General features: G+C 60.5%; 111 protein-coding genes (2 of these 111 cut by a window edge). 52 read left to right on the top strand and 59 right to left on the bottom strand.

Annotation, left to right across the window (positions count from 1 at the left end):
- Together ACP7BX_RS02200 and ACP7BX_RS02195 are read right to left on the bottom strand one after the other, a co-directional pair.
- Positions 1–1,028, bottom strand: partial view of an aldehyde dehydrogenase family protein gene (locus ACP7BX_RS02200; RefSeq protein ID WP_426129565.1) — the 5' portion only. 415 nt of this gene lie to the left of the window's left edge; 1,028 of the gene's 1,443 nt are visible here — the first part of the coding sequence; its start codon is at positions 1,026–1,028; its stop codon lies beyond the left edge, outside the window.
- Positions 1,025–2,650, bottom strand: a complete 1,626-nt coding sequence (locus ACP7BX_RS02195; protein ID WP_426129563.1) for a 5-guanidino-2-oxopentanoate decarboxylase — start codon at positions 2,648–2,650, stop codon at positions 1,025–1,027. The genes ACP7BX_RS02200 and ACP7BX_RS02195 overlap by 4 nt, the downstream gene beginning before the upstream one ends.
- A 111-nt stretch (positions 2,651–2,761) precedes the next feature.
- Between ACP7BX_RS02195 and ACP7BX_RS02190 the strand changes: the two genes are divergently transcribed.
- Complete coding sequence (locus tag ACP7BX_RS02190) at positions 2,762–3,634, top strand: LysR substrate-binding domain-containing protein (protein ID WP_426129561.1); 873 nt, start codon at positions 2,762–2,764, stop codon at positions 3,632–3,634.
- A 60-nt stretch (positions 3,635–3,694) separates the two neighbouring features.
- Here ACP7BX_RS02190 and ACP7BX_RS02185 read toward each other — a convergent pair whose 3' ends face one another.
- Both ACP7BX_RS02185 and ACP7BX_RS02180 read right to left on the bottom strand, forming a co-directional pair.
- A complete protein-coding gene (locus ACP7BX_RS02185; RefSeq protein WP_314525876.1) occupies positions 3,695–4,309 on the bottom strand; it encodes an NAD(P)-dependent oxidoreductase in 615 nt (204 codons plus the stop codon).
- 33 nt (positions 4,310–4,342) lie between these two features.
- A complete protein-coding gene (locus ACP7BX_RS02180) occupies positions 4,343–5,209 on the bottom strand; it encodes an MBL fold metallo-hydrolase (RefSeq protein ID WP_426129559.1) in 867 nt (288 codons plus the stop codon).
- A 104-nt stretch (positions 5,210–5,313) separates the two neighbouring features.
- Between ACP7BX_RS02180 and ACP7BX_RS02175 the strand changes: the two genes are divergently transcribed.
- Together ACP7BX_RS02175 and ACP7BX_RS02170 are read left to right on the top strand one after the other, a co-directional pair.
- Positions 5,314–6,219, top strand: coding sequence for a LysR family transcriptional regulator (locus ACP7BX_RS02175; protein WP_177110849.1), 906 nt, complete (start codon positions 5,314–5,316; stop codon positions 6,217–6,219).
- A 98-nt stretch (positions 6,220–6,317) separates the two neighbouring features.
- On the top strand, positions 6,318–6,494 hold the full coding sequence (locus ACP7BX_RS02170) for a hypothetical protein (RefSeq protein ID WP_016975214.1): 177 nt from the start codon (positions 6,318–6,320) through the stop codon (positions 6,492–6,494).
- Here the strand turns inward: ACP7BX_RS02170 and ACP7BX_RS02165 are convergent.
- Positions 6,487–7,365, bottom strand: a complete 879-nt coding sequence (locus ACP7BX_RS02165) for a helix-turn-helix domain-containing protein (protein WP_426129556.1) — start codon at positions 7,363–7,365, stop codon at positions 6,487–6,489. The two genes, ACP7BX_RS02170 and ACP7BX_RS02165, sit on opposite strands and share 8 nt — an antisense overlap.
- A 180-nt stretch (positions 7,366–7,545) precedes the next feature.
- Between ACP7BX_RS02165 and pobA the strand changes: the two genes are divergently transcribed.
- Entirely contained in the window at positions 7,546–8,739 is a 1,194-nt protein-coding gene (pobA, locus tag ACP7BX_RS02160) for a 4-hydroxybenzoate 3-monooxygenase (RefSeq protein WP_426129554.1), read from the top strand.
- A 66-nt stretch (positions 8,740–8,805) separates the two neighbouring features.
- Positions 8,806–10,089, top strand: a complete 1,284-nt coding sequence (locus tag ACP7BX_RS02155; protein ID WP_426129870.1) for an MDR family MFS transporter — start codon at positions 8,806–8,808, stop codon at positions 10,087–10,089.
- A 2-nt stretch (positions 10,090–10,091) separates the two neighbouring features.
- Here the strand turns inward: ACP7BX_RS02155 and ACP7BX_RS02150 are convergent, their stop codons facing one another.
- The 3 genes from ACP7BX_RS02150 to ACP7BX_RS02140 are packed head-to-tail and all read right to left on the bottom strand — an operon-like array spanning position 10,092 to position 12,113.
- Positions 10,092–10,931 carry a cache domain-containing protein gene (locus tag ACP7BX_RS02150; RefSeq protein ID WP_033902614.1) on the bottom strand — a complete coding sequence of 280 codons (840 nt, stop codon included), beginning with the start codon at positions 10,929–10,931 and terminating at the stop codon, positions 10,092–10,094.
- 54 nt (positions 10,932–10,985) lie between these two features.
- Entirely contained in the window at positions 10,986–11,456 is a 471-nt protein-coding gene (gene cynS, locus ACP7BX_RS02145) for a cyanase (protein WP_426129552.1), read from the bottom strand.
- A 27-nt stretch (positions 11,457–11,483) separates the two neighbouring features.
- Positions 11,484–12,113, bottom strand: coding sequence for a carbonic anhydrase (locus ACP7BX_RS02140; protein WP_426129550.1), 630 nt, complete (start codon positions 12,111–12,113; stop codon positions 11,484–11,486).
- A 111-nt stretch (positions 12,114–12,224) separates the two neighbouring features.
- Between ACP7BX_RS02140 and cynR the strand changes: the two genes are divergently transcribed.
- A complete protein-coding gene (gene cynR, locus ACP7BX_RS02135; protein WP_426129548.1) occupies positions 12,225–13,091 on the top strand; it encodes a transcriptional regulator CynR in 867 nt (288 codons plus the stop codon).
- On the opposite strand, the gene ACP7BX_RS02130 is transcribed toward cynR, so the two are convergent.
- Complete coding sequence (locus ACP7BX_RS02130; protein ID WP_177110845.1) at positions 13,066–13,839, bottom strand: transporter substrate-binding domain-containing protein; 774 nt, start codon at positions 13,837–13,839, stop codon at positions 13,066–13,068. The genes cynR and ACP7BX_RS02130 overlap by 26 nt on opposite strands.
- Before the next feature lie 344 nt (positions 13,840–14,183).
- On the opposite strand from ACP7BX_RS02130, the gene ACP7BX_RS02125 reads away from it, so the two are divergent.
- From ACP7BX_RS02125 to ACP7BX_RS02105, 5 genes are all read left to right on the top strand, one after another.
- Positions 14,184–15,554: a glutamine synthetase family protein gene (locus ACP7BX_RS02125; RefSeq protein WP_426129546.1), complete on the top strand. Its 1,371-nt coding sequence runs from the start codon at positions 14,184–14,186 to the stop codon at positions 15,552–15,554.
- Positions 15,555–15,654: 100 nt separating this feature from the next.
- Positions 15,655–16,254 (top strand): class I SAM-dependent methyltransferase, encoded by a 600-nt coding sequence (locus ACP7BX_RS02120; protein ID WP_269133178.1) that lies wholly within the window; start codon positions 15,655–15,657, stop codon positions 16,252–16,254.
- Positions 16,255–16,376: 122 nt separating this feature from the next.
- Positions 16,377–17,510: a ribonuclease D gene (gene rnd, locus ACP7BX_RS02115; protein WP_426129544.1), complete on the top strand. Its 1,134-nt coding sequence runs from the start codon at positions 16,377–16,379 to the stop codon at positions 17,508–17,510.
- Positions 17,507–17,800, top strand: coding sequence for a YcgL domain-containing protein (locus ACP7BX_RS02110; protein ID WP_426129542.1), 294 nt, complete (start codon positions 17,507–17,509; stop codon positions 17,798–17,800). The genes rnd and ACP7BX_RS02110 overlap by 4 nt, the downstream gene beginning before the upstream one ends.
- A gap of 106 nt (positions 17,801–17,906) precedes the next feature.
- Positions 17,907–18,839 carry a D-2-hydroxyacid dehydrogenase gene (locus ACP7BX_RS02105; RefSeq protein WP_426129540.1) on the top strand — a complete coding sequence of 311 codons (933 nt, stop codon included), beginning with the start codon at positions 17,907–17,909 and terminating at the stop codon, positions 18,837–18,839.
- A 35-nt stretch (positions 18,840–18,874) separates the two neighbouring features.
- Here ACP7BX_RS02105 and ACP7BX_RS02100 read toward each other — a convergent pair whose 3' ends face one another.
- Positions 18,875–19,459: a nitroreductase family protein gene (locus ACP7BX_RS02100; protein WP_426129538.1), complete on the bottom strand. Its 585-nt coding sequence runs from the start codon at positions 19,457–19,459 to the stop codon at positions 18,875–18,877.
- A 154-nt stretch (positions 19,460–19,613) separates the two neighbouring features.
- On the opposite strand from ACP7BX_RS02100, the gene ACP7BX_RS02095 reads away from it, so the two are divergent.
- Positions 19,614–20,063 carry a YcgN family cysteine cluster protein gene (locus ACP7BX_RS02095; protein ID WP_003172524.1) on the top strand — a complete coding sequence of 150 codons (450 nt, stop codon included), beginning with the start codon at positions 19,614–19,616 and terminating at the stop codon, positions 20,061–20,063.
- A gap of 12 nt (positions 20,064–20,075) precedes the next feature.
- Positions 20,076–21,296 carry a hypothetical protein gene (locus ACP7BX_RS02090; RefSeq protein ID WP_426129536.1) on the top strand — a complete coding sequence of 407 codons (1,221 nt, stop codon included), beginning with the start codon at positions 20,076–20,078 and terminating at the stop codon, positions 21,294–21,296.
- Here ACP7BX_RS02090 and ACP7BX_RS02085 read toward each other — a convergent pair.
- From ACP7BX_RS02085 to ACP7BX_RS02075, 3 genes are all read right to left on the bottom strand, one after another.
- The gene (locus ACP7BX_RS02085) at positions 21,293–21,643 is read right to left on the bottom strand and encodes a YgaP family membrane protein (RefSeq protein ID WP_426129534.1); all 351 of its coding nucleotides are present in this window, start codon (positions 21,641–21,643) and stop codon (positions 21,293–21,295) included. The genes ACP7BX_RS02090 and ACP7BX_RS02085 overlap by 4 nt on opposite strands.
- Before the next feature lie 68 nt (positions 21,644–21,711).
- The gene (locus ACP7BX_RS02080) at positions 21,712–22,179 is read right to left on the bottom strand and encodes an RNA methyltransferase (protein ID WP_003189607.1); all 468 of its coding nucleotides are present in this window, start codon (positions 22,177–22,179) and stop codon (positions 21,712–21,714) included.
- Between the two features lie 181 nt (positions 22,180–22,360).
- A complete protein-coding gene (locus ACP7BX_RS02075; RefSeq protein ID WP_003210675.1) occupies positions 22,361–22,735 on the bottom strand; it encodes a YajD family HNH nuclease in 375 nt (124 codons plus the stop codon).
- 97 nt (positions 22,736–22,832) lie between these two features.
- On the opposite strand from ACP7BX_RS02075, the gene ACP7BX_RS02070 reads away from it, so the two are divergent.
- Positions 22,833–23,753 carry a ParB/Srx family N-terminal domain-containing protein gene (locus ACP7BX_RS02070; protein WP_314525924.1) on the top strand — a complete coding sequence of 307 codons (921 nt, stop codon included), beginning with the start codon at positions 22,833–22,835 and terminating at the stop codon, positions 23,751–23,753.
- 4 nt (positions 23,754–23,757) lie between these two features.
- Here ACP7BX_RS02070 and ACP7BX_RS02065 read toward each other — a convergent pair whose 3' ends face one another.
- On the bottom strand, positions 23,758–24,438 hold the full coding sequence (locus ACP7BX_RS02065; RefSeq protein ID WP_038846233.1) for a spermidine synthase: 681 nt from the start codon (positions 24,436–24,438) through the stop codon (positions 23,758–23,760).
- Positions 24,439–24,516: 78 nt separating this feature from the next.
- Between ACP7BX_RS02065 and ACP7BX_RS02060 the strand changes: the two genes are divergently transcribed.
- The gene (locus ACP7BX_RS02060) at positions 24,517–24,795 is read left to right on the top strand and encodes a hypothetical protein (protein ID WP_038846232.1); all 279 of its coding nucleotides are present in this window, start codon (positions 24,517–24,519) and stop codon (positions 24,793–24,795) included.
- Here the strand turns inward: ACP7BX_RS02060 and ACP7BX_RS02055 are convergent.
- Together ACP7BX_RS02055 and ACP7BX_RS02050 are read right to left on the bottom strand one after the other, a co-directional pair.
- Entirely contained in the window at positions 24,792–25,265 is a 474-nt protein-coding gene (locus ACP7BX_RS02055; RefSeq protein ID WP_016975234.1) for a cyclic nucleotide-binding domain-containing protein, read from the bottom strand. The two genes, ACP7BX_RS02060 and ACP7BX_RS02055, sit on opposite strands and share 4 nt — an antisense overlap.
- A 68-nt stretch (positions 25,266–25,333) precedes the next feature.
- On the bottom strand, positions 25,334–27,376 hold the full coding sequence (locus ACP7BX_RS02050; RefSeq protein ID WP_426129530.1) for a S9 family peptidase: 2,043 nt from the start codon (positions 27,374–27,376) through the stop codon (positions 25,334–25,336).
- A gap of 1,149 nt (positions 27,377–28,525) precedes the next feature.
- Here ACP7BX_RS02050 and ltrA point away from each other — a divergent pair.
- The 4 genes from ltrA (at position 28,526) to ACP7BX_RS02030 (ending at position 32,151) form a co-directional block, all read left to right on the top strand.
- Entirely contained in the window at positions 28,526–30,232 is a 1,707-nt protein-coding gene (gene ltrA / locus ACP7BX_RS02045) for a group II intron reverse transcriptase/maturase (protein ID WP_426129528.1), read from the top strand.
- Positions 30,233–30,319: 87 nt separating this feature from the next.
- Positions 30,320–30,790, top strand: coding sequence for an MFS transporter (locus ACP7BX_RS02040; protein ID WP_426129526.1), 471 nt, complete (start codon positions 30,320–30,322; stop codon positions 30,788–30,790).
- A 30-nt stretch (positions 30,791–30,820) separates the two neighbouring features.
- Positions 30,821–31,597 carry a class II glutamine amidotransferase gene (locus tag ACP7BX_RS02035; protein ID WP_061435721.1) on the top strand — a complete coding sequence of 259 codons (777 nt, stop codon included), beginning with the start codon at positions 30,821–30,823 and terminating at the stop codon, positions 31,595–31,597.
- Positions 31,598–31,608: 11 nt separating this feature from the next.
- Entirely contained in the window at positions 31,609–32,151 is a 543-nt protein-coding gene (locus ACP7BX_RS02030; RefSeq protein WP_016975238.1) for a DUF2937 family protein, read from the top strand.
- Positions 32,152–32,154: 3 nt separating this feature from the next.
- Here ACP7BX_RS02030 and ACP7BX_RS02025 read toward each other — a convergent pair whose 3' ends face one another.
- The gene (locus ACP7BX_RS02025; RefSeq protein ID WP_038846225.1) at positions 32,155–33,072 is read right to left on the bottom strand and encodes a LysR family transcriptional regulator; all 918 of its coding nucleotides are present in this window, start codon (positions 33,070–33,072) and stop codon (positions 32,155–32,157) included.
- A gap of 175 nt (positions 33,073–33,247) precedes the next feature.
- On the opposite strand from ACP7BX_RS02025, the gene ACP7BX_RS02020 reads away from it, so the two are divergent.
- Genes ACP7BX_RS02020 through ACP7BX_RS02010 form a run of 3 tightly spaced genes read left to right on the top strand, consistent with a single transcriptional unit; the run spans position 33,248 to position 35,597 of the window.
- Positions 33,248–33,988 carry a 5-oxoprolinase subunit PxpA gene (locus tag ACP7BX_RS02020; RefSeq protein WP_033902596.1) on the top strand — a complete coding sequence of 247 codons (741 nt, stop codon included), beginning with the start codon at positions 33,248–33,250 and terminating at the stop codon, positions 33,986–33,988.
- Positions 33,985–34,689, top strand: coding sequence for a 5-oxoprolinase subunit PxpB (gene pxpB / locus ACP7BX_RS02015; protein ID WP_426129522.1), 705 nt, complete (start codon positions 33,985–33,987; stop codon positions 34,687–34,689). The genes ACP7BX_RS02020 and pxpB overlap by 4 nt, the downstream gene beginning before the upstream one ends.
- Complete coding sequence (locus ACP7BX_RS02010; protein WP_426129520.1) at positions 34,686–35,597, top strand: biotin-dependent carboxyltransferase family protein; 912 nt, start codon at positions 34,686–34,688, stop codon at positions 35,595–35,597. Before pxpB ends, ACP7BX_RS02010 begins: the two co-directional genes overlap by 4 nt.
- A gap of 106 nt (positions 35,598–35,703) precedes the next feature.
- Here ACP7BX_RS02010 and ACP7BX_RS02005 read toward each other — a convergent pair whose 3' ends face one another.
- From ACP7BX_RS02005 to ACP7BX_RS01995, 3 genes are all read right to left on the bottom strand, one after another.
- A complete protein-coding gene (locus tag ACP7BX_RS02005; RefSeq protein WP_314525952.1) occupies positions 35,704–36,882 on the bottom strand; it encodes a VWA domain-containing protein in 1,179 nt (392 codons plus the stop codon).
- Positions 36,882–37,727, bottom strand: a complete 846-nt coding sequence (locus ACP7BX_RS02000) for an AAA family ATPase (RefSeq protein WP_003210690.1) — start codon at positions 37,725–37,727, stop codon at positions 36,882–36,884. Before ACP7BX_RS02000 ends, ACP7BX_RS02005 begins: the two co-directional genes overlap by 1 nt.
- Positions 37,728–37,826: 99 nt before the next feature.
- Positions 37,827–38,903 (bottom strand): DUF748 domain-containing protein, encoded by a 1,077-nt coding sequence (locus ACP7BX_RS01995; RefSeq protein ID WP_426129517.1) that lies wholly within the window; start codon positions 38,901–38,903, stop codon positions 37,827–37,829.
- 126 nt (positions 38,904–39,029) lie between these two features.
- Here ACP7BX_RS01995 and cysK point away from each other — a divergent pair, with 126 nt between their 5' ends.
- Positions 39,030–40,004 carry a cysteine synthase A gene (gene cysK, locus ACP7BX_RS01990; RefSeq protein WP_426129515.1) on the top strand — a complete coding sequence of 325 codons (975 nt, stop codon included), beginning with the start codon at positions 39,030–39,032 and terminating at the stop codon, positions 40,002–40,004.
- A gap of 311 nt (positions 40,005–40,315) precedes the next feature.
- Entirely contained in the window at positions 40,316–41,251 is a 936-nt protein-coding gene (locus ACP7BX_RS01985; protein ID WP_314525984.1) for an aspartyl/asparaginyl beta-hydroxylase domain-containing protein, read from the top strand.
- 125 nt (positions 41,252–41,376) lie between these two features.
- Here the strand turns inward: ACP7BX_RS01985 and acnA are convergent, their stop codons facing one another.
- On the bottom strand, positions 41,377–44,118 hold the full coding sequence (acnA, locus tag ACP7BX_RS01980; RefSeq protein WP_426131409.1) for an aconitate hydratase AcnA: 2,742 nt from the start codon (positions 44,116–44,118) through the stop codon (positions 41,377–41,379).
- Positions 44,119–44,314: 196 nt separating this feature from the next.
- On the opposite strand from acnA, the gene rlmM reads away from it, so the two are divergent.
- Together rlmM and tusA are read left to right on the top strand one after the other, a co-directional pair.
- Positions 44,315–45,391, top strand: a complete 1,077-nt coding sequence (gene rlmM / locus ACP7BX_RS01975; protein WP_016975248.1) for a 23S rRNA (cytidine(2498)-2'-O)-methyltransferase RlmM — start codon at positions 44,315–44,317, stop codon at positions 45,389–45,391.
- A gap of 27 nt (positions 45,392–45,418) precedes the next feature.
- Positions 45,419–45,670: a sulfurtransferase TusA gene (tusA, locus tag ACP7BX_RS01970; RefSeq protein ID WP_038846538.1), complete on the top strand. Its 252-nt coding sequence runs from the start codon at positions 45,419–45,421 to the stop codon at positions 45,668–45,670.
- Here the strand turns inward: tusA and ACP7BX_RS01965 are convergent.
- On the bottom strand, positions 45,667–47,061 hold the full coding sequence (locus tag ACP7BX_RS01965; RefSeq protein ID WP_426131406.1) for an MATE family efflux transporter: 1,395 nt from the start codon (positions 47,059–47,061) through the stop codon (positions 45,667–45,669). The genes tusA and ACP7BX_RS01965 overlap by 4 nt on opposite strands.
- Positions 47,062–47,201: 140 nt before the next feature.
- On the opposite strand from ACP7BX_RS01965, the gene pdxB reads away from it, so the two are divergent.
- Positions 47,202–48,344, top strand: a complete 1,143-nt coding sequence (gene pdxB / locus ACP7BX_RS01960) for a 4-phosphoerythronate dehydrogenase PdxB (protein ID WP_426131404.1) — start codon at positions 47,202–47,204, stop codon at positions 48,342–48,344.
- A gap of 53 nt (positions 48,345–48,397) precedes the next feature.
- On the opposite strand, the gene ACP7BX_RS01955 is transcribed toward pdxB, so the two are convergent.
- Positions 48,398–48,571 (bottom strand): PA1571 family protein, encoded by a 174-nt coding sequence (locus ACP7BX_RS01955; protein ID WP_016975252.1) that lies wholly within the window; start codon positions 48,569–48,571, stop codon positions 48,398–48,400.
- Positions 48,572–48,818: 247 nt separating this feature from the next.
- Here ACP7BX_RS01955 and ACP7BX_RS01950 point away from each other — a divergent pair, with 247 nt between their 5' ends.
- A complete protein-coding gene (locus ACP7BX_RS01950; protein WP_426131402.1) occupies positions 48,819–50,603 on the top strand; it encodes an ABC transporter transmembrane domain-containing protein in 1,785 nt (594 codons plus the stop codon).
- Between the two features lie 84 nt (positions 50,604–50,687).
- Here ACP7BX_RS01950 and ACP7BX_RS01945 read toward each other — a convergent pair whose 3' ends face one another.
- Positions 50,688–52,616, bottom strand: a complete 1,929-nt coding sequence (locus tag ACP7BX_RS01945; RefSeq protein WP_426131400.1) for a transglycosylase SLT domain-containing protein — start codon at positions 52,614–52,616, stop codon at positions 50,688–50,690.
- A gap of 213 nt (positions 52,617–52,829) precedes the next feature.
- On the opposite strand from ACP7BX_RS01945, the gene ACP7BX_RS01940 reads away from it, so the two are divergent.
- Entirely contained in the window at positions 52,830–54,749 is a 1,920-nt protein-coding gene (locus ACP7BX_RS01940) for an ATP-binding cassette domain-containing protein (protein WP_033902583.1), read from the top strand.
- A gap of 64 nt (positions 54,750–54,813) precedes the next feature.
- Here ACP7BX_RS01940 and ACP7BX_RS01935 read toward each other — a convergent pair whose 3' ends face one another.
- The gene (locus tag ACP7BX_RS01935) at positions 54,814–55,257 is read right to left on the bottom strand and encodes a universal stress protein (RefSeq protein ID WP_033902582.1); all 444 of its coding nucleotides are present in this window, start codon (positions 55,255–55,257) and stop codon (positions 54,814–54,816) included.
- Positions 55,258–55,362: 105 nt separating this feature from the next.
- On the opposite strand from ACP7BX_RS01935, the gene ACP7BX_RS01930 reads away from it, so the two are divergent.
- From ACP7BX_RS01930 to ACP7BX_RS01900, 7 genes are all read left to right on the top strand, one after another.
- Positions 55,363–55,800, top strand: a complete 438-nt coding sequence (locus ACP7BX_RS01930) for a hypothetical protein (protein WP_028619415.1) — start codon at positions 55,363–55,365, stop codon at positions 55,798–55,800.
- A gap of 482 nt (positions 55,801–56,282) precedes the next feature.
- Positions 56,283–58,430, top strand: coding sequence for a fatty acid oxidation complex subunit alpha FadB (gene fadB, locus ACP7BX_RS01925; RefSeq protein ID WP_028619416.1), 2,148 nt, complete (start codon positions 56,283–56,285; stop codon positions 58,428–58,430).
- A gap of 29 nt (positions 58,431–58,459) precedes the next feature.
- Complete coding sequence (fadA, locus tag ACP7BX_RS01920) at positions 58,460–59,635, top strand: acetyl-CoA C-acyltransferase FadA (RefSeq protein WP_016975260.1); 1,176 nt, start codon at positions 58,460–58,462, stop codon at positions 59,633–59,635.
- A gap of 97 nt (positions 59,636–59,732) precedes the next feature.
- The gene (locus ACP7BX_RS01915) at positions 59,733–59,969 is read left to right on the top strand and encodes a DUF1653 domain-containing protein (protein WP_028619417.1); all 237 of its coding nucleotides are present in this window, start codon (positions 59,733–59,735) and stop codon (positions 59,967–59,969) included.
- A 114-nt stretch (positions 59,970–60,083) separates the two neighbouring features.
- A complete protein-coding gene (gene topA / locus ACP7BX_RS01910; protein WP_269133196.1) occupies positions 60,084–62,705 on the top strand; it encodes a type I DNA topoisomerase in 2,622 nt (873 codons plus the stop codon).
- 126 nt (positions 62,706–62,831) lie between these two features.
- Entirely contained in the window at positions 62,832–63,353 is a 522-nt protein-coding gene (locus ACP7BX_RS01905) for a DUF6586 family protein (protein ID WP_426131397.1), read from the top strand.
- 110 nt (positions 63,354–63,463) lie between these two features.
- Positions 63,464–63,697, top strand: coding sequence for a hypothetical protein (locus ACP7BX_RS01900; protein ID WP_016975264.1), 234 nt, complete (start codon positions 63,464–63,466; stop codon positions 63,695–63,697).
- A 155-nt stretch (positions 63,698–63,852) separates the two neighbouring features.
- Here the strand turns inward: ACP7BX_RS01900 and sulA are convergent, their stop codons facing one another.
- Together sulA and lexA are read right to left on the bottom strand one after the other, a co-directional pair.
- On the bottom strand, positions 63,853–64,326 hold the full coding sequence (sulA, locus tag ACP7BX_RS01895) for an SOS-induced cell division inhibitor SulA (protein WP_028619419.1): 474 nt from the start codon (positions 64,324–64,326) through the stop codon (positions 63,853–63,855).
- A 10-nt stretch (positions 64,327–64,336) separates the two neighbouring features.
- Positions 64,337–64,945, bottom strand: a complete 609-nt coding sequence (gene lexA, locus ACP7BX_RS01890; RefSeq protein ID WP_003172575.1) for a transcriptional repressor LexA — start codon at positions 64,943–64,945, stop codon at positions 64,337–64,339.
- Positions 64,946–65,208: 263 nt separating this feature from the next.
- Here lexA and ACP7BX_RS01885 point away from each other — a divergent pair, with 263 nt between their 5' ends.
- Complete coding sequence (locus tag ACP7BX_RS01885) at positions 65,209–65,916, top strand: TetR/AcrR family transcriptional regulator (RefSeq protein ID WP_033902576.1); 708 nt, start codon at positions 65,209–65,211, stop codon at positions 65,914–65,916.
- Between the two features lie 136 nt (positions 65,917–66,052).
- Positions 66,053–67,060, top strand: coding sequence for a beta-N-acetylhexosaminidase (gene nagZ, locus ACP7BX_RS01880; RefSeq protein WP_426131395.1), 1,008 nt, complete (start codon positions 66,053–66,055; stop codon positions 67,058–67,060).
- Here nagZ and ACP7BX_RS01875 read toward each other — a convergent pair.
- The 3 genes from ACP7BX_RS01875 to mfd are packed head-to-tail and all read right to left on the bottom strand — an operon-like array spanning position 67,057 to position 73,784.
- Positions 67,057–69,747 carry an SNF2-related protein gene (locus tag ACP7BX_RS01875; RefSeq protein WP_426131393.1) on the bottom strand — a complete coding sequence of 897 codons (2,691 nt, stop codon included), beginning with the start codon at positions 69,745–69,747 and terminating at the stop codon, positions 67,057–67,059. The genes nagZ and ACP7BX_RS01875 overlap by 4 nt on opposite strands.
- A gap of 9 nt (positions 69,748–69,756) precedes the next feature.
- A complete protein-coding gene (locus tag ACP7BX_RS01870; protein WP_426131390.1) occupies positions 69,757–70,323 on the bottom strand; it encodes a CsiV family protein in 567 nt (188 codons plus the stop codon).
- Between the two features lie 11 nt (positions 70,324–70,334).
- The gene (gene mfd / locus ACP7BX_RS01865; protein ID WP_426131388.1) at positions 70,335–73,784 is read right to left on the bottom strand and encodes a transcription-repair coupling factor; all 3,450 of its coding nucleotides are present in this window, start codon (positions 73,782–73,784) and stop codon (positions 70,335–70,337) included.
- 340 nt (positions 73,785–74,124) lie between these two features.
- On the opposite strand from mfd, the gene ACP7BX_RS01860 reads away from it, so the two are divergent.
- Positions 74,125–75,588 (top strand): glyceraldehyde-3-phosphate dehydrogenase, encoded by a 1,464-nt coding sequence (locus ACP7BX_RS01860; RefSeq protein WP_033902571.1) that lies wholly within the window; start codon positions 74,125–74,127, stop codon positions 75,586–75,588.
- 160 nt (positions 75,589–75,748) lie between these two features.
- Here the strand turns inward: ACP7BX_RS01860 and ACP7BX_RS01855 are convergent, their stop codons facing one another.
- Positions 75,749–76,282: a chalcone isomerase family protein gene (locus tag ACP7BX_RS01855; protein WP_426131386.1), complete on the bottom strand. Its 534-nt coding sequence runs from the start codon at positions 76,280–76,282 to the stop codon at positions 75,749–75,751.
- 234 nt (positions 76,283–76,516) lie between these two features.
- Here ACP7BX_RS01855 and sthA point away from each other — a divergent pair, with 234 nt between their 5' ends.
- Entirely contained in the window at positions 76,517–77,911 is a 1,395-nt protein-coding gene (sthA, locus tag ACP7BX_RS01850; protein WP_016975273.1) for a Si-specific NAD(P)(+) transhydrogenase, read from the top strand.
- A 42-nt stretch (positions 77,912–77,953) separates the two neighbouring features.
- Here the strand turns inward: sthA and ACP7BX_RS01845 are convergent, their stop codons facing one another.
- Both ACP7BX_RS01845 and ACP7BX_RS01840 read right to left on the bottom strand, forming a co-directional pair.
- Positions 77,954–78,676: a glycerophosphodiester phosphodiesterase gene (locus tag ACP7BX_RS01845; RefSeq protein WP_016975274.1), complete on the bottom strand. Its 723-nt coding sequence runs from the start codon at positions 78,674–78,676 to the stop codon at positions 77,954–77,956.
- A gap of 46 nt (positions 78,677–78,722) precedes the next feature.
- Positions 78,723–79,307, bottom strand: coding sequence for a PilZ domain-containing protein (locus tag ACP7BX_RS01840; RefSeq protein WP_033902569.1), 585 nt, complete (start codon positions 79,305–79,307; stop codon positions 78,723–78,725).
- 94 nt (positions 79,308–79,401) lie between these two features.
- On the opposite strand from ACP7BX_RS01840, the gene ACP7BX_RS01835 reads away from it, so the two are divergent.
- The 3 genes from ACP7BX_RS01835 to ACP7BX_RS01825 all read left to right on the top strand — a co-directional run bounded on the left by ACP7BX_RS01835 (position 79,402) and on the right by ACP7BX_RS01825 (position 82,650).
- Positions 79,402–80,652, top strand: a complete 1,251-nt coding sequence (locus tag ACP7BX_RS01835) for a lipoprotein-releasing ABC transporter permease subunit (RefSeq protein WP_038850355.1) — start codon at positions 79,402–79,404, stop codon at positions 80,650–80,652.
- Positions 80,653–80,659: 7 nt separating this feature from the next.
- Positions 80,660–81,343 (top strand): lipoprotein-releasing ABC transporter ATP-binding protein LolD, encoded by a 684-nt coding sequence (lolD, locus tag ACP7BX_RS01830; protein WP_020372622.1) that lies wholly within the window; start codon positions 80,660–80,662, stop codon positions 81,341–81,343.
- 62 nt (positions 81,344–81,405) lie between these two features.
- Positions 81,406–82,650 carry a lipoprotein-releasing ABC transporter permease subunit gene (locus ACP7BX_RS01825; protein WP_177111542.1) on the top strand — a complete coding sequence of 415 codons (1,245 nt, stop codon included), beginning with the start codon at positions 81,406–81,408 and terminating at the stop codon, positions 82,648–82,650.
- 39 nt (positions 82,651–82,689) lie between these two features.
- On the opposite strand, the gene ACP7BX_RS01820 is transcribed toward ACP7BX_RS01825, so the two are convergent.
- Both ACP7BX_RS01820 and ACP7BX_RS01815 read right to left on the bottom strand, forming a co-directional pair.
- Positions 82,690–84,030, bottom strand: a complete 1,341-nt coding sequence (locus ACP7BX_RS01820; protein WP_426131383.1) for a heavy metal sensor histidine kinase — start codon at positions 84,028–84,030, stop codon at positions 82,690–82,692.
- A complete protein-coding gene (locus ACP7BX_RS01815; protein WP_314533070.1) occupies positions 84,027–84,707 on the bottom strand; it encodes a heavy metal response regulator transcription factor in 681 nt (226 codons plus the stop codon). The genes ACP7BX_RS01820 and ACP7BX_RS01815 overlap by 4 nt, the downstream gene beginning before the upstream one ends.
- A gap of 155 nt (positions 84,708–84,862) precedes the next feature.
- Between ACP7BX_RS01815 and ACP7BX_RS01810 the strand changes: the two genes are divergently transcribed.
- Positions 84,863–85,375 carry a cupredoxin family protein gene (locus tag ACP7BX_RS01810; RefSeq protein ID WP_314533066.1) on the top strand — a complete coding sequence of 171 codons (513 nt, stop codon included), beginning with the start codon at positions 84,863–84,865 and terminating at the stop codon, positions 85,373–85,375.
- A 69-nt stretch (positions 85,376–85,444) separates the two neighbouring features.
- Positions 85,445–86,275, top strand: a complete 831-nt coding sequence (gene queF / locus ACP7BX_RS01805) for an NADPH-dependent 7-cyano-7-deazaguanine reductase QueF (protein WP_426131380.1) — start codon at positions 85,445–85,447, stop codon at positions 86,273–86,275.
- Between the two features lie 36 nt (positions 86,276–86,311).
- On the opposite strand, the gene ACP7BX_RS01800 is transcribed toward queF, so the two are convergent.
- Positions 86,312–86,578 carry a DUF4404 family protein gene (locus ACP7BX_RS01800; RefSeq protein WP_005786202.1) on the bottom strand — a complete coding sequence of 89 codons (267 nt, stop codon included), beginning with the start codon at positions 86,576–86,578 and terminating at the stop codon, positions 86,312–86,314.
- Positions 86,579–86,688: 110 nt separating this feature from the next.
- On the bottom strand, positions 86,689–87,297 hold the full coding sequence (locus tag ACP7BX_RS01795; RefSeq protein ID WP_426131378.1) for an HAD family phosphatase: 609 nt from the start codon (positions 87,295–87,297) through the stop codon (positions 86,689–86,691).
- A 195-nt stretch (positions 87,298–87,492) separates the two neighbouring features.
- On the opposite strand from ACP7BX_RS01795, the gene ACP7BX_RS01790 reads away from it, so the two are divergent.
- Positions 87,493–88,182, top strand: a complete 690-nt coding sequence (locus ACP7BX_RS01790; RefSeq protein ID WP_010212030.1) for an MlaA family lipoprotein — start codon at positions 87,493–87,495, stop codon at positions 88,180–88,182.
- 60 nt (positions 88,183–88,242) lie between these two features.
- On the opposite strand, the gene ACP7BX_RS01785 is transcribed toward ACP7BX_RS01790, so the two are convergent.
- Positions 88,243–88,539 carry a PilZ domain-containing protein gene (locus ACP7BX_RS01785; protein WP_314533047.1) on the bottom strand — a complete coding sequence of 99 codons (297 nt, stop codon included), beginning with the start codon at positions 88,537–88,539 and terminating at the stop codon, positions 88,243–88,245.
- 276 nt (positions 88,540–88,815) lie between these two features.
- Here ACP7BX_RS01785 and rssB point away from each other — a divergent pair, with 276 nt between their 5' ends.
- Both rssB and rssC read left to right on the top strand, forming a co-directional pair.
- Positions 88,816–89,997, top strand: a complete 1,182-nt coding sequence (gene rssB / locus ACP7BX_RS01780; protein WP_016975286.1) for a two-component system response regulator RssB — start codon at positions 88,816–88,818, stop codon at positions 89,995–89,997.
- Positions 89,997–90,479, top strand: coding sequence for an anti-sigma factor antagonist RssC (gene rssC / locus ACP7BX_RS01775; protein ID WP_003172602.1), 483 nt, complete (start codon positions 89,997–89,999; stop codon positions 90,477–90,479). Before rssB ends, rssC begins: the two co-directional genes overlap by 1 nt.
- A 70-nt stretch (positions 90,480–90,549) precedes the next feature.
- Here the strand turns inward: rssC and tal are convergent, their stop codons facing one another.
- Both tal and dusA read right to left on the bottom strand, forming a co-directional pair.
- Positions 90,550–91,476: a transaldolase gene (gene tal / locus ACP7BX_RS01770; protein WP_426131375.1), complete on the bottom strand. Its 927-nt coding sequence runs from the start codon at positions 91,474–91,476 to the stop codon at positions 90,550–90,552.
- A 168-nt stretch (positions 91,477–91,644) separates the two neighbouring features.
- Positions 91,645–92,655 carry a tRNA dihydrouridine(20/20a) synthase DusA gene (gene dusA, locus ACP7BX_RS01765; RefSeq protein WP_426131373.1) on the bottom strand — a complete coding sequence of 337 codons (1,011 nt, stop codon included), beginning with the start codon at positions 92,653–92,655 and terminating at the stop codon, positions 91,645–91,647.
- Between the two features lie 103 nt (positions 92,656–92,758).
- On the opposite strand from dusA, the gene ACP7BX_RS01760 reads away from it, so the two are divergent.
- Positions 92,759–93,910 (top strand): tyrosine-type recombinase/integrase, encoded by a 1,152-nt coding sequence (locus ACP7BX_RS01760; RefSeq protein WP_426131371.1) that lies wholly within the window; start codon positions 92,759–92,761, stop codon positions 93,908–93,910.
- Here ACP7BX_RS01760 and ACP7BX_RS01755 read toward each other — a convergent pair.
- From ACP7BX_RS01755 to ACP7BX_RS01715, 9 genes are all read right to left on the bottom strand, one after another.
- Entirely contained in the window at positions 93,885–94,160 is a 276-nt protein-coding gene (locus tag ACP7BX_RS01755; RefSeq protein WP_122680173.1) for a pyocin activator PrtN family protein, read from the bottom strand. The two genes, ACP7BX_RS01760 and ACP7BX_RS01755, sit on opposite strands and share 26 nt — an antisense overlap.
- Positions 94,161–94,425: 265 nt before the next feature.
- Positions 94,426–94,686: a hypothetical protein gene (locus tag ACP7BX_RS01750; RefSeq protein ID WP_426131369.1), complete on the bottom strand. Its 261-nt coding sequence runs from the start codon at positions 94,684–94,686 to the stop codon at positions 94,426–94,428.
- A gap of 58 nt (positions 94,687–94,744) precedes the next feature.
- On the bottom strand, positions 94,745–95,056 hold the full coding sequence (locus ACP7BX_RS01745; RefSeq protein ID WP_426131367.1) for a hypothetical protein: 312 nt from the start codon (positions 95,054–95,056) through the stop codon (positions 94,745–94,747).
- A 60-nt stretch (positions 95,057–95,116) separates the two neighbouring features.
- The gene (locus ACP7BX_RS01740) at positions 95,117–97,915 is read right to left on the bottom strand and encodes a toprim domain-containing protein (protein WP_426131365.1); all 2,799 of its coding nucleotides are present in this window, start codon (positions 97,913–97,915) and stop codon (positions 95,117–95,119) included.
- Between the two features lie 11 nt (positions 97,916–97,926).
- Positions 97,927–98,172, bottom strand: a complete 246-nt coding sequence (locus ACP7BX_RS01735; RefSeq protein WP_426131363.1) for a hypothetical protein — start codon at positions 98,170–98,172, stop codon at positions 97,927–97,929.
- A 71-nt stretch (positions 98,173–98,243) separates the two neighbouring features.
- Complete coding sequence (locus ACP7BX_RS01730) at positions 98,244–98,618, bottom strand: hypothetical protein (protein WP_426131361.1); 375 nt, start codon at positions 98,616–98,618, stop codon at positions 98,244–98,246.
- Positions 98,615–98,908: an ogr/Delta-like zinc finger family protein gene (locus ACP7BX_RS01725; protein ID WP_426131359.1), complete on the bottom strand. Its 294-nt coding sequence runs from the start codon at positions 98,906–98,908 to the stop codon at positions 98,615–98,617. Before ACP7BX_RS01725 ends, ACP7BX_RS01730 begins: the two co-directional genes overlap by 4 nt.
- Positions 98,908–99,378, bottom strand: coding sequence for a YmfL family putative regulatory protein (locus ACP7BX_RS01720; protein ID WP_426131357.1), 471 nt, complete (start codon positions 99,376–99,378; stop codon positions 98,908–98,910). Before ACP7BX_RS01720 ends, ACP7BX_RS01725 begins: the two co-directional genes overlap by 1 nt.
- A 29-nt stretch (positions 99,379–99,407) precedes the next feature.
- A complete protein-coding gene (locus ACP7BX_RS01715; protein WP_426131413.1) occupies positions 99,408–99,608 on the bottom strand; it encodes a DNA-binding protein in 201 nt (66 codons plus the stop codon).
- An 84-nt stretch (positions 99,609–99,692) separates the two neighbouring features.
- Between ACP7BX_RS01715 and ACP7BX_RS01710 the strand changes: the two genes are divergently transcribed.
- Both ACP7BX_RS01710 and ACP7BX_RS01705 read left to right on the top strand, forming a co-directional pair.
- Positions 99,693–100,031, top strand: a complete 339-nt coding sequence (locus tag ACP7BX_RS01710; protein ID WP_426197803.1) for a helix-turn-helix domain-containing protein — start codon at positions 99,693–99,695, stop codon at positions 100,029–100,031.
- 215 nt (positions 100,032–100,246) lie between these two features.
- On the top strand, positions 100,247–100,408 hold the full coding sequence (locus ACP7BX_RS01705) for a hypothetical protein (RefSeq protein ID WP_426131355.1): 162 nt from the start codon (positions 100,247–100,249) through the stop codon (positions 100,406–100,408).
- A 55-nt stretch (positions 100,409–100,463) separates the two neighbouring features.
- Here ACP7BX_RS01705 and ACP7BX_RS01700 read toward each other — a convergent pair whose 3' ends face one another.
- The gene (locus ACP7BX_RS01700; RefSeq protein ID WP_426131353.1) at positions 100,464–101,831 is read right to left on the bottom strand and encodes a coiled-coil domain-containing protein; all 1,368 of its coding nucleotides are present in this window, start codon (positions 101,829–101,831) and stop codon (positions 100,464–100,466) included.
- Between the two features lie 171 nt (positions 101,832–102,002).
- Between ACP7BX_RS01700 and ACP7BX_RS01695 the strand changes: the two genes are divergently transcribed.
- Positions 102,003–102,461 carry a hypothetical protein gene (locus ACP7BX_RS01695; RefSeq protein ID WP_426131351.1) on the top strand — a complete coding sequence of 153 codons (459 nt, stop codon included), beginning with the start codon at positions 102,003–102,005 and terminating at the stop codon, positions 102,459–102,461.
- 5 nt (positions 102,462–102,466) lie between these two features.
- Here ACP7BX_RS01695 and ACP7BX_RS01690 read toward each other — a convergent pair whose 3' ends face one another.
- From ACP7BX_RS01690 to ACP7BX_RS01650, 9 genes are all read right to left on the bottom strand, one after another.
- Positions 102,467–103,771 (bottom strand): phage late control D family protein, encoded by a 1,305-nt coding sequence (locus ACP7BX_RS01690; RefSeq protein ID WP_426131349.1) that lies wholly within the window; start codon positions 103,769–103,771, stop codon positions 102,467–102,469.
- Entirely contained in the window at positions 103,768–104,208 is a 441-nt protein-coding gene (locus tag ACP7BX_RS01685; protein WP_426131346.1) for a phage tail protein, read from the bottom strand. Before ACP7BX_RS01685 ends, ACP7BX_RS01690 begins: the two co-directional genes overlap by 4 nt.
- Before the next feature lie 5 nt (positions 104,209–104,213).
- Positions 104,214–106,889, bottom strand: a complete 2,676-nt coding sequence (locus ACP7BX_RS01680; RefSeq protein ID WP_426131344.1) for a phage tail tape measure protein — start codon at positions 106,887–106,889, stop codon at positions 104,214–104,216.
- Entirely contained in the window at positions 106,879–106,998 is a 120-nt protein-coding gene (locus ACP7BX_RS01675; RefSeq protein ID WP_078049802.1) for a GpE family phage tail protein, read from the bottom strand. The genes ACP7BX_RS01680 and ACP7BX_RS01675 overlap by 11 nt, the downstream gene beginning before the upstream one ends.
- 8 nt (positions 106,999–107,006) lie before the next feature.
- A complete protein-coding gene (locus ACP7BX_RS01670) occupies positions 107,007–107,342 on the bottom strand; it encodes a phage tail assembly protein (RefSeq protein ID WP_426131342.1) in 336 nt (111 codons plus the stop codon).
- 37 nt (positions 107,343–107,379) lie between these two features.
- The gene (locus ACP7BX_RS01665) at positions 107,380–107,895 is read right to left on the bottom strand and encodes a phage major tail tube protein (protein ID WP_426131340.1); all 516 of its coding nucleotides are present in this window, start codon (positions 107,893–107,895) and stop codon (positions 107,380–107,382) included.
- A gap of 57 nt (positions 107,896–107,952) precedes the next feature.
- Positions 107,953–109,128, bottom strand: a complete 1,176-nt coding sequence (locus ACP7BX_RS01660; RefSeq protein ID WP_426131338.1) for a phage tail sheath protein — start codon at positions 109,126–109,128, stop codon at positions 107,953–107,955.
- A gap of 91 nt (positions 109,129–109,219) precedes the next feature.
- A complete protein-coding gene (locus ACP7BX_RS01655) occupies positions 109,220–109,615 on the bottom strand; it encodes a hypothetical protein (RefSeq protein ID WP_426131336.1) in 396 nt (131 codons plus the stop codon).
- Between the two features lies 1 nt (position 109,616).
- Positions 109,617–109,967, bottom strand: the end of a protein-coding gene (locus ACP7BX_RS01650; protein ID WP_256575326.1) for a phage tail protein. It continues 1,191 nt past the right edge of the window; 351 of the gene's 1,542 nt are visible here — the last part of the coding sequence; the start codon falls outside the window, past its right edge; it ends in the stop codon at positions 109,617–109,619.

Raw genomic sequence — 109,967 nt, 5'->3', positions numbered from 1 at the left:
CCGCGCTGGATGTGCCCCAACACGCGTTGATATTGCACGCGGTTGATCAACGCGCCCATTTCCACGTCATCGGCAAACGGGTCAGCCACGCGAATGCCTTCAGCCCGTGCCTGTATACGTTGCAGGAATTCATCCGCCAGGCTGTCGGCTACCAGCACGCGACTGGTGGCAGAACACATCTGCCCGGCGTTGAAAAACCCACCGCCACAGGCCAGTTCCACCGCCAGGTCCAGGTCGGCATCGGCCAACACCAGCAGGGAAGATTTGCCGCCCAGTTCCAGGCTCACACCCTTGATGGTTTCGGCGGCGCGCTGCATCACTTGCACGCCGACGGCGTTGCTGCCGGTGAAGGAAATCTTCGCCACGCGGCGATCCGTCGCCAGTGGCGCGCCCACTTCCAGGCCCGTGCCGCACACCAGGTTGAACACCCCGGCCGGCAAGCCCGCCTCGGCGATAATCCGCGCCAGTTGCAGTTCCGCCAACGGCGTGACTTCCGATGGCTTGAGCACCACGCAGCAACCGGCCGCCAGGGCGGGAGCGAGTTTCCAGGCGGTGGTCACCATCGGGAAATTCCACGGCACGATCAGCCCGACCACACCACACGGCTCACGACGCAGACGTGCACTGAAGTCGGTGCTGGGCAGTTCCACTGGGCTATCCTGGCTGGCGTCCATTGCCTCGGCCACGCTGGCGTAATAGTCGAAGGTGGCGATCACATCGTCCACATCAATCGCGGCTTCAAACAGCGGTTTGCCGTTGTTGCTCGATTGCAGGTGCATCAGCTGTTCGCGTTGCTCGCTGACGCCTTGGGCGATCTTGCGCAACAGCGCGGCGCGGTCGCGGCCGGTGCTTTTTGACCAGTCGATGAACGCGGCGCTGGCGGCGTCGACCGCCTGGGTGACCGTGCTCGCATCGCCGACGCTGACGTGGGCCAGCACGGCTTCCGTCGCAGGGTTGATCACCTCAAGCGAGGCCAGTCCGGCACGCCATGCGCCATTGATATACACACCGTTCAATACCGCGCTCATTCCGCCACCGCCTTCATCCACAGCCCCTGTTCGATTTCAATCAGCGTCGGCCCTTGGCGATCAGCCGCTGCGCGTAGTGCCACGCGCAGCGACTCAATCCCTTGGATGCTGTCGGCGGCGCAACCGAGTGCCTTGGCCACGCCGATAAAGTCCGGCGTGTAGATGTCCACGCCGACTGGCTCGATGGCGCGGTTGACCATGTATTTCTTGATCTCTTCATAGCCGTGGTTATTCCACAGCAACACGATCACCGGCGTGCGCGCTTCCACCGCGCTGGCCAGTTCCGGGAGGGTGAATTGCAGGCCGCCGTCGCCGATCAGGCACACCACCGGCTGCCCATCGCCACGTCCCAGCCAGGCGCCGATGGCGGCAGGCAAGGCATAGCCCAAGGTGCCGTAGCCGGTGGACGAGTTGAACCAGCGGCGCGGGTGGTCGAGATTCAGGGTCAGGTTGCCGCTGTACACCGGTTGGGTGGAGTCGCCCACCAGTACGGCGTTGGGCAATTCTTCGAGGACGGTCTTGAGGAACAGGGTTTGCGCGCGGGTGGCGGCGTCCCAGCTGGGGGTCAGTTCCGCCCACAGGCGCGCTACGCGTTCAGCGCCCCACGCGCTGTTGCGCGGTGGCAAGGGTTTGCTGCTCAGTTCGGCCAACAGCGCTTCGGCGGCGATTTGTGCATCAGCCACCAAGGCCACTTGAGGCGGGTAGTTGCGCACGGTCTGGTCGGGGTCGATATCGATGCGCAGCAGCGCGCCGGCAATCTCGAAACCGCCGGCGAAGGTCACGTCGTAGTCGGTTTCCGCCAGCTCGGTGCCGATGGCCAGCACCACGTCCGCTTCGGCCACCAGTGCGCGGGTGGCGACCAGGGTCTGGGTCGAGCCGATCAGCAGTGGGTGGCGGGCGGGCAGCATGCCTTTGGCGTTGATGGTCAGGGCTACCGGCGCGCCGAGGGCTTCGGCCAGTCGGGTCAGTTCCGGCGCTGCGTCGATGGCGCCGCCACCGGCCAGGATCAAGGGTTTCTTGGCCGCTGCGAGCAACTGGCTCATTTGCTTGACCGCCGACGGCGCCGCACCGGCACGGGCCACGCTGATCGGTTCACTGCCCAGCAGTGCGTCGGCATTTTCCACCAGCACATCCAGCGGGATTTCGATGTGCACCGGGCGCGGCCGCCCGGCCTGGAACAACGCAAACGCCCGCGCCAACACGCCGGGCAGCTCCGCCGCCGACATCAGGGTATGGGAGAACGCCGCCACGCCGGCCATCATCGCGCCCTGGTTCGGCAGCTCATGCAGCTTGCCGCGCCCGCCGCCCAATTGGCTGCGCGACTGCACGCTGGAAATCACCAGCATCGGGATCGAGTCGGCATAAGCCTGGCCCATGGCGGTGGTGATATTGGTCATGCCGGGGCCGGTGATGATGAAGCACACGCCGGGTTTGCCGCTGGTGCGCGCGTAACCGTCGGCCATAAAGCCGGCGCCCTGTTCGTGGCGCGGGGTGACGTGGCGGATGCTGGAACGGGCCAGGCCGCGATACAACTCCACGGTGTGCACGCCGGGGATGCCAAACACCTGGTCCACGCCGTAGCCTTCCAGGAGGTTGACCAATACTTCGCCGCAGGTCGCCATATAGGTTGCTCTTATTGTTGAGGTAAGGCGTTATTGGACCGGCTGGCCTGTAGCGGCAACAATCGATAAAAAGTCATACTAGCCATGTCCTCACGTCATGGCTGCGCCCCGATGAAACGCCTCCCGCCACTGCCCGCGCTGCACACCTTCTGGGTCACGGCCCAGTGCTGCAACTTCACCCGCGCTGCCGAGCAACTGCACATCACCCAGGGCGCGGTGAGTCGGCAGATTGCCGGGCTGGAAAGTCATTTGGGTTATGCGCTGTTCCAGCGCCAGGCGCGTGGCTTGAGCCTGACCGAAGAGGGCCGCGAATGGTCACTGCGCGCACAGCAGGTGTTTGGCCTGCTCGGCGAGGCGGTGGAGCAGATCGGCAGTCGCCGCCAGGTCCTGCAACTCAAGGCGTCCACCTGTGTGATGCGCTGGCTGTTGCCGCGCCTGATGCAGTGGCAAAAGGAACGCCCGGACGTGCCGGTGGAACTCACCACCACCGTGGCCTACACCGTGGACTTTCGCCGCGAGCAATTCGACGCGGCGGTGATCTATGCGCCCATCGCCGAGCAATCAGCCGAGGCGCGACATCTGTTCGATGAACAGCTCACACCGGTCTGCGCGCCGGCACTGCTCACGGGCTTGAACACTCCGGCAGATTTGCAGCAACAGGTCTTGCTGCACCCCACGCGGGATGAACGGGATTGGGCGTTGTGGCTCAAGGCGGCGAAGACGCGATTGGGCAATCTGGGCCAGGGGCATCATTTTGAAACGCTGGATCTGGCGATGACGGTGGCGTCCCAGGGTTCCGGTGTGGCGATTGGCGACAGTGCGTTGATTGGCGAGGATTTGAAGGCGGGGCGGTTGGTGATGCCGTTTGAGCTGCGGGTGCCGACGGGGATGGGGTATTACTTGGTGTATCCGCCGGGGACGGCGCCGTCGGCCGGGCTTGAAGCCCTGATGAACTGGTTAGTGAACCAGGCGCAACAGTCGTAACACCCGAGATCAACTGTGGGAGCAGGCAAGCCAGCTCCCACAGTTTTTAACCGCGTTGCCTCAGTAGCCTACGGTGAAGCGCTGGCGCGAGTGCTTCGGCGATTCAACTTCGTCGATCAACGCAATCGCATAGTCCGCAAAACTGATCCAACTGCGACCTTCACTGCTCACCAACAAGTCATCCTGGCCCACTCGGAATTGACCGGTGCGCTCGGTCTCGACGAACTCCGCCGACGGCGACAGGAACGTCCAGTCCAGTTCCTTCTCCTGGCGCAGTGCCTCAAGAAACGCCGCGCCTGCACTGGCTTCGGCTTTGTACTCAGCCGGGAAGCCTTCGCTGTCGATCACCCGCTCGCCATTCGGCAACAGCAGCGAACCGGCACCGCCCACCACCAGCAGGCGTTTTACCCCGGCCTTTTTCACCGGCTCGATCACGGCGCTGGCGGGCAGGGTGGCGAAGTGCGCCGCACTGATCACCACGTCGCTGCCACTCACCGCCTGTTGCAGGGCGTTGGCATCCAGGGCGTCGACTTGTTTGACGGTGACGCCAGGGCGCACGGCCAGCGTGTCGGTATTGCGTGCGATGGCGGTGACGGTGTGCCCGCGACGCAGCGCTTCTTCCAGCAATTGGCTACCGGCACGGCCGGTGGCCCCAATGATTGCAATCTTGCTCATGACGTTCTCCAGTACGTTAGGGTTTGAAACGGTTCACCACTTCATTTCGCCCTTGGCGACTTTGGCGCTCAGTTCCAGCGAGCTTTCGTCGGCGAGGGTGGGGTAACGCTTTTTCATGACCGCGATCAGGGCGGCGGAATCCTTGGCCTTGGCGGCCTCGATGTCGAAGGCCTTGATGTAGTCGGCAGTAAAGGCCACCGATTGCAGTGTCGGTGTGCCGAGGTAGTGGCCCGGGATCACGGTCTTTGGTTTCAGCTGTTGGATGCGTTGCAGTGTCGCCAGCCAGTCTTTATGGGACTGCGCGCTCTGGGTATCGGCCATCCACAAGTGGATGTTTTCGGAGACAACCACGCCACCGACCACGGCCTTGATCGACGGGATCCACACAAAACTGCGATCCGGCTGCGCGCCATCCAGGCCGATGACCTCCAGTGGCTGGCCTTCAAGGCTCAGGCTGTGACCTTCGAGAACCTGCGGCACGATGGTTTTAGACGGCTTGTCGGCGCCCATTTTCGGGCCCCAGAACTCCAGCTTGCCGGCCACGGTGGCCTTGATGTGGTCGACCACCGGTTGTGGCGCCAGCACCTTGGCATCGGGGAAGGCGGCGGTGAGGGTGTCGAGGCCGAAGTAGTAGTCCGGGTCGCCATGGCTGATGTAGATGGTGGTGAGGTGCTTGCCGCTGGCGCGGATCTTCTGCACCAATTGCTCGGCCTGGCCTTTGCCGAATTGGGCGTCCACCAGGATCGCGTCCTTGGCGCCGCTGACCAGCACCGAGCTGACCGGGAAGATCGCGGCTTCGCCTGGGTTGTACACGTCCAGCTTCAGCTCGGCGGCGGCCGCATGGGCGGCGAACGCCAGGGCGGCGGTGGCGAGGATCAGGCGCTTGAAGGTTGAGAACATCGGGCAGCTCCAGCATCGGTAAAGGATGCACAGAGCTTAGTTGCACAAAACCAGACTAAAAATGCGATGCTGGGACATAGTTTGTTTCTGAAAGCGGGCAGATCATGGATCGTCTTCAAGCAATGCGCGTGTTTGTCACGGTGGTGGACCTGGGCAGCCAGTCCGCCGCCGCCGATCATCTGGACCTGTCGCGGCCGGTGGTGTCGCGTTACTTGGCGGAGCTGGAAGACTGGGTCGGCGCCCGTTTGCTGCACCGCACTACGCGCAAGCTCAGTCTGACGGCAGCGGGCAGTGAAACCCTGCCGCGCTGTCGGCAATTGCTGGAATTGTGTTGCGACATGCAAGCCGCCGTCAGCGAGCCCGATGAAGCGCCCCGTGGTTTGCTGCGCCTGAGCGTCAGCACTTCGTTCGGCCAGGCGCAATTGGCCCAGGCCATCGCCGAATACGTCAAGCGCTACCCGCTGGTAACGGTCGACCTGCAGATGCTCGATCGTACGGTGAACCTGGTGGATGAGCGCATCGACCTGGCTATCCGCACCAGTAGCGACCTGGACCCCAACCTCATCGCCCGGCGCCTCACGGTGTGCCGCTCGGTGGTGTGTGCCTCGCCGGCCTACCTGCTGGAGCATCCGGCGCCGCAGAAGGTCGAAGACCTGGCCGGGCACAATTGCCTCACCCATTCCTATTTCGGCAAAAGCCTGTGGCATTTCGAAGAGCGGGGTGAGCCGGTCTCGGTGCCGATCAACGGCAACATCACCTCCAACGAGGCCAGTACGTTGTTACGCGTGACGTTGGCCGGTGCCGGAGTGTCGATGTTGCCCACTTACCAGGCCGGCGATTACATCCGGCGCGGCGAACTGGTGCGCCTGCTGCCTGACGCCGAGCCACGGCAGATGAACATCTATGCGGTGTACGCCTCGCGCAAACACATGCCGTCGGCGTTGCGCAGCCTGTTGGATTTCCTGGTGCTGCGGTTCCCGGAAGAGCCGGCGTGGGATGTCGGGCTCTAGACTGGCATCAACCGGTTGAATGTCGTCCGATAATGGCAACTTGGCCGGGTTGACCTATGCTTTAGACAGCACCCTGTAGATCCGCAGAGGTCTGTGCCATGAGCATTAAAACCAGAAAGTACCTGATGATTTTCAGCCTGTGCGCCATTGCCAGCGCACTTTACGGGACCGCCGCCTACCGCGTGGAGCAGACCCGTATGCAGCCGACCTTTGCGATCAGCTGCCATCAGGATCAATGCGTGCCCCGCACCGGCAGTTTCAGCGCGCTCAGGTAGCCGATGGTTCGGCTTTCAACTGCTCGCGAAACGCCTTGGGTGAGAACCCGACCCGTCGGCGGAACAGCCGAGAGAAGTTGGTCGGGTCGGAAAAACCCAACACCTCCGACATCTCATTGATGGTCATGCTGGTGTACGTCAGCAGGCGTTTGGCTTCAAGCAATTGGCGGTCATGCATGATCTGCAACGCAGGTTGCCCACCCAATTCCCGACACGTCCCGTTCAGGTGTGAGACCGAGATGCCCAGCTTGTGGGCAAGATCCTCAATCTTGGGGTGTTCGCGGTAATGCTGCTCGACCAACTGGGTGAAGCGCCGGAAGTATTCACGCCCCCGTGGCGCACGTGGGTGACGGCGCTGGATGGCCTGGCGGCTGATCCATACCAGCAACACGCTGACCAGCGCGTGCATCATCATGTCCCGTGCCGGTTGTTCGTCGGCGTATTCATCCTGCAAGCGGGCGAACTGGCTGTTCAGGTAATCACTGTCTTTGCCCGCCGGGTAACTGCCGAGTGTCTGCAAACCGTCCACGGTGGTGCCCAACTGTGTTTGCAGGTGGCTGACCAACGGCGCCGAAAGCGTCACTACGTAGCCTTCGACGTCCTCAGGAAAACGGAACCCGTGCACGCACAAGGGCGGCAGGACTTGCAGAGTTGCTTCGTTCAGGGTGGTGCGCAGGCCTTCGATTTCCAACTGTGCCTGGCCTTTGTGCACGTAGAGCAACTGGCACAGATCCGCGTGCCGGTGGGGTTGGATTTCCCACTGGTATTCCCGACTGCGCCGGGAAATGGTTTCGCAGTGCAACAAATCGGGGGTGGGCCATTGCTGGTGTTCCCCGTAAAGCTTGAAGACCGGAATTGCGGTTTTGGTCATGGTTTCAACCCGATACTCGGAAGAGTGGTGCGGTAATCGCCCCGATTGGCAAAAAGCGCAGGCTTTGGCGCAGTTTTCACCTTCTTATGCCGCTCACTCAAGTGAAAAATGTCAGCAACAAGACCAATGACAACTCTTTCACCCGATCCGTTCGAGTGGAACTTGCGGGCCATAAAAATAATGAAAACGCTGAAAACCCAAGTCGCCATTATCGGCGCCGGTCCTTCCGGACTGCTGCTTGGCCAACTGCTGCATCAGGCAGGGATCGAGACCCTTATCCTAGAGCGTCAGAGCGCCGATTACGTGCAAAGCCGCATCCGTGCTGGCGTGCTGGAACAAGGCATGGTCGACCTGCTGCGGCAGGCCGGCGTCAGCCAGCGCATGGACAACGAAGGCCTGGTGCATGACGGTTTCGAGTTGGCGCTGAACGGCCGGTTGACCCATATCGATCTCAAGGGCCTGACCGGCGGTCAATCGGTGATGATCTACGGCCAGACCGAAGTCACCCGCGACCTGATGGCCGCCCGTGCCGCCGCAGGAGCCACTACCCTGTATGAAGCGCGCAATGTGCAGCCTCACGCTCTCAAAAGTGATCGACCCTGGCTGACCTTCGAACATCAGGGCCAAGCGTTCCGCCTGGAGTGCGATTACATCGCCGGTTGCGACGGTTATCACGGCGTTGCGCGCCAATCGATCCCGGCTGAATCGCTCAAGGTCTTTGAACGTGTCTACCCGTTCGGCTGGCTGGGCATCCTCGCCGACACGCCGCCCGTTCACCCTGAGTTGGTCTACGCCAAACACCCGCGTGGTTTCGCCCTGTGCAGCATGCGTTCGCCGACGCGCAGCCGGTATTACCTGCAGGTGCCGGTGGAGGAACCGATTGACGAATGGTCCGACGCCCGCTTCTGGGATGAACTGAAAACCCGCCTGCCCAGCCACCTTGCAGAACACCTGGTCACCGGTCCATCGATCGAAAAAAGCATCGCACCGCTGCGCAGTTTTGTAGTGGAACCGATGCAGTACGGGCGCCTGTTCCTGCTCGGCGACGCGGCGCACATCGTGCCGCCGACCGGAGCCAAGGGCTTGAACCTGGCGGCCAGTGATGTGAGTACGCTGTACCGGATTCTGCTCAAGGTCTACGGCGAAGGGCGCGTGGATCTTCTGGAGCGTTACTCCGCCATCTGCCTGCGGCGGGTGTGGAAGGCCGAGCGGTTTTCCTGGTGGATGACCTCAATGTTGCACCAGTTTCCCGAGGCGGACGGTTTCAGCCAGCGCGTCGCCGAGAGTGAGCTTGACTACTTCATCCACTCCGAGGCGGGGCGCAAGACCATCGCAGAAAATTACGTCGGACTTCCTTACGAAGCTATCGAATAGCCTGCTATCGTATCGAGCATTCCCGTGGGCCGCCTTTTCCCACGGGCCTTGCTCGAAGGTCTTGCCGTGACGCACCTCAATCAGCCTGCTCCGCCACTGCCCGCTGTGCGCAGTATTCTCGCCTCACTGATGATGGCGATCTTCCTGGGGGCGTTGGATCAGACCATTGTCGCCGTGTCCATGCCCGCTATTTCCGCCCAGTTCCACGACGTCAACCTGCTGGCCTGGGTCATCTCCGGCTACATGGTGGCGATGACCGTGGCGGTGCCGATCTACGGCAAGCTCGGCGACCTGTACGGGCGGCGGCCGATGATGCTGATCGGCATGGGCCTGTTCACCCTGGCCTCGCTGTTCTGCGGCATGGCGCAAAGCATGGAGCAACTGGTGCTGGCGCGGATCCTCCAAGGCATCGGCGCCGGCGGCATGATCTCGGTGAGCCAGGCGATTATCGGCGACATCATCCCGCCCCGCGAACGCTGCCGCTACCAAGGCTATTTCAGCAGCATGTACGCGGTGGCCAGCGTGGCCGGGCCGGTGCTGGGCGGCTACATGACCGAATACCTGTCGTGGCGCTGGGTGTTCCTGATCAACCTGCCCTTGGGCGCTGGCGCCTGGTATGTCGCCCATCGCACGCTGGTGGGGCTGCCGGTGCCGCAGCGCAAACCGATCATCGATTACCTCGGCACTGTGCTGATGATCATCGGCTTGACCGCCTTGCTGCTGGGCATCACCGAAATCGGCCAGGGCCATCACTGGCGTGACAATCAGGTGCTGGGCTTGCTGGTGTGTGCGCTGGTGGCGTTGACGGTGTTTGTCTGGCACGAGCGCCGGGCGCGGGAGCCGATGATCCTCAGCGGCGCGTTGTTGAGCCCCTTCGCGATTCTCGGCATGGCCTTGAGCGCGCCCCAAGCGGTGGGGCTGACGGCCCTGTTCATGCTGCTGTGCGGGATCGCCGCCGGCATGCAATTCCCGACGTCCCTGGTGGGCACGCAAAATTCGGTGGAACAGCGCGACATCGGCGTCGCCACGAGCACCACCAACCTGTTCCGTTCCCTGGGCGGGGCGGTGGGCGTGGCGTGCATGTCGGCGCTGTTGTTGGCGCTGTTGCAGGATTCCAGCTTCGCCCACCTGGCCAGCGGCGCGTTGGTGGCCGAAGGCAGTTCCGGCAACGTGCTGCTCGACGGCCTCAACGCCGCCCCCGGCCCGGCGCAGGATGCCCTGCGCGGGGAGTTGGCGGTGACGTTCCGGCATTTGTTGATGGTCAGTGCGGCGGTGTCACTGCTGGGGCTGGCGGCGGCGATTGCGATGCCTAATCGGGTGCTGCGTGGCCGTGAAGACAAGGCCAAGTAGTCTCAAGGGCTGTAATAACCCACCGCCACCATGAAATGCCCGGCCTTGCGCACATACGCATGCTTGTTCTCGACCTTGTCGGTCACCGGGTTTTTCCAGCGGTATTTGTATTCGCCCTGATCCTGCTCGGCCATCAACTTGAGGATCGGCTCGCCCACGGGCTTGCCGTCCGGGTCCTTGATCTTGCTGAAGTCGGTGTTGACCAGTCGCAGGTTGGTGCCGTGGGCTACATAGCGCTGGGTATCGAGGTCCACCACGAACACATAAAGGTCGTCCTGCAGGAAACCGCCTTGCAATGAGTTGATGGCCTTGAGTGTGCCGGTTTCATCCTTGAGCAAGGCGGTTGCCGCTTTGTTGCGCAGGGCACGGGCCTGTTCCGGCGTGGCCCGTGGCAGGTAATAGCCCACCGCGAGAATGCGTTCGCCCACGCGCTGATAAAACACATGCTTGTGTTCGACCTTGCCATCGTTCCAGTTCTGCCAGCGATAGTCGGCCTGCTGGATGCCCTGGCCTTCCGGCACCTTGAGCGCATCCTTGAAGGACTGGCGCAAATCCGGCCCGAGCACTTCGGATACATCGCGGCCGATCAAGGCGGAGGAGGGGCCACCGCTGGCCAGTAGGACGCCTTGGGTGTCGACCACGAACACATAGCGGTCGTGGTCGACGAATTCGCCCTGTCGGCTGAAGGCGGCAAACGCCTTGTCGCCGTTGCTCTGGTAGTAGGCCAAGGCTTTTTCCAGCAACGCCTTGGCCGCCTGGGCGTCTTCATCCTGAGTCGTTGCGGCGTGCACCTGGCTGAAACACAACAGCAGCAGCCAGGTGAGTCGGAACACTGCCTTCATTATCCGTCCCTCGTTCTTGTTGGTGTGACAAGAGCGTAGACGGTCGCGGGCGACTCAGAAGGGTTTGGTCGGCAGGTACTTGCCATCCAGGGTGATCACTGCGCGGGAACCACCGTTCGGGTCCTCGACCTTCTTGATGTCCAGCTTGAAGTTGATCGCACTGATGATGCCGTCGCCGAATTGCTCATGGACCAGCGCCTTGAGGGTGGTGCCGTAGACCTGGAGCATTTCGTAGAAACGGTACATCGTCGGGTCCGTCGGCACGCCGCCGGGGAAGCTGCCGCGCAGGGGCACACTTTGCAGCAGGCGGCTGGCGTCCTGGTCCAGGCCGAGCTTGTCGCACACCGCATCCGCAGCGTCCTTGGGCAGCGGGTGCTGTCCGAGCAGGGCGGCAGTGACGAACGCCAGGCTGAGCCCGGTGCCGTCGGTGAGGTCCTGCCAGGACAGGTTCTTGCGGGCCTTGAGGTCGATGACAGTGTCGGCCAGGGCCAGGCGTGGGGTTTGGGAGAAGTTGGATTGCAACATGGTGTTGTCCTCTGGGTTGAAATGGGGTCAGGCAGCGTGGATCTGATTGAGCAGCGACACGAAGCGCCCGCTGCGGCTGTCCAGGGCGTCGATGGCGCCGGTTTCGATGTCGTACACCCAGCCGTGTAGCGTCAGCCGACCTTGTTCCAGGGCCAGGGCGACGGAGGGGTGGGTCCTGAGATTGGCCAACTGGGCGATCACGTTTTCGCGCACCAAGTCGCTCAAGCGGGCGGCATCGGATGCGTGCTGGCGTGCGGCGTTGATCACCTTGGCCGATTCGGCATGGCGCAGCCAATTGGCCACGGCAGGCAGGTGATCCAGGCATTTGCAGGTGGAGATGGCGGTCATCGCGCCGCAGTCGGAATGGCCGCAGATCACAATGTCACTGACCCCCAGCACCGCCACCGCGTATTCGACGGTGGCCGACACGCCACCCGGCTCCGGGCCGTAGGACGGCACGATGTTGCCGGCGTTGCGGATCACGAACAGATCGCCCGGTTCCTGCTGGGTCAGCAGCTCGGGAACCACACGGCTGTCGGAACAGGACACAAACAGCGTGCCCGGGGTTTGCGTGGTCGCCAGGTGTTTGAACAGGTCGCTGCGTTGGGCAAAGGCTTCGGCCTGGAATTTGCGGAAGCCGTCGATGAGATGTTGCATGGGAAGTTCTCCTTGCGTCGCTGATGGGGCAAGGATGGAAGTTTTCAGCTATAGCGTCCAAGACCGGCTTATTATGGTTCCTATTGGTCATGCCTATAGTTGGGGGCTTCGATGCTGCTGCGCCATATCCGTTACCTGCTGGCGGTGGCTGAACACCGCAATTTCACCCGTGCCGCCGAGGCGCTGCATGTGTCGCAGCCCACCTTGTCGCAGCAGATCAAGCAGTTGGAAGACACCTTGGGTGCGCCGCTGTTGGACCGCTCCGGGCGCAGCGTGAGCCTGACCGATGCCGGTGAAGCCTATGTGCGCTTTGCGCGGCTGGCCTTGCAGGACCTGCAGGCCGGCACCCGCGCCATGCATGACGTGCAGGACTTGAGCCGAGGCAACCTGCGCCTGGCCATGACGCCGACCTTTACCGCCTACCTGATCGGGCCGTTGCTGGCGCAGTTCAATCAGCGCTATCCGGGCATTACCGTGAGCATCGAGGAACTGACCCAGGACCGCATGGAAACCGCCTTGGCGGAAGACGCGCTGGATATCGGCATTGGTTTTACCGGCGAGCATCTGCCGGACATCGAGTGCGAAGGGCTGTTTGTTGAAACGCTGAGTGTGGTGGTCGGCGCCCACCATCCGGGCCTGGATGGCCGGCAGTGGCTGGCACAACCCTTGGTGTTGTTGAACCCAGGCTTTGCGACCCGGCGCTACATCGATGATTACTGCCGTGCCCAGGGCATACGCCCGTTGATTGCGATGGAGGCCAACTCCATCAGCGCAATCATCGAAATCGTGCGCAACACGGCGCTGGCGACCATCCTGCCCAGTGCAATCGCCGAGGCCCAGCCAGGGTTGAACGCGGTGGCGATCAGCCCGGCATTACCCCAACGCACCGTGGCCCTGCTGAGCCGCAAGGGCGCCTATCGCAGTGCCGCGTGTCGCGCCTTTGTGGCGTTGATCAAGGCGCGGCCAACCACTGGCTGACGACAGCGTCATAGGCCCCGGTGGCCTGGCTCAAGTGCAGCCATTGATCGACGTAGCTTTTCCAGGCCACATCATCACGGGGCAACAGGAAGGCTTTTTCGCTGTACTGCATCTGCCGCTCGGGGTTCACCGCACACAGCCCCGGCTTGAGCTTCTGCTGGTAACGCGCTTCGCTGGCGTCGGTGATCATCACATCGGCCTTGCCCGCCAGCAGTTCGTCGAAAATAGTCACGTTGTCATGCAGGCGAATTTGCGCCTGGCCCAAGTGGGCACGGGCGAATACTTCGTTGGTGCCGCCGGCGGGTTCGATCACGCGGACTTGGGGCTGGTTGATCTGTTCGACGCTCTGGTAGCGCTGCACATCGGCACAGCGCACTAACGGGATTTTGCCGTCGACACCCAGGGATTGACTGAAGAAGGCTTTTTTCTGGCGCTCCAGCGACACCGAAATGCCGCCGACGGCGATGTCGCAGCGTTGGGCCAGGAAGTCCGGCATCAGGGTTTTCCAGGTGGTGGGCACCCATTGGATTTTTGCGTTGAGGCTCTTGGCCAGGGACTCGGCCATGGCAATGTCGATACCTTCATAGCGGCCATCGGCGCGCAGCGAGGTGTAGGGCTTGTAGTCGCCGGTGGTGCAGACCGTCAGCGTGCCGCGTTGCAACACCTGGTCAAGGCGCGACGGCGCGGTGTCGGCCAGGGCGCTGGTGGCCAGACTTGCCAGTACACAGAGGGCGAAAGGAGCTTTCATGCGGTCGAGTCCTTGGGGCATGGGCGTGGGCGCTCATTATTTCCAGCACCGGGCACGGTAGCAAGGCGCAGCGAATGTTTAGCCAAGTCGCAACCAAACTCCGCCAACCCTGAATTTAATCACCTGTGCTGGCGTGTGACGCTGGCGGTTACCTCTAGCACTGTGACCCCCGCATGGACGGCTCTTCCGACACCCACCCCGCGACACTGCCGTCCGATCTCGCGTTCTGGGCCCTGTTCCACTGCCGACACGCACGCCCACCAGATACTGCATTCCTACGTTGATCCATCCCCTGGATGGCGCGCACCTGCGCGCCTGCCTGACCCACACGTATGAGAATGCCCATGAGTGCCTTTGCCTGCCTGCACGAAGCCAAGTCCTTCCTTGAACAGAACCCGGACATTGAGATGTTCGAGCTGTTTATCCTCGATAACAATGGCGTGCCACGCGGCAAGTTGCTGCACCGCGATGAGTTGCTGGCGGTGTATGAAAGTGGCCGGCCTTTGCCCAGTACCATTCTTGGCCTGACCATCAATGGCGACGACGTGGAAAACTCCGGGCTGGTGTGGGAAGTGGGTGATATCGATTGCCGCGCCTACCCGATCAGCGGCAGTTTGCAGCGCATGCCGTGGCGCCTGATTCCGACAGCGGCCGTGCAAGTCAGCATGCACCCCACCGAAGGCCTGCCCGCCACCGTCGCCGACCCCCGGCACTTGCTGGCCAAGGTGATTGATGGACTCAAGGCCGACGGTTACTACCCGGTGATGGCGGCGGAACTGGAGTTCTACCTGCTCGACCAGAAACCCGACAGCCAAGGCCGTCCGCAGCCGGCGCGGGATGTGGACGGCGGTCGCCCGCGTTCGACTCAGGTCTACGGCCTGCGCGAGCTGGAGCAGATCGAACCCTTCCTCGCTGATCTCTATAGCGCCTGCAAACTGCAAGGCATCCCGGCGCGCACGGCCATCTCCGAATACGCCCCTGGCCAGGTGGAAATCACCCTGGAACACCGCGCCGACGCCCTGCAAGCCATGGACGAAGCGGTGCGCTACAAGCGCCTGGTCAAAGGCGTGGCGCATAAACACGGGATGACCGCCTGCTTCATGGCCAAGCCATTCGACGACCTGGCTGGCACCGGCATGCACATGCACGTCAGCCTGGCAGACGCCAAGGGCAACAACCTGTTCGCCAGCGAAGCCACCGACGGTACGCCGCTGCTGCGCCACGCCGTGGGCGGCATGCTCAGCACCTTGCTTGATTCCTTGCTGATGTTCTGCCCGAATGCCAACTCCTACCGCCGCTTCCAGACCAACAGCTACGCCCCGCTGGCCGCCACCTGGGGCGTGGACAACCGCACCGTCAGCCTGCGGGTGCCGGGCGGTCCGGCGAATTCCCGGCATATCGAGCACCGCATCTGCGGCGCCGACGCCAACCCCTACCTGGCCGCTGCCGCGATCCTGGCCGGCATCCATCGCGGTATCCGCGAACAGCGCGACCCCGGCGCTCCGGTAGAAGGCAACGGCTACGCCCAGGCCAAGGAGTTGCTGCCCACCGACTGGCTGACCACCTTGCGCGCCCTGGAAGGGTCGAGCTGGGCGCGGGACGCGTTCGGCAGTGAATTCCTCGGCGTGTACCTGGCGGTCAAGCGCGCCGAATACCGCCAGTTCATGGGCGAGGTGGGCGAGCAGGATTGGCGCTGGTATCTGCATCAGGCGTGAACCGGATTCGGTGGTGAACGTTTCGACCTTTTTTTGACATTGCACTGGTTAAGCTGCGAATCAAGGTCGTTCACTGCCGTTCCACCCACATGAGCCCACGATGTCGCCACAACCACCCTCATCCATCGAGATCGAATACGCCGAGCGCTGTGACCGCGAGCACGCCAGGGTCTGCGGCGATACACGCCCGCCAGGGCTGCGGCAGCGCCTGGCGTCGTGGCGCGACGAGTGGATGGTGCGCCAGGCGCTGAAAGTCGCGGGCGAGCCTGGGTTGGTGTTGGACCTGGCCTGTGGCTCGGGGCGCTTTTGGCCCGTGCTGGCCGAACACGTCAACCGGGTGATCCTGGCGTCGGACAACTCCCAGGACATGCTCGACCATGCCCGTACCCATCACCCGGCGTCCTTGCTCAAGCGCGTCAAGACGTTCCAGGGCTCAGCGTTTTCCATCGGTTTGTCGGCGAATGCGGTGGACTGCATTTTCTGCCTGGAATTGTTTCGCCATGTGCCCAGCAGTGAAGGGCGCTCGGCCCTGCTGCGCGAGTTCCACCGGGTCAGCCGCGACACGGTGATTGTCTCGGTCCATTCCCGCACTGCCGTCGAAGAGGAGTTCCGCCAGGCGGGCTTCAAGGTCCTGCATCATCAGGAATTCATGCCGGGCTCAAGCCTGTGGCGGGTCTACGTGCTGCGTAAGAGAGGATAACTCCCGCCTGTCGGAGTATTCTTCAACTCCTGTCTGAGTTTTCATGGTTGCCTGTGCACTGCGGATGCTCGCTAGCCCCTTTCGCGATATATACTGCGCGCCATTCTTCAAGGGAGAGCCGTGTGGCCATCGATATTCACTGGATCTGCGACAACGATAGCCTCGGCCAGCATTGCGCCGAATGGCAGCAGTTGCCATTCGTCGCCCTCGACACCGAATTCATGCGGGTCGACACCTTTTATCCCATTGCCGGGCTGATCCAGATTGGTGATGGCGTACGCGCTTACCTGATCGATCCCCTGACTATCGACAACTGGCAACCCTTGGCCGCCTTGCTGGAGAACCCGGCAGTGATCAAGGTGGTGCATGCCTGCAGCGAAGACCTCGAAGTGTTGCTGCGCTTGACCGGCAGCCTGCCCGTGCCGTTGTTCGACACCCAATTGGCCGCCGCTTACCTGAATCTTGGTTTCTCCATGGGCTACTCGCGCCTGGTGCAAGCCGTGCTGGATATCGAGTTGCCCAAGGGCGAGACCCGTTCCGACTGGCTGCAGCGGCCCTTGTCCGAGACGCAGGTCAGCTACGCCGCCGAAGACGCGGTGCACCTGGCCGAGGTCTACACCCGCCTGCGTCCGCAACTGTCGGACGACAAGTACGCCTGGGTGCTGGAAGACGGCGCGGAGTTGGTCGCCAACCTGCGCCGCGAAGTCGACCCGTACGAGGTGTACCGCGACGCCAAGCTGGCCTGGAAACTGTCCCGCGCCCAACTCGCCGTGCTGCGTGAACTCTGCGCCTGGCGCGAGCAACAGGCCCGCGCCCGTGACCTGCCGCGTAACCGCATCATTCGCGAACACTCGTTGTGGCCCCTGGCCAAATCCCAGCCGGATAACCTCGCCGCCCTGGGCAAGATCGAAGACATGCACCCGCGCACCGTGCGTCAGGACGGCCAGTTCCTGCTGGACCTGATCAAACGTGCCGGCAGCGTGTCGATGGACCAATGGCCGCCTGCCGTTGCCGAACCGTTGCCGGTGGATGCCGCCGCACTGATCAAGCAATTGCGTGCCCTTGGCCAAGCTGAAGCCGAACGCCTGGAGATGGCGCCGGAACTGATGCTGCGCAAGAAAACCCTCGAAGCCCTGGTCAAAAGTGGCTACCCCGATGGGCCTTATAAATTGCCAGACTCGCTGCGTGGCTGGCGCCGCGAGTTGATGGGCCAAGCGCTGCTCGACAGCCTGGCCACCGCCGGAGAACAGCCTTGAAACGTATCTGCTCCATCTACCGCAGCCCTAAACGCGCCGGCATGTACCTTTACGTCCTGAAAAGCGATGCCCTTGAGCGCGTGCCTGAAGGCCTGCTCACCGTATTCGGCAAGCCGGTACACGCGTTCAACCTGGTGCTGACGCCTGAGCGCAAGCTGCAACAGGAAGACATCGTGCAGGTGTTGGAAAACCTCGACAAACAGGGTTACCACCTGCAAATGCCGCCGCGCGAGGACGAGTACATCGAACACTTGCCCGAAGAACTGCTGCGCCGCAACGACCCGATGTGATCGACCCGTGCTCCGTCCGGGGCACGTGCTTCAATGGAATCGTATAAGTGGGCGGTGGCCGTAAGGATGCGGGCAGCCGTCCGTACTGTTTTGAAAGGTTTTATGCATGCGTGTTCTGATTGCTGAACAGGATCACCCGCTCTACGCCCAATTGCTCGGCGAAGCGGCACCGGACCTTGAAGTGCTGACCAGCGGCGACTCGGCCGAACTGTCGCGCCTGGCCGCCGATTGCCCGGTGTGGCTGGGCCAGCCGGACCTGCTGGCGACGCTGCTGCGCCAAGGCCATCAGCCGCAATGGTTGCAATCGACCTGGGCCGGCATAACGCCGCTGCTGGCTGAAGGCCTGCCACGCGACTATCGCCTGACCCGTGCGGTCGGTATTTATGGCCAGGTCATGGCCGAATTCGTGCTCACCTATATGCTCGGCCATGAGCGCGAAGTGTTGGCGCGCCTGGTCAGCCAGGTCGAGCGCAAATGGGACAACCGCATGGGCCAGAGCCTGGCGGGGCGCAAGGTGCTGATCGTCGGCACCGGCGACATCGGCCAGAGCGTTGCCGAGTTCCTGGTGCCCTTCGGTGTGAAGCTGTACGGCATCGCCAGTTCCACTCGGGAACAGGCACCGTTTATCGAAGTGGCCGGGCTTGAAGCCCTGGGTCGCCTGGTGGGTGAGGTGGACTACGTAATCAACCTGCTGCCTAACACGCCAAGCACCCATGATCTGTACGACGCGGCGCTGTTCAAGCAATTCAAGCCGACCGGGTTGTTTATCAATGTCGGGCGCGGTGTGTCGGTAGTGGACGCGGACTTGGTCGAGGCCTTGAAAGAAGGGCATTTGGCCGGTGCGGTGATTGATGTGTGCCGCCAGGAACCGTTGCCGCAACGCCATCCGTTCTGGACGGCATGGGGCCTGTTGTTGACCGGCCACAGCTCGGCGCCGACCTCGCCGGCACTGATGGTGGAGTTGTTCGTGCAAAACCTGCGGGCGTATCAGGCCAAGCAAGACTTGCGCGGCAACGTGGATTTCGAGCGCGGTTACTGACAGCAGAGGAGCCGGCATGCCGGCTCCTCTTGGCATTACAGGCTGAAATCACCTTCCGAGACCAACTCGCTCAACGGACGACGTGGGCTCGGCGCTTCACGACCCTGCAGGTATTCCGGCAAGGTCGACTTGTCCCCCAGCTTGCCAACCGCAACAGCGGCATGCAGGGCATAACCTTCCGGGATTTTCAGTTCTTCGCGGGTCAGTTCCTGATCGAAACCGGCCATGCCGTGGGTGTGCCAACCGCTGAGGCTGGCTTGCAGCGCCAGGTGGCCCCAGGCCGAGCCGGTATCGAAGGTGTGCCACAGCGCCGGGGTTTCTTCGCTGGCGCCGGGGGCGGTGAAGTCGGTTTTCGAGGCGATGATCACCAGGGCCGACGCATGCTGCGCCCAGTTGCGGTTGAATTCATTCAGCAAGCCCAGGAAACGCTCCCAGTCCGGCGTGTCGCGGCGCGCGTAGAGAAAGCGCCATGGCTGGGAGTTGTAGGCGGACGGCGCCCAGCGCGCGGCTTCGAAGAAACTCAACAGGGTTTCTTGCGGGATGTTCTCGCCGGTGAAGGCGCGGGGCGACCAACGGTCGGTGAACTGGGTGTGGATCGGATAATCGGCAACACGTGTCATGGAGCAGTTCCTGATCGTCAATTCGGCGCTCAAAACTACTGCGCGGCCACTAGACTGACAAGTGTTGTTACACCGCCAGTCGTAAGCGCTTGGCCCCAGGGGCCTTGGGCACTAGACTGGCGGCCTTTTCACCTACCGATACTGATGTAGAGCCATGGCCGCCAAAGTCGAACCTTTCTGGATACGCAAAACCCTTGAACACCTCGACCAGGAGGAGTGGGAGTCGTTGTGCGACGGCTGTGGCCTGTGCTGCCTGCAAAAGCTTGAGGATGAAGACGACAATAGCGTCTATTACACGCGGATCGCCTGCAAACTGCTCGACCTGAAAACCTGCCAGTGCACCGACTACCCCAACCGTCGCGCCTCGGTGCCGGACTGCATCCAGCTCACGCCGGGCCAGGCCGACCAGTTCAAATGGTTGCCGCCCACCTGCGGCTATCGGCTGGTCAGCGAACGCAAGGACCTGCCGCTGTGGCACCACCTGGTTTGCGGCGACCGCGATGCCGTGCACCACGAACGCATTTCCCAGTCCGGACGCATGCTCAGCGAAGGCAGCGTGCCCGAAGATGACTGGGAGGATTACCTGATTTTCCGCGCGGGCTGACAAGGAGTGGGTATGAGGGGGGCAATCAAGCTGGCGGCATCTGTGGTGTTGCTTGCACTGAGTACATCCGCGTGGTGCGCGAAGAAAGTCGACCTGGACTATCACGTCAAACTGTTGCCCCAGACGGATCAGGCCGAGGTGCGCGTGAGCCTGTCCCAAGGCTCGGCGGTGCGCAGCCTGAACTTCGACCTTGGCGCCGACGGTGACTACAGCGACTTCAAGGCCGACGGACAGTGGCGCATCACTGAGCATCGTGGCCTGTGGCAACCCAGCGCCAACAAGGCCAGCCTGACTTACCGCGTACGCCTCACCCATGCACGCAAGGCCGGTCTCTATGAAGCGCGGATGACGCCGAGCTGGGCGCTGTTTCGCGGCGAAGACCTGGTGCCGACCGCGCGGCTCGACCAGCAGGACGGCGTCGAGTTGGTCTCACGCCTGGTGTTCGAACTGCCGGCCGGCTGGAAAAGCGTCGAAACCGCTTGGCCGCGCATCGGCAAGAACAAGTTCCGCATCGACAACGTCTCCCGCCTGTTCGACCGGCCCACCGGCTGGATGCTCGCCGGTAACCTCGGCAGCCGCCGCGTGCGCCTGGGCGAGACGGAAGTCACCGTGGCTTCGCCCAAAGGCCAGGCCATGCGCCGCATGGACGTGCTGACGTTGCTGACCTTCGTCTGGCCACAAGTGGAAGCGGCCTTCCCACGCCATCCGGCCAAGCTGCTGGTGGTGGGCGCCAGTGACCCGATGCGCCGTGGCGCGTTCTCGGCGCGGGATTCGGTCTACCTCAACAGCCGCACGCCGCTGGTCAGCGAAAACGGCAGCAGCCCGTTGATCCGCGAAGTGGTGCAGGCGATTGGGCGCTTCAATGACCACGACACCAGTGACTGGATCAGCGAGGGCCTGGCCGAGTACTACGCCATCGAGCTGGTGCGTCGGGCCGGTGGCATCACCGACGAGCGGTATCAGGCGATACAGGCGCGACTGAACAAGGAAGGCAAGGACGTGGCCAGCCTGCGCGGCGAACACGCCAGCGGTGCGACGGTGTCACGGGCGGTGGTGGTGTTGCAGGAGCTGGACCGCGAGATCCGCGTAAAGACGCATAACAAGCGCTCGCTGGATGACCTCGCGCAGGCGGTGATGCGGGCCAACAGCATCACCACCGCGGAGTTCGTGCAACTGGCTGAAAGTATCATCGGCGAGTCGTCGGTGGTGCTGGACAACAAGCTGCTGCGTTAGACGGTGGTTTTGGTGGCCTTCTCGGCCGCTACTTCAGCCTTGGTCTTCAGATTCTTCAGCTCGGCCCCGGCGCGTTCGATCTTCGTGCGCACGGTATTCATTTCCTGGCGGCCCTGTTCCAGCTTGTCCTTGAGCGAGCTGTGCCCGGTAAAACCACGGGCCAGCGCCACGCCGCCGATCGCCACCTGGATCAAGCCGAAAATCCCGCCACGGCGCAGGCCTTTGCCGACCATCATCACGCCACCGGCCACCGAGCCGATGCGCTCCCAGCCGTGCACGTTCTGCGTGGGCTGGGTCTCGAAAGGCGTGTGTTCGATGATAGGTCGCAAGGTTTTGCTGTCGCTCATGATCTGTCTCCAACGAGGGCTATTGATAAGTAGCTGACTGCCCGCAGGTGCCGGATGTTCCCGAAAAATCAGTACTTGGGGCCCGAGCGGGTGTTGTTGCCCTTGGCCAGGCGGTCGTAGAGCACCACGTTGACGGTGGCGGCGAGGTTCATGCAACCGGTGGTCGGGATGTAGACCACGTCTTCGCACCAGTCGCGGATCTCTTTGTCCAGCGATCCGTCTTCCGGACCAAAGATGTACAGCGCGCGGTCAGGGTGGGTGTATTCGGGCAGGGGGCGAGCGCCTTCTACCAGTTCCACGGCGACGGGGATGCAGCCCAGGGGCAGGATCTTTTTCAGGTCATCGATGCCGATCAGCGGAATGTCGTGGTGGACTTTCTTGGTGTCGGTGATGAAGTCCCGCGCGCGCTCGTAACGCACGCCGGTGTAGAACACCGAGGCCACGCCGTAGCAGCCGGCGGCACGCATGACCGAACCGACGTTTTCGGGGGATTTGGGGTTATACAAACCGATGCAGCTGTAGCGTTTATTGCCCACGGGGAAGGGTGCCTTGGAGAAAAACGGCGATTATACGGGGATTAGGCAGGGTGCGGTGTTGTCTGGGATATCGCTATCGCGGGCAAGCCCGGCTCCCACAGGGGAATGCATTCCAATTGTGGGAGCTGCGGTGCGACGATTCGACTTGCCTGCGAAGAGGCCGGCACAGTCAGCGAAGATTTCAGTCGTCTTTCTTCATCAACCCCGCCAACGCCGCAAACGGGTTATGCGTGGCCTTGGCAATCGTCGGGCTGCTGGTGGAGCCTTCGCCGAAATACTGCTGGTCGGTGTAGCGCGAGTGTTCGTTGTCATGGCAATACAGGCAGAGCAGCTCCCAGTTGGAACCGTCCTGGGGATTGTCATCATGATTGTGGTTTCGATGGTGTACGGTCAGCTCGCTCAGGCGTTTGCCGGCGAACTCACGGGCGCAGCGGCCGCACACGTGGGGGTACATTTTCAAGGCTTTATCGCGGTAGCCCATTTCCCGGTCGCGCTGGGCATCGGCAAGGATGCGGTCCAGCTTGGCGGTGTGGGAGGGCGGGTTGGTCGAGCTCATCATGGCTCCTGGCTATTTGGGGGTTCACGGATAGGGTTGATTCTAGCCGCTCGCGTTGCAAATAACCGCTTCACTTTACTCATAAGGACTGAAACTCATGCGTTTGCATTCATGGACTGTTGCACTGTTGTTGTGTGGGCTCACGGCCCAAGCCCAAGCGTTTTCTACACCCCAGCCCGGCCAGGTGATCGAGGTGGCCCTCGATCAATTGCACCCGACCCAGGCCGTGGTGGGGTTCGACCAGATCTACTACAGTCTCGGCCTGTTCGCCGACAAACCCGCCAAGGTCTTCGATGAATACTGCGAAACCAACGGCCAGGGCGAAGCCGACAACGTGCCCAAGGGCGCGGACCTGCACAAACCGGCGAGCTTCACCTGCAAGGACCCGGTGGGCACCCATCCCGACGACATGAAGACCGTGGTAGTCGGCCCTGGCGGCCAGTTGTACCTGACCGACGGTCACCACAGCTTCACTACCTTGTGGGAAGTGCCCGGCGGCGGGCCTCGCCTGAACATGTGGGTCAAGGTCACCGACGACTTCAGCAACAGCCCGACTCTGGCCAACTTCTGGCAGCGCATGCAGGCCGCTCGCAAGGTCTGGCTCAAGGATAATCAAGGCCAGACCCTGCCGCCCGAGCAACTGCCGGCGCACCTGGGCTTCAAGAACCTGCAGGACGATACCTTCCGCAGCCTGGTGTATTTCACCCGCAAGGCCGCGTATGGCAAGCCCGAGGCGGGCGAGATCGCACCGGAGTTCCTGGAGTTCTACTGGGGCAATTGGTTGCGCACTCAAATTGACCTGGGCAAGTACAACCTGAACAAGAAGGGTGGCTACAAGGACGCCATCGAGGCCGTGGCCAAGCGCATGGTCAGCCTGGCGCCGGGCTCACAGGTTGGCGACAGCGGTTTCACCGCCCATCAACTGGGCGGCATGACCCAACTCGACCGTAACGAGCTGGAGAAAACCTTCGACAAAAAAGTGCCGTACGTGATCGATTACCGCAATTCCCTGCGCTAGCCGATCACAGCTTCTGCGCAATCCAGATGGTGTGCCGGGTGCCCTTGTTGCCATGGGCGAATACCTGCACTTCCTCGGCCTTGAAACCGGCCTTGCGCAGTTTGTCGCTGAACAGCTTGTCCGCGCTGGCCGACCACACGGCCAGCACGCCTTTGGGGCGCAGGGCCTTGGCGCAGGCCGCCAGGCCTCCGGCGGAGTAGAGCCAACTGTTGGCCTTTTGCGTGAGACCTTCGGGGCCGTTGTCCACATCCAGCATGATCGCATCAAAGCCCTGGGGCTCGGCTTGCAGCACCTTGGCCACGTCTTCCAGGCGGATCACCGTGCGCGGGTCCAGCAGCGGGCGGCCGGATTTTTCGCCCAGTGGCCCACGGTTCCATTCCACGACGCCTGGCACCAGTTCTGCCACGACCACTTCGGCAGTCTTGCCCAGGTGCTTGAGCGCTGACGCCAGGGTAAAGCCCATGCCCAAGCCACCGATCAACACCCGTGAGTCCGCACGCCCGGCGACTTTGCGGCAGGGGATCTCCGCCAGCGCATCTTCGGAACCGTGCATGCGCGTGTTCATCAACTGGCCGCCATCACCGCCCTGAATCTTGATGACGAAATCTTCACCGTATTCGAACAGGCACAAGGCACCGCCGTTGTCGGGGATCGGGGTGGTGTCCAGCAGAACGAAACGTTTCATGGAAATCTCATTGGGAAGGGCATTCTTGCGCGGTTGGGAGTAGCCTTACGACATTCCGGTCAGGCCATGGAGCCATCGATGAAGTGCAGCATTCTAACGGTCATTGTGTTGAGCGCGCTCGCCTCTGGTGCGGTGCAGGCTCAGGAGTTGCAAACCGTACCGGTCGCGCCCGCCCCAACGCCAGGCGCACCGGGCACCCCGACGCCGACGTTGTACCCGCAAGTCACCCCACCGGCCGTGCCCAAGACCAACGGCTCGCCGCCCTTGGTGCCCATCGTGCTGCCCACGCCACCCAAGGACCAGACGGTGCCGGGCCTGCTGCAGAATGACAGCAAGCCGAAGACGCCGGGCGGCTAGAACTGTTGCGAAAGTAATTGCCCGTCGGCCATGCGCAGGCGCTTGGACAGGGCGATGGCAATCGCGCGGATGATCTTGGCGGCGACCCTGGGCGCTTCGTTGAGCATTTTTTCCAGGGAGTCCTTGCCCAGGTTCAACAGCACGCAGTCACTGGCCGCCATGCAACTGGCCGAGCGGCGCTCGCCGTCGAGTACGGCCATTTCGCCGAAGGCCCGGCCACTGCGTAGGGTGGCGATGGTCAGGCGCTGGCCGTCGTGGTTGGTTTTCTGCACCGCCACCTGGCCGCTGTGGAGGATGCACATGAACGTGCCAGCATCGCCCTCAAGGAAAATCACCTCATCGCGGGCAATGCTGCTGATATTGAAATAGCCGGCGGCGACGTGAAAGTCTTCCGGCAACAGCGGGTCGAACAGGCCGCAATCCATAAGCATGTCGCGGATTTCGGTATTCATTAGCGTCGGTAGTGCCATGGCTGCAATCTTGGTCCATCAATCAGTAGGCGGTCCTGTGTTCAGACAGGACCGCCCTACGAAGTTCCTTAAACCAGCCCCAGCGCCTTGAACACAAAGCCATATTCGAGTGCTACGTCACGTAATCCCTGGTAACGACCGCTCATGCCACCGTGGCCGGCGCCCAGTTCGGTCTTGAGCAGCAGCAGGTTGTCGTCGGTCTTGGTGTCGCGCAGCTTGGCCACCCACTTGGCGGCTTCCCAATATTGCACGCGGCTGTCGTTGTAGCCGGCGATCACCAGCAGGTGCGGGTAGGCCTGGGCGCGAACGTTTTCGTAGGGCGCGTAGGCCTTGATGCGTTCGTAGACGTCCGGTTCTTCCGGGTTGCCCCACTCGTCGTACTCGGTGATGGTCAGCGGCAATTCCGGGTCGAGCATGGTGTTGAGTACATCGACGAACGGCACTTCGGCAATCGCCGCCTGGAACAGCTCCGGGCGCTGGTTAAGCACCGCGCCGATCAACAAGCCACCGGCACTGCCGCCGCTGATGGCCAGTTGTTTGGACGTGGTCAGGCCCTCGGCGATCAGGTGTTCGGCGCAGGCGATAAAGTCGCTGAAGGTGTTCTGCTTGTGTTCCTGCTTGCCGTTGCGATACCAGGCCTCGCCCAGCTCACCGCCGCCGCGCACGTGGGCGATGGCAAACGCCACGCCTCGGTCCAGCAGGCTCAGGCGTGCGTGGGAGAACCACGGGTCCAGGCTCGAACCGTAGGCGCCGTAGCCGTACAGATACAGAGGCGTTGGTTTACCCAACTGGTCGCGCTTGACCACCAGGCTGATCGGCACCTGGGTGCCATCTGCCGAGGTGGCCCAGAGGCGCTGGCTCACGTAATCATCGGCGTTGAACACGCCGAGTACCGGGGTTTCCTTGAGCACCTGTTGCGCGCCGCTGGCCAGTTCCAGCTGGCGCACCTGGGCTGGACGGTTCAGGGCTTCGTAGCGCAGGCGGATTTTGTCGCTGACAAACTCCAGGCTGTTCTGTACGTAGAGGCTGTAGGCGGCGTCAGGCAATTCCACGCGATAGGCCGGCAAGCCCTGCGGGTGCACTTCGATCACCGGCAGGCCGCCGATGCGCAGGCTCAGGGTCATGGCGTGGGTGTTCAGGCTCACGCCGTCGAGCATCACCTCATCGCTGTGGGGGATCAGGTTCTGCCATTCAGCTTCGGTCGGCACGTCGCCAATGTCGGTTGCCACGAACAGCGCGTAGTTGATGCCATCGCGGTTGCTGCGGATAAACCAGGTCCACGCGCCATTCAACTGGCCGTGGTCGACATCGTACTCATGGTCTTCGACCCGTGGCGCCAGGCAGGTGAAGTCCAGGTGTGGCTGGTCGGCGTCCAGGGCCCAGACTTCGCTGGTGGTCTTGCTGCCCAGTGACAGCAGCAGCTGGCGCTCGGAGCTGGAACGGTAGCAATGCAGGAAGAAACGGCCGTCGGGCTCATGGAACACTTCCTGCGCCGCGGTGCCGTCCAGGCGATAGCGATACAGCTTGTGCGGGCGGTGGGTGTCGTCCAGTTCGCCGAAGAACAGGGTCAGGCTGTCATTCGCCCAGGTCATGCTGCCGTCGCAGTCTTCAAACGCCAGTTCGCTGACTTTGCCGGTGGCCAATTCCTTCACGTACAGGGTGTAGATCTCTTCACCGCTGGTATCGAGGCTGTAGGCCAGGCGCTGGTGGTCGGGGCTGATGCTGAACGCGCCGAGGGAGAAGAAACCGCCATTGGCCAGCACGTTCGGGTCCAGCAACAACTCTTCGCTGCTGTCATCCACCTGGTTGCTGTCGTCGGCCGGGCGACGGCAGCGGTAGTGGCGGGCGTATTCGTCACCGGCGGTGGTGCGGGTGTAATACAGATACGGGCCCCACGGCGAAGGCAGCGACAGATCGGTTTCGAGAATGCGGCCCTTGATTTCCTCGAACAGGGTTTCGCGCAGCGCTGCCTGATCGGCGAGTTGCGCTTCCTGCCAGGCGTTTTCGGCCTTGAGGTAATCGAGCACCTCAGCGCTGTCGCGCTCTTGCAGCCAGGCGTACGGATCTGAGCCTTGGGCCTTGCGGGCAATCGGAGCGGTCGATGTAGGCATGGGATTAATCTCTATCGGGCGGACGGTGGCAGGCATTGCAGCCGCGACACGCAAAAGCCGTTATCATAGCCGCCTGTGTGCGACACGCGTAGCGTGTCTTCAGAACCTCGAGGTGTTCAGTCATCTTGAGGGATTTCCATCGCGGAAATCGACAGCTTGGGTACCCAGTCCCAGGAACCAAAACTGCCCTTTAAGTCCAATGCCTTCAAGGACTTACCGCTGCGGCGGTTGGCACAGAGATAGGTCGACTAGCACTTGGAAGCTCGACCACAGGACCGGTTCCCCCGGTCTTGAAGTGCACTTTAGTCCTCAGCCCTTTTAGGGCTCATCCCATGCGGGAGAGAATCCCCGCAGGGGTTTTCTCCTGCGTCTGAAACAGGAGGAAACAATATAGAGAGCATGCTGACTCGTCAGTTCCTGCTCACTTTCATCTGGAGACTCGAGCGAAAGCTCTGTCTGTCATTCTCCAACTACCTTGCCTGCAAGGTGGCAGCGGACTCGTTGTGCGACCAACGATAGCCTAGGAAAACATGCGTCACTGGTAACGGTGGGGTGTGAAGCTTTTCCAACAATGCAGTCCCCGTCAGGGTGTGCTTTTACCGTGAGGTGAGGCACAGACGCTCGGAGCAGTGCCGGGTCGAGACGCTAGGCTGGTTGGCATGGGTAACGTAAGTGAACTGCTGATAAACACCGTAACTATGAACAAGCCAAAACTGCTGACAGGCTTGGGCCAAAAGGCACGTGGTCGGTTACGTCCGTACAGGTTGGGCGTACGTCGTCCTCAAGACCACCGGTGAAAAGGCAGACCCTAAACCAATCGTGTGACAGGCAGGGAACGTGGTAAGCCCGTATGGCTGCCTTCGGGCAGGTGAACCGCAAGGGGATCTGTTGGCTGTGCGGGTATGGGATCGCAGAAAAAGCGAACGCCGGGCTGTAATGGCTCGGATAGGGGTTGGGACATTACCCCACGGGAAACCGGGCAGACTTCTGCGTGGTCTTTTATCGCATGAACACTGAGTGAACCTGTCTCAAATATCTTCGAAGTCCGGCAGTAATGGGCTTCTTATTCATCCACTCCTGGCGGGAGCGTCCATTCCCGTCAGGGGATGCGTACGTCTTCTGCTCGGGGCAACTTGAGAGGAAGGCAGCATGTTAGTACCTAGCCAGATGGCCGGGTCTGCGCCTTCCGGCGCTCCGCAGCATTGGCACGACATCGATTGGTGTCGTGTTCAGCGGAACGTACGGGCGATGCAGATTCGGATTGCGAAGGCTTGTGGGGAAGGCGACTGGCGCCGGGTGAAAGCCCTGCAACGGATGCTGACCCGTTCACGTTCAGCCAGATACTTGGCCGTACGGCGAGTCACTGAAAACCAAGGTAAGCGCACGGCGGGAGTCGACCGCGTGCTTTGGGATACACCCGATGCCAAATGGAAAGCGGCAAATGGGTTGAAGCGCCACGGGTATAAGCCACGGCCATTACGGCGTGTATTTATCCCGAAGTCGAATGGGAAAGAACGCCCTCTGGGCATTCCAACCATGACTGACAGAGCCATGCAGGCTCTTTACCTGCTGGCCCTGGCGCCCATCGCGGAAACCACCGGCGATCCGAACAGTTACGGCTTTCGGATCGAGCGTTCCACGGCGGATGCGATGGGGCAATTGTTCGTGTGCCTATCCAAGAAGGTTTCGGCCCAATGGGTGTTGGAGGCGGACATCAAAGGTTGCTTTGACCACATTAACCACGACTGGTTGATCGCTAATGTCTCTACAGACAAGGAGATCCTTCGGAAGTGGCTGAAGGCTGGTGTGATTCATAAAAGCCAACTACAGGCAACAAATGCAGGTACGCCACAGGGAGGAATTATCTCGCCTACCTTGGCGAACTTGGTACTTGATGGACTGGAGTTACAGCTCAAGCAACATTTGGGCTTAACAAAGGCAAAGAAGCTGAAAATCAATGTGGTGCGATATGCGGATGATTTTGTGATTACTGGTAGCTCAAGAGAGGTGCTAGAAAACGAAATCAGACCTTGGGTCGAGCAGTTCCTCGCTGTACGGGGGTTGCAGTTGTCGCCTGAGAAAACTCACGTCGTCCATATAGATGAAGGCTTCGACTTCCTGGGTTGGAGTTTCCGCAAATACGACGGGAAGCTACTGATCAAACCGAGCAAAAGAAACGTGAAAGCGTTTTATCGCAAGGTGAAGGACGTCATAGACAACCACAAGATGGCGCCGCAGCACTATTTGATAGGGCTGCTCAATCCCATTTTTAAAGGCTGGGCGTTGTATCACCAGCCGGTTGTTGCCAAGCAAACGTACAGTCGCCTGGATCATTTGCTGTTCCGTGTTTTATGGCGTTGGGCGAAAAGGCGACATCCTAAGAAATCGCTGGAATGGGTCAAGAAGAAGTACTTCCGGACTCAAGAGAGCAAGGACTGGGTGTTCGCCACCACGGTTGTAGAAGATGACGGGAGCATACGGGTGGTCGAGTTGTACTCGCTAGCGAGTACGCCGATCGAACGGCACAAGAAGGTGAGTGGGGAGTACAACCCCTTCGACCCTTCCATGGAGGAAATGGGCGAGAAGCTGCGAATGACGCGGATGCTGAACAAGCTGAAGTACCGCAAGCAGATTTTGAGCCTGTTTCAGAGTCAAAAAGGATTGTGCCCATTGTGTAATGGAGCGATTACCAAGATAACGGGATGGCACGACCATCACATCATCCACCGCTCCCAAGGCGGTAGAGACACCTTGGATAACCGAGTACTATTGCACCCAGTGTGTCACCAACAGCTTCACAGCCGTGGATTGACAGTGAACAAGCCGGCCCCGCAAGGGGTTCTACTAAAGACTTGAGCCGTATGCGTTGAAAGACGCACGTATGGTTCTTAGGGGGAGGCAGACCAGTAATGGTCTGTCTCCACCCGACTTGCCAACCTTGCCATGGACACCATGACCGAGAACGACTATCTGACCGCTTGGGGCCTTTACGCCTTCGCCGCTTTGGGCTGCCTGTTGGTGTGGTGGCGCATGACCCGCTGGATCTGGCGCTGGCTGCGCGAGCCGCTGCTGTTGCTGATGGCGGTGTTGCTGTTCAGCCCGACCATCGTCGACCCGGTCAAGACCCAGTTCGCGCCTGCCGTGGCCATCACCGCCCTGGACCTGGTGCTCAAGGTCGGCAATAACGCCTGGCGGGCCATTTCCGATCTGTTCATGTACAGCATGATCGCCTTTGGCGTGTACCTGGTGTTCGTGCTGATCCGCTGGCCCATCGAGCGCGCTGCCAACGCCCGCCGTGAGCGCAAGGCCGCCGCGGATGCTGCGCTGGCCGCCGAACCGGATCAAGACGACGATGAAGTGCCTTTTCGCCGTCCGGCACCCGTGAGCGGTCTGCGCGTCGAACCGCGCCTTTAACGTTGTCCGCCCTGCTGCGAGAGCCCTGGCATGTGTGAATTATTGGGCATGAGTGCCAACGTCCCCACCGATATCGTGTTCAGCTTCACCGGGCTGATGCAGCGCGGTGGGCGCACCGGTCCCCACCGTGACGGTTGGGGCATCGCGTTCTATGAAGGCCGTGGCCTGCGCCTGTTCCAGGACCCGGCCGCGAGCAGCGAATCGGAAGTCGCGCTGCTGGTGCAGCGTTACCCGATCAAAAGCGAAGTGGTGATCGGCCATATCCGCCAGGCCAACGTCGGCAAGGTCAGCCTGGCCAATACTCACCCGTTCGTGCGCGAACTGTGGGGCCGCAACTGGTGCTTTGCGCATAACGGCCAATTGGCCGACTTCAATCCCCGCGCGACTTTCTATCGTCCCGTGGGCGATACCGACAGCGAAGCGGCCTTTTGCGATCTGCTCAACCGCGTGCGTGAAGCCTTCCCGGAGCCGGTGGACATTGAAAACGTCCTGCCGGACCTGATCGCCGCCTGCTCCGAATACCGCAGCAAAGGCGTGTTCAATTGCCTGCTCAGCGACGGCGACTGGCTGTTTTGCTATTGCTCGACCAAGTTGGCGCAAATCACCCGTCGCGCCCCGTTCGGCCCTGCACGCTTGAAAGATGTCGACGTGATCGTCGATTTTCAGGCCGAAACCACGCCCAATGACGTGGTGACCGTGATCGCCACCGAACCTTTGACCGACAACGAAAACTGGACCCGCTACGAACCGGGCCAATGGAGCCTGTGGCGACGCGGTGAATGCGTCAGCCAGGGCATCACCGAGTAAGGATATCGACCATGTTGCTCAGTTATCTGCGGTTGGTGCTGTTTGCCATTGGCCTGTTGGTCGGCGTGCAAGTGCCGGGGTTCATCAACGACTACGCCAAGCGCGTCGAAGCTCATCTGATCGAGGCCCAGACCGGCCTCAGCGGGTTTGAAAACACGGCACGGCAGTTCTTCAACGGTGACTTGAAGGCGTTGGTCGCGCATTACCGCGCCAGTGATGACCCGGTGTTTCAGAGCGACGCCAACAGCCTGGGCGCCATGCTTGACCGCCAGGTGGCGTTGGACAAGCAATTCCAGGCCATGCAAGGCCCGTGGTACATCCGCGCCCTGCAAGTGGCCGTGGCGGCGGATCCGGATATCCGCCAGGAAACCTGGAACGGCTACAGCTACCAGATCCTGCTGACGCCCGAGGCCATGGGCTGGGGGTTGGGCGGGGCGATGCTGTTGTCGTTCGGCCTGGAGTGCCTGTTCCGTCTGATCGACTGGGTGGTGTTGGGCGGCAAGCGCCTGCGCCAAAGCCGGCCGATCGAAGAGCGGGACCTCAAAGGGCTCTGAGCCTCACGGGTGAGCGAGCACCATCCGCTCCTCACCCACTTCCTCGGCATACCGTGCCACCACCTTCTGGCACAACCCCACAATCTCCTCCACCAGCTCCACCCCCACGCGCCACGACACCACCACCTGCAAGTTCGGCAGTTTCTGCGCCATCGGCAACATCACCAATTCCCCGCGCGCCAGTTCTTCGCTGACCAGCACCGGCGGCAGTGCGCCAATGCCAAAACCATCGCGCAGTAAACGGGTGATGGCCGACACCGAATTCACGCAGTTCATGCGTGGCGCGGCCACGCCGTTGGCCTGCATCAGGCTGATCACGTCCTGGTGCGGATGGGAGTTTTTCGAGTAGGTGATGATGCGTTCCTGCGCCAGTTCGGCGAGGGACGCGTAGTCACGGTTGTAGATCGACTGGCTGGCGACGATCCAGGCCATGGGGTGGCTGCACAGCTCCAGGCTGCGCACGGTTTCGAGGCGCAGCAGGTCGGTTTGCAGGATCAGGTCGAGGAAGCCTTTTTGCAGCTGATCGCTGAGGTTCAGCGCGGTATCGGCGACCAACTCGATTTCTACCAGCGGGAAGTGGTCCATCAGTTCCGCCACCAATGGGCTGAGCCAAGTGTGGATCACCGTGTCCATTGCGCCGATGCGGATGCGCCCGACCTTGCTGCTGGTGGTCTCCAGGGACTGCTTCAGGCCCTGCATCGTCACCATCATTTGCTCGGCGTAATCGAGCACCTTCAAGCCTTCCGGGGTCAGGCTCACACCGCGTGAGTCGCGCAGAAACAGCTTCACGCCCAACTCGCTTTCCAGCACGGCAATGCGGCTGGAGATCGACGCCTGGGTAGTGAACAACTTCTCGGCGGTCAGGCGGAAACTCTTGAGCTTGGCCACCCAGACGAAGGTTTCGAGGAACTTCAAATTCATGGGATCAACTTTTTCTTATGCATGGATCGGTTTTTATTAGTTGGACGCCGCACCGGGCCAGCGCCAAAAATCGAGCTATTCCACGATAAGCGCCGTTGGGGTGTCAGGACAAGTTGCGAGTTCTGCGTAAAAAATCCCACACTACAAAATAACAATGCCTACAGGAGCGACCAACGTGAGCCGCCTTCTACTGAATTGCGACATCGGAGAAAGCTTCGGTAACTGGACCATGGGGCTGGACGCCGAGGTCATGCCGTTCATTGATTGCGCCAACGTGGCGTGCGGCTTCCATGCCGGCGACCCGAGCATCATGCGCAAGACCGTCAGCCTGGCACTCAAGCATGGCGTGCAAGTCGGCGCACACCCGGCGTACCAGGATCTGCAAGGTTTCGGCCGTCGCTCCATGGCCTACACGCCCCAGGAAATCCAGGACCTGCTGCACTACCAGATCGGCGCCCTCGACGGCATCTGCCGGGCGCAAGGTGGGCGGGTCAGCTATGTGAAGCCCCACGGCGCGATGTACAACGACATGATGGCCAAGCCCGCGCAATTGCGCGCGGTGATACAGGCTGTGGCAGCTTACGGCGACCTGCCGCTGATGTTGCTGGCAACCCGCGACAACAGCGCAGCGCAGGCCTTGGGCGATGAATATGGCGTCACCCTGTGGTTCGAAGCCTTTGCCGACCGCGCCTATGACAACAAGGGCCACCTGGTCTCGCGGCAGTTGCCCGGCGCCGTGCACCACGATGCCGACACCATCCTGCAGCAAGCCTTGACCATTTCCAGGGGGGAAGCGCTGACCGCCAGCGACGGCAGCTCGTTGGTCCTGCAAGCCAACACGCTGTGCGTGCATGGCGACAATGCCAGCTCAATCGCCGCCGTACAGCGCATCCGCGAGGCATTGAAGCCAGCATGAAGCCACGGATTGAAGTGGTGGCCATCGACTGCCTGATGGTGCGTCTGTTTGATGCAATCGCCGAAGCCAACATGCCCTGGATGCTCGCCGCCATCCAGCGCTTGCGCAGCGGTTTCGGCGCAGCTTTGGTCGACTTGGTGCCGTCCTACACGACCTTGATGGTGCATTACGACCTCAGCGTATTGAACCCGGCCCAGGCACGCGAATTGATCGACCAGGCCCTGACCGACCTGCAACCGCACACCCAGGGCAGCGGCCAGTGCCACGTGCTGCCGGTGTGGTACGACCTGAGCGTCGGCCCCGAACTGAGCCTGCTCAGCCAGCGCAGCGGGCTAAGCGTCGATGACGTGATCCGCCGCCACAGCGCCCACGAGTACCAAGTGTTCGCCCTCGGCTTCGCCCCCGGTTTTGCCTTTATGGGCCTGGTGGATGAAGTCCTCGCCGCGCCACGTCTCAACACCCCGCGCAAACGCGTGGCGGCGGGCAGTGTCGGTATTGCCGAACGGCAAACCGCGGCCTACCCGGTGGTCTCGCCGGGCGGCTGGAACCTGATCGGCCGCACCCCGGCCAAGTTGTTCGACCGTGAGCGCGATGGTTATAGCCTGATGCAACCGGGCGACACGGTACGCTTCGAACCCGTCGATCACGCGCAATTCATCAAACTGGGTGGCGATGACACGCCGTTGGAGGCGCAGGCATGAGCCGCTTGATCATCGAGGCCAGCACACCGCTGTGCCTGTTGCAGGACGCCGGCCGCTTTGGCGTGCGTCACCTGGGCGTAACCCAGGGCGGGGCGCTGGACTGGGTGTCGATGTCCTGGGCCAACTGGCTGCTGGGCAATGCGCTGGACGCGCCGGTGGTGGAAATCACCTTGGGCGGCTTTACCGTGCAGGCCGAGGATTATTGCCTGCTGGCCCTGGCCGGTGCGGACTTGGGTGCTTATATCGACGAACGCGCCATCAGCCCAGGCCGCAGTTTTATCCTGCAAAAGGGCCAGCGTTTGCGTTTTACCCAGCCATTCAACGGCGCGCGGGCCTATCTGGCGGCGCCGGGCGGGTTTGATGCGCCGGACGTGCTGGGCAGTTGCGCCACCGTTGTGCGTGAAGAACTGGGCGGCGTGGACGGTTTCGGTAAGGCACTGGCCGAAGGCGGGCGCTTGGCGTATTCCGGCGTCGGCGGCGCAATGAAAGTGCTGAATGATCCAGGTCTGGCCAAAACTGCATTGGACGTGATCGTCGGCGCCCAGATCGGCCAGTTCAGCGGGCAAAGCCTGTTTGATGCGTTCAACACCGAATGGGCCCTCGACAGTCGCGCCGACCGCATGGGCATGCGGCTGTTGGGTACGCCGCTGCAGTATCAGGGGCCTTCACTGATTTCCGAAGGCATTCCGCTGGGGGCGATCCAGGTGCCGCCGGATGGGCAGCCGATTGTGTTGCTCAATGATCGCCAGACCATTGGTGGCTATCCGCGTCTGGGCGCGTTGACGCCATTGGCGCTGGCGCGGCTGGCGCAGTGTTTGCCGGGGGAGAAGGTGCGGCTGGCGCCGGTGGTGCAGGAGACTGCGCATCAGCAGCACATTGACTTCTTGCAGCGCTTTTTGAACAGCTAAAAGCATCGCAGGCAAGCCAGCTCCCACAGTTGAATGCATTCCAACTTTCAAATGCATTCAACTGTGGGAGCTGGCTTGCCTGCGATAGCGTCAGTGAGCACACCGCCTATTTGGAGAGAAAGCGCATCCCCTCTTCCAACCCCCGCAACGTCAGCGGATACATCTGATCCTCCACCAACTCCCGCACAATCCCCGTCGACGCCGTATACCCCCAGGTGTCCTTCGGATACGGGTTGATCCAGATCAGCTTCTTGTACTTGGCCATGAAGCGCTGCATCCACACATACCCCGGCTCTTCATTCCAATGCTCGACGCTGCCGCCGGCCTGGGTGATTTCATACGGCGCCATCGACGCATCGCCGATAAAGATCACTTTGTAATCCGCGCCGTACTTGTGCAGCAGGTCCTGGGTTGAGGTGCGCTCGGAGGTGCGGCGCTGGTTGTTTTTCCACACCGACTCATAGACGAAGTTGTGGAAGTAGAAGTACTCCAAATGCTTGAACTCGGTCTTGCACGCGGAGAACAGCTCTTCGCAGATCTTCACGTGGGCATCCATCGAGCCGCCGATATCGAACAGCAATAGCAGCTTGATGGTGTTGCGCCGCTCCGGGCGCATCTGAATATTTAGCAAGCCGGCATCGCGGGCGGTGTGGTCGATGGTGCCGTCGATATCCAGCTCTTCCGCCGCGCCCTGGCGCGCAAATTTGCGCAGGCGGCGCAGGGCGATCTTGATATTACGCGTGCCCAGTTCAACCTGGTCGTCGAGGTTCTTGTACTCGCGCTGGTCCCACACCTTAACGGCCTTGCCCTGGCGCTTGCCGGCATCGCCGACGCGAATGCCTTCCGGGTTATAGCCGCCGGAGCCGAACGGGCTGGTGCCGCCGGTGCCGATCCACTTGTTACCGCCGGCGTGGCGTTCCTTTTGTTCTTCCAGGCGTTTCTTGAATTCCTCGATGAGTTTGTCGAGGCCACCAAGAGACTGGATCTGCGCGCGTTCTTCATCGGTCAGCGAACGCTCGAACTCCTTGCGCAGCCACTCTTCGGGGATCAGCGCCTGCAAGTGGTCGTCGAGTTTCTCCAGGCCGTTGAAGTAGGCGCCGAAGGCCCGGTCGAACTTGTCGAAGTGCCGCTCGTCCTTGACCAGGATCGCCCGGGCCAAGTAGTAGAACTCGTCCATGTCGGCGAAGGTCACGCGCATTTTCAGCGCGTTGATCAGGTCGAGCAGCTCGCGCACCGACACCGGCACCTTGGCGGCGCGCATTTCATTGAACAGGTTGAGCAGCATCAGCGATTACCGCGACGGCTCATGAACGCCAGACGCTCCAGCAACTGCACGTCCTGCTCGTTCTTCACCAACGCACCGGCCAGCGGCGGGATGGCCTTGGTCGGGTCACGTTCGCGCAGCACGGCTTCGCCGATGTTGTCGGCCATCAGCAGCTTGAGCCAGTCCACCAGTTCGGAGGTGGAGGGTTTTTTCTTCAGGCCCGGTACTTTGCGCACGTCGAAGAACACATCCAGCGCTTCGCTGACCAGGTCTTTCTTGATGTCGGGGTAGTGCACATCGACGATCTTTTGCAGGGTGGTGCGGTCGGGGAAGGCGATGTAGTGGAAGAAGCAGCGGCGCAGAAAGGCGTCCGGCAGCTCCTTTTCGTTGTTGGAGGTAATGATGATGATCGGGCGTTTCTTGGCCTTGATGGTCTCGTCGATTTCGTAGACGTAGAACTCCATCTTGTCGAGTTCTTGCAGCAGGTCGTTGGGGAACTCGATGTCGGCCTTGTCGATTTCATCGATCAGCAGGATCACCCGCTCTTCGGATTCGAAGGCTTCCCAGAGCTTGCCCTTTTTCAGGTAGTTGCGCACGTCGTGGACCTTGTCCACGCCCAACTGCGAGTCGCGCAGGCGGCTGACCGCGTCGTACTCGTACAGGCCCTGATGCGCCTTGGTGGTGGACTTGATGTGCCAGGTGATCAGCTTGGCACCGAAGGACTCGGCCAATTGCTCGGCGAGCATGGTCTTGCCGGTGCCGGGTTCGCCCTTGACCAGCAACGGCCGCTCCAGGGTAATGGCGGCGTTGACGGCCAGTTTCAGGTCATCGGTAGCCACATAGGCCTGGGTGCCTTCGAACTTCATCGGTGTTTCCTCGCATTCATCAATGCCTGGACTATACCGCGCAGCCCCGGCGACTGTGAACGCAGGCGGCTCATTCAGTCTCTGAATGACCAGTCACCTTCAGTCCGCCGAGGGCTTGGGTTGTTCATAGCGCGCATTGAACGCCTGGATGAAGCCGTTGCGCAAAATCGCCAAAAACGCGGAAAACGCGCTGACATTTTGCTGGTGCACGCTGCCACTGAGCTCAACCCGGGTGGCGAACTGGTTTTTCGCCTGGTTTTTCAGCACGGTCTCGCTGGCGCCGACCACCGCCTCCCAGATCGAGCGGAAGATGTTCTTGTCTTTGTTTTCCACGTCCTGCTGCCAGTCGAAGACTTCGACGTCGCGCAGCAGCGGTTTGATATAGCCGGTCAACTGGCCTTTTTCCGCCTGGGCTTCGATCACCACGTCGCCGGTGCCGGCCTTGAAGTCGAATTTGCCGTAGGCCGAGGCGAAGTCATTCATGCGCTTGAGCTGCAAGTCTTTGGCGCGGAAACGGAATTCGAAGTTCTCGAAATTGCTCAGCGGGTCAAAGGTGGCTGTGGCTTCCAGCGGCGCCTGGCCTTGCAGCAGCGCCTTGCCCTCGAAGCGGGCGTCGCGCTTGCCTTTGACGTCGACCACGTTGGTCAGGTTGTAGAAACTGGCGTTGACCGCGGTGGCGTTGATGTTGACCGGTGGTTTGGAGCTGAAGTTATGGAAGGCGATCCTGCCGTCTTCGATGCGCACTTCGTCGAGGGTGATAGGGGCCAGCTTGCTCAATTGCTCGCGCCAGTCGGTGCCTTTACCGGTCTGGGACGCCTGCTTGTTGGCGCCGCCGTCGACGAAGTTCACCTCGGGGTTGATAAACAGCACCTTGGCCACCACCGCATGGTCGTACCATAACGAGTGCCAGCTCACCGCGAGGTCGATCAGCGGCGCCTTGACGAACGGTACGGGCACTTTGCCGTCGACCTTGATGATCTCCAGGCCGTTGATCTTGTACGCGCCGCGCCACAGGGCCAGGTCTACATCCGTGACGTGGCCGCGGTAGTCGCCCATGTTGGCGAGCTTGTCATTCAAGTAGTTACGCACCAGGTAGGGCAGGGCGATGCTCAGGGCGACCAGTACCACCAGCAATCCGGCGACGGTCCATAGTGGCCAACTGTAGCGACGTTTCATGGGGAGGGTCCTCTGTGCGTATAGGGGATGGACTGTTGCGAAGGGCGCAACGTTCCTCCGACTGGACGCTTTGCGGCACGAGGCATACCCTTGTGGCCTTCCTTGAATCGACCCATAGGACCCGTCATGAGCCGCATCTTTGCAGACAACGCGCACTCCATCGGTAACACGCCCCTGGTTCAGATCAACCGGATCGCACCGCGTGGTGTGACCATCCTGGCCAAGATCGAAGGGCGTAACCCAGGCTACTCGGTGAAATGCCGCATTGGCGCAAACATGATCTGGGACGCTGAAAGCACCGGCAAACTCAAGCCGGGCATGACCATTGTCGAACCCACCTCCGGCAACACCGGCATCGGCCTGGCATTCGTCGCCGCCGCCCGTGGCTACAAGTTGTTGCTGACCATGCCGGCGTCCATGAGCATCGAGCGCCGCAAGGTACTCAAGGCCCTCGGCGCCGAACTGGTGCTGACCGAACCGGCCAAGGGCATGAAGGGCGCTATCGAGAAAGCCGGCGAAATCGTTGCCAGCGACCCGGCCACCTACTTTATGCCGGCCCAGTTCGACAACCCGGCCAACCCGGCGATCCATGAAAAAACCACCGGTCCGGAGATCTGGAACGACACCGATGGCGCCGTGGACGTGCTGGTGGCGGGTGTGGGCACCGGCGGCACCATCACCGGTGTTTCGCGCTATATCAAGAACATTGCGGGCAAGCCGATCCTGTCGGTGGCTGTCGAGCCTATCGTGTCGCCGGTGATTACCCAGGCGCTGGCCGGTGAAGAGATCAAGCCCAGTCCGCACAAGATCCAGGGCATCGGCGCAGGGTTTGTGCCGAAGAACCTCGACCTGTCGATGGTTGACCGCGTGGAGCTGGTGACCGACGACGAGTCCAAGGCCATGGCCCTGCGGCTGATGCAGGAAGAGGGAATTCTGTGTGGCATTTCCTGCGGCGCTGCGATGGCCGTGGCGGTGCGCCTGGCCGAGAAGCCGGAGATGCAGGGCAAGACCATCGTGGTGATCCTGCCTGACTCCGGTGAGCGCTACCTGTCGAGCATGCTGTTCAGCGATTTGTTTACCGAGCAAGAAAACCAGGCTTGATGTATGTCTGTGGTGAGCGGGCTTGCCCCGCGCTGGGGCGCGAAGCGGCCCTAAAATCAGACGCCCTGTTTCTCACTGGCAAAAGCGTTGCCCTATTGGGGCCGCTTCGCAGCCCAGCGCGGGGCAAGCCCGCTCACCACAACAGCCCGCTCACCACAACAAGCCTCTTCACCAAGACTAACCTGCTTACCACAGGGGTTGATGTGAATCAGCGTTACTAAGCTAGGCCTTCTGCATAATGGCCCAACTGTTTATCATGGCCGGCTGCTACGTCTGCTGTTGGCCAGGCGCTTATTTCCAGGAGTTGCTGCATGACCTTTTCTTTGGCCGCCAAACTGTCCGTGCTGGCGTTGTTTATCGGCAGCACGTTGTATGTGCACCTGCGCGGCAAGGCGCGTTTGCCGATGTTGCGTCAGTTCGTCAACCATTCGGCGCTGTTCGCCCCGTATAACGCCTTGATGTACCTGTTCTCGGCCGTGCCGTCCAAGCCCTACCTGGACCGCAGCAAGTTCCCCGAACTGGACGTGCTCAAGGACAACTGGGAGGTGATCCGCGAAGAGGCCATGCACCTGTTCGACGAGGGTTACATCCGCGCCGCCGAAAAGAACAACGACGCCGGCTTCGGCTCGTTCTTCAAGAAGGGCTGGAAGCGTTTCTACCTCAAGTGGTACGACAAACCCCTGCCCTCGGCCGAGGCGCTGTGCCCGAAAACCGTGGCGCTGGTGAGCAGCATTCCCAATGTGAAAGGCGCGATGTTCGCGCTGTTGCCGGGCGGCAGCCACCTCAACCCGCACCGCGACCCGTTCGCCGGTTCCCTGCGTTATCACTTGGGTTTGTCCACGCCGAACTCCGACGACTGCCGCATCTTTGTCGACGGCCAGGTGTACGCCTGGCGTGACGGTGAAGACGTGATGTTCGACGAAACCTACGTGCACTGGGTCAAGAATGAAACCGAGCAGACCCGTGTAATCCTGTTCTGCGACATCGAGCGCCCCCTGAGCAACCGCGTGATGACCCGCGTCAACCGTTGGGTCAGCAAGCAATTGGGCCGCGCTACTGCACCGCAGAACCTGGATGACGAGCGCGTGGGCGGGATCAACCAGGCGTACGCCTGGAGCAAGACTTTCAGTGACAAGTTCAGCGGTGTGGTCAAGCAGTGGAAGCGCAAGCATCCGAAGGCTTACCGCATTGCGCGGCCGGTGCTGGCGGTGCTGGTGCTGGTGCTGTTGTGGAAGTGGTTGTTCTGATCAGAACACGGTAAAAAATGTGGGAGCGGGCTTGCTCGCGAATGCAGTCTGTCAGTCATAGATGTTTTGACTGATCCACTGCATTCGCGAGCAAGCCCGCTCCCACATTTGTTTTGCAGTGTTACTTAAGAGGCGATCAGCTGGCGAAGCACATAGTGCAAGATGCCCCCGGCCTTGAAGTATTCCACCTCATTAAGCGTATCGATCCGGCACAACACCTCGACCTTCTCCGTACTCCCATCCTCCCGCGTAATCACCAGCGTCAGGTTCATCCGTGGCACGATCTCCACGTCGGTCAGCCCGAGAATGTCGATCTTCTCCTTCCCGGTCAGCTTGAGCGTCTTGCGGTTCTGATCCAGCTTGAACTGCAACGGCAGCACGCCCATGCCCACCAGGTTGGAGCGGTGGATCCGCTCGAAACTCTCAGCGATCACCGCCTTGACCCCCAGCAGGTTGGTGCCCTTGGCTGCCCAGTCGCGGCTGGAGCCGGTGCCGTATTCCTGGCCGGCGACCACCACTAAAGGCGTGCCCGAGGCCTGGTACTTCATCGACGCGTCATAGATCGCCATCTTCTCGCCAGTGGGGATATACAGCGTATTGCCGCCTTCCTCGCCACCGAGCATTTCATTGCGGATACGGATATTGGCAAAGGTGCCGCGCATCATCACTTCATGGTTGCCCCGGCGTGAGCCGTAAGAGTTGAAGTCGCGCGGTTCCACGCCTTGTTCGCGCAGGTAGCGACCGGCGGGGCTGTCAGTCTTGATATTACCGGCCGGGGAGATGTGGTCGGTGGTGACCGAGTCACCCAGCAACGCCAGCACGTTGGCGCCTTTGACGTCTTTGATCACCGGCAGCGGCCCGGCAATGTCGTCGAAGAACGGCGGATGCTGGATATAGGTCGAATCCTCTTGCCAGACGTAGGTGGCGGCTTGTGGTACTTCAATGGCTTGCCACTGCTCGTCACCGGCGAACACCTCGGCGTATTCCTTGTGGAACATGCCGGTGCTGACCTGAGCCACGGCATCCGCGATTTCCTTGCTGCTGGGCCAGATGTCCTTGAGGTACACCGGCTTGCCGTCTTGGTCATTCCCCAGCGGTTCACTGCTGATATCGATGCGCACGGTGCCCGCCAAGGCATACGCCACCACCAGCGGCGGCGAAGCCAGCCAGTTGGTTTTCACCAGCGGGTGCACGCGGCCTTCGAAGTTGCGGTTGCCCGACAGCACCGACGCCACCGCAAGGTCGGCTTTCTGGATGGCTTTTTCGATCGGCTCGGGCAGCGGGCCGGAGTTGCCGATGCAGGTGGTGCAGCCGTAGCCCACCAGATCAAAGCCGAGCTTGTCCAAGTACTGGGTGAGGCCTGCCGCCTTGTAGTAGTCGGTGACCACTTTGGAGCCTGGTGCCAATGAGGTTTTAACCCAAGGCTTGCGCGTCAGGCCTTTTTCCACGGCCTTTTTCGCCACCAGCCCGGCCGCCATCATCACACTGGGGTTAGAGGTGTTGGTGCAGGAGGTGATTGCGGCGATCACCACCGCGCCGTTTTTCAGGCGATAGGTCTGGCCGTCGTACTCATAGTCGGTTTCGCCCACCAGGTCGGCATTGCCCACGGCAACCCCGCCGCCGCCTTCGCTTTCCAGGCGGCCCTCTTCTTTGTTGGTGGGTTTGAATTGCAGGTCGAGAAAGTCACTGAAGGCCTGGCCGACATTGGGCAGTGCTACGCGGTCCTGCGGGCGTTTCGGCCCGGCCAGGCTGGCTTCGACACTGCCCATGTCCAGGGCCAGGCTGTCGGTGAACACCGGCTCCTGGCCGGCGATGCGCCACAGGCCCTGGGCCTTGGTGTAGGCCTCAACCAGCTTCACGGTTTCGGTAGGACGGCCGGAGAGACGCAGGTAATCCAACGTCACCTCATCCACCGGGAAAAAGCCGCAGGTGGCGCCATATTCCGGGGCCATGTTGGCGATGGTGGCACGGTCGGCCAACGGCAGGTCGGCCAGGCCATCGCCGTAGAATTCGACGAATTTACCCACCACGCCTTTTTTGCGCAGCATCTGGGTGACGGTCAACACGAGGTCAGTAGCGGTGATGCCTTCTTTCAATTTGCCGGTGAGCTTGAAGCCGATCACTTCCGGGATCAGCATCGACACCGGCTGGCCGAGCATCGCCGCTTCCGCTTCGATCCCGCCCACGCCCCAGCCGAGTACGCCGAGGCCGTTGATCATGGTGGTGTGGGAGTCGGTGCCCACTAATGTGTCCGGGAAGGCGTAAGTGCGACCATCTTCGTCCTTGGTCCACACGGTGCGGCCAAGGTATTCGAGGTTGACCTGGTGGCAGATGCCGGTGCCCGGTGGCACCACGCTGAAGTTATCGAAGGCGCTCTGGCCCCAGCGCAGGAAGGCGTAGCGTTCGCCGTTGCGCTGCATTTCGATGTCGACGTTTTGCTCAAACGCGTCGGCGTTGCCGAACTTGTCGACCATCACCGAGTGGTCAATCACCAGGTCTACGGGCGATAGCGGGTTGATGCGCTGCGGATCGCCCCCGGCCTTGGCCACGGCGGCGCGCATGGCGGCCAGGTCGACCACGGCGGGTACGCCGGTAAAGTCTTGCATCAAAACTCGAGCGGGGCGGTACTGGATCTCACGGTCGGACTGGCGTTCCTTGAGCCAGGCGGCAATGGCCTTGAGGTCGGCGCCGGCGACGGTCTTGTTGTCTTCCCAGCGCAGCAGGTTTTCCAGCAGTACCTTGAGCGACATCGGCAGCTTGTCCAGGTCACCCAGGCTCTTGGCGGCTTCGGGCAGGCTGAAGTAGTGGTAGGTTTTGCTGTCTATTTCCAGGGTCTTAAGGGTTCTCAGGCTATCAAGCGATGACATGACACGACTCCTTATGGTCCGCACGGCTACGGACCTGACGGGACGAACAGAGCTATCAACTTAGCCCTGTTTTCATTAGCAGGCTAATAACTGGACTCTATCGTTAAGTCCAAGGTTCCGAACTCCGTTATCATGCGCGGGTTTTCATGACAGGCATTGCGACAGCGCAACGTCAGTTGATTCACTTGGAGAGTTGATGAACACCCTTTTTATGCACTGCCGCCCGGGTTTTGAAGGCGAAGTCTGTTCCGAGATCGCGGACCTCGCCGCGCGCCTGAACGTTTCCGGCTACGCCAAGGCCAAGACCGGCAGCGCCTGCGCCGAATTTGTCTGCACCGAAGAAGACGGCGCCCAGCGCTTGATGCACGGCCAGCGCTTTGCCGAGCTGATCTTTCCTCGGCAGTGGGCGCGCGGGGTGTTTATCGACCTGCCGGAAACCGACCGCATCAGCGTGATCCTCGCTCACCTGCGCGAGTTCCCGGTGTGCGGCAGCCTGTGGCTGGAGATGGTCGACACCAACGACGGCAAGGAACTGTCCAATTTCTGCAAGAAATTCGAAGTGCACCTGCGCAAAGCCCTGCTGAACGCCGGCAAGCTGGTGGACGACCCGAGCAAGCCGCGCCTGCTGCTGACCTTCAAGAGTGGCCGCGAAGTCTTTATGGGTCTGGCCGAGTCGAACAACTCGGCAATGTGGCCGATGGGTATCCCACGTCTCAAGTTCCCCCGTGAAGCACCCAGCCGTTCGACCCTCAAGCTGGAAGAGGCCTGGCATCACTTCATCCCCCGCGACCAGTGGGACGAGCGCCTGCACGGCGACATGACCGGCGTCGACCTCGGTGCAGCGCCCGGCGGCTGGACCTGGCAACTGGTCAACCGTGGCATGCTGGTGACCGCCATCGACAACGGCCCGATGGCCGAAAGCCTGATGGACACTGGCCTGGTGCAGCACTTGATGGCCGACGGTTTCACCTTCGTGCCCAAGCAGCCGGTGGACTGGATGGTCTGCGACATCGTCGAAAAGCCGGCGCGTAACGCCGCGCTGCTGGAAACCTGGATCGGCGAAGGGCATTGCCGCGAGGCGGTGGTGAACCTGAAGCTGCCGATGAAACAGCGCTACGCCGAAGTGAAGCGCCTGCTGGAACGCATCGAAGACGGTTTCAAGGCGCGCGGCATCCGCGTGGAGATCGGTTGCAAGCAGCTGTACCACGACCGTGAGGAAGTGACCTGCCATTTGCGTCGGTTGGTGGATGTGAAGAAAACCAAGGCCCGGTAGACTGGCGGCCAGTTTCAGGAGTAGATCATGAGCGATATTTTCGACAGCGCCGTCGACGGCACCCTAGATGCAACAGGCTTGAATTGCCCGGAACCCGTGATGATGCTGCACCAGCACATCCGTGACCTGCCGCCCGGCGGCTTGCTCAAGGTGATCGCGACCGATCCGTCCACGCGCCGCGATATCCCCAAGTTCTGCGTGTTCCTTGACCACGAACTGGTGGATCAGCAGGAGCAGGCCGGTACGTACCTGTACTGGATCCGCAAGAAGTCCGCTTAAACCCGCGCCTTATCGGCGCGGATACGCCGGCGTGCACTGCGCGCCAGGCGCACCAGCAACATCCCCGCCGCACAACTCAGGCCCACGATCAGCCCTTGCCACAAGCCGCTTGGGCCGCTCGGCTCGCCCAGCCAATTCGTCAGGCCCAGGGCGTAACCCACCGGCAGGCCAACGCCCCAGTATGCGAACAGCGTCAGCACCATGGTCACTCGGGTGTCCTGGTAGCCACGCAGTGCGCCGGCTGCCGTCACCTGGATCGAGTCGCTGAACTGGAACAGCGCTGCAAACACGATCAACGTCGACGCCAGGTGAATGACCACCGGGTCCGGGGTGTAGATCGCCGCAATCTGCTCGCGAAACAGCAGCATCAGGCTGCAGGACAGGCAGGCGTAGACCAGCGCCGTGCCCATGCCGACACCAGCGGCGAAGCGGGCTTCACGCGGTTCCCCACGTCCCAGCGCCTGGCCCACGCGCACGGTGACGGCCATGCTCAGGGAGTACGGGATCATGAACACCATGGAGCTGATGTTCAGCGCAATCTGATGACCGGACACCACGGTGGCGCCCAAGCCACCGAGCAACAGGGCGATCACTGCAAAAATGCTCGACTCGGCAAAGATCGCCACGCCAATCGGCAAGCCAATGCCCAGTACACGCTTGATCACTGCCCATTGCGGCCAATCGAAGCGCTTGAACAACTCGCTGCTCTGGTAGGCCGGCCCCCAGCGGGTCCAGGCGGCCAGGCCGAGCATCATCGCCCACATCGAAATGGCCGTGGCCCAGCCGCAGCCTACGCCGCCCATGGCCGGCAGGCCGAGGTGACCATAGATGAAGATGTAGTTCAGTGGAATGTTCAGCGCGAGGCCGAAGAGGCCCATGACCATGCTCGGCAGCGTGCGGCCCAGGCCGTCACTGAAGCAGCGCAACACGTAATAGAACGCAATGGCCGGCATACCGGCGGCGATGCCATGCAAGTAACCCATGGTGGGCGCGATCAGGTCCGGCTCCACCTTCATTGCATGCAGGATCGGTTCGGCGCAGAGCAGCAGCAGTGAGCCGATGATGCCGACCATCAAGGCCAGCCACAGTGATTGACGCACCAACGGCCCGATCTCGCGGTACTGGCCCGCGCCGTAGCGTTGGGCGACTTTCGGCGTGGTGGCCAGCAGCGTACCGCTCATCAGCAGGTAGACCGGAATCCAGATCGAGTTGCCCAGGCCCACCGCCGCCAGGTCCTGGGGGCTGACGCGGCCGGCCATCACCGCATCGACAAAGCTCATTGCGGTGGTGGCCAGTTGGCCGACCATGATCGGCAGGGCAAGCGTCAGCAGGCCGCCGACTTCCCGGCTGATGCGGGCGGGGCGGCTAAGGGTGGCAGAGGCAGTGTTCACGTACAGGTGTCCAATAAAGGGAGGCGCAAGGACGGCGGATTCTACGCTTTGACGCACTGGTCAGGAAAAAACCAGTGTTAGGGATTTGTAAGCGCGGGTCGTGATCCCTGTACACTGCGGGTCCGCGAAAGGAGCCTGCCATGCTGATTGTTGCCGACGAAAATATTCCGCTGCTCGATGCATTTTTCCAGGGATTTGGCGAGATTCGCCGCGTGCCCGGCCGTTCCATCGACCGCGCCACGGTCGAGCAGGCCGACGTGTTGCTGGTGCGCTCGGTGACCAACGTCAACCGCGCCCTGCTGGAGGGCACGAAAGTGCGCTTCGTCGGCACCTGCACCATCGGCACCGACCACCTGGACCTCGATTACTTCAAGCTGGCCGGCATCCAATGGTCCAGCGCCCCCGGCTGCAATGCCCGTGGCGTGGTGGATTATGTGCTGGGCAGCCTGATGACCCTGGCGGAAATCGAAGGTGCCGACCTCACCCAGCGCACCTATGGCGTGGTCGGGGCCGGTGAAGTCGGCGGGCGGCTGGTCAAGGTGCTCAAGGGCCTCGGCTGGAACGTGCTGGTGTGCGATCCGCCACGGCAGATTGCCGAAGACGGCGATTACGTCAGCCTGGAGCAGGTCATCGAGCAATGCGATGTGATCAGCCTGCACACACCGCTGACCAAGTCCGGCAACGGTTCCACTTGGCATCTGTTTGATCGCCAGCGGCTCAACCAGCTCAAGTCCGGCACCTGGCTGATCAACGCCAGCCGTGGCCCGGTGGTAGACAATGCCGCCCTGCGCGAGGTGCTGCTGGCGCGCGAAGACCTGCAAGCGGTGCTGGACGTGTGGGAGGGCGAGCCTGAAGTGGACGTGGACCTGGCAGATTTGTGCGTGCTGGCTACGCCGCACATCGCCGGCTACAGCCTGGATGGCAAGCAACGCGGCACGGCGCAGATCTATCAGGCGTTTTGCGCGCACCTGGGGCAGGCGCCGAGCATTCAGTTGAGTGACTTGCTGCCGCCGCCGTGGTTGGCCGAGGTGCACTTGAACGCGTCCACCGACCCGGCCTGGGCACTGGCGGCCCTGTGCCGCAGCGTGTACGACCCACGCCGTGATGATGCGGATTTCCGGCGTAGCCTGGTAGGAACAGTGGAAGAACAGCGTAAGGCGTTTGACCTGCTGCGCAAGCACTACCCGGAGCGCCGCGAGATTGATGGCTTGAAGGTGCGTATCAACGGTGAATCGGCGGCGCTGTCGAACATCATCAGCGCATTGGGCGCGGTGAGCGTTTAGACCCCCATAAAAAACCCGGCCACCTGGGCCGGGTTTGAAAGAGCGTCGGCGCCTCAGCCTTGCTGGGCAGGCTTGACCAGTCGCTGTTCCAGTTCGCTGCACGCTTGCTGGATCATCTCTTCGGTAATCTGCACATCTTTGCCATTGGCATCGACGTACCAGCAGGGCAATTGCTGCGGCTGGCGGATTACTTCAATCTTGGCATCGCTGCTGTTTTGCAAGGTCATGGCCTGTCTCCTCATCAGGTTGTGTACCCATTCTGCTTATCACTCTAAGCCGCCCGCGTGACCAGGCTGTTACAACTCCTTTCAAAGTCACCGGTTCGAATACCCAGTCGACCAGAAACCGATACAAATTTCCAGCCAGGGGTTAGACCGATAGCCTCTAGGGTTAGGTATCGGCGGGCATAATTAACCTGACTCATTGTTATTTACCCAAGTTCCCCCAATGTTGAGGACAGGTTCCTCATTGGTGATGCCCTCCATGTTCTCAGTCCGTCAACGCCGCGCGATCCGTCTGGCCAGCCGCTTCATCGCCCCCTACCGCTGGCAGGCGCTCGGCGCCCTGTTGGCGCTGATCGTCACGGCCGGTATTACCTTGTCCATGGGGCAGGGCATCCGCCTGCTGGTGGATCAGGGCTTTATGACCCAGTCTCCGCACTTGCTCAACCAGTCCATCGGTCTGTTCATGGTCCTGGTATTGGGCCTGGCGGTGGGCACGTTTGCGCGGTTCTACCTGGTGTCCTGGATCGGCGAGCGCGTAGTGGCGGATATTCGTCGGCAAGTGTTCAACCACTTGATCTATCTGCATCCGGGCTTTTACGAGAACAACCGCAGTTCGGAGATCCAGTCGCGGTTGACCACCGACACCACGTTGCTGCAGTCGGTGATCGGATCGTCGTTGTCGCTGTTCCTGCGTAATGCCTTGATGGTCATCGGCGGCATTGTGTTGCTGTTTGTCACCAACCCCAAGCTCACCAGTATCGTGGTGGTAGCGCTGCCGCTGGTGCTGGCGCCGATACTCATCTTCGGCCGCCGGGTGCGCAGCTTGTCGCGCCAAAGCCAGGACCGCATCGCCGACGTGGGCAGCTATGTGTCCGAGACCCTCGGCCAGATCAAGACCGTGCAGGCCTACAACCACCAAGTGCAGGACGAACAACGTTTCGCCGTGACCGTGGAGGACGCCTTCACCACCGCGCGCAAGCGCATCACCCAACGCGCCTGGCTGATTACCCTGGTGATCATGCTGGTGCTCGGTGCCGTGGGCGTGATGCTGTGGGTCGGCGGCATGGACGTGATCAGCGGACGTATTTCCGGCGGTGAGCTGGCGGCCTTTGTGTTCTACAGCCTGATCGTCGGCAGCGCCGTTGGCACCCTTAGCGAAGTACTCGGTGAGTTGCAGCGCGCCGCCGGGGCAGCTGAGCGGATTGGCGAGTTGTTGCAGTCGAGCAACGAGATCCAGGCGCCGAGCGCAGGCACTGTCCAACTGCCGGCCCGCGTCAGCGGTCGCATGGAGTTGCAAGACCTGCGTTTTTCCTATCCCTCACGGCCGGACAGCTACGCCATCGACGGCCTTGACCTGACCATCAACCCCGGCGAAACCCTCGCGTTGGTGGGCCCCTCCGGGGCGGGTAAATCGACGATTTTCGACCTGTTGCTGCGCTTCTACGACCCCCAGCAAGGCCGCATCCTGCTCGAAGGCCATCCGCTCACCGAGCTCGACCCCATGGACCTGCGCCGCCACTTCGCCCTGGTGTCCCAGAGCCCGGCGCTGTTCTTCGGCAGCGTCGAAGACAACATCCGTTACGGCAACCCGACCGCCACCCAGGAACAAGTCGAAGCCGCTGCTCGCATCGCCCATGCCCACGACTTCATCCTGCAAATGCCCGACGGCTACCAGACTCATCTAGGCGACGGCGGCATGGGCCTCTCCGGCGGCCAACGCCAACGCCTGGCCATCGCCCGCGCGTTGTTGGTGGACGCGCCGATCCTGCTACTCGACGAAGCCACCAGTGCCCTGGATGCCCAGAGTGAACACCTGATCCAGCAAGCGCTGCCGCAGTTGATGCAAGGGCGCACCACACTGGTGATCGCCCATCGGCTGGCCACGGTGAAGAACGCTGATCGCATTGCGGTGATGGACCAGGGCAAGTTAGTGGCTGTGGGTACGCATCAGCAGTTGATTGCGAGCAATGCGTTGTATGCAAGACTGGCGGCGTTGCAGTTCAGTGATGGACTTGAAGAACACGCATCACACTAACGTACAGTCCATAAAAAATGCCCGCATCTCTCAATGCGGGCATTTCTCTTGAAGCTTCAAACTTAACGCTTGAAGCTGCCCTTGTTACTGATCATCAAAATACCGCTCATGCCAATCCACCAGCGGCTGTGGCGAATTGAGCTTCTGCCCGTAGATCACCGAATAAGACAGCACGTTCTGCACATACTGGCGGGTTTCGTCGAACGGAATGCTTTCCACCCACACATCGAAACTCAGGTGGTCCGCGCCACGCAGCCACTGGCGCACGCGGCCGGGGCCGGCGTTGTAGGCGGCAGAGGCGAGCACGCGGTTGCCGTTGAACTGGCTGTGCACCTGGCTCAGGTAGGCGGCGCCGAGCTGGATGTTCTTGTCCGGGTCCAGTACCTGGGCCGGGGAGGCCAGGGGGATGCTGAACTTGCGCGCGGTTTCCTTGGCAGTGCCAGGCATCAGTTGCATCAGGCCGCTGGCGCCGACGCCGGAGCGGGCGTCGTCCATAAAGGCGCTTTCCTGACGGGTGATCGCGAACACCCAGCTCGAATGCAGGCCGCGCACCTTGGCTTCACGCACCAGCGTGTCGCGGTGGGCCATCGGGAAACGGATGTCCAGGTCATCCCAGTACTGCGCCTGGCTGATGGTGCGGATCGCTGGGAAGTACCACTTCATGTCGTAGGCCAGCCTGGCCTGGGCGACCATCTCGTCACGGTTGAAGTGACGGCTCACGTGGTACCACTCACGACGGCCATCCACGATCTGGCCACGGGCGTAGAATTCCAGCGCACGGCGCACGCCAGGGGTGTTACGCACCTTGTTGACCAGTGCCTGGCTCATCAGCAGCGGTTTGTTCTTCAACTGATACGGGGCTTTGGAGCGATCCGCCGCAAGGAAGCCGTAGAAGTCACGCTCTTGTGCCAGGTTCTTGTACAACACCAACGCTTGTGGGTTTTTCGGCTCGGCCAGTTCCAGGCTGCGGGCCTGCCAGTAACGCCAGCGGTTGGTGGTCGCCAGGTCTTGTGGGAGTTTGCGGGTCAACTGGTAGGCGTCTTCCCAGCGCGCCAGGCGCAACAGCAGACGCAGGCGCCATTCGGAGACGGTGTTGTCGCGCAGTTCTGGGTCGTATTTGGTCATCACCTCAAGGGCGCGCGGGTCGTAGCGCTTGGCCAACGTCAGTCCGATTTCCCGGGCGATCGACACTTTTTCGTCACGGGAGAAGTGCATGCTGCTGGCGTAGCCGTCCAGCAGGGCCATGGCCTTGTCCGGATCCTGGCGGGCCAGGCGACGCAAGCCCAGGCCCACGGCGTCAGACATGGCCTCGGTGGCTGGCAGGAAGCGTGACGGGTCACTGAGCATGTCGGGCTTTTGCGCCACGTCCACCATCAGGCGGCCTTGAGCGCCGAGGGTGGGCAAGGTTTTCACCAGGCTGTTGGCGAGTGCGTAGTTGCGCGCTTCGGCGGCGAGCTTGGTGCGGTCCCAGATCTTCTGCTCTGTGAGCTGACCGTCAGCCGCCCATTGGCCGAAGGTGGCATCGCAGGCAGCTGGTTGAGACTTGCCGGTCATCCAGAGCTTTTCGGTGGTCTTGTAGCCTTCGGCTTTCAGGTTGTGGGTGAGCTGGTATTGGCCATGCAGGCAGTCCAGCTCGACGAAATTGAGCTTGGCGTCGTAGTACTTTTCAAAAGTCTGCCAATCGCCGCGGTCGGCCAACCAGCGCAACCAGCGCAGTTTCATCCAGTTGGCCTGGGGCAGGTCACCGTTTTTGGCCAGGAACTGTTCGATCTCCTGATTGCTCGCGGTTTTCAGGCGCGCCGTCAGTTCGTCGTAGGCCAGGTACGGTGTCAGCGGGTAATCGGCCAGGGCCTGGCTGTATTGCATGTACGGGCCGGTATCGCCCTTGGCCAAGGCGCGTTTGGCTTCATCGTAATATTGACGTTGGGTGGTGAGGTCCACGGCCTGGGCGGATTGAACGGCGGTGGCGGAAAGAAGCAGACAAGATAAAAAGTTGAAAAGGCGACTGCGCATGAGACGTCCGTGCAGAGAAATCACGACTAGCATCGGCACCGCCGACACTGATTGCCCCTAGCTTAGCCTTTTGCCCGACGCAGACGAAAGCTTTGCTGGGCGGTTCGTTCAAGTTCGTTGGAAATGTCCTACAGAACGTGTCGGCAGCGAAAATGCCAGCCGCATCCCACCCCTAACTCAGGTAGAATGCGCGCCCAGTTTTTGGAGAAGCGTATGACCCTGCTCAAATTCAGCGATGTGTCCCTTGCTTTCGGCGCTATGCCGTTGTTGGACAAGGTGTCCTGGCAGATCGCCCGTGGTGAGCGGGTGTGCATCATCGGCCGCAACGGCACCGGCAAATCCAGCATGATGAAGCTGGTCAAAGGCGACCAGAAGCCCGATGACGGCTCCGTATGGCGCGCGCCGGGCCTCAAGATCGGCGAATTGCCGCAAGAATTGCCGGTGGCCGACGGACGGACAGTGTTCGACGTGGTTGCCGAAGGCCTCGACGGCGTCGGCGCACTGCTCGCCGAATACCATCACCTGGCGCAGAACTGCGTCACCGAAGATGACCTGAACAAGTTGATGCACGTTCAGCAAGACCTCGAAGCCCGTGATGGCTGGCGCTTGCAGCAACTGGTCGACAGCACCCTGAGCCGCCTGCAACTGCCGGCCGACAAGACCCTCGCCGAGTTGTCCGGCGGCTGGCGTCGTCGTGTGCTGCTGGCCCAGGCCCTGGTGTCCGAGCCGGATCTGCTGCTGCTCGACGAACCGACCAACCACTTGGACATTGGCGCGATTGCCTGGCTGGAAGAAGCCCTCAAGGAATTCCAGGGCGCCGTGCTGTTCATCACGCACGACCGTTCCTTCCTGCAGAACCTGGCCACCCGCATTCTTGAACTGGACCGTGGCGGCCTGATCGACTGGAACGGCGACTACGCCAGCTTCCTGGTACACAAGGAAGCTGCGCTGGCCGCCGAAGAAACCGCCAACGCGCTGTTCGACAAAAAGCTGGCCCAGGAAGAAGTCTGGATCCGCCAGGGCATCAAGGCCCGCCGCACCCGTAACGAAGGCCGCGTACGCGCCCTGAAAGCCCTGCGTGTCGAGCGCAGCGAACGCCGCGAGCGCACCGGCAAGGCGAATATCCAGCTGGACACCGCCGACAAGTCGGGCAAGCAAGTGATGGTGCTGGAGAACGTCAGCTTCCATCACCCAGACGGCCCGTTCCTGATCAAGGACTTCTCCATGGTCCTGCAGCGCGGCGACCGTATCGGCCTGCTGGGCGCCAACGGCACCGGCAAGACCACTTTGCTCAAGCTGATGCTCAGCGGACTGCAGCCGACCAGCGGCACCGTGGAAGAAGGCACGCGCATTGACGTGGCTTACTTCGACCAGCTGCGCCACCAGTTGGACCTGGAAAAAACCGTGATCGACAACGTCGCCGAAGGCCGCGACTTTATCGACATCGACGGCCAGAGCCGCCACGTCCTCAGCTACCTGGGCGACTTCCTGTTCAGCCCGCAGCGTGCACGTACGCCGGTGAAAGCCTTGTCCGGTGGTGAGCGTGCGCGCCTACTGCTGGCCAAGCTGTTCAGCAAGCCGGCCAACCTGCTGGTGCTCGACGAACCGACCAACGACCTCGACGTGGAAACCCTCGAGCTGTTGGAAGAAGTGCTGCTGACCTTCAATGGCACTGTGCTGATGGTCAGCCACGACCGGGCATTCCTCGACAACGTGGTCACCAGCACCCTGGTCTTTGAAGGCGAAGGCAAGGTGCGTGAATACGTTGGTGGTTATCAGGACTGGCTGCGCCAGGGCGGCTCGCCGCGCCTGCTAGGTGTGACCGAGAGCAAGTCCGGCAAGGCTGACTTGAACTCGGCGGTAGTGACCCCGGTGGCCGCTGCTGCGCCTGTTCAAGAAGCTGCGCCTTCGGCCAAAAAGAAGCTCAGCTACAAGCTGCAGCGCGAGCTGGAAGCCTTGCCAGGTGATATCGACGCCAAGGAACAGCAGATTGCCGCTGTAGAAGCGGACATGGCTGACGCGGGTTTCTACCTGCGTCCGGCGGCAGAAACCGCCAAGGTCATCGCTTCCCTGGAGAAACTGAACCAGGAGTTGGAAGTGCTGGTTGAGCGCTGGGCCGAGTTGGATGCCTGATTGACCCGCCAGCCATAAAAAAGCCCGGCCTCACTGATGTGAGTGCCGGGCTTTTCGTATCGGTTTACTTGGCGTCTTTGACCAGCTTCACCGCCAGCACATCGCACGGCGCACCGTGCAGCACATCATTGGCGGTGGAGCCGAGCAGTAGCGCCAGCCCGTGACGGCCATGGCTGCCGACCACGATCAGGTCACAACCCTTTTCCTTGGCCAGATGGTGGATTTCCTGGCGCGGTTGGCCGTAGGTGAGGTGGCAGTCTTCCTTTTTCAAGTGCGGGTATTTGAGAATCAAACGGTCCAGGCGCTCCTTGGCCTGGTCAAACTGCTGTTGCTGCAACTGGGAAAGGTCCATCGGCACGTCACCGCCAAAGGCCATGGCCATGGGCTCGACGATATGCACCAGCGACAGTATGGCGCCATTGGCCAATGCAGACTCCTGCGCGCGCTTGATCACTGGATCGCACTCTTCGGTCAGATCTACAGCGACCAGAATATGTTGGTAGGGCATGAGGCGTTCCTCCAAGGGACTGCAATAAGTTCAGTATGGCTGCTTTCAAGCGGATGGGGTTGCGTCAGGTCAAATCCGCTCATCTAGAAATTCGGGAGTACACATATGACGGTCTGGATAGTGGTGTCAATCCTTGTGGTGGTTCTGAGCCCTCTGGCATGGCTGCGCCCGTCGCGCCATCAGAGCGGGCGCATGGCCCTGCGTATGGAGGCACGCCGCATCGGCCTGGCCATGCAGTTGTCGCCCCAGGAGTGGCCGCATTGGCTCAAGCAAGAGCCGCCGAGCCCGTGCGCGCAGTATTGCCGGCCACGACGCGGCAGCACGCCGGCGATCTGGAGTTACTGGCAGTTGGAGCCCGGGGTCTGGGTGAATCAGTGGCGCGAAGTGTGCGTCGATGAAAAGTTGTTGCCGCATTTTGCGACGCTGCCGGACAACGTCTACAAGGTCGAAGCCGACAAGCAGATGATCGCCTTGTATTGGGGCGAGAAGGGCGAGGCGAGCGTGTTGAAGGCTATTGATACACTGCTCAAGGCCCTGGCCTGAATCGCAGGCAATAAAAAGCCCGACATCATCATCGGGCTGGAGTTGGCCAGGCAGGCCGGTAATTCTGGTGTTTCGCGCGTCGGATGTTCATCCAGACGCTTTACGGTTGCGGCTAGCCTAGCCGCATATTCCGGTCTGTACAGTCTTTTTCCACATCTTTTGCATTATTGATTTCGTGAATAGTTGAATATTGACGAGTCGTGGGCTTAGGGTTGGGGTTCTGAAATGACTGGAAAGTCGCGTTTTTCCTAGCCTTTCGAGCGATTGACAATTGCCCGGAATTGGATGAAGGTGGCGTACCCAAATCAAACGGGCGTATGAATTGAGCGTTTGTCTGTCAGACGACTCATACAGAATCCCGACTATCGCATTGGCGGGTGTGCCTGGCGGATTGGCGTGAACATTGGCGAATTCATCAATGTCCAACCAGAGGCCAGCGTCCAGTGTGTACTGTTCAGCTTCCATATCGTGGAGATCAGTTGATGATTTACGAAGGTAAAGCCATCACGGTTAAGGCTCTTGAAAGTGGCATCGTCGAACTGAAATTCGACCTCAAGGGTGAGTCCGTCAACAAGTTCAACCGTCTAACCCTGAATGAACTGCGTCAGGCCGTAGACACCATCAAAGCAGATGCTTCGGTCAAGGGCGTGATCGTTTCCAGCGGCAAAGACGTGTTTATCGTCGGCGCTGACATCACCGAATTCGTCGACAACTTCAAGCTGCCCGATGCCGAGCTGGTGGCTGGCAACCTCGAAGCCAACAAGATTTTCAGCGATTTTGAAGACCTCAACGTACCGACCGTCGCCGCGATCAACGGCATCGCGTTGGGCGGCGGCCTGGAAATGTGCCTGGCGGCTGACTTCCGCGTCATGTCGGCCACGGCCAAGATCGGCCTGCCTGAAGTCAAGCTGGGCATCTACCCAGGTTTCGGCGGCACCGTACGCCTGCCGCGTCTGATCGGTGCCGACAACGCCATCGAGTGGATTGCCGCTGGCAAGGAAAACCGTGCTGAAGACGCGCTGAAAGTCGGTGCTGTCGACGCTGTGGTTGCCCCGGACAAACTGGCCGAAGCCGCACTGAACCTGATCAAGGGCGCCATCAGCGGCGAATTTGACTACAAGGCCAAGCGTCAGCCGAAGCTGGAAAAACTCAAGCTCAACGCCATCGAACAAATGATGTCGTTCGAAACCGCCAAAGGTTTCGTGGCTGGCCAGGCCGGCCCGAACTACCCGGCGCCGGTTGAAGCGATCAAGACCATCCAGAAAGCCGCGAACTTCGGTCGCGACAAAGCCCTGGAAGTGGAAGCGGCTGGCTTCGTCAAACTGGCGAAAACCTCCGCAGCCCAGAGCTTGATCGGCCTGTTCCTGAACGATCAGGAACTGAAGAAAAAGGCCAAGGCCTACGACGAAATCGCCAAGGACGTGAAACAGGCTGCCGTACTCGGCGCCGGTATCATGGGCGGCGGTATCGCCTATCAGTCGGCGTCCAAAGGCACGCCGATCCTGATGAAAGACATCAACGAGCACGGCATCGAGCAAGGCCTGGCGGAAGCCGCCAAGCTGCTGGTCGGCCGCGTGGACAAAGGTCGCATGACCGCTGCGAAAATGGCTGAAGTGCTTAACGGCATTCGTCCTACGCTGTCCTACGGCGATTTCGGCCACGTCGACCTGGTGGTCGAAGCGGTTGTCGAGAACCCGAAGGTCAAGCAAGCCGTACTGGCTGAAGTGGAAGCCCAGGTTAAAGACGACACCATCCTGGCGTCCAACACCTCGACCATTTCCATCTCGCTGCTGGCCAAGGCCCTCAAGCGTCCGGAAAACTTCGTCGGCATGCACTTCTTCAACCCGGTGCACATGATGCCGCTGGTGGAAGTGATCCGTGGCGAGAAGTCCAGCGAGCTGGCGGTTGCCACCACCGTTGCCTACGCCAAGAAAATGGGCAAGAACCCGATCGTGGTCAACGACTGCCCGGGCTTCCTGGTCAACCGCGTGTTGTTCCCGTACTTCGGCGGTTTCGCCAAGTTGGTCAGCGCCGGTGTGGACTTCGTGCGCATCGACAAAGTCATGGAAAAATTCGGCTGGCCAATGGGCCCGGCGTACCTGATGGACGTGGTCGGCATCGACACCGGCCACCACGGTCGCGACGTCATGGCTGAAGGCTTCCCGGACCGCATGAAAGACGACCGCCGTTCGGCGATCGACGCGCTGTACGAGGCCAAGCGCCTGGGCCAGAAGAACGGCAAGGGTTTCTACGCCTACGAGGCCGACAAGAAGGGCAAGCAGAAGAAAGTGGCCGACCCGTCGGTGCACGAAGTGCTGGCTCCGGTTATCTACGAACAGCGTGAGGTGTCGGACGAAGACATCATCAACTGGATGATGATCGCCCTGTGCCTGGAAACCGTGCGTTGCCTGGAAGACGGCATCGTCGAGACCGCCGCCGAAGCCGATATGGGCCTGGTGTACGGTATTGGTTTCCCTCCATTCCGTGGTGGTGCGCTGCGTTACATCGACTCGATCGGTGTGGCCGAGTTCGTTGCCCTGGCTGATCAATACGCTGATTTGGGCCCGCTGTACCACCCGACCGCGAAGCTGCGTGAAATGGCCAAGAACGGCCAGCGCTTCTTCGGTTAAGTGCCCAGACGACTAGAGCGAGAATATTTATGAGCTTGAATCCAAGAGACGTCGTGATCGTCGACTTCGGTCGTACGCCGATGGGCCGCTCCAAGGGCGGCATGCACCGCAACACCCGTGCCGAAGATATGTCGGCACACCTGATCAGCAAACTGCTGGAACGCAACGTCAAGGTCGACCCGAACGAAGTCGAAGACGTGATCTGGGGCTGCGTCAACCAGACCCTGGAGCAGGGCTGGAACATTGCGCGCATGGCGTCGCTGATGACCCAGATCCCGCACACCGCCGCCGGCCAGACTGTGAGCCGCCTGTGCGGTTCGTCGATGAGCGCGCTGCACACTGCCGCCCAGGCGATCATGACCGGCAACGGTGATGTGTTCGTGGTCGGTGGCGTGGAGCATATGGGCCACGTCAGCATGATGCACGGCGTTGACCCTAACCCGCACATGTCGCTGTACGCGGCAAAAGCCTCGGGCATGATGGGCCTGACCGCGGAAATGCTCGGCAAAATGCACGGCATTACCCGCGAAGCCCAAGACGCGTTCGGCCTGCGTTCCCACCAGCTCGCCCACAAGGCGACTGTGGAAGGCAAGTTCAAGGATGAAATCATCCCGATGAACGGTTATGACGAGAACGGTTTCCTGAAACTGTTCGACTACGACGAAACCATTCGTCCGGACACCACCCTGGAAAGTCTGGCGGCGCTCAAGCCGGCGTTCAATCCAAAGGGCGGCACCGTGACTGCCGGTACTTCGTCGCAAATCACCGACGGTGCCTCGTGCATGATCGTGATGTCGGCGCAGCGTGCCCAGGACCTGGGCATCCAACCGCTGGCTGTGATCCGTTCGATGGCCGTGGCGGGTGTGGACCCGGCAATCATGGGCTATGGTCCTGTACCGGCCACACAAAAAGCCTTGAAGCGCGCGGGCCTGACCATCAACGACATCGACTTCTTCGAGCTCAACGAAGCTTTCGCCGCACAGGCCCTGCCCGTGCTGAAAGATTTGAAAGTACTCGACAAGATGAATGAGAAGGTTAACCTGCACGGCGGCGCGATTGCCCTGGGCCACCCATTCGGTTGCTCCGGTGCGCGTATCTCCGGCACTTTGCTTAACGTGATGAAGCAAAATGGCGGCAACCTTGGGGTTGCAACCATGTGCATTGGTCTCGGCCAAGGCATTTCCACCGTCTTCGAACGCGTCTAAGCGTTGGGTTGACGGAAGCCGGGGCCCAGTGCCCCGGTTTTTGTTTTTGGGTGGTTTTGTATTTTTTTTTTAACAAATTTTGTAAGAGGGCCAGAGCATGAAAGTCGAACCAGGGCTCTACCAGCATTATAAAGGTCCGCAGTACCGTGTTTTCAGTGTGGCGCGCCACTCCGAGACCGAAGAAGAAGTGGTGTTCTACCAAGCACTGTATGGCGATTACGGCTTTTGGGTGCGCCCGTTGAGCATGTTTGTGGAGACCGTCGAAGTTGACGGCGAGCAGGTCCCGCGCTTTGCTTTGGTCCAGGCCGAACCCAGTCTTTTTTCAGGGCAATAACGGCAGGTCGCGCAGAATGCTGCGCTTGACCTCACCTTGTTGCCACTATATATAGCGTTGCCGCGACAGGCGCCAACTGCCTTTCACTTCTCGAATTCAGGAATTTTCCGATCCATGGGCAAATCGCTGGTCATTGTGGAATCCCCGGCTAAGGCCAAGACCATCAACAAGTACTTGGGCAACGAGTACGTGGTGAAGTCGAGTATCGGCCATATCCGAGACCTGCCCACCAGCGGTTCGGCTAGCGCCAGCAAGGAGCCAGCCGCCAAGCGCGGCAAGGCGGCTGCGGGCGAAGGTCCGGTGCTCACCCCTAAAGAGAAAGCGCGCAAGCAGCTGGTCTCGCGCATGGGTGTGGACCCGGATCATGGCTGGAAGGCCAAGTACGAAATCCTTCCAGGCAAGGAAAAGGTCATCGAAGAGCTGCGCCGGCTCGCCAAGGATGCTGACACCATCTATCTCGCGACGGACTTGGACCGCGAAGGGGAAGCCATTGCCTGGCACCTGCGGGAAGCCATCGGCGGTGATGACAGCCGCTACAAGCGCGTGGTGTTCAACGAAATCACCAAGAAAGCCATCCAGGAAGCCTTCTCCAAGCCGGGCGAACTGGACATCGACCGTGTCAACGCCCAGCAGGCCCGCCGTTTCCTCGACCGCGTCGTGGGTTACATGGTCTCGCCACTGCTGTGGGCCAAGATCGCCCGTGGCCTGTCCGCTGGTCGTGTGCAATCGGTTGCCGTGAAGCTGGTGGTGGAGCGTGAACGCGAGATCCGTGCGTTCATCCCCGAAGAATACTGGGAAGTCCACGCCGACTTGGGCACCGCCAAGGGCGCCAACGTGCGCTTCGAAGTGGCCCGTGAGAAAGGCGAAGCCTTCAAGCCGCTGAACGAAGCCCAGGCCATGGCCGCGCTGGAAAAGCTCAAGTCTTCCAGCTACAGCATCGTCAAGCGTGAAGACAAACCGACCAGCAGCAAGCCGTCGGCTCCGTTTATCACGTCCACCCTGCAACAGGCCGCGAGCAACCGCCTGGGCTTTGGTGTGAAGAAAACCATGATGATGGCCCAGCGCTTGTACGAAGCCGGCTACATCACGTATATGCGTACCGACTCCACCAACCTGTCGCAAGATGCGGTGGCGATGGCGCGTACTTACATTGAAGAAGAGTTCGGCAAGAAGTACCTGCCGGAGAAGCCGAACGTCTACAGCAGCAAGGAAGGCGCACAAGAGGCTCACGAAGCGATCCGTCCTTCCGACGCCAACACCACGCCTGCCAAGCTGAGCGGCATGGAGCGCGACGCTGAGCGCCTCTACGAGCTGATCTGGCGCCAGTTCCTGGCTTGCCAGATGCTGCCGGCGCAATACCTGTCCACCACCGTGACGGTGGCGGCTTCCGACTTCGAGCTGCGTGCCAAGGGCCGTATCCTCAAGTTCGACGGCTATACCCGTGTGATGCCGCAAATCGCCAAGCCTGGCGATGACGACGTGCTGCCGGACATGGCCCAGGGCGACACGTTGAAGCTGATCAAGCTCGACCCGTCGCAGCACTTCACCAAGCCGCCGGCGCGTTATTCGGAAGCCAGCCTGGTAAAAGAGATGGAAAAACGCGGCATCGGTCGTCCTTCGACCTACGCGGCGATCATCTCGACCATTCAGGACCGTGGCTACGTTGCGCTGCACAACCGTCGTTTCTACTCGGAAAAGATGGGCGACATCGTGACCGAGCGCCTGTCCGAGAGCTTCTCCAACCTGATGGACTACGGCTTTACCGCCGGTATGGAAGAGAACCTCGATGACGTGGCCCAGGGCGAACGCGACTGGAAAAACGTGCTGGACGAGTTCTACGGCGACTTCAAGAAGAAACTCGAAGTAGCCGAAAGCCCTGAAAACGGCATGCGCGCCAACCAGCCGGTGATGACCGATATTCCGTGCCAGACCTGCGGTCGGCCGATGCAGATTCGTACGGCGTCCACCGGCGTGTTCCTCGGTTGCTCAGGCTACAGCCTGCCGCCGAAAGAGCGCTGCAAGGCCACCGTCAACCTGGTGCCGGGTGATGAAATCGCCGCCGATGACGAGGGTGAATCCGAGTCGCTGGTCCTGCGTGGCAAGCACCGTTGTCCGATCTGCAGCACGGCGATGGACGCCTACCTGCTGGACGAGAAGCACAAGCTGCACATCTGCGGTAACAACCCGGATTGCAACGGCTACGAGATTGAAGAGGGCACCTATCGCATCAAGGGCTACGAAGGTCCGAGCCTGGAATGCGACAAGTGCGGCAGCGAGATGCAGCTCAAGACCGGCCGTTTCGGCAAGTTCTTCGGTTGCACCAACCCGACCTGCAAGAACACCCGCAAACTGCTGAAAAGCGGTGACGCGGCGCCGCCGAAGATGGACCCGGTGAAGATGCCGGAACTCAAGTGCGAGAAGGTCAACGACACCTACATCCTGCGTGACGGCGCTTCGGGGTTGTTCCTGGCGGCCAGCCAGTTCCCGAAAAACCGCGAGACCCGTGCGCCGCTGGTGCTGGAGATCGTGCCGCACAAGGATGAGATCGATCCTAAGTACCACTTCCTGTGTGAAGCGCCGAAGAAGGACCCGGATGGTCGTCCAGCCGTGATCCGCTACAGCCGCAAAACCAAGGAGCAATACGTGCAGACCGAAGTGGACGGTAAGCCTACCGGCTGGAAAGCGTTCTACGACGGCGGCAAGTGGAAGGTCGAGGACAAGCGCCAGGGCGCTTGATCGGCTAATCTGCCAATGACAAAGGCCGCCTGCACAGGCGGCCTTTTTTTGCCCTTGCAGTGCGCTTGGCTGATCCGTGACACTGTTCAGCCAGCATCACGCTTATTCGTTGTGGAGATTGCCGTCATGGCCAACGAACTCTATACCCGTACCAATCAGAAAATTTACTTCGCGGGTTTATCCCTGGAAGCCCTTGGCCGCGCCGAGGAAGGGAAAGAGATGAATGCCATCGCGCTGGTCCAGGCGGGGCGTGAAGCGGCGTTGTTCCACCTGTACGGTGCGTTGCTGGGCCTGTGCCATGAGATCGCCGGGTTTTACCGCCTGCCTCAAGCCGGTTCGCCCCGTGCAGAAATGATCATGAATCGCGAAGTGCTGGACTCGATGGTCATTCCTGAGCTGGCCGAATTGGTTGAAATGGCTCAAAGCCCGGACAGTTGGGTGGCGCGTTTGCTCAAGGCGCATGCGGATATGTTCCAGCCACCGCGTATTCCCCATGTCCCCAAGGGGGATGTGACCCAGCCGCTGATCGTGGCGGTCGCGCTGGAAGAGGAAGAACCCAAGCCGTTAAGCCGGGAAGAGCTGGAAGGCTGGCGCCAGGAGCTGAAAAAGATGGCGCTGCGTTTTCGTGAAGGTCTCAACGAGTGTTGAGCATCCTGTAGGCGACCATTCATCAAGCTGTCAAGAAACCTGTTCAGATCCTCTGCGGGGCTGAGTGGATGACTGATATAATCCCGGCCTTTCGTGGAGAACAGACTTTTATGCCAACGTCCTTTCTGGAAATTGTTGAGTTGCCTGACGGCCGAATCGAGCTGCGCCGGGCTGAGGACGAGGGTTCTCTGGTTATCTTGGATTTTTCCGAGGATGCCAAACAGTTCCTGCAAGGCCAGCACGTGGAAGTGGCTAAAGCCATGTTGAGCGTGGGTGTGCAGATGGCCGGCCGATTGGCAGAAGGCGAGCCGGAGAAAGACGAGGGGCCGCGGGTTCTTCACTGACTGACGGTGATCGTTGTAGTGAGCGGGCTTGCCCGCGCTGGGTGGCGAAGCCGCCCCAAATTCAAACACCTCGGTGTTTCTGAAGTACCGCAGCGGCCTTGTTGGGGCGGCTTCGCCACCCAACGCGGGGCAAGCCCGCTCACTACAAAGGCCGTTTAGCCCAATCGAATATTCAAGCTCTGCGCATCACCCGTACGCGCGGCGCTGATCAGCTGTTGCTTGGCGCTGACACTCAGTGGGTTCAACCAGCTCACCACCGTATGGCTACGGCCCAGACGCAAGGCTTCGCAGGTCAACTGCTGGGCACTTTGTGCGCCGCGCGGTTGCAGCAACAGGATACGCTCGCGGTTGAGGCCGGCATCCCGCAGCCAGGCCTGGGTCAGGCTGGCGGGCGGGGCGATCAGCGTCAGCCAGCGGGCGTCCTGCTCTTCGCTCAGATCACGCAGGATCGGCGCGAGCAGGCTCAGGCAACTCCCCGCTGCACCGCGCAACGACAATTCACTGAACGCCTCAGGTTCGGCACCCCAGGGCGCCTCGACCGTTTCCTTGAGGATAGGCGCAAGGGGTTGGGCCATGAAGGCCTCGAACAGCGACAGTTGTGTGTGTTGTGGGGTGTGGACGAGTTGCATGATGCCTCCTCTAGCGGCGAATGACGCCGACGCTCAAACCTTCGATCACCAGGTCCTGGTCTTTCAGGTTCACTTCAATCGGGGCGAACTCAGGGTTCTCGGCCAGGAGCCAGACCTTGCTGCCTTCGCGCTTGAAGCGTTTGACGGTGACTTCATCGCCGATGCGGGCGACGACGATCTGGCCATTACGGGCTTCGCGGGTGGTGTGGACGGCCAGCAGGTCGCCATCGAAGATGCCCACGTCCTTCATGCTCATGCCGTGGACCCGCAACAGGTAGTCGGCGCGAGGATGGAAGAAGGTCGGGTTGATGTTGCAGGATTCCTCGACGTGCTGCTGCGCCAGGATCGGCGCACCGGCGGCGACACGGCCGATGATCGGCAGGGTCGATTCGTCGGCCTTGGCTTCGAAGCCAGGGATGCGAATACCGCGCGAGGCACCGGGGGTCATCTCGATCGCGCCTTTGCGAGCGAGGGCCTTGAGGTGTTCTTCAGCGGCGTTGGGGGACTTGAACCCCAGTTCCAGCGCAATTTCCGCTCGTGTCGGCGGGTAGCCGTTGTCATCGAGGCAGCGCTTGATAAAAGCCAGAATCTCAGCTTGGCGTGGCGTCAGTTTTAGCATGTTGATCGCTCTGTCTTTTTATACAGTGACTGGGATTATATACAGTGAACTGCGCTTGGCAATCATCCTTTTCTGCCCCTCCGCTGGACGGTCATCGGGCATGCTTCCCACAAGCCAGGGATAGCGCTGCCTACAGACCGGTATGGATGTGATTAAATAGCGATGAAATGTATGACTGCTCGGCCGGAAAGCGAACCCGCAGGCTTGACAAGACACACCCTGAAACGTATGTTTCAAACAAGTGTTTGTCAGGCGGAGTAGCCATGGCCCAGTCGGAAACCGTTGAACGCATTCTCGATGCTGCCGAGCAATTGTTCGCGGAAAAAGGATTTGCTGAAACTTCATTGCGGCTGATCACCAGCAAGGCTGGCGTCAATCTCGCTGCAGTGAACTACCATTTCGGCTCGAAAAAGGCCCTGATCCAGGCTGTGTTCTCGCGCTTCCTGGGGCCGTTCTGCGCGAGCCTCGACCGTGAACTGGAGCGTCGCCAGGCCAAGGCTGACCATAAGCCGACCCTGGAAGAACTGCTGGAAATCCTCGTTGAGCAAGCGCTGGTGGTTCAGCCTCGCAGCGGCAACGACTTGTCGATCTTCATGCGCCTGCTGGGCCTGGCGTTCAGCCAGAGCCAGGGTCACCTGCGCCGTTACCTCGAAGACATGTACGGCAAGGTATTTCGTCGCTATATGTTGCTGGTTAACGAGGCCGCTCCGCGTATTCCGCCGATCGAGCTGTTCTGGCGTGTGCACTTCATGCTCGGTGCCGCTGCGTTCAGTATGTCTGGGATCAAAGCGTTGCGGGCCATTGCCGAGACTGATTTCGGCGTCAACACCTCCATTGAGCAGGTCATGCGCCTGATGGTGCCGTTCCTGGCCGCCGGCATGCGCGCCGAAACCGGCGTGACCGACGCCGCCATGGCCGCCGCCCAATTGCGCCCACGCAGCAAGTCCGCGCCAGCACCCGCCAAGGTTTGACCGCGCCGGGTGGGCGCGGCCGCTTGCATCCGCTAAAGTAGCGGCCCATGCCGAATTCAGCTATTTACTCATAACCCGTTGTGCTCACTGTGCCTGGTGAGGGCAACGGGTTGTGTGCGTTATTTAAGGAAGGTTTATGACTGCTGCCCTGCAAGGTTCTTTGATGGTCGATGTGGCCGGCACCTGGCTGACGGCCGAGGACCGTCACCTGCTGCGCCAGCCTGAAGTGGGCGGCCTGATCATTTTCGCGCGCAATATCGAGCATCCGCGCCAAGTGCGGGAATTGAGCGCAGCGATTCGCGCCGTGCGCCCGGACCTGTTGCTGGCCGTGGACCAGGAAGGCGGCCGCGTACAGCGCCTGCGCCAGGGCTTCGTGCGCTTGCCGGCCATGCGTGCGTTGGCCGACAACCCCAACGCCGAATACCTGGCCGAGCAGTGTGGCTGGATCATGGCGACTGAAGTGCTGGCCGTTGGCCTGGACCTAAGTTTCGCCCCGGTGCTGGACCTGGACTACCAGCGCAGCGCCGTGGTCGGCACCCGTTCCTTCGAAGGCGACCCGGAGCGCGCCGCCGTGCTGGCCGGTGCCGTCATTCGCGGCATGAACAGCGCCGGCATGGCCGCCACCGGCAAGCACTTTCCCGGCCACGGTTGGGCTGAGGCCGATTCCCACGTCGCCATTCCCAATGATGAACGCAGCCTGGAGCAGATTCGCGCCAATGACTTGATACCTTTCGCACGCTTGAGCAAGCAACTCGCGGCGGTGATGCCCGCGCACGTGATCTATCCGCAGGTCGACGCCCAGCCAGCCGGGTTCTCGCGACGCTGGTTGCAGGACATCCTGCGTGGTGAGTTGCAGTTCGATGGCGTGATTTTCAGCGATGACCTGTCCATGGCCGGTGCCCATGTGGTGGGCGACGCCGCCAGCCGTATCGAAGCGGCGCTGACGGCGGGTTGCGACATGGGCCTGGTGTGCAATGATCGAGCGGCTGCCGAGTTGGCGTTGACCGCCGCCCAGCGCATGAAGGTCAAGCCATCGGCCCGAATCGCACGGATGCGCGGCCAGGCGATTGCGTCGACGGACTACAAGCAGGATCCGCGTTGGCTGAAAGCCCTCACTGCCTTGCGCGATGCGCAGTTGATCTAGCGCTTTTCCTGTTTGTTGGGCAACGGCGCAAACAGCGCCTCGATATCCTCGTTGCCCAGCTGCCAGTCCCCAGTAGTACGCCCATCCAGCACACCCGCCGCCAGGTCGGATTTTTCCTTCTGCAGGTGCTGGATTTTCTCTTCCACCGTGCCCCTGGCAATCATCTTGTAGACGAACACCGGCTTCTCCTGACCAATGCGATAGGCGCGGTCGGTGGCCTGGTTTTCCGTGGCCGGGTTCCACCAAGGGTCGTAATGGATCACCGTGTCGGCTTCGGTCAGGTTCAGGCCAACACCGCCGGCCTTCAAGCTGATCAGAAAAATCTGCAGCTTGCCGCTCTGGAAGTCCTTCACCGGTGTGCGCCGATCGCGGGTCTGGCCGGTGAGCAGTGCGTAGGCCACGCCACGTTTTTTCAGCTCGACTTCGATCAGGCTCAACATCGAGGTGAATTGGGAAAACAGCAGGATCCGCCGACCTTCCTCAAACAGTTCCTCAAGCATCTCCATCAAGCTATCCAGCTTGCCGGAGCTGCTGCCACGGGCGGGCAGGGTCGCGTCGTTGACCAGCCGCAAGTCGCAACAAACCTGGCGCAACTTCAGCAGCGCCTCAAGGATGATGATCTGGCTGCGCGCCACGCCCTTGCGGGTGATCTCGTCGCGGACTTTCTTATCCATCGCCAGGCGCATGGTTTCGTACACGTCGCGCTGGGCTTCATTGAGGTCGACCCAGTGGATGATCTCGGTCTTGGGGGGCAATTCTGTCGCCACCTGTTCCTTGGTGCGGCGCAGCAGGAAAGGTTTGATCCGACCGTTGAGGTGCTGCAATCGTACATCGCTGGCGCGCTTTTCGATGGGCACGCGGTAATCGCGATTGAAGCTTTTCACGTCACCGAGCCAGCCCGGCAGCAGGAAGTGAAACAACGACCACAGCTCGCCCAAGTGGTTTTCCAGCGGCGTACCACTCAGGCACAGGCGCTGGCGTGCGTTCAGCTCGCGCGCCGCCTGGGCCGCCTTGCTGGACGGGTTCTTGATGTACTGGGCTTCATCAAGGATCAGCACATGCAAGGGCAGGGCGGCGAGTGGTTCGATGTCCTTGGGCAGCAGCGCATAGGTGGTCAGCAGCAGGTCGTAGTCCTGCAGATTGGCGAAATGTTTCTTGCGCCCTGCGCCATATAGCGCCAGCACCTTGAGTTGCGGTGTGAAATGCGCCGCCTCATCCAGCCAGTTGGGAATCAGGCTGGTGGGCATCACCACCATGCACGGCCGATCCAGGCGACCGGCGATTTTCTCAGTGAGAATATGCGCCAGGGTCTGTAGGGTTTTGCCCAGGCCCATGTCATCCGCGAGTATGCCGCCGACATCCAACTGACGCAGCGACTGCATCCAGCTCAAACCTTCCAGTTGGTAGGGGCGCAAGGTCGCGTTCAGCCCTTCAGGCGCTACACAAGTGAAGTCCTTGATATCCCGCAGGCGCTGGGCAAAGTTGCGGATCTTCTCGCCACCTTCCCATTGCAGCGGCAGGTCTTCCAGCGGGTTGAGGCGGATCGCGTCGGCTTTGGCCAGCCGTAATGTCGTGGTGCCCGATTCCTGTAGGTAAAACTCACCGAGGGTCGCCAGCACCGGTTTCAATCGACCGTAGGGCAGCGCCACTTGTATCGGGCCATGGCCATTGGGCAGGCCTGGGATATTCACCAGGATCAGCTCATCATCGCGCCGCCGCGCCAGCTTCTCCGGGTTGAGAATCTCGGTGTGGGAGCGCATCAGGTTCAGCAGGATCGGCAACAGGCTCAGCCGCTCGCCATTGACGATAATCCCCAGCTCCAGATCGAACCAATCACGCTCCGGACCTTCATCGACGGTGGCATACCAGTCATCGACGGCGCTGAGGTCGAAGCCGAAATCATCGTCGATCAGCAGTTCCCAGCCCTCGGCCCGCAGTGTCGGCGTGGCATTGAGCGTGAAGGTGAGCCAGGCACTGTCATTGACCATCTCGAACAGCTCGCCGGCGCTTTCCGGCAGGGCCTTGCTCTGGCGTGTGGCGATCTTGAAGCCCAGCAGGCGCAGTTGTTCACGATACGGTTGCTCAAGCTCCGGATGCCGCTTGATGCGCAGGCTCTGGGTGTCCTGGCGCACAATGATGTCGGCGTTTTTCTGCCCGCTGACATAGTTGCCCAGGTAGTTGAACGACAGCGCCGCCCGGTGCTGGATATAGCGCTGCATCTTGCCGTTGCGCGGTTCGAAGGCGCTGAATTCGACACTGGCCATCCACAGGCGGGGTACCGGCACCACGTCTTCCATCACCACTTGCGGCAGCACCGCACGGTTTTCCAGCACGGCCTGGAGTTTTTCCAGCAGCTCGGCATCCTGTGCGGCGGCGGGGTAGGCCAGGGTTTCCTGGACCTTGAGCAATACCGCGGCGATGTGTTTGCAGTTGGTGTGCACCGGGCAGGTACAGCGGCTGTCCACCAGGATCAAGGTGCCCTTGGCCGATTCACGCAGCGAGATGGTCTGGCGATACACGTTGCTGCCGGAGCCTTCGCAACTGGCGACGATGGTGCTGTCGCCGCACTCGACGATGCGCACCCGGTTTTCCAGGGCATAACGTCGCCCGCGCTCAAGGCTCTGCTCTTTAAAGCGGTTGGCCCACGAAGGGGCCAGGGGTTTGGTCAGCGACGACGTGAGGGACATGGTGCTGGATCAGTCCTGAATGTCGGGCGGTGGCGCGCTGGGGGGCTTGGCGGTCAGCGAGGTGATCTTGATCAGCAGCGCCAGGTGGCCGCCGTCCAGGTAGTTGAGTTGGTTGTTCTTGGTGCGCACGTCGGTCTGGCTCAGGTGCTCGCTGGCGATCACGCTGCCATTGACGTCGAACTGGTTAATCCAGAAGTTCGCATCGATATCGGTAAAACGCCCCAGTTGCAGGTTCAACACGCCCTCGATCGGAAACTGGCCGAATTGTTCCTGGCCGTCGGTGATCGCGACCTTGACCGGCTGCTCGCCCAGGTTCTGTTCCCACGCCTTATGCAGCAGCACCGTGTAGGTGGAGTCGGCACGCAGCTTGTCGACAATGTTGGACAGGCGCGGCGGGCTCAGTCTGTCGCCCAGGCGCGCTGCCCCGGCATCCCAGTTTTCCGGGGCGGCACGGCTGTTGATCACCGGTTCGGCGTTCTGGCGCACCAGGATCATTTCCACCTGGTACGGGCTGTCGGCGAACGCCGCAGGGGCCACGACCACCAACAACAGGCTCAACATGCGGAACAGGCGCATTGGGGCGTCCTTCAAGCAGATTTCGGGATGAGGCGCTCGAACAACGCCTCCAAGGTATTAAAGCGTTCTTCGGCACGTTCCATCGGCACCATGAACTTGAACAGCGTAGCCCCTTCGAACTTGTAGCGGTTGGGCTGGCCCTGGATCAGTTTGATCAGCACCAGAGGGTCTACCGGCGTCTGCGCTTCGAATTCGATGCGTCCACCCTGCGGTCCGGCGTCGACCTTCTTGATGCCCAACTGTTCGGCCTGCAACTTGAGCAGGGTCAGGCGCACCAGGTTCTTGGTTGGTTCCGGCAACAGGCCGAAGCGGTCGATCATCTCGACCTGCAGGTCTTTAAGGCCTTCTTCATCGGTGGCCGAGGCGATGCGCTTGTACAGGATCAGCCGTGCGTGCACGTCCGGCAGGTAATCTTCGGGAATCAACGCCGGCAAGCGCAGGTTGATTTCCGGGCCGCCGCCCAGCGGTTGATCGAGGTTCGGCTGTTCGCCCTTGCGGATCGCTTTTACGGCGCGTTCGAGCATCTCCATATAGAGGGTGAAGCCCACTGCCTGGATCTGCCCGCTCTGGCCGTCGCCCAGCAGTTCGCCGGCGCCACGGATTTCCAGGTCGTTGGTGGCCAGCACAAAACCGGCGCCCAGGTCCTGAGTGTTGGCGATGGCTTCCAGGCGCTTCTCTGCGTCGGAAGTGATCTGTTGGCGCGGCGGCGTGAGCAAATAGGCATACGCCTGGTGGTGACTGCGTCCGACGCGGCCACGCAGCTGGTGCAATTGCGCCAGGCCGAACTTGTCGGCGCGCTCGATGATGATGGTATTGGCGCTCGGCACGTCGATGCCGGTCTCGATGATGGTCGAGGCGATCAGCACGTTGAAGCGCTTGTGATAGAAGTCGCTCATCACCTGTTCGAGTTCGCGCTCGCGCATCTGCCCGTGGCCGATGGCGATACGTGCCTCCGGCACCAGCTCGGCGAGGTCGGCGGCGCATTTCTCGATGGTCTTCACGTCGTTGTGCAGGTAGTACACCTGCCCGCCGCGCAGCAGTTCACGTAGCAGCGCTTCCTTGACCGTGCTTTTGTTCTGCTCCATCACGAAGGTGCGCACCGACAAGCGGCGCGCCGGCGGCGTGGCGATGATCGACAGGTCGCGCATGCCCGACACCGCCATGTTCAGCGTACGCGGAATCGGCGTGGCGGTGAGGGTGAGGATGTCGACTTCACTGCGCAGGGCCTTGAGCTGTTCTTTCTGACGTACGCCAAAGCGGTGTTCTTCGTCGATGATCACCAGGCCCAGGTTCTTGATCTTCACGTCGTCCGACAGCAGCTTGTGCGTGCCGATCACGATGTCGATCTTGCCTTCGGCCAGGTCTGCGACGGCGGCATTCACTTCCTTGGCCGACTTGAAGCGGCTCATCACTTCCACGGTCACCGGCCAATCGGCAAAGCGGTCGCGGAAGCTGTTGTAGTGCTGCTGGGCGAGCAGGGTGGTCGGCACCAGGATTGCCACCTGACGGCCGCCGTGCACGGCAATAAAGGCGGCGCGCATGGCCACTTCGGTCTTGCCGAAGCCCACATCGCCGCAGACCAGGCGGTCCATGGGCTTGGGCGCGAGCATGTCGGCGCGTACCGCTTCGATGGTGGTTTGCTGGTCCGGGGTTTCCTCGAAGGCGAAGCCGGCGCTGAAGGTGGCATAGTCGGCTTTCGGGTCGGCAAACGCGTAACCTTCGCGGGCGGCGCGGCGTGCGTAGATGTCGAGCAGTTCGGCAGCGACGTCGCGCACCTGCTCGGCGGCCTTGCGCTTGGCTTTCTGCCAGGTCTCGGAGCCCAGGCGATGCAAGGGCGCCAGGGCGTCATCGCTGCCGGTGTAGCGCGCGATCAAATGCAGGCTGGCCACTGGCACATAGAGCTTGGCGCCCTCGGCGTATTCCATGGTGAGGAATTCGGCGGCCTGGTTGTCGATCTCCAGGGTCTGCAGGCCCAGGTAGCGGCCGACGCCGTGGTCGATGTGCACCACCGGCGCGCCTTCGCGCAGTTCGGTGAGGTTCTTGATGACCGCGTCGTTGTTGGCGTCTGCGCGTTTTTCACGGCGGCGGCGCTGCATCACGCGCTGACCGAACAGCGGGCTTTCGGCGATCAGCGCCAGGGCCGGGTCATCCAGCAACAGGCCTTCGTCCAGCGGCGCGATGGTGATCGCCAGGCGCTCTTTGCTTTTGACAAAGTCCGGCCAGCTGTCGACGGTTTTCGGCCGCAGCTTCAGGCGTTCCAGCAGTTCCAGCAGCACTTCGCGACGGCCAGCGGATTCAGCGGTAAACAGCACGCGGCCGGGGAAGTCGCCGAGGAAATTGGACAGCGCTTCCAGCGGTTGCGTGGCTTTCGCCTGGATCGCCAGGTCCGGCAGTGTGCCCGCCGGGAAGCGCTCGCGGCCAACGCCGGTTTCCACATCCTGCTGGCTGGCGACCACGCGCGGCCAGCTTTTCAGGCGCGCAAAGCAGTCTTCCACCGGCAGGAAGAGTTCGGCGGGCGGCAATAGAGGACGGGACGGATCGACGCGGCGCTCTTCATAGCGGTTGCGCACGTCGTTCCAGAAATTTTCCGCCGCCTGTTCGATGCCTGGCAGCGAGAACACCTGGGTGTCCTGGGGCAGGTAATCGAACAGGGTGGAGGTCTCGTCGAAGAACAGCGGCAGGTAGTACTCGATACCGGCGGGAGTAATCCCGCTGCTCAGGTCCTGAAAGATCGGGCAGCGGCGGAAGTCCACGTCGAAGCGTTCACGGAAGCGCGCCTTGAAGCGCGTGACCGCGTCTTTCTGCAGCGGGAATTCCCGTGCGGGCAGCAGCTTGACCGAGTCGACTTTATCGATGGAGCGTTGGTTTTCCGGATCGAAGGTGCGCAGGGTCTCGATTTCGTCGTCGAACAGGTCGATGCGATAGGGCAGTTTGCTGCCCATCGGGAACAGATCGATCAGCGCGCCACGCACCGCGAACTCACCGTGCTCGTACACCGTGTCCACGCAGCGATAACCGCTGGCTTCCAGGCGCGTGCGCATTTGGTCCACATCGAGCTTCTGGCCGATATCCAGCACCAGGCTGCTGCCCAGCAGGAACTTGGTCGGCGCCAGGCGATGCAAGGCCGTGGTGATCGGCACCACCAGCACGCCATGGGCCAGTTCCGGCAAGCGGTACAGGCTGGCGATGCGCTGGGAGATGATGTCCTGGTGCGGCGAGAACAGGTCGTAGGGCAGGGTTTCCCAGTCGGGGAAATGCAGCACCGGCAAATCGGGGGCGAAGAAGCTCAGCTCCTGCTCCAGCCGTTCGGCGCTTTGGCTGTCGGCGGTGAGCAGCAGGGTAAAGCGCTTGGCTGCGCTGGCAGCCTCGGCGATGGCCAGGCTCAGGGCGGCACCGGGCAGGTTGCCCCAGTGCTGTTTGCCTGCCGCAGCAGGGAGTAGCGGTAGACGCAGGACGGGCACGGAAGGTTGAGCTCCAAGCGTTGCGACAAAGTCGGTAATTGTAACGGTGCGGGGCGCCGTCTGTCAGTTGCTGACTAAGCCTATTACGGTTTGTAGGAAATGTAGTGGCTAAGACAAACAATGGCGGGTTTTGACTCAATATGTAGTGCCAAAATGTACGCGTTTTTCGGAGGGTTACGGACAAGTTGTCCCGCGCGTGCCATTGGTGGCCTTCTGGAACCCGCGTATTTACTGGGCTGTAGCGGGGTGTCATTTTTTCGCAAGGACTTTTTGTTGCCGGACGCGCATTGCTCCGGGGGCGGTCGGGCGGCATAATGTAGCCCCTTTTTTCAGCCCCTACATGTGGAAGGTTCCCGTGACTCAGAAGCCCGACCAGTGTCTTGGTGAATGGATCGACCGTGAAGCACTCGCAGAAGCGATGATCCCGCTTATCGGTCAGCTGTACCGCAATAACAATGTGGTGAGCTCGATCTATGGCCGCAGCCTGATCAACCAGTCCGTCATCGCGATTCTCAAAGCCCACCGCTTTGCGCGTCACCGTTCCGCCGACGACAGCGAACTCTCCGTCCACGAAACATTCCCACTGCTTAAAGCCATGAGCGAGCTGAAGCTCGGCGCGGCTTCGGTAGACCTGGGCAAGCTGGCCTACAAATTCCGCAAGGAAGGCGCCGGCCGCAGCGCCGAGCAGTTCGTGCGTGAAGAAATGGCCGATGTGGTTGGCCAGCAAAACGCCGCTGCCCGCAAAGGCACCGACGTGGTGCTGTACGGCTTCGGTCGTATCGGCCGCCTGCTGGCACGCATCCTGATCGAAAAAACCGGTGGCGGCGACGGCCTGCGCCTGCGTGCCATCGTCGTGCGCAAAGGCGCCGAGAACGACCTGACCAAGCGCGCCAGCCTGCTGCGTCGCGATTCGGTACACGGTCCGTTCAACGGCACCATCGTCATCGACGAAGAAAACAACACCATCACCGCCAACGGTAACCTGATCCAGGTGATCTACGCGAAGAACCCGTCCGAGGTGGATTACACCCAGTACGGTATCAAGGACGCCCTGTTGGTGGACAACACCGGCGTATGGCGTGACGCCGAAGGCCTGGGCCAGCACCTGGCCTGCCCGGGTGTGGACCGCGTTGTCCTGACCGCGCCTGGCAAAGGCAAGTTGAAGAACATCGTTCACGGCATCAACCACAGCGAAATCACCGCTGACGACAAGATCGTGTCCGCCGCCTCCTGCACCACCAACGCCATCGTGCCGGTGCTGAAGGCGGTGAATGACAAGTTCGGCATCGTCAACGGCCACGTCGAGACCGTTCACTCGTACACCAACGACCAGAACCTGATCGACAACTTCCACAAGGGCGATCGCCGTGGCCGTAGCGCCGCGTTGAACATGGTGATCACCGAGACCGGTGCTGCCACCGCTGCTGCCAAGGCCCTGCCTGAGCTGGCCGGCAAGCTGACCGGTAACGCGATCCGCGTGCCGACGCCAAACGTGTCGATGGCCATTCTCAACCTGAACCTTGAGAAAGCCGCCACCCGTGAAGAGATGAACGAGTACCTGCGCTACATGGCGCTACACTCCGATCTGCATAAGCAAATCGACTTCGTCAACTCGCAGGAAGTGGTCTCCACCGACTTCGTGGGCTCGCGCCACGCCGGTGTGGTGGACGCGGAAGCGACCATTACCCAGGACAACCGCGTTGTCCTGTACGTGTGGTACGACAACGAGTTCGGCTACAGCTGCCAGGTGGTTCGCGTGATGGAAGACATGGCTGGGGTCAACCCGCCTGCGTTTCCGCGCTAAGCCTTTGCGCTGAATGAAAAAGCCCCGACTGGTTTGGGGCTTTTTTGTGGCTGAGAGATCTTTGGTGTCTCTAATGGCCTCTTCGCAGGCAAGCCAGCTCCCACATTTCGATTTGTGAACACATTCAAATGTGGGAGCTGGCTTGCCTGCGATGGGGCCTTCATTCCAATAGAGCACTGCGCAGGCTGTCGGACAAGCCCTTGGGCGCCAGCCAGACCCCCAAGTAAGTCTTCGCCAGCTCCTCATCAGCGCTGCTGAACACCACCTGACCATTGATCTCCAGGTTCAAACCACGTCCCGGACGAAAGTCCAGGGCATACCAATCACCGCTGCGGATATCGCGAAAGCGGGCGTGCAGTTTGTCTATTTCGGGTTTGAGGCGGGCGCTGGCCTGTTGGCGCTCCAGCGTGGCAGTGGCGGCTTTGATCACGTCATTGCGGTCGATGTCGCGAAAGTAATACAGCGTCAGGCGCAGCGCTTTTTGTTGCGCCCAGGCCTGCTTGGCGCGCACGTCGGACGGGGCATACAGCGCAGCCGCGTAAACATCCGCCCAGAGATAGGTGAGCACCGCCTGGTTTTTCAAGGTCAATTGCTGGGACTGTGCGGGAAAGTCGGCTTGCTTTAGCCGATCCGCCTCATTGGCCTGCACCGTGATCGACAGCATCAGTAATAAACAGAAAGCGACATGTCGCATAATGGCCAGTCCTGCAAAGGGGCTTGCTGGCAGTGTAATTGCAATTTCCTGATGGTGTAGTAAAGGCAAGACTGGCCTACGACGCGACCAAGGGTTAATGTTCGCGGCGTTGAGCCTTATATAGACTGTGCCCCGGTTCACACACTTGAGCCGAATTGTCCTTCATGACCGCTGGCCGCGGCATGATTTAGCCCGGCGTCCAACCGTACGCCTGGCCTGTTCTGAGGAGTACGCATGGCTGTCTACAACTACGACGTGGTGGTACTGGGTTCCGGCCCGGCTGGAGAAGGTGCGGCGATGAACGCCGCCAAAGCTGGGCGCAAGGTGGCGATGGTCGATAGCCGTCGTCAGGTCGGCGGTAACTGCACCCACCTGGGCACCATCCCGTCCAAGGCCTTGCGTCACTCGGTGCGCCAGATCATGCAGTTCAACACCAACCCGATGTTCCGGGCCATTGGTGAGCCGCGCTGGTTCTCGTTCCCGGACGTGCTCAAGAGCGCCGAGAAAGTCATCTCCAAGCAAGTCGCCTCGCGTACCGGCTACTACGCCCGTAACCGCGTCGACCTGTTCTTCGGCACCGGCAGCTTCGCCGACGAGCAAACCATCGAAGTGGTCTGCCCCAATGGCGTGGTCGAGAAGCTGGTGGCCAAGCACATCATCATCGCCACCGGTTCGCGCCCGTACCGCCCGGCGGACATCGATTTCCACCATCCGCGTATCTACGATAGCGACACCATCCTGAGCCTGGGCCACACCCCGCGCAAACTGATCATCTACGGCGCTGGCGTGATCGGCTGTGAATACGCCTCGATCTTCAGCGGCCTGGGTGTACTGGTGGAACTGGTGGACAACCGCGACCAATTGCTGAGCTTCCTCGACTCGGAAATCTCCCAGGCGTTGAGCTACCACTTCAGCAACAACAACATCACCGTGCGCCACAACGAAGAGTATGAGCGCGTCGAAGGTCTGGACAACGGTGTGATCCTGCACCTCAAGTCCGGCAAGAAGATCAAGGCCGACGCCTTGCTGTGGTGCAACGGCCGTACCGGTAACACCGACAAGCTGGGCATGGAAAACATCGGGGTCAAGGTCAACAGCCGTGGCCAGATCGAAGTGGACGAGAACTATCGTACCTGCGTGGCGAATATCTACGGTGCTGGTGACGTGATCGGCTGGCCAAGCCTGGCCAGTGCCGCCCATGACCAGGGTCGCTCGGCTGCTGGCAGCATCGTCGACAATGGCAGCTGGCGCTATGTGAACGACGTGCCGACCGGGATCTACACGATTCCCGAGATCAGCTCGATCGGCAAGAACGAGCACGAACTGACCAAGGCCAAGGTGCCTTACGAAGTCGGCAAGGCGTTCTTCAAGAGCATGGCGCGTGCGCAGATCGCCGGTGAGCCGCAAGGCATGCTGAAGATCCTGTTCCACCGTGAAACCCTGGAAGTCCTCGGCGTGCATTGCTTCGGCTACCAGGCTTCGGAGATCGTGCACATCGGCCAGGCGATCATGAACCAGCCGGGTGAACTCAATACCCTGAAGTATTTCGTCAACACCACGTTCAACTACCCGACCATGGCGGAAGCCTATCGGGTAGCGGCCTACGACGGCCTCAACCGGCTTTTTTGAGCGGCTCCGGCCGGTGGCCTGAGCCGGCCGGGGAGACCGATTTCAGTAATTCCCGAGAGTGGCAGTGGCCAAACCGGGAAAGTCTGTAATCAGGCTATCTACGCCGAAGTCGGCGAGCCTGCGCATCAGCGCGGGTTCGTTGACGGTCCACACGGACACGTGCAAGCCCTGGCGCTGGGCTTTTTCCAGTCGCTCAGGGGTGCACAGCGTCCAGTTCAACGCCAAGATCTCACAGCCGTAATTCTGCGCGACCTTCAGCGGGTCCAGCCAAGCGTATTCCGCCACCAGTCCGCGTGACAGGTCGGGAGTGAGTTCAACGGCGGCCTTCAGTACTTCCCGCGAACTCGAGGTCACGGTGACCTTGTCCATCAGCCCGAAACGCACGGCCATTTCACGAATCGCCAGCACAGTGGTGGCGGCGCGGGTGCGCGAGGCGCTTTTGACTTCCAGTTGCCAGTGATCGAAATCGCACTTTTCGAACAGCTCTTCCAAGCGCGGAATCGGGCACGGCTTCACCCAGCCTGGGCCGCCTTTGCGTGCGTCCATCTTCACCAGGTCCGCCGCCGAGTACTCGACGACTTTGCCGCGCCGGTCGGCGGTGCGCTTGAGGGTGGGGTCGTGGATGACCATCAGCTCGCCGTCCATGGACAGGTGTAAATCCAGTTCGCAGCGGCGTACACCGTGCTTGAGGCACTCCTGGAAGCTGGTCAGGGTGTTTTCCGGTGCTTCGCCTTTGGCACCGCGGTGGCCGTAGATCAGGGTCACAGTTGCTCCTTTACGCCAGGTGGTCTGGCGGGGTGAATTCGAGGGTTCAAGTGTCTTGGGCGTCGCTCTGTTCCCGCGCCAGGCGGCGTTCCTGGGCCTGTTTCTGCAGGATGTAGCGCGCCAGCAGTTGGCGTTGGGCGTCGGTCATGGCTTCGAATTCCGTGCCGACATCAAAGCCTGCGCCTTTGGGGTCGCAATGGGTGACCCGCGCGCGCAGCAGCAGGCCGAGCGCCTGGGGCATGAGCACCAGCTTGACCGCCAGGTGCGCACCGGCTGGCAGGGGCGTGGGGTGTTGGAAGTCGATGCCGCCTTCGGAAATGATCACCGGCTGCGGTGCGCCGACCTCATCCAGCAGGCCGCGCGCCATGATCTGGCTGAGCAGGTCCAGGCGTTTGTTCTGCACGCGAAGGAAGGCGGCGAGGGTGCGATCCTTCTCGCTGAGCTGGCGCAGCAGGTGCTGGGCTTCGAATTCGCTCAGGTGCAATTCACTGAGTAAATTGAACAGCGGAGAATCATCCAGCAACACTTCCTTGCTCGCCGCCTCGGGGGCAGACAGGCTTTTGATTTGAAGTGCGATCATGTCGTCGATACGGTAGTATTCGCGGCGTTCTTCTTCATCTAATGTCGACATGGCGAACCCCAGCTAGCGGTAATGGTCAGAGTGTAAAGCTGCTTACCAGACCCCGCCACCGGGACGTCTTCTTTTCCTCCGAACAAGCCCCGACATGTTCAGACCTCTCTTCGTATTTATTGGCACGCGTTATACCCGTGCAAAGCGTCGCAATCATTTTGTGTCGTTCATTTCCCTGACCTCGATGATCGGGCTCGCCTTGGGCGTGGTCGTGATGATCGTGGTGTTGTCGGTGATGAACGGCTTCGATCATGAGATGCGCACCCGCGTGCTGGGCATGGTGCCCCACGCGACCATCGAGGGCGATGCGCCCATCAGTGACTGGCAAAGCCTGGCCGACAAGGTCAAGCAGAACCCCAAGGTGCTGGCCGTCGCGCCATTCACCCAGATGCAGGGGTTGCTGACCCATGACGGCAAGGTGCAGAAGATCCTGCTCAATGCCATCGACCCGGTCCAGGAACGCAACGTCTCGATCATCGACAAGTTCATGCTGCAGGGCAAACTCGACGACCTGGCGCCCGGCAGCTTCGGCATTGTCATCGGCGACAAGGCGGCGGCCAAACTCGGCGTGGGCCTCGGCGACAAGCTGACCTTCGTCGCGCCGGAAGTCACGGTGACCCCGGCGGGCATGTTCCCACGCATGAAGCGCTTTACCGTGGTCGGCACTTTCCACGTTGGCGCTGGCGAGATCGACGGCTACCTAGGCCTGACCAACCTCACCGACCTGGCGCGCCTGCATCGCTGGCAGCCGGACCAGGTGCAGGGCCTGCGCCTCAAGTTCGCCGACCTGTTCGATGCGCCACGCGGCGCCTGGGAAATCGCTCAGCACCTGGGTGAAAGCCAATACTACGCCCGCGACTGGACCCGTACCCACGGCAACCTGTACCAGGCCATCCGCATGGAAAAAGCCATGATCGGCCTGCTGTTGCTGCTGATCGTCGCCGTGGCGGCCTTCAACATCATCTCCACGCTGGTGATGGTGGTGAACGACAAGAAGGGCGATATCGCCATCCTGCGTACTCTCGGCGCCACGCCGGGGCAGATCATGGCGATCTTCATGGTGCAGGGCACCGTGATCGGCGTGGTCGGTACCCTGATCGGTACGGCCGTCGGCATTTTGGCCGCGCTGAACGTGAGCGCCGCCATCGCCGGTCTCGAAACCCTGATCGGCCACAAGTTTCTCAACGCCGACGTCTACTTCATCGACTACTTGCCGTCCCAGGTGCAGGCCCAGGACGTGTTGATGGTGGGCGGCGCTGCGTTGGTCCTGAGTTTCCTTGCCACCCTGTATCCAGCCTGGCGCGCGGCACGTACCCAGCCAGCACAGGCCTTACGTTATGAGTGAATCGGGCATGAGTGAAAAAGCAATCCTGAGCTGCCGCGACCTGGGCAAATCCTACGAGGAAGGCCCGGAGTCGGTGGTGGTGCTGTCCAATCTGCAACTTGAGCTGCACCCTGGCGAGCGCGTGGCGATCGTGGGCAGTTCCGGTTCCGGTAAAAGTACCTTGCTGAACCTGTTGGGCGGCCTTGATACGCCGTCCCAGGGCAGCGTGTGGCTGGCCGGTGAAGAACTGTCGGCCCTCGGTGAAAAGGCTCGCGGTCAACTGCGTAACCGTTCGCTGGGTTTTGTGTACCAGTTCCACCACCTGTTGCCGGAGTTCACCGCCCTGGAAAACGTGTGCATGCCGCTGCTGATCGGCAAGACCGCGATCCCGGAAGCCCGCCAGCGCGCTAAAGCACTGCTGGAGCGCGTTGGCCTCGGCCATCGCCTGGAGCATAAACCGGCCGAGTTGTCCGGCGGCGAGCGCCAGCGTGTGGCCATCGCCCGCGCCTTGGTGAACAATCCAGGGCTGGTGATGCTCGATGAGCCGACCGGCAACCTCGACTCCCACACCGCCCAGGGCATCAAGGACTTGATGCTGGAACTGAGCACCCAGATGCGCACCGCGTTCCTGGTGGTGACCCATGACATGAGCATGGCCCGCCAGATGGACCGTGTGTTGCACCTGCAGGAAGGTCATCTGGTCGCCATCTGACCCGTTTCAAGCCCGGCGCTTCAAGCGCCGGGCTTTTTCATTTTTTCAGGCGGTGCAAGCGAATGTTCAGACCGTTATCGATTTTCATCGGCACGCGCTATACCCGCGCCAAGCGCCGCAACCGTTTTGTCTCGTTTATCTCGATGACCTCGATGATCGGCCTTGCCCTGGGCGTGTTGGCGATGATCGTGGTGTTGTCGGTGATGAACGGCTTCCAGCGCGAAATGAGCTCGCGCATCCTTGGCATGGTGCCCCATGCCACCATCGTCGGCGTGAACCCGATTGACGATTGGCAGCCGGTGGCCGCCGCCGCGATGAAGAATCCGGAAGTGACCGCCGCCGTACCTTTCACGCAAATGGATGGCATGTTCTCCTACAAAGGCGCGATGCAGCCGATCGAGATCAGCGGCATCGACCCGGCGCAGGAAGGCAAGGTGTCGATCGTGGCCCAGCACATCGTGCGCGGCAGCCTGGAAGACTTGAAACCCGGCGAGTTCGGCGTGGTGGTCGGCGAAATCACGGCTCGGCGCTTCCGTCTGAATGTGGGCGACAAAGTGACCCTGATCGTGCCGGAAATCAGCACCGCGCCGGGCGGCATCACCCCGCGCATGCAGCGTTTGAACGTGGTGGGCATCTTCAAGGTCGGCGCCGAGCTGGACGGCTCCATGGCCATGATTCACATGGCCGACGCCGCAGAGATCCAGCATTGGCAGCCAAACCAGGTACAAAGCGTGCGCCTGGCGGTGAAAGACCTGTACGCGGCCCCCAAGGTCTCATCGGACATCGCCGCCAGCCTGGGCGCCGCCTACAAGCCTGACGACTGGACTCACACCCAGGGCAGCCTGTTCAGCGCGATGAAGATGGAAAAGACCATGATCGGCCTGCTGTTGCTGATGATTGTCGCCGTGGCCGCGTTCAATATCATCGCCACCCTGATCATGGTGGTGAACGACAAGGGCGCGGACATTGCGATTTTGCGCACCATCGGCGCGACGCCACGGCAGATCATGGCGATCTTCATGGTGCAGGGCACGGTGATCGGTATCGTCGGTACTTTGATCGGCGGCGTATTGGGCGTGATTGCCGCGCTGAACGTGAGTGAGCTGGTGGGCTGGGTCGAGCGGGTTACCGGGCAGCATATCTTCAGTTCGGACGTGTACTTCGTCAGCAACCTGCCTTCAGAACTGCAAGGCGGGGATGTGCTGCTGATCTGCACCGCTGGGTTTGTGTTGAGCTTTCTGGCCACGCTGTATCCGGCGTATCGGGCGGCGAAGATTGAGCCGGCGCATGCCCTGAGATATTCGTAAGCCTTAGACCGTCATCGTCGGCAAGCCGGCGATGACGGTCTAAGCGGGTAGCTCAATCACAAACCTTGTCCACCCTGCCTTAGATTCGCAATAAATTCTCCCCCCGTGCGCCCGCACAATCGACTGGGTAATCGCCAGCCCCAGCCCCGCATGCTCACTGCTGCCTTCATGGCGTGCCGGGTCTGCCCGGTAGAAGCGGTCAAACAACCTCGGCAGCAACTCCGTTGGAATGCCATCTCCGGTGTTCTCCACTGAAAGCCTCACCCCATCCTCTATCCGCACAAGCACTTCGCCACCTGGCGGAGTAAACCGTAGCGCGTTATCCAACAGATTCGACAAGGCCCGGCGCAACATCCCACGATCACCCGTCGTACGGGCCGTGCCCTCGCGCATTAGGCTGATCTGCCCTTCCTCTGCCAGCAATGTAAAAAACTCCAGTAGCGCGTCGACTTCATCCGCCAGCGCCAAGGTTTCGCGCTTGGGCATCAACAAGCCGTGATCCGCCTTGGCCAGGTACAGCATGTCGTTGACCAACTGCGCCATCCATTGCAGTTCTTCCAGGTTGCTGTGCAGCGCCTCGCGGTAGTCCTCCAGCGGCCGTGGCTGGGTGAGGATGACCTGGGTCTGGGTCAGCAGGTTCGACAGCGGCGTGCGCAGTTCGTGGGCGATGTCGGCGGAAAACGCCGAAAGGCGCTGGAACGCGTCGTCGAGTCGGCCAAGCATGGCATTGAAGGCTTGGGCCAGGTCGGCCAGTTCCGTGGGCATTTCCTGTTGGGGCAAACGTTGGGTCAAGGAGTGGGCCGACACACTGGCGGCCACTTCGCCCATGCGTCGAAGTGGCCGCAACCCGCTGCGCGCAGCCCAGGCGCCGAGCAGGGCGGTCGCCAGGGCCGACAGGCCGACGGTGAGCCAGATCAGGTGCTGCATGCGCTGCAAGAAGTGCTGATGGTGAGTGATATCGAGCATCAGGCTCAGTTGCGGCGAGTCGGGTTGGCCGGTTCTCAACGGCGCGTTGTAGACCCGGTAGTCGGTGTCGGCGTTTTGCAGGCTGTGCAACCCGGGTGCCTCTGGCAAGGTCACGCTTGGCGCATCGTCCAGCCAGCGTTGGCCGGCGGCGGTGATGCGTAGCGTCAGGTCGGGCTGGCGACTGAGTTCGGTGCGCAATTGCGCTTCACGCCGGGCAAAGGCCTCCGGCGAGTCGACACCCTGCAAGGTACTGCGCAGCGCAACCAGTTTGCTGTCGAGTTGCTGCTGGTCCAACTCAATGAAGTGCGCCTCGCTGGCGCGATTGAACAGCACCCCGGCGATCAGCGAAACCACGGCGGTACAGGCGGCAAACAGCAGCGCCAGGCGGCTGGCCAGCGAGAGGCGCTTGATCAATTGATGCGCTCCTCCAACACATAGCCCATGCCGCGCACGGTGTGGATCAGCTTATTGGGAAAGCTGTCGTCGACTTTCAGGCGCAGGCGGCGGATCGCCACTTCGATGATGTTGGTGTCGCTGTCGAAGTTCATGTCCCACACCTGAGAAGCGATCAGCGATTTGGGCAGCACTTCGCCTTGGCGGCGCAGCAGCAGTTCCAGTAGGGAGAATTCCTTGGCGGTCAGGTCGATGCGCTGGCCGTCCCGTTCAACGCGACGGCGGATCAGGTCCAGGCGCAGGTCGGCCAGTTGCAGCGCGGTTTCCTGCGGTGTGCTGCTGCCACGGCGCAATAGAGTGCGCACGCGGGCGAGCAGTTCGGAGAAAGCGAAAGGCTTGACCAAGTAGTCGTCGGCGCCCAGTTCCAGGCCGTGTACACGGTCTTCCACGGCGTCGCGGGCGGTGAGGAACAGCACCGGAATGTCCATGCCGGCACTGCGCACGGCCTGGAGGATCTGCCACCCGTCGCGGCCCGGCAGCATCACGTCGAGGATCAACAGGTCGTAGTCCCCGGTCAGCGCAAGGTGCTGGCCGCTGGTGCCATCGGCCACCAGTTCGGTGGTAAAGCCCGCCTCGGCCAGGCCCTGGCGCAGGTAGTGACCGGTTTTGGGTTGGTCTTCGACGATCAGCAGTTTCATGGGCAGCTCTTGGCAACGGTGGACGACGGCTTTATACCTTGAGTGCCAGGGCGGGGGAGCAACCTGACAAAGTTGTAATCTAGCAGTCAGCTGGCTGGCAGCGGCGCAATCTTAGAGTGCTGCCCAAGCTGTTCATCTATTTTTGGAGAAGACCGATGGCGTTGCGTACACCCCTGTTGTTGGCGGGCTGCCTGTTGGCATTGAGTGTTGATGCGATGGCCGATGCGGCCCACACCTATGCCTTCGGCGAGGCTGCGCCGGCGAGCAAAGCCACGCGTACCGTGGAAATAACCCTGCAGGACATTTCCTTTTCGCCCAAGTCCCTGGACGTGAAAGCCGGTGAGACCGTGCGCTTTGTACTGGTCAACAAAGGCCAGTTGCTCCATGAATTCAACCTGGGCGACGCGGCGATGCATGCCGAACACCAGAAGGAAATGCTGCAGATGCAGGCCAGCGGCATGCTCACCGCCACCGGCATGGGCAAGATGGACCACGCGGCCATGGGCCACGGTGCGATGAAACACGATGATCCCAATAGCGTACTGGTCGAGCCGGGCAAAACCGCCGAGCTGACCTGGACGTTCACTAAGGCCGCGGGCCTGGAGTTTGCCTGCAACCTTCCGGGGCATTACCAGGCGGGCATGGTCGGCAAGCTCAACGTCGATTGATCCGCTGGCGCTTAGGCGCGGGGGCAAAGGCTGGTAGACTGGCGCGGTTTATTTAGCCAGGTTTCCGCCATGCATCCCGCAGCCGAACATTCGCCGCTGGGCAAGTCCAGTGAATACATCTCCACCTACACCCCTTCGTTGCTGTTCCCGATCCCGCGTGCCGCCAAGTGGGCCGAGCTGGGCCTGAGCGCCGAGACCCTGCCGTATAAGGGCGTGGATTTCTGGAACTGCTTCGAATTGTCCTGGTTGCTGCCGTCGGGCAAGCCGGTGGTGGCCATCGGTGAGTTCAGCATCCCGGCTGACTCGCCGAACATCATCGAGTCCAAGTCGTTCAAGCTGTACCTCAACTCGTTGAACCAGACCGCTTTTGCGGATACGGCCAGTCTGGAAGCCACGTTGCGCACCGACCTCAGTGCCGCTGCCGGCAAACCGGTGAGCGTGCGTATCCGCAGCCTGGCCGAGATCGAGGCCGAAGGCGTGATGGCGTTGCCAGGTGCGTGCATCGACGATTTGGATATCAGCGTCAGCAACTACGAGCATCCGCGCCCGGAATTGCTGCGTTGCGATGACTCGTGCGTTGTCGAGGAGAGCGTGCACAGTCACCTGCTCAAATCCAACTGCCCGGTGACCAGCCAGCCGGACTGGGGCAGTGTGGTGGTGCAATACCGTGGTCACGCGTTGGATCACGCCAGCCTGCTGGAATACATCGTGAGCTTTCGCCAGCACTCGGACTTCCATGAGCAGTGCGTAGAGCGCATCTTCCTGGACTTGCAGCGCTTGCTGAAGCCGGAAAAGCTGACGGTGTATGCGCGGTATGTGCGGCGGGGTGGGTTGGATATCAACCCGTATCGCAGTACGGAAGACGTGGCGTTCCAGAACGTGCGTCTGGCACGGCAGTAAGATAGAAAAGCCCCGCGATTGCGGGGCTTTTTGCGGTCAGATCCCGATATTGCCCAAGGTGATCATGATATTGCGCAGGGTCCCGGAAATCACCGGGTGCTCGGCATCGAACTCGATGGCCGCTTGATTCACATCGTCGGAAATACTCGGTGTTTGAGTGGCCGGCTCCAGTTCGAGTTGTAATTCGAACTTGGCAATCAAGGCTTCCAACGCTTCACGTTTTTCTTCCGACAGCGGCGGTTCCTGTTCCAACTGCCCGCGCAGGATTTCGACCTGTTCTTCCAGTTTTTTGCGATCAGGCATGACGTGTTTCCTTTTATCGATAGGCACTGGCATAGACCGCGGCACGCCGAGAAAGGTCTACGGGCTGACCTGTAGATTAATCCACTGGCGTCGAGTGTGCATGATCCGTGTCAGGGCTTCTCGCCTTTGAACTGGCGCAGGCTGATGTCGGCCAGGCAGGTGCCGAGTTCGCCCAGGTGATCAATCACCGAGTGCACACCCAACCCGTACAGGGCGACGGTGGCCTTGCCGCGCTTATGCTCGCGTTCCTGTTCGCTCAGCGCCTGCCATTGCTCCGGCGCCATGCCGCACAGCGAGCCGCAGGAGGCCAGGCCGATGGTCCACAACCCGGCGTTGAGCCCGGATTGCAGCAAGCGCGGTTCGCCGCTGACCAAGACGCAGCCTTCCAGGCGTTCGATGTTCAACTGCATCAAGGCTTGCCAGCAGGCGTGGGGCGCAGGCCAGCGAATGGAGGAGGGTGGTGTCGCCTTGACCCACGCAGGCAGCGTGGCGGCCAGCGGGGTGGTGACGGCGGGAGGCAGTTCATCCAGCCAGGCGCACGGGACGCCTTGTTCCTTGAGACTGCGCAGGATGTTCAGGGCGCCGGGCGTAGCCTGGGATTCAAGGGAGGGCGAGTCGGTGCGAGCACGGGAACCGAAGTCCACCAGGCAGCCACTCAAACCAAACAGGACGGCAGTCAAGGTGGGCGCGCTGGCGATGGCTATCTCGGCGTGAGGCATGTCGACATCCCTGAAATAGCACCAACGCTATCGAGCCAGGATGACAAGTCGATGACAGGATTGTGAATTGTAGGAAATTTGTCCATTTTTGTTGTGACATTTCCTAGTTACTGCCTAATTGCCAACTTCCGTCATATACTGACGGCCTTATTCAGGGCATAGCGCCCATGACAGACCATTCAAGGAGCAAAAGCTATGCGCTGGAGCCACTACTTCGCTCAGCTGTCGGTGTGTGCCACTGTCTTGTTGGCGCCTTTCGCCGCACAGGCTGCATCGGAAGATGATCCATGGGAAAGCGTCAACCGCCCGATCTTCACCTTTAACGACACCGTAGATACCTATGCCCTCAAGCCATTGGCCCAAGGCTATCAGTTCGTGACGCCGCAGTTCGTACAGGATGGCATTCACAACTTCTTTCGCAACATCGGCGACGTAGGCAACCTGGCCAACAACGTGCTGCAGCTCAAGCCGCATAATGCCGGTGTCGACACCGCGCGTTTGCTGGTCAACACCACCTTCGGTGTGCTGGGCTTTATCGATGTCGGCACCAAAATGGGGCTGCAACGCAGCGATGAAGACTTCGGCCAGACCCTCGGTTACTGGGGCGTCGGCAGCGGTCCTTACGTGATGTTGCCCCTGCTCGGCCCAAGCACCTTGCGTGATGCGCCGTCCAAATACGTGGACAGCTACACCCAACCGTACCGCTACATGAACGATATCGGCTGGCGCAACAGCACTTTCGGCCTGAATATCGTCGACACCCGTGCCAGCCTGCTCGACAGCGAGAAGCTGATCACCGGTGACAAGTACACCTTCATCCGTAACGCCTACCTGCAGAACCGTGAGTTCAAAGTCAAGGACGGCAAGGTCGTCGACGACTTTTAAGTCGTGACGTTTTGAAATGAAAAAGGCGACCTCAGCGGTCGCCTTTTTTGTGCGCGGTTTTCAGCGCATTTTCAGGATCTTGAGGCCCAGGTGCTGGTCTTCGCCCGTGGCCCTGGCCCATACCACCTCGGTATCGGCCTCCAGGCCTTTTAGCGCGGCGTGCTCTGAATCGATGCGCACGGTCAGCAGGTCGCCTACGTTGAACTGGCGAGGCGCCTGCACCTGCATGCCGGAACTGGAAAGGTCCACGCAAACCCCGGCAATCTCTTGCCCTGCATGGATCAGGGACACGTCTGCATCCACACGCATGCGGATGAAATCGCGTTTTTCGGCGTAGTCGCGCTCGTGTTCGCTCATGGGCTTCATCCTTACTTTGTGTTGTGGTCGTGCCTGTTCTTATAACTCCCGGTGATTTGCGGTGTAAAGACGCCCGGCGACCATCGGCATGAGCTTGAAACCCCTGACGGATGGGAGTACCGTCTGCGCCTTAGAAGGGCACCTCTGCTTTACCGTTGTGCATGGGCGAAATCCCAATGCTTTGTAGGACAGAGAGGCTAGAAAGCGAATCCAGTACGTGAGCCCGGCCATTGTCGCGCCACCTACGCCAACCTAATTCTGGCGCCGTTTGCCCACATGCAAAAAACCAGTGCCACGCTGCTGATAATCGATGACGACGAAGTAGTGCGCGCGAGCCTCGCGGCCTATTTGGAAGACAGTGGCTTCAGCGTCCTGCAGGCCAGCAATGGCCAACAGGGTCTCCAGGTATTCGAGCGCGACCAGCCCGACCTTGTGATCTGCGACCTGCGCATGCCCCAGATGGGCGGCCTGGAGCTGATTCGCCAGGTGACTGAGCTCGCCCCGCAGACGCCGGTGATTGTGGTGTCGGGCGCCGGGGTGATGAACGATGCTGTCGAAGCCTTGCGCCTGGGCGCCGCCGACTACCTGATCAAGCCCCTGGAAGACCTGGCGGTACTGGAGCACTCGGTGCGCCGTGCCCTGGATCGTGCACGCCTGCTGGTGGAGAACCAGCGCTACCGCGAAAAGCTCGAAACCGCCAACCGCGAACTCGAAGCGAGCCTCAACCTGCTCCAGGAGGACCAGAATGCCGGTCGCCAGGTGCAGATGAACATGCTGCCGGTCAGCCCCTGGACCATCGACGACTTCCAGTTTGCCCACCAGATCATCCCGTCGTTGTACCTGTCGGGTGATTTTGTCGATTACTTCCGTGTGGATGAGCGACGTGTGGCGTTCTACCTGGCCGACGTTTCCGGCCACGGTGCTTCCTCTGCTTTTGTCACCGTGTTGTTGAAATTCATGACCACGCGGTTGCTGTTCGAATCCAAGCGCAATGGCACCTTGCCGGAGTTCACCCCCTCCGAGGTGCTGGGCCACATCAACCGGGGCCTGATCAGCTGCAAGCTGGGCAAGCACGTGACGATGGTCGGCGGCGTGATTGATGAAGAAACCGGTCTTTTGACCTACAGCATCGGGGGTCACCTGCCGATGCCGGTTTTATACACTCCCGACAGTGTGCGTTATCTGGAAGGCCGTGGTCTGCCGGTTGGCTTGTTCAATGAAGCCACCTACGAAGACCACATCCTGGAGCTGCCGCCGACGTTCAGCCTCACGCTGATGTCAGACGGCATCCTGGACCTTCTTCCAGAGCCTACACTCAAAGAGAAAGAAGCCGCCTTGCCCCAAAAGGTCAAGTCGGCGGGCGGCAGCCTGGATGGCCTGCGGCAGGTTTTTGGATTGGCCACGCTAGGGGAGATGCCGGATGATATCGCCCTATTGGTGTTGAGCAGGAATCTTTGATGAGTACCGGAAGAATCCAATTCGCCGAGCAAGACGGGACCTTCGTCCTGAAATTTGTCGGTGAAGTGCGCCTGACCTTGTGTTCGGCGCTGGATGCGACGATTGAGCGGATCTTCACAGCGTTGAATTTCTCGGCGATCGTGATCGATCTGACCGAAACCCGCAGCATCGATAGCACCACCCTTGGCTTGCTGGCCAAGTTGTCCATTCTGTCTCGACAGAAGGTCGGCCTGTTGCCGACTGTGGTCACCACCCACGAAGACATCACCCGTCTGTTGCAGTCCATGGGCTTCGACCAGGTGTTCAACATCGTTGATCGCCCGATTCCGTGCCCGGAGTGCCTGACCGACCTGCCGTCCCAGGACCAGTCCGAGGAAGTGGTGCGGGTCAAGGTGTTGGAAGCGCACAAGATCCTGATGGGGTTGAACGAGTCCAATCGCGAAGCGTTCCATGACCTGGTGAATGCGCTGGAGCGGCATTGATCTAGACGAATTCGAAGCATGAAAAAAGGGCGGTCCCCGTGAGGGTGACCGCCCTTTTGCCGTGGCTGCTTTAAAGTTTGGCGGACAACAGCGCTTCGAGCTTTTCCTGGTCCCGAGCAAACTGACGGATACCCTCGGCCAGCTTCTCTGTTGCCATCGCGTCCTCGTTGGACTCCCAGCGGAACTGCGCTTCAGTCAAATGCACACGGGCTTCACCGGCATGGCCTGGCGACAGCTTGCGCTCCAGCTTGCCTTCGTCAGCCGCCAGCTTCTCCAGCAGGTCCGGGCTGATGGTCAGGCGATCACACCCGGACAGCTCCTCGATCTGACTGAGGTTGCGGAAGCTCGCGCCCATCACCACGGTCTTGTAGCCATTGGCTTTGTAGTAGTTGTAGATGCGCGTCACCGACTGCACGCCCGGATCATCCGAACCGGTGTAGTCGTTGCCATTGGCCTTTTTGTACCAATCGTAGATACGGCCCACGAACGGCGAGATCAGGAACACACCGGCCTCTGCGCAGGCCACGGCCTGGGCGAAGGAGAACAACAGAGTCAGGTTGGTCTGGATGCCTTCTTTTTCCAGCTGCTCGGCGGCGCGGATGCCTTCCCAGGTGGAAGCGATCTTGATCAGCACGCGGTCGCGGCCAACGCCGGCTTTGTCATACAGGTCGATCAGACGGTGTGCGCGCTTGAGAATAGCGGCTTCGTCAAACGACAGGCGGGCATCCACCTCAGTGGAAATACGCCCAGGTACCACTTTGAGGATCTCTTGACCCACTGCCACCGCAAAGCGGTCGCTGGCCAGGCCCACGTCACCGTTGCAGTCTTGCACGGCCTCATCCAGCAGCTTGGCATACGCAGGGATCGACGCAGCCTTGAGCAGCAGGGAAGGGTTGGTGGTGGCGTCTTGCGGCTTGAGCTTGGCGAGGGTGGAAAAATCGCCAGTATCGGCAACGACAGTGGTGAATTGCTTGAGTTGTTCCAGCTTGGAAGTCATGGGCGTGCTCTGTCCTATGGGTCTGATGACATTACCCGAGCGCCGGCAGGCGCTCAAGGGCGCAAATGCGTTCGATCGTTTGCGAGGGCAACAACCTGAAAACAGCCGTTTGAATGGCAGGTCTGGCTGTTAAATAGGAGGGCAAAACGGTCAGCAGGTTCAACCTGATCAACGCCCTTCCAGTAACGCGCCCGCCTGATCCAGCAAGGCCAACGGATCGCTCGCCTTATGAATATCCACCGACAGCAACTGTCTGAACTTCCTCGCCCCCGGAAAACCCGTGCCCAACCCCAGCACATGCCGGGTAATGTGGTGCATCGTCCCGCCCCCGGCCAAATGTTCGGCAATGTAAGGCCGCAACTGCGCCAGCGCCTCGGCTCGACTGATCACCGCCTGCGTGCTGCCAAACAATTGCTGATCCACCTCCGCCAGCAAATACGGATTGTGATAAGCCTCGCGCCCCAGCATGACCCCGTCAAACGTTTGCAAATGCTCATGACACTGCTCCAGCGTCTTGATTCCGCCGTTGAGAATAATCTCCAGCTCAGGGAAATCCTGCTTCAACTGGGCCGCGACGTCGTAGCGCAGCGGCGGGATGTCCCGATTCTCCTTGGGCGACAGCCCCTCCAGAATCGCAATCCGCGCATGCACCGTAAAACTGGTGCAGCCCGCGTCCTTCACCGTCCCGACGAAATCACACAACTCGGCATAACTGTCCCGACCGTTGATCCCGATGCGATGCTTCACCGTCACCGGGATCGACACCGCATCGCGCATTGCCTTCACACAATCCGCCACCAGGACCGGGTGAGCCATCAGGATCGCGCCGATCATATTGTTCTGCACTCTGTCGCTGGGGCAGCCGACGTTCAGGTTCACCTCGTCGTAGCCGGCCGCCTGCGCCATGCGCGCGCAGGCGGCCAGATCGGCGGGAACGCTGCCGCCCAATTGCAGTGCTAGAGGGTGTTCAGCTTCGTTGTGGCGCAGGAAGCGTTCGTGGTCACCGTGGAGGATGGCGCCGGTGGTGACCATTTCGGTGTAGAGCAGGGCGTGTTTGGAGAGCAGGCGTAGGAAGAACCGGCAGTGGCGGTCCGTCCAATCCATCATAGGTGCAACGCTAAAGCGCCGAGACAGTGCGGGGCTTGATTCTGCTGGGCTAAAGCTCTGTTTATCTAGCATTTTACTCAACGTGTTCTTGACCGGTTTTAGGGCGTTTTCAGGCGTTTTTGAAGGCTCGGTGGTACGATGTACCACCTCAAAACTGACGCGTACCACTTTCGAAATGGCGACTATCAGGGCAAGAAAACTGGCGGACGGGACTGTGAGCTACACGGCTCAAATCCGCATCAAACGCGACGGAGTGCAAGTCTACCAAGAGAGCCAGACGTTCGCCCGGAAACAGGCCGCCCAGGCGTGGACGCGCAAGCGCGAATCGGAGCTGGACCAGCCTGGTGCGATCGAGCGGGCCAGCAGGAAGGGCGTCACCGTCAAAGACATGATCGACCAGTACCTGTTGGAAGTTGGAAAGGCCCGGCCATTGGGCAAAACCAAGAAGGCCACACTTGAAGCCATCGGCAAGATGGACATCGGCCAATTGAACGATACCGACGTCACAACTCAATGCCTGGTCGACTTCGCGCTCTTTCGGATGAGCGGTGAGGGTGGTGGGGTCCAACCGCAAACCGCCGGCAACGACCTGGCGCACCTCGGCGCCGTCCTCGCCATCGCCAAAGACGCCTGGGGCTACCAGGTCGATCCGCTCGCCATGGCCGGCGCTCGCCGCGTGCTGCGTAAACTGGGCTACAACCTCAAAAGTCGGGAGCGTGACCGCCGTCCTACCTTGGACGAGCTGGCAAAGGTGCTGACGCACTACCAAGCCATGCAGGCGCGGCGCCCGAGTGTCATCAACATGCTCAAGGTCGTCGGCTTTGCCCTGTTCTCCACCCGCCGGCTGGATGAAATTACCCGCATCCGCTGGGCCGACCTCGACGAGCCAGGCCAGCGGGTGCTGGTGCGCGACATGAAAAACCCCGGCCAGAAGATCGGCAACGACGTGTGGTGCTACTTGCCGGACGAGGCGTGGCAGATCCTCCAGACCATGCCGAAGGCGGGCGAGGACATCTTCTTCTACAGCCCTGAATCCATCTCCACGTCCTGGGCCAAAGCCTGCAAATTCCTGGAAATTGCGGATCTGCACTTCCACGACCTTCGTCATGAAGGCGTCAGCCGCCTGTTTGAAATGGATTGGGACATCCCACGCGTGGCGAGCGTGTCCGGCCACCGGGATTGGAATTCGATGCGGCGCTACACCCACCTGCGTGGCAAGGGTGACCGTTATGTGGGTTGGGAATGGCACGAAAAGATACTGAGGGCGCCCGTCCAGCTGGGCGCCGCATCAGAGAAGTGGCTCAAACGGCGTGTTTTATCCCGTTGAGCTGGTTGTGTTCCTTCACAGCGGCCGCTCGCTGCAAATCGAGGTAGGCAGCGAAGTCGGAGAGGTGGATGCCCTTGGCCGACTTCTGGCTAACCTCCAGGCGGGTAATGGGCAGCTTGATCTGACCGCTCATCACCTTGCGCTGGAACATCTCCGGCGTCAGGTGCGTGAAGTAATCACGGCACACCAGCTCCAGCGGGATGATGACCTGGCCGTCGTATTGGGCCATCAAGATAAAGGCTGTATTCATGGTGGCTCCCTCACATCCGAAACGATTGATGAATAAAAGCCGGCTGCGCTTTGTGTTCTGCGGGTTTCGCGTCATTGCTCTGGGTCTCGCAAACGAACCGATGTCTCTTTCGGTTGGGCGCAGTCAGGGCCTCGGTAAGGCCTGGCACGACGGCGGTGCATTTCTCATAGGCGAGAGGGCCATTCCAGCTATCAGCCTTCACCACTTGGCAATCCGTTCGGGTTGCATCTGCGCAGAGGTAAAGCAGAAGGAATACCGTCATACGCTAACCTCCCATGAGCATGCGCGTCAGCGCATTGGGCTGGCCGTCCGGTGTCAGCTTGGCGAGTGGTTGGGTGACAGTGCGACCGTTTGTGGCGTGTAGGGTGGCAACGTTGCCGTCGATCCCTACGATCACGCCCGTACGTGCGCTGAGTCGGTACTCCCGACCACCACCGCTCATTTCGACGTAGCTGACCTTGTCACCGACAGCCAGCGGGGTTGTGGTAGCCTTTGCGGTGCCGCCTTTGGGTTGATTCACTTGCATGGTGCTTCTCCTTTGGGTGGTCGGTGTCGAGGGGTTGCAGCCCCTCGGCACCACCTTCTTATTGGCTTTCGCCAGTTGGGTTTTGCTTGCGCACCAGGTGCACAAGCACGTTTTCAAGCGCGGCGACCTCTTCAGTTTCTGACTGCCACAGCAGGACCGCGTCGATCTGCTCTCGGTTGCACTCCAAGACCAAAATTTCAAAATCGGTTGCTGCGCGAACTTCCAGAATCTTGATCAGGCCGGCAGGGTCGTAGGCTTCGGCGTGAACGATTTTCCCGGACTCGTTAAACCAGGCCTTCAGCTCTTTGAGGTGCCGGAGGCGGTTGGTTTCGCCTTGTTGGCCGTCGCCGGTGATGACTTGTACGTGCATGGTGCTTCTCCTTTGGGTGGCAGGCGTTGCAGCGCCTGACGGGGTTGGTTGTCGATTTCGTCAGGCGTTGAAGTGCCAGCACTTCACGATCGGCTGTTTGGTGATGACGGCGTTGCTGTTCTTGGCCTGGTGAGCCCGTACCGCGCTATCCGTAGCTTTGTTGGTGTCGATCAGCTTGCGCGAACGTGAGTCTTTAAGGCGCTCGCGCAGCTCGCTGACGTCGGCAATCTTCTGGCGATGCTCGGCCGCGCACTTCACGAAGTCGTTGAGGTTGATCGCGATGATGTTGTCTTTCTTGCTGTGGTTGACCACGGGACCGTCGGCGTCGAGGCCTTCCAGGTATTCGTACACTTCCCAGAATTCAGCCACCACCGGATGGTCGGAGCTGATCGAGGACTGGCGCTCGATCGCCATACGGATGATCTGCGTGCGGGTGTGGCTGATCTGCGGTTCCGTGAGCGGCACCACCATGCGCAGGCAGTCGAGCAGGGCAAGCAGTTGGGCGTGGTTCTTGTTGATCCGCTCAACCCGGATGTATCCGCGCAGCTTGTTGCCGCAGTGCTGACAATCGGCTTGCTCGTCCTGAAACGGTGTCTCACAGGCAAAGCAATGCGAATGCAGGTTGCGCAACATCGCCTCGTAGCCAGGGACGCGCTGCGCGAACATCTCCAGCACTTCCAGCTCTTTTCGAACGGCCTGTAATACAAAGTTGCTGAGCGTCGAGCCTTCCAGGGCATTGAGCCGGTCTGCCGCAGCTCGGCTCTCTGGCGTCACGTTCGGGCGCACAAAGTGCAGTTTCACAATTCGGGTCATGATTGCTTCAGACGCCACCACAGGGGCGTTCTGGCTGATGGCAATCGTGCCGCGAAACGGTGGTTCGTAGGTCTCGTTACCGGCGGTTTTGACGCCCTTAGTCGCGAGTGTGCCGCCGCCGTAGTAGTCCTTGAGTTCGTCCCATTCGAAGGTCTTGGCGTGGGCCTTGTCATCACCGGTGCGGTCCGACTCCAGCAACACGATGGGCATGCCCGATACCTGCCCCATCAGGCGGCTACGGCCGGCCTTGGTGGACTTGGATGGGTCGAACCCTTCGTAACCGTCCCGACCTGCCAGTTTCCAAAGCAGGGTAAGCAAGGTGGTTTTGCCGGCGCCGGCTTCGCCCGTGGCTTCAAGGAACGGAAACGACTGGTACCGGCTGCGGATCTGTTCGGCAAACAGTGAGCCAAACCAGAATGTCAGCGCGACGATCCCCTGGGCGCCAAAGCATTGCCATAGCAGGCCGAGCCACTGTTGATCATAGGTTTTACCGTCTTTCTCCAGATCAATCTTCACGCCCTTTTGCAGGGTCTTGAGCTTGAGTTTGCCCATCTCAAAAAACTCCTCCTCGTTAATGTGGATCACCTGGCCTTCGCGGACGGCTACGTCGTTGAACACGTAGCAGTGGTACTCCTTGCTGTAGCCCACGTAGTCGATGGTTTGAACGGTCTTGATGCCGAAAAGCTGGTCTTTCATGATTTTGTCCAACTGTTGCCCACTGCCGGTGAACACGGCCCCGGCACCCATGCCGAGTAGTCGTTTTTTGAATTCGCTGGCGGCAGCGACCTGGCCACCGGTGAAGGTGTTTTTCACTGAGCCTCCGTCGTGGGGGAAGTCGACGCGGAAGAAGTACCAGGACTCGTCGGTAATCTCGTTGCGCTGGAAATAGAGGGCTTTGGGATAGCAGTTGGCGATTTCGACGACGCAGCCGGCCACGTTCAGCGCCTTCTCCCGCAACTGCTTTTCGTTCAGTACCTGGGCCTCCTGGTCGTCGCTTTTCTCCAATGCCTGCTTGGCGCTGTTGTATTTCGCAAGGTCCAACTTCCACCAGTACAGGCGGGAGTCGAAGCAGAAGTGAAACTCCTCGCGCTCGCGCCACTGGTACATGAGCAACGCCTTGTCACTGGCACTATCTGCGATCAGCAGGGCGCCCAGGTGACGGGCCTCCTTCAGGTCTTTTTCAATGCGATCAGCACGGGACTTTTCGTCGTCGATAAATGCCCAGCGCTGGTGCAAATCGTTCCAGTCAACCTTGCGTGCATCCGGCTGCGTTACCTGGGCGGCTTCGCAGGTAAAGCCAAGTTCACGGGCCCGTTTCACCCAGGTACGGGTGTATTTGTGAGCGCCTGGCTCATTGTCCAAGGCCCAAACTAACTTGGGCGTTTTGCCGGCGCGAGCGGTAATGAGGGACTTCAGCGATTCTTCTGGAAAGGCGTTTGACGAAAGGGCGGCGACGGCGGAGATACCGTTTTGAATGAGTGCGATGGCGTCGAAAATGCCTTCAACGATCCACAGTTCGTCCACCTCCAACAGGTCCAAGCACGGTGGGCACCACCAATGCCCCCTGTAACTCTTGAGGGGCTGGAAGCGGGCTTTCTTCTTGCCGAAGCGGGAGGGCTGATCAATCAAGCGCTCCCAGTACCCGCCATGCTCTAGGGGAAAGCGGACGGTGGCAGAGCCGATATTCAGGTCGCGATCAAAGTAGCTTTCCTGGGTGTACCAACCGTCAATCAGTTCTACACGGAAGCCCCGTGCAAACGTTAGATACGCTTTGGCACTGGCCGTAGGCTCGTCACGGGTGGCCGGTGCTCGCTTGCTCCAGTCGTCAAATAAGTCCGGGTACAGCTCTTTTGTCGGAGCCATGTACCGGCATTTTTCCTCGCGGCCACAGCGTATGAACCACGGTTCATCGTGGCGCGAGAACAGGCGTTTCTGGTTGCACTGCGGGCAGGTGCCCTTGCGCATGTAATGCGTGCCGGACATGTGCTGAAGGCCGTAATCGGACTCCAGACGCTGAAGTACGTCAGCCCGGATCTGATCTTCCATTGGCTTACGTATCACTGCGGACGCTCCGCAGTAGGCACAACGAGCTGTTTTTTCAGCTCGCTGCGCGTCTTGCAGATGCCAGCCAGGTAGGGCAAGTCTTCAAGCACCCTTGGCGCCCGTTGGCCGCTCGGCACGTTCCGGTAGCGGTCGGAGTACCAAATATCAGCCATGGTGACTTCGTACTGACTGGTCAACCACAGCAGGTAATGCTGCGCCTGCTGTTTGTCCAGCTCCAGTTTTATGGTGATTTTGCTCATTTCGGCCACCAGTAAGTTGCAAATTTCCCCTACCCACGCGGTGCGGGCATCCATCAGGGATTGATTTCGGGTTAGTGCGTGAGGTTGCGGGTCAGTAGCAGGCGTGTCGGAAGCAAGCGCGCTGAAACGGGGTGTCGCTGTTGGGTGCAGTTGTCGAGCAGCCAGATGACCGGTCGAAACGGGCCGCTATTCGGGTGGACGCCAAGCCAGGCAACGCGCTTGCAGGTCATGCTTTCGAATTCGGCGACGGCCAGTTCAGCGATGCGTTGAACCAGGTGCTGAGGGACTTCAAGCGACAGCGTCAGGTAGCGGGTGCAGTTCTCCAGCAACTGCGTGTCTCCGGCCAAATGCTGGCAACGATGGCGGTAGAGGTAGGCCACCGCCGCTTGTTGCATCGCGGCGCGGTAGTCACTGGCGGGGTTGGTAGTCAGGCTGATGGCGTTCATGCGGTTGTGGCCTCCAATTCCAGTTGGTCCAGCAGATCGGGCTGATTGTTGGCGGTTTTCATTGCCTGGCGACGAATGACCACATCTGCAACGGGCAGCTTTACAGCCGGGTTGGGCATGCCGCTGGGGCTCAGTTCGTGGGTCATCTGAAATTCAGCACGCACCGCCCAGCCGCACGCTTCGTTGGTGCATTGCATGTAGGTGATACGCAGGAAAATGTGCTGGCCTTCGCTGGTGCGGATACGCATACGGCCGTGGCAGTGGGGGCAGACCAGTTTGTAAGTACTCACTAGACAGCTCCCTGGCTGTACAACTGGATGGTCGCAAACACTTCGGCGTAGCGGGCGGACATGTAGGTGAGCAGGGCGGCTATGATCGCGTCGGCTTCACGCCTTTCGATGACCCCATCGTCCAGGGCGGCAGACATGATCTGGTCGACCTTGCCCCGCTGGGCAGAGGCCTTGAGCGAACGGCTGTACAACTCCACGTTGTCTAGGTTCTCCGGGACGCTCAGCGGAACGAACATGCCGCCATACATTGAGGCGATGTAGTCGGCCAGGAATGTGGTCCCGGCGACTTGCTCCAAACGGTGAATGTGTTCGTCAGTCAGCGGGCGGCTGCCGGCGTTCTGGTAGGCCTGGTTGTCGAACTTCTTCAGCGGCATGCCTAGGTCTGCCGAGGCATACGACCGACCGCCTGGGTAGGCGGCGATGACGGCCATTACGACGCTCTTTCTGCTGTCTAGAACTGGGCGTTTCATCTTCTGGTTTCCCCTTGGAGCCAGAGGCCCTAGTTTGTTATCACGCCGTCTTTGATCCCGAGCAGAACAGCTGCCCGATGCGCTTCACCCCGACGACCTTTCTTGCGGCCGTTGAGCAGGTCGCTGACCAGATTTCTGTTCAACTCATGTTTGCGGCAGAACTCGGCAATGCTTACGCCCTTGCGGTCAAGAGCCGCGCGGGCTTGCTCGGGTGTAAGGGGGGCGGGCATAGTGTTCATGTGTGTTCGTTCGTGTTGGTGTGGAGTCATTCTTGAACATAAAAATGTTCAAGTCAATAAGGGTTGATCAAAAAAATGTACATTTCTGATGGGGTGGGCGATCGCCTGAAAGAAGAGCGCGACCGTTTGGGCCTGAATCAGACCGATTTCGGTGCGCTGGGACGCGTCAGTCGAGGGACACAGAAAGCGTACGAACAGGGCACTAATTCGCCGGATTTGCGCTACCTGGCAGCTCTTGAGGGGGCAGGTGTGGATCTTCAGTACGTGCTGACAGGCGTGAAGGCCGTGCTGTCAAAAGATGGGATCGATAGCGCCGAATCTCGAATTCTTGAAAACTACCGCTCACTTTCCGAGGGCGATAAAGCATCGGTCCAGCGACTGACCAGCGCGTTGGCAGTCTCTTCAGTTACTTAAAATTTGTCTCGCTTTAGGCCGGTGGCAACCACTCGGCCTTAGCTCCTATGGACTACACCGACTTACTTATCTGCCCACAGCGTTCGTCGCCTTTTATTGCATGGCCGGGGTGGTGGCACACCAATACATGCTGAGAATCGCTTGTTCGCCGGGCGTTTTCGACGGCACTACAGATGGTGTCGGGCGCCCGTTACGTGTTGCAAAGGGAGTAGAACATGTTGGTGAACAGCGATGCAGCGACCAATCAAACCGCAAGCGGTGAAGACCAGCGTTTGACACACATTGAACTGAACCTGGTGAAGGTGTTCCGGCAGTTGAGCGAAGAACACCAGAAAGACATGCTGCGGTTTATTGATGCGCTCTTGAACGCCCAGTAGGAGGAGAAGCCCGGTTAGCCGGGCTTTTAGAGAGTTGAGACTCTCTTCTTGAACGTTATTTGTTTATTGCGGGGTCGATATCTGGGATGTTGTCGTCGTTAGTTGCTGCAGGATTTATTGTTGGCTTGTCTGTAGACTTAGATTCAACGTGAGTTGTATACTCAAAATCTTTCCCCAGCTCTTTTGATAGATGGCTTTTCAATACTTCAACTTTGAATTTTAGCTGTTCTTGATAAATGACTTCAGTAGGTAGGTTTAGGTTTTTTGCTGAAGAATGAGTGGCTTCACGTGCTAAGACGAGTAGTTTTGCAAGTGCTAGTCTGTCCCCGTGAATGGTGAATATTCTCTGAATGATTGATGATGTTAGACGCCAGCTATAATAAACCGCGAGTCCAAACACCGCAGCAAATGGTATGCGCAATATAAAAGCTGCTGCAACCTCGGATAGGGAATTATGGTCGTTTGTCAGGATTTTGCTTGCGCCTGCATATAGTTCGTAAACTGAAAATAAAATTGCTAAAAGTGGTAGTGTAACAATTAGTATGTAAATCGTTGCCTGGGATTTCCCCTCTTTTACATAGGGGCCGTACTCGTCAGATATTAAGTTTTTATCATTTGTAAGTTTGGTTAAGCTGCTTTTTAAATTGGAGATCTCCTCGTTTAGGCTTTTGGCTGTTTGCGTTAACTGGGTCAGATTGTTTGACTCTGTACTGTTTTTTTCAGAGGTTATAAGGGTGGAGAGTTGTAATTTTGTGAGCTTCTCTTGAGCTACAGCGTTTTTTGCCTTTAAGTCCTCTGACTCTTTTTTCAAGTTCGCTATTAGATCATTTGTTTCTGATACTAAATTGTTAAGCTCCTCTGAGGATTCAGTTAAGTTTGCAATTTCTATCTTTAAGTCTGATAGTTCTTTCTTTGTGCTGGTTTTGAAAGTGTCTATCCGTCCTCTCAAATCTATTATTGATGAGACGTCTTTAGAGTATTCTTGTAGTTGGATTAAGTCGCTGCCGTAGATTTTAATTTTGTTAAGTGTAGGTTTTCCGAATATGGTGTCGCTCGATATTTCAAACCATTCACAAAATACCCGCGCATGCGCATAGCAAAACTTTACGGGCGTGGTAGACATAAATAGTTTTACTGTGTGCGCTGGTTTACCAATAGGCTTGATTGTGACTGACAAGTTTGGAAGGATCTTATCCGGGGCGTCACCGTAGAAATAAATACAGTCGAGGAAGAATAGTTTGTCTGGTGTGAAACGTTTCGCTGAGCTAGTTATTTTAATTGGCTTAGAGGTGGCGCCGGACTCTGCCAAAAGTATCTGGCACTGGGCCGTGGTTTTCCATAGTGGATTTTCCAGGGTGTTTAGGGGGGGGATCGTGTCTACTATAGACGCCAATGCTGTATCTAAATCTTCAACTGATTCCATAGCCGTTACTGCTCCATTAGCTGGTTAAGAGCAACAATATCAGAATGATGGCGATATGAGATCCCCATAACCGGGTTGACTGTTGATATTTATTGATGCGGTAAGGTGATCGGTTCGAAAATCTGGCCCTAGCCGTGGGTTTGGCAGCCATGGGTAGGCGAGAGGTATCTGATGATGCATGGTTTTTTCAGAGCTACTGGTGTGAGTTTCGTCTGTCTAACATTCTCTGTGGGAGCTTTTTCGGCACCTTGTAGCGAGATCATTGAAGCCCTTCAACAGGAACGCCATCTGTCTCAGGTCAAGCAAACTGAAGGCAAACAAACCACCGAATACCGTGACGGCCCAAACATCATACTGTCACTCAGCTGCGCCGTGGGCGCTCCCAACATTGCTGTCACCTGGGATGGCCCAGCCCCGGATCAGGCGTTCTATGACCTGGTCGGCCGTACCGGCAGCCTGGTATCAAAACGCACCGCAGCCGACGTCGTGAAGGCGTCCAAGCAATGCCGGCAACAGGCACTGAAAGACGAAAGCGAAATTGCCACTGTCGAGCAAAAAGGCTTGGCCATCGAATGCCAAGCCTTTGCCCGCGACGGTGGTGGCACGATCATTACTGTGTTTGCTGAGTAACCTTCCTAGACCTGGGCCCCGCCATCGGCAGGGCCTCCCGCTTCGGCTTTCGCCGCCTGTAACCGCTTCCACTCTCGATCTACTGCGCGCTTTGCGGTGTTCTTGTTGGCGTACAGCCAAAGCAGGCGCTGAGGCTTAGCCTGGTCACCAGCGGTCATGGTTTTCTCTTTCCCGGTGTTGTCATCGCGGTAGTACGCGATGATCCCCGTGTAATCGCCCTTGTTCTCTTCCGCCAGATGCTCAACGTTATCCTCCGGCAGCTTGCTCTCCAGCTCCAGGCTCACTGTGTATCCGCCGTCTGCGCTCAGGCTGTGCTGCACATTCCCGCCGTACCAAATGATCTCGTCGATTTCTTCCTTCACGCCCTGGAGCGTGTACGTCAGCTCGGGGATCAGGTCCGGCCGGCCCATCGCCAGGTTGTAGCTGAGCGTGGCGCTGCCGCGTTGCATGCGCCGGAATTCCGCCCGCGCGGCACGCAGGGCTGACTGTTGGTCGCTGTACGTGTGGCGCAGATCTTTGAGGTTGTCGCCGCCGCCGGCAATGGCCTCCTGTTTCTTGGCGCTGTTCACGTCGTAGTAATAGGCGCGCACTCCGTCGTAGCTGTCGCGGTCGGCTTGCAGGTAGCGGTGTTGGTCGCCGTCCTCGCGGGTGAGGACGATGTGGGGCAGGTCCATGCCGCTGGCGGTCTTGCCGCCGCCCGCCGGTAGGCATAACAAGCAGCCAGCTTTGACGCTGGCCACCGCGTCGAATTCTTCACCCAGTCGGCTGATCAGGTTAGCGTCGGACTCGTTTGCCTGGTCGAGCTGCAGGATAGGCAACCCGTCGAGTGCACCGGCGATGGTGGCGGTCAGGCCGTTGCCGATGGCGATATCGCCCAGGACGTCGCCGAGGGTGGTGTTGCTCCAGCTGCGTTCGCGTTTGGTTTTGAGGCCCTTGCGCAGGTCTGCGGATCGAGCGCGGATGCTGAGCACGTCTGGCGCGCCGCTGTGTTCGGTTTCGTCGACGGTGTAGGTACCTTTGTCCACCAGGCCGGTGTCGCTCCAGCCCAACCACAACCGCAGCACCGCGCCCTTGGGCGGGATGGTCAGCAGGCCGTCGTGGTCGCTGAGGGTGATGCTGAGCTGGTCGGCCTCCACGCCGCGGTTGTCGGTCAGCTCCAGGCTCATCAGCCGCGGGCTGATCAACTGGGCGATGTCCAGGCCGTCGACGGTGAGCCGGAACGCTGGCACCGGGTAAGCTGCGTCGCGGACGTAACGTTCGGCGGTGTTGCGCAGGTAGCCGGTAACCTTGGATATGACGGACTCGATCACAGCAGGCCTCGCAGGATGTTGACGCCGATGCTGGTACCGGCGCCGAGCAGGTCGATGAGGTCATCGTCGGTGCGTTTCAGGCTCAGGGTGAATTCAATGCGCCGTGGGGTGCCGTCGCTGAAAAAAATGGTCTTGGTCTCGCTCAGGCTATCGATAACCCACAGCCCGTAGATCCGCCCGGTGCCCTCGACCATGGGCCAGGCCTTGCCGGTGTTCGCCATCAGGCGTATGGCGTCGAGGCTGAGGGCGCTGCCGGCCAGTTCGGGGAAGATAATGCCGGGGAGGGTGATGGCGTCATCGCCACGCCCCACAAACTGCCTTGCGGGAGCTGCACCGATCCGGCTGTTGCTGGCGTGGCGCCAGTCGGTTTGGCGCTGTAGTTCCTGGTAGGCGGCGGTTCTGAGGCTGAAAACGAACATGCCGAGGGCCATCATCATGGTGGTTATTCCAGGTCCGAGAGTTTGCTGCGCTGGCGCGCTTTCTTTTCGTTTTCGATGCGGGCGAGGATGGCGCGCAGGCTCTTTTCCAGGCTTCGCATGTCTGTTCCAGACCCCGCCGCGACTTCGATTTGATACACGTCGTGGCTGTCGTAAACGACTGTCGGCGCCGCGCTACTGATCGGCGGCTTGGTGTCGACGGCAAACGCCGGCATGGCAGTGGCGCCCAGGGCAAGCGTGCCGGCGGCTGTCATCTGCTTGGTCATGCTGGTCAGGGCGTCCAGCGGGCCTTTTTGTCCAACTTCCAGGCCCTGCGTCAGGCCCGCCATGGTGAAGCCGCCCAGCTCGGCAAACACACGCGACGGGCTGTGGATACCGAGCTTTTCCTTGAACCAGCCAATGCTGGAGTCGCCGATCGAGCTGATGGCATTTTTGACCGCGCCGAGCCCAGCCGTCAGCCCGTTGACCAGGCCGTTGACGATCATGCCGCCGAACTCAGTGAACCGACTGGGCAGCTCAATGCCCAGGTAGCTCAGCACTCCGGCAAAGGCCTGGTACAGCAGGCCGAGCGGGCTGAAGTTGACCAGGGTGGTGATGATGCCGCCTATCCCACCATCAAAACCGGCCTTGATCTCCGTCCAGGCGTTGGCGAAGTAGTTCTTCACCGCATCCCAGTTTTTGTAGATCAGGTATGCGCCGCCGGCAAGCGCCGCGACGACGGCAGCGATAATCAAGACTATTGGGTTTGCCGCCAGGCCCCATAGCGCCACACCTACGGTGCGCAGGGCGGTCAAGAGTGCACCGCCCATTGTCGTGGCGACCATTCGAACGCCCTGGGCAAACATGGGGAACACGTTGCGGGCCAGGCCAGACAGTGTGGGGAACAGCCTGCCGAGCATCTTGGTGATGCCGCCGCCCTGAAGGCCGAACATGGTCATGCCGTAGCGCAACACTGCGAATGGGCCGAGAATGCTTGCCATGGTCAACGCCAGGCCACCGAACACGAAAGCCAGACCGGCGATCGCAGCCACGACCTTGACCAGGCCACCGGCCAACTTTGGATTCTCCCGCGCCCAGGTGCCGATGCTATTGGCGATTTCGCCCAACGTCTTGATCAGCTCTTTCAGGTCTGGCGCTACCGCTGCGCCGAACTCGGCCATGGCGTTGGTGAAGCTGCCTTCTGTAGCCTCCATCACGTTGGTCAGGGTGCCCAGCTGTTCATTGACGCGCGTACGCAAGTCGGCCTGGGATTGCAGCTGCTGTTGTACCTGCTGGTACCCGGCCAGCCCTTTGTTCATCATCACGTTGAGGGTTGTGATGGTCTCTGCGTCGTCCCCAAATAATTTGGCGATTACCGCTGTTCTATCGACTTGATTCAGATCTTTGATCTTGTCGATTTGGGCGTAGAGGTTCTCTACGCCTGAGAAATTTCCTTCGTCATTGGTAAAGCTGAAGCTGATTTTCTGCCCTTTGTCAGCGAGCATTTTGTTGATGCTGTCGATGTTGCTTTTCTTCAGCGACGCCTGAAAGATCTTCCGAAAAGCATTACCTGCCTTGCTTCCCTCGATACTGGCCTGATCCATCATGATGAGCAGTGGCGCCAGGCTCTTGGTTGCTTCAAGGCCTGATTTGTTGATGATGTCCATCACGGGGGAAATACTGCTGAATCCAGCGAGCATATTGGTGGGATCAACACCTGCGTTGAAACCGCGCTGGATGGTGTCCATCAGACTCATCATGTCTGTTTCGGTAGTGCGCGTCGCGTCCTGCATCTTGGCGGCAAATTCCGCCGCGTCGGTGGCCTCCAGCTTCAGCAATACCCCGAGATAGGCAGCGGCTTCGCCAGTCCCACCTAAGATATTTTTCGCGCTCAGACCCTGACGGCGCAGCATGGTCATCATGTTCTGGAAGTCGGCCGTGGTGCCTGGCAAAAGGTCGCCCAGTTTGGTGGCCTGCTCGGTGATCTTTTGGAAGTCCTCCGAGACCTTCCCGGTGTTATCCATCATCGACACTTTGAGCTGCGTGGCGGAGTCTTCATTGGGCGCAAAGGCTTTCACAGCGGCCACTACCGGCCGGCTCGCCGCGTAGCCAACACCCAACCCAGCCGCACCGTTCACGGCCATGTTGCCGGAAGCCCGCTGGGATTTCTCCATCTGACTACGCGCCACTGCCGCCCGTTTGTGCTGGGCACTCAGCTCGGCCATACGCTTGCCCTGCGAACTGATACTGGCGTTGGTGGCGTTGATTTGTTCGCGTAGCTGGCGTTCGTGGGTGCCCAGGTTCTTGGTGCTGATGCCGGCGTCGTAAAGCTTTGAACGCAGGCCCTGCAACTGCTCGTCTTGCTGTTGGTGCTGCTGCTTGAGCCGCTGAGCCTCGCGCACGGCTGACTGAAAGCTGCGAGTCATCGCCCTGGTCGGCGCACCCGTTGCGGCGAATTCCTGGCTTAGGGTTTTGACGCGGTCGCGGGCGGCGGTGAGGGCGGCACCGGTCTGCTCGGCGGCGGCGCGCTGCGTGCGCCAGGCGCTGATGTCTTTCTGCTGGCTGTTGAGTTCTTTGAGGCTGTCGCGCGCAGCCTTGAGGGCGCGGGCCGTCTCAAGGCTACCTTCGCTGATGTGCTTCAGCGGGCGCGTGGCCTTGTCGATGGTACTGAGCAGCACCTGTAGTCGCAGATCATTTGCCATCGGTCGAACTCCGCACCCTGGCGCGCTCGCGCCATTCCATCAGCTCTTGCAGGCCCAACTGATCCATGTCAGCTGGCGCCCAGTGAAAAACCACGGCCAGGTCGGCCATGGCGTCGTCTACGCAACGAGGGATGCATCCGTCTTCATCGATTTCTGTAGCAAAAAACCGCACACCTTGGTGCCGAGTGCGAACAGATCGGCGGGGTCCATCGACGTGACTTCGATGGCGGTGAGGGTCGGGCTACTGATGCGCGGCACGACCTTTACCAGACTGTTGACGTCGATTTGCAGCAGCTCGGCCAGGCTCACACCGCGCAGCTCGCCCGAGTTGGGTTTGCGCAGGGTGATGCTGTCGATGCTGGTGGTGCCACGGCGGATCGGCGTGTCGAGGATGACCGTGTTGTCGTCGGCCAGTGGTTGCACGTCGGGTTGTTCGGTAGCTGCGGTTTTCATGGGTAAAGCTCCTGATGATGAGGGGGGCGGTTAGCGATCAAAGGCCGATGGCGTTGCGGTGTTTCTCCAGCATGTCGACGCCGCCGACCTTCTCGATGAAGTTCAGCAGGTCGATTTCGATGATGTCTTCGTTGTCGACGGTCAGCTTGTAGTAGGTGCAGGTGGTGGTGATGGAGTGTTCAGTGTCTTCACCGGGCTGGGCTTCGCCCATTTCGATGGTTTCGTGACGGCCACGCACGGTGATCTCCACCGCACTGACTTCACCGGTGTCGTCCTGCTCAAATGAGCCGGCGAAACGCAATGCCACGCCCGACGCATTGACCGCGCCGAACTGCTTGAGTACGACCAGGTCGAGCCCGCCGAGCTTCCACTCCAGCTGGATGCCGTCGTCGGAGAAGCCCAGGTCAGCCTTGACCGGGCCGCTCATGCCGCCGCCGCGATACGCTTCCATTTTGCGGCCCAGGGCGGGGAGGGTGACGGTCTTCACTTTGCCGGTGTAGCTGCCACCGTCGTTGAACAGGTTCAGGTGTTTCAGTTTATGAGGCAGGGCCATGGCGGGGTTCTCCGGGGTTATGGCACAGGGTTAGCTCCCGTCGCGGGGAGGCCCGGTTTAAGCGTTAATGGCGGCTGCGAACTGCATCAGGTAGCGGTCAGTGATGCGCTGACGCAGGGTGAGGTCTTCCAGGGGCGGCACTGGGGTGTAGTCGTAGTCCAGGGTCAATTTGCCGGCCTTGAGGGTGTCCTTGTCATTGATGTCCTCCGGGTACCAGCACTGCCCGCCGATCAGGTAGCCCTGGGCGATCAGCTCGCGGAATTTGGCGTTGATCCCGTTGATGATGTCTTTGACCAGGGACGCGTGCATGGGCTTGTCCATGGCCCACATGTGGGCCTCGGCCATGGTGTCGGCGATGATCTGCGCAGTGCGGGTGTAGTTTTCGAAGGCAAACAGCGGATCGTCGCTGCACGTGCGGCTGCCCCAGAAGCGGAAGCCACCCTCGTTGATCAGGGTGGTGACCTCGTTGCTGTTGAGGTAGTTGGCGTCAGTGGCTGGGTTTTGCAGATCCCAGAACACATCGGCGCTGATGCCTGTCACGCCGTTGACCGCGACATTGGAGATGGTTTTGTGCCAGCCGATGTCTTTGTCGATCAGCGCCCGCAAGCCCAGCGCACGGGCTACTGCCGACGCGGTGACGGTCGCGCTGGTGACCGTGTCCCAGTTCTGGAACTCCGGCCAGATCACCATGACTTCACGGGCACCGAAGTTTTCGCGGTAGGCGACCACCTCTTCCTTGGTTTTGCAGTCCCACGCACCGACGTAGGCGAAGGCGCGCAGGTCCTTGGCGATCGATACCAGGGCGGTGGCCACCGGTTGGCTGTCGAGACCTGGCACACCAAGAATGCGCGGCGTCATGCCTACTCGGGCCTTGGCGGCGAGCAGGGCTTTCATGCCGGTGTACTTGCCGTCGGCGGTGGTGGTGCCGATCAGGGCGCTGGTGGTGGCGGCTTCGTCTGCGCCTTCCTTGACTCGCACCACGATGGTGTAGGGCTTGGTCTGGTCCGCGATGGCCTGCAGGCTCTTCGCCAGAGTGCCTTTGACGCCGGCTTTGGCGATGGCGGTTTGCACATTGGTCAGCAGGACAGGGGTGTCCAGCGGGAAAGCGAGCGGGTCCGCATCTTCAGCCGTACATACCAGGCCGATGACTGCGGTTGCGATGGTGCGAATGGGGCGGGTGCCGTCGTTGAGTTCGAGAACCCGCACGCCGTGGAGATAGTCTGAACCGGCCATGGGTGGTTGCCTGCGCTGTGATGGAATGACAGTGCACAGGCTGCCGCGCGCGCGCCGGATGGGCGAGCGGCGCGGCTTGTAGCTGGGTGAATTACAGGGCGTCGTTGGCCGAATCCCAAGGATACTGAGCCTGGATTTCTTCGAATCGGGCTACACCGGCAGCACGGACGGCCTCCCAGCCTGGCTCGTTCATCACTTGCATGCGCTGAGCTTCAGCAAAGTAGCGATCCGAACCTGTGAGGGGATCAGCATACGACCGTAGGCGCAGTGCCTCGATCTGTTCGCGGGTGGGTGGGATCGACTCGGGATCGGTAGCGGTAATCGCGCCAGTTCCATCAATCCGCCAGATCGAGTCAGGTTGCTGGAGAATGCGCGCCGATAACTCGTCGCTGATCTCGACCGCACCTTTCGGGATGGCATGTACGCCCCGGAAAAGCATGTGTTGAAACAGCCCATCGTCATTGAATACAACATAAATTTTTGACATGTCAGCGCCCCAATGCGAACCAGAAGAAAGAATAGGTCCCGCCGGCCGACCAGCTCAGGATCATGGACGTTGTTGTCAGCGACTGAACGTTCGCTGCAACTGAACTGGGACTCCCGCCGACAATGGAATTCGGTAGAGCCCAGGCAATTAGGCACTCAACAGGAAATGGCACAGCAAAAGCTGCCGAGGTTCCTGAGGTGAAGGTTCGATTTCCCCATTGCCAGACCAGGCCCCCCATCCAGCTGGGGAAGTAGATATAGCCGTTGACTGCCAACGAGACTCGGAAGCCTGCGCGTAACTTCTTCGGTGTAACCATCGTTGCATCATCAATGCCCTGGTCAACCTGGCTTTG

This window comes from Pseudomonas sp. DWP3-1-3b3, from assembly GCF_049896305.1.
Taxonomy (GTDB): Bacteria; Pseudomonadota; Gammaproteobacteria; order Pseudomonadales; family Pseudomonadaceae; genus Aquipseudomonas; species Aquipseudomonas azotoformans_A.
Note: the sequence above shows the minus strand (reverse complement) of the source record. Positions and strands in the feature narration are given on the sequence as shown.

Coding starts and splice junctions, on each gene's coding strand:
- ACP7BX_RS01840 (WP_033902569.1), bottom strand. CDS start 79,307: ATGTCGACATTAGATGAAGAAGAACGCCGCGAATACTACCGTATCGAC.
- ACP7BX_RS02025 (WP_038846225.1), bottom strand. CDS start 33,072: ATGAATTTGAAGTTCCTCGAAACCTTCGTCTGGGTGGCCAAGCTCAAG.
- ACP7BX_RS01915 (WP_028619417.1), top strand. CDS start 59,733: ATGAAAGTCGAACCAGGGCTCTACCAGCATTATAAAGGTCCGCAGTAC.
- ACP7BX_RS02070 (WP_314525924.1), top strand. CDS start 22,833: ATGCGTTTGCATTCATGGACTGTTGCACTGTTGTTGTGTGGGCTCACG.
- ACP7BX_RS01755 (WP_122680173.1), bottom strand. CDS start 94,160: ATGAATACAGCCTTTATCTTGATGGCCCAATACGACGGCCAGGTCATC.
- ACP7BX_RS02130 (WP_177110845.1), bottom strand. CDS start 13,839: ATGAAAGCTCCTTTCGCCCTCTGTGTACTGGCAAGTCTGGCCACCAGC.
- ACP7BX_RS02175 (WP_177110849.1), top strand. CDS start 5,314: ATGGATCGTCTTCAAGCAATGCGCGTGTTTGTCACGGTGGTGGACCTG.
- ACP7BX_RS01695 (WP_426131351.1), top strand. CDS start 102,003: ATGATGCATGGTTTTTTCAGAGCTACTGGTGTGAGTTTCGTCTGTCTA.
- ACP7BX_RS01885 (WP_033902576.1), top strand. CDS start 65,209: ATGGCCCAGTCGGAAACCGTTGAACGCATTCTCGATGCTGCCGAGCAA.
- ACP7BX_RS01750 (WP_426131369.1), bottom strand. CDS start 94,686: ATGCAAGTGAATCAACCCAAAGGCGGCACCGCAAAGGCTACCACAACC.
- ACP7BX_RS01810 (WP_314533066.1), top strand. CDS start 84,863: ATGGCGTTGCGTACACCCCTGTTGTTGGCGGGCTGCCTGTTGGCATTG.
- ACP7BX_RS02030 (WP_016975238.1), top strand. CDS start 31,609: ATGTTGCTCAGTTATCTGCGGTTGGTGCTGTTTGCCATTGGCCTGTTG.
- ACP7BX_RS01710 (WP_426197803.1), top strand. CDS start 99,693: ATGTACATTTCTGATGGGGTGGGCGATCGCCTGAAAGAAGAGCGCGAC.
- tal (WP_426131375.1), bottom strand. CDS start 91,476: ATGACTTCCAAGCTGGAACAACTCAAGCAATTCACCACTGTCGTTGCC.
- pxpB (WP_426129522.1), top strand. CDS start 33,985: ATGAAGCCACGGATTGAAGTGGTGGCCATCGACTGCCTGATGGTGCGT.
- ACP7BX_RS02100 (WP_426129538.1), bottom strand. CDS start 19,459: ATGACACGTGTTGCCGATTATCCGATCCACACCCAGTTCACCGACCGT.
- topA (WP_269133196.1), top strand. CDS start 60,084: ATGGGCAAATCGCTGGTCATTGTGGAATCCCCGGCTAAGGCCAAGACC.
- fadB (WP_028619416.1), top strand. CDS start 56,283: ATGATTTACGAAGGTAAAGCCATCACGGTTAAGGCTCTTGAAAGTGGC.
- ACP7BX_RS02085 (WP_426129534.1), bottom strand. CDS start 21,643: ATGAGCGACAGCAAAACCTTGCGACCTATCATCGAACACACGCCTTTC.
- ACP7BX_RS02165 (WP_426129556.1), bottom strand. CDS start 7,365: ATGACCAAAACCGCAATTCCGGTCTTCAAGCTTTACGGGGAACACCAG.
- ACP7BX_RS02185 (WP_314525876.1), bottom strand. CDS start 4,309: ATGAGCAAGATTGCAATCATTGGGGCCACCGGCCGTGCCGGTAGCCAA.
- ACP7BX_RS02005 (WP_314525952.1), bottom strand. CDS start 36,882: ATGCTGCTCAACCTGTTCAATGAAATGCGCGCCGCCAAGGTGCCGGTG.
- ACP7BX_RS01700 (WP_426131353.1), bottom strand. CDS start 101,831: ATGGAATCAGTTGAAGATTTAGATACAGCATTGGCGTCTATAGTAGAC.
- fadA (WP_016975260.1), top strand. CDS start 58,460: ATGAGCTTGAATCCAAGAGACGTCGTGATCGTCGACTTCGGTCGTACG.
- ACP7BX_RS01795 (WP_426131378.1), bottom strand. CDS start 87,297: ATGCCTCACGCCGAGATAGCCATCGCCAGCGCGCCCACCTTGACTGCC.
- ACP7BX_RS01875 (WP_426131393.1), bottom strand. CDS start 69,747: ATGTCCCTCACGTCGTCGCTGACCAAACCCCTGGCCCCTTCGTGGGCC.
- ACP7BX_RS01860 (WP_033902571.1), top strand. CDS start 74,125: ATGTGGAAGGTTCCCGTGACTCAGAAGCCCGACCAGTGTCTTGGTGAA.
- ACP7BX_RS01760 (WP_426131371.1), top strand. CDS start 92,759: ATGGCGACTATCAGGGCAAGAAAACTGGCGGACGGGACTGTGAGCTAC.
- ACP7BX_RS01660 (WP_426131338.1), bottom strand. CDS start 109,128: ATGGCCGGTTCAGACTATCTCCACGGCGTGCGGGTTCTCGAACTCAAC.
- ACP7BX_RS02060 (WP_038846232.1), top strand. CDS start 24,517: ATGAAGTGCAGCATTCTAACGGTCATTGTGTTGAGCGCGCTCGCCTCT.
- ACP7BX_RS01785 (WP_314533047.1), bottom strand. CDS start 88,539: ATGAGCGAACACGAGCGCGACTACGCCGAAAAACGCGATTTCATCCGC.
- rlmM (WP_016975248.1), top strand. CDS start 44,315: ATGAACACCCTTTTTATGCACTGCCGCCCGGGTTTTGAAGGCGAAGTC.
- ACP7BX_RS01900 (WP_016975264.1), top strand. CDS start 63,464: ATGCCAACGTCCTTTCTGGAAATTGTTGAGTTGCCTGACGGCCGAATC.
- ACP7BX_RS01935 (WP_033902582.1), bottom strand. CDS start 55,257: ATGCCCTACCAACATATTCTGGTCGCTGTAGATCTGACCGAAGAGTGC.
- ACP7BX_RS01945 (WP_426131400.1), bottom strand. CDS start 52,616: ATGCGCAGTCGCCTTTTCAACTTTTTATCTTGTCTGCTTCTTTCCGCC.
- rssB (WP_016975286.1), top strand. CDS start 88,816: ATGCAAAAAACCAGTGCCACGCTGCTGATAATCGATGACGACGAAGTA.
- ACP7BX_RS02095 (WP_003172524.1), top strand. CDS start 19,614: ATGGCCGCCAAAGTCGAACCTTTCTGGATACGCAAAACCCTTGAACAC.
- ACP7BX_RS02090 (WP_426129536.1), top strand. CDS start 20,076: ATGAGGGGGGCAATCAAGCTGGCGGCATCTGTGGTGTTGCTTGCACTG.
- ACP7BX_RS01825 (WP_177111542.1), top strand. CDS start 81,406: ATGTTCAGACCGTTATCGATTTTCATCGGCACGCGCTATACCCGCGCC.
- ACP7BX_RS02065 (WP_038846233.1), bottom strand. CDS start 24,438: ATGAAACGTTTCGTTCTGCTGGACACCACCCCGATCCCCGACAACGGC.
- acnA (WP_426131409.1), bottom strand. CDS start 44,118: ATGTCATCGCTTGATAGCCTGAGAACCCTTAAGACCCTGGAAATAGAC.
- ltrA (WP_426129528.1), top strand. CDS start 28,526: ATGTTAGTACCTAGCCAGATGGCCGGGTCTGCGCCTTCCGGCGCTCCG.
- ACP7BX_RS01680 (WP_426131344.1), bottom strand. CDS start 106,889: ATGGCAAATGATCTGCGACTACAGGTGCTGCTCAGTACCATCGACAAG.
- dusA (WP_426131373.1), bottom strand. CDS start 92,655: ATGCTAGATAAACAGAGCTTTAGCCCAGCAGAATCAAGCCCCGCACTG.
- ACP7BX_RS01855 (WP_426131386.1), bottom strand. CDS start 76,282: ATGCGACATGTCGCTTTCTGTTTATTACTGATGCTGTCGATCACGGTG.
- ACP7BX_RS01995 (WP_426129517.1), bottom strand. CDS start 38,903: ATGAAACGTCGCTACAGTTGGCCACTATGGACCGTCGCCGGATTGCTG.
- ACP7BX_RS01685 (WP_426131346.1), bottom strand. CDS start 104,208: ATGATGATGGCCCTCGGCATGTTCGTTTTCAGCCTCAGAACCGCCGCC.
- ACP7BX_RS01665 (WP_426131340.1), bottom strand. CDS start 107,895: ATGGCCCTGCCTCATAAACTGAAACACCTGAACCTGTTCAACGACGGT.
- ACP7BX_RS01955 (WP_016975252.1), bottom strand. CDS start 48,571: ATGACCTTGCAAAACAGCAGCGATGCCAAGATTGAAGTAATCCGCCAG.
- cynR (WP_426129548.1), top strand. CDS start 12,225: ATGCTGCTGCGCCATATCCGTTACCTGCTGGCGGTGGCTGAACACCGC.
- ACP7BX_RS02120 (WP_269133178.1), top strand. CDS start 15,655: ATGTCGCCACAACCACCCTCATCCATCGAGATCGAATACGCCGAGCGC.
- ACP7BX_RS02105 (WP_426129540.1), top strand. CDS start 17,907: ATGCGTGTTCTGATTGCTGAACAGGATCACCCGCTCTACGCCCAATTG.
- ACP7BX_RS02000 (WP_003210690.1), bottom strand. CDS start 37,727: ATGAAGTTCGAAGGCACCCAGGCCTATGTGGCTACCGATGACCTGAAA.
- ACP7BX_RS01675 (WP_078049802.1), bottom strand. CDS start 106,998: ATGGCCGACCTGGCCGTGGTTTTTCACTGGGCGCCAGCTGACATGGAT.
- ACP7BX_RS02125 (WP_426129546.1), top strand. CDS start 14,184: ATGAGTGCCTTTGCCTGCCTGCACGAAGCCAAGTCCTTCCTTGAACAG.
- ACP7BX_RS01815 (WP_314533070.1), bottom strand. CDS start 84,707: ATGAAACTGCTGATCGTCGAAGACCAACCCAAAACCGGTCACTACCTG.
- ACP7BX_RS02190 (WP_426129561.1), top strand. CDS start 2,762: ATGAAACGCCTCCCGCCACTGCCCGCGCTGCACACCTTCTGGGTCACG.
- ACP7BX_RS01800 (WP_005786202.1), bottom strand. CDS start 86,578: ATGCCTGATCGCAAAAAACTGGAAGAACAGGTCGAAATCCTGCGCGGG.
- ACP7BX_RS01940 (WP_033902583.1), top strand. CDS start 52,830: ATGACCCTGCTCAAATTCAGCGATGTGTCCCTTGCTTTCGGCGCTATG.
- ACP7BX_RS01715 (WP_426131413.1), bottom strand. CDS start 99,608: ATGCCCGCCCCCCTTACACCCGAGCAAGCCCGCGCGGCTCTTGACCGC.
- ACP7BX_RS01655 (WP_426131336.1), bottom strand. CDS start 109,615: ATGTCAAAAATTTATGTTGTATTCAATGACGATGGGCTGTTTCAACAC.
- nagZ (WP_426131395.1), top strand. CDS start 66,053: ATGACTGCTGCCCTGCAAGGTTCTTTGATGGTCGATGTGGCCGGCACC.
- lolD (WP_020372622.1), top strand. CDS start 80,660: ATGAGTGAAAAAGCAATCCTGAGCTGCCGCGACCTGGGCAAATCCTAC.
- ACP7BX_RS02170 (WP_016975214.1), top strand. CDS start 6,318: ATGAGCATTAAAACCAGAAAGTACCTGATGATTTTCAGCCTGTGCGCC.
- ACP7BX_RS02055 (WP_016975234.1), bottom strand. CDS start 25,265: ATGGCACTACCGACGCTAATGAATACCGAAATCCGCGACATGCTTATG.
- pobA (WP_426129554.1), top strand. CDS start 7,546: ATGAAAACGCTGAAAACCCAAGTCGCCATTATCGGCGCCGGTCCTTCC.
- sulA (WP_028619419.1), bottom strand. CDS start 64,326: ATGCAACTCGTCCACACCCCACAACACACACAACTGTCGCTGTTCGAG.
- ACP7BX_RS02195 (WP_426129563.1), bottom strand. CDS start 2,650: ATGGCGACCTGCGGCGAAGTATTGGTCAACCTCCTGGAAGGCTACGGC.
- ACP7BX_RS02075 (WP_003210675.1), bottom strand. CDS start 22,735: ATGAGCTCGACCAACCCGCCCTCCCACACCGCCAAGCTGGACCGCATC.
- ACP7BX_RS01835 (WP_038850355.1), top strand. CDS start 79,402: ATGTTCAGACCTCTCTTCGTATTTATTGGCACGCGTTATACCCGTGCA.
- cynS (WP_426129552.1), bottom strand. CDS start 11,456: ATGTTGCAATCCAACTTCTCCCAAACCCCACGCCTGGCCCTGGCCGAC.
- ACP7BX_RS01670 (WP_426131342.1), bottom strand. CDS start 107,342: ATGAAAACCGCAGCTACCGAACAACCCGACGTGCAACCACTGGCCGAC.
- ACP7BX_RS01740 (WP_426131365.1), bottom strand. CDS start 97,915: ATGGAAGATCAGATCCGGGCTGACGTACTTCAGCGTCTGGAGTCCGAT.
- ACP7BX_RS01870 (WP_426131390.1), bottom strand. CDS start 70,323: ATGCGCCTGTTCCGCATGTTGAGCCTGTTGTTGGTGGTCGTGGCCCCT.
- ACP7BX_RS01735 (WP_426131363.1), bottom strand. CDS start 98,172: ATGAGCAAAATCACCATAAAACTGGAGCTGGACAAACAGCAGGCGCAG.
- ACP7BX_RS01790 (WP_010212030.1), top strand. CDS start 87,493: ATGCGCTGGAGCCACTACTTCGCTCAGCTGTCGGTGTGTGCCACTGTC.
- ACP7BX_RS01745 (WP_426131367.1), bottom strand. CDS start 95,056: ATGCACGTACAAGTCATCACCGGCGACGGCCAACAAGGCGAAACCAAC.
- ACP7BX_RS01705 (WP_426131355.1), top strand. CDS start 100,247: ATGTTGGTGAACAGCGATGCAGCGACCAATCAAACCGCAAGCGGTGAA.
- ACP7BX_RS01950 (WP_426131402.1), top strand. CDS start 48,819: ATGCCCTCCATGTTCTCAGTCCGTCAACGCCGCGCGATCCGTCTGGCC.
- ACP7BX_RS02140 (WP_426129550.1), bottom strand. CDS start 12,113: ATGCAACATCTCATCGACGGCTTCCGCAAATTCCAGGCCGAAGCCTTT.
- ACP7BX_RS02035 (WP_061435721.1), top strand. CDS start 30,821: ATGTGTGAATTATTGGGCATGAGTGCCAACGTCCCCACCGATATCGTG.
- tusA (WP_038846538.1), top strand. CDS start 45,419: ATGAGCGATATTTTCGACAGCGCCGTCGACGGCACCCTAGATGCAACA.
- pdxB (WP_426131404.1), top strand. CDS start 47,202: ATGCTGATTGTTGCCGACGAAAATATTCCGCTGCTCGATGCATTTTTC.
- cysK (WP_426129515.1), top strand. CDS start 39,030: ATGAGCCGCATCTTTGCAGACAACGCGCACTCCATCGGTAACACGCCC.
- ACP7BX_RS02180 (WP_426129559.1), bottom strand. CDS start 5,209: ATGTTCTCAACCTTCAAGCGCCTGATCCTCGCCACCGCCGCCCTGGCG.
- sthA (WP_016975273.1), top strand. CDS start 76,517: ATGGCTGTCTACAACTACGACGTGGTGGTACTGGGTTCCGGCCCGGCT.
- ACP7BX_RS01905 (WP_426131397.1), top strand. CDS start 62,832: ATGGCCAACGAACTCTATACCCGTACCAATCAGAAAATTTACTTCGCG.
- ACP7BX_RS01985 (WP_314525984.1), top strand. CDS start 40,316: ATGACCTTTTCTTTGGCCGCCAAACTGTCCGTGCTGGCGTTGTTTATC.
- ACP7BX_RS02040 (WP_426129526.1), top strand. CDS start 30,320: ATGGACACCATGACCGAGAACGACTATCTGACCGCTTGGGGCCTTTAC.
- ACP7BX_RS01720 (WP_426131357.1), bottom strand. CDS start 99,378: ATGAAACGCCCAGTTCTAGACAGCAGAAAGAGCGTCGTAATGGCCGTC.
- ACP7BX_RS02010 (WP_426129520.1), top strand. CDS start 34,686: ATGAGCCGCTTGATCATCGAGGCCAGCACACCGCTGTGCCTGTTGCAG.
- lexA (WP_003172575.1), bottom strand. CDS start 64,945: ATGCTAAAACTGACGCCACGCCAAGCTGAGATTCTGGCTTTTATCAAG.
- ACP7BX_RS02150 (WP_033902614.1), bottom strand. CDS start 10,931: ATGAAGGCAGTGTTCCGACTCACCTGGCTGCTGCTGTTGTGTTTCAGC.
- rssC (WP_003172602.1), top strand. CDS start 89,997: ATGAGTACCGGAAGAATCCAATTCGCCGAGCAAGACGGGACCTTCGTC.
- ACP7BX_RS02050 (WP_426129530.1), bottom strand. CDS start 27,376: ATGCCTACATCGACCGCTCCGATTGCCCGCAAGGCCCAAGGCTCAGAT.
- ACP7BX_RS01930 (WP_028619415.1), top strand. CDS start 55,363: ATGACGGTCTGGATAGTGGTGTCAATCCTTGTGGTGGTTCTGAGCCCT.
- ACP7BX_RS01730 (WP_426131361.1), bottom strand. CDS start 98,618: ATGAACGCCATCAGCCTGACTACCAACCCCGCCAGTGACTACCGCGCC.
- queF (WP_426131380.1), top strand. CDS start 85,445: ATGCATCCCGCAGCCGAACATTCGCCGCTGGGCAAGTCCAGTGAATAC.